General features: G+C 70.8%; 82 protein-coding genes. 41 read left to right on the top strand and 41 right to left on the bottom strand.

Annotated elements, in window-relative coordinates:
- Positions 1–227 precede the first annotated feature (227 nt).
- Complete coding sequence (locus tag I0C86_RS18855) at positions 228–884, top strand: MOSC domain-containing protein (RefSeq protein ID WP_196202556.1); 657 nt, start codon at positions 228–230, stop codon at positions 882–884.
- Positions 885–1,227: 343 nt separating this feature from the next.
- On the top strand, positions 1,228–1,899 hold the full coding sequence (locus I0C86_RS18850; protein ID WP_323373716.1) for a hypothetical protein: 672 nt from the start codon (positions 1,228–1,230) through the stop codon (positions 1,897–1,899).
- Positions 1,900–1,971: 72 nt separating this feature from the next.
- On the opposite strand, the gene I0C86_RS18845 is transcribed toward I0C86_RS18850, so the two are convergent.
- The 3 genes from I0C86_RS18845 to I0C86_RS18835 all read right to left on the bottom strand — a co-directional run bounded on the left by I0C86_RS18845 (position 1,972) and on the right by I0C86_RS18835 (position 4,697).
- Positions 1,972–2,553, bottom strand: a complete 582-nt coding sequence (locus I0C86_RS18845; RefSeq protein ID WP_196202555.1) for a DUF4760 domain-containing protein — start codon at positions 2,551–2,553, stop codon at positions 1,972–1,974.
- 192 nt (positions 2,554–2,745) lie between these two features.
- Entirely contained in the window at positions 2,746–4,044 is a 1,299-nt protein-coding gene (locus I0C86_RS18840) for an MFS transporter (RefSeq protein ID WP_196202554.1), read from the bottom strand.
- Positions 4,041–4,697 carry a winged helix-turn-helix domain-containing protein gene (locus I0C86_RS18835; RefSeq protein ID WP_196202553.1) on the bottom strand — a complete coding sequence of 219 codons (657 nt, stop codon included), beginning with the start codon at positions 4,695–4,697 and terminating at the stop codon, positions 4,041–4,043. Before I0C86_RS18835 ends, I0C86_RS18840 begins: the two co-directional genes overlap by 4 nt.
- A 233-nt stretch (positions 4,698–4,930) precedes the next feature.
- On the opposite strand from I0C86_RS18835, the gene rapZ reads away from it, so the two are divergent.
- From rapZ to I0C86_RS18795, 8 genes are all read left to right on the top strand, one after another.
- Positions 4,931–5,863, top strand: a complete 933-nt coding sequence (gene rapZ / locus I0C86_RS18830) for an RNase adapter RapZ (RefSeq protein ID WP_196202567.1) — start codon at positions 4,931–4,933, stop codon at positions 5,861–5,863.
- Positions 5,860–6,825 (top strand): gluconeogenesis factor YvcK family protein, encoded by a 966-nt coding sequence (locus I0C86_RS18825; protein WP_196202552.1) that lies wholly within the window; start codon positions 5,860–5,862, stop codon positions 6,823–6,825. The genes rapZ and I0C86_RS18825 overlap by 4 nt, the downstream gene beginning before the upstream one ends.
- Positions 6,826–6,897: 72 nt before the next feature.
- Entirely contained in the window at positions 6,898–7,878 is a 981-nt protein-coding gene (gene whiA / locus I0C86_RS18820; protein WP_196202551.1) for a DNA-binding protein WhiA, read from the top strand.
- Positions 7,879–8,260: 382 nt separating this feature from the next.
- Complete coding sequence (gap, locus tag I0C86_RS18815) at positions 8,261–9,265, top strand: type I glyceraldehyde-3-phosphate dehydrogenase (RefSeq protein ID WP_196202550.1); 1,005 nt, start codon at positions 8,261–8,263, stop codon at positions 9,263–9,265.
- Positions 9,262–10,461 (top strand): phosphoglycerate kinase, encoded by a 1,200-nt coding sequence (locus I0C86_RS18810; protein ID WP_196202549.1) that lies wholly within the window; start codon positions 9,262–9,264, stop codon positions 10,459–10,461. Before gap ends, I0C86_RS18810 begins: the two co-directional genes overlap by 4 nt.
- Before the next feature lie 32 nt (positions 10,462–10,493).
- Positions 10,494–11,258, top strand: a complete 765-nt coding sequence (gene tpiA / locus I0C86_RS18805) for a triose-phosphate isomerase (RefSeq protein ID WP_196202566.1) — start codon at positions 10,494–10,496, stop codon at positions 11,256–11,258.
- A 51-nt stretch (positions 11,259–11,309) separates the two neighbouring features.
- Positions 11,310–11,564 carry a preprotein translocase subunit SecG gene (gene secG, locus I0C86_RS18800; RefSeq protein WP_196202548.1) on the top strand — a complete coding sequence of 85 codons (255 nt, stop codon included), beginning with the start codon at positions 11,310–11,312 and terminating at the stop codon, positions 11,562–11,564.
- A gap of 159 nt (positions 11,565–11,723) precedes the next feature.
- Complete coding sequence (locus I0C86_RS18795; protein WP_196202547.1) at positions 11,724–12,068, top strand: RNA polymerase-binding protein RbpA; 345 nt, start codon at positions 11,724–11,726, stop codon at positions 12,066–12,068.
- A gap of 4 nt (positions 12,069–12,072) precedes the next feature.
- On the opposite strand, the gene pgl is transcribed toward I0C86_RS18795, so the two are convergent.
- Genes pgl through tkt form a run of 6 tightly spaced genes read right to left on the bottom strand, consistent with a single transcriptional unit; the run spans position 12,073 to position 20,465 of the window.
- Entirely contained in the window at positions 12,073–12,837 is a 765-nt protein-coding gene (gene pgl, locus I0C86_RS18790; protein ID WP_196202546.1) for a 6-phosphogluconolactonase, read from the bottom strand.
- Complete coding sequence (locus I0C86_RS18785) at positions 12,834–13,838, bottom strand: glucose-6-phosphate dehydrogenase assembly protein OpcA (RefSeq protein ID WP_196202545.1); 1,005 nt, start codon at positions 13,836–13,838, stop codon at positions 12,834–12,836. Before I0C86_RS18785 ends, pgl begins: the two co-directional genes overlap by 4 nt.
- Before the next feature lie 40 nt (positions 13,839–13,878).
- Complete coding sequence (gene zwf / locus I0C86_RS18780) at positions 13,879–15,393, bottom strand: glucose-6-phosphate dehydrogenase (RefSeq protein ID WP_196202544.1); 1,515 nt, start codon at positions 15,391–15,393, stop codon at positions 13,879–13,881.
- Between the two features lie 52 nt (positions 15,394–15,445).
- Entirely contained in the window at positions 15,446–17,125 is a 1,680-nt protein-coding gene (locus I0C86_RS18775; RefSeq protein WP_323373715.1) for a glucose-6-phosphate isomerase, read from the bottom strand.
- Positions 17,122–18,309, bottom strand: a complete 1,188-nt coding sequence (gene tal / locus I0C86_RS18770; protein ID WP_196202543.1) for a transaldolase — start codon at positions 18,307–18,309, stop codon at positions 17,122–17,124. Before tal ends, I0C86_RS18775 begins: the two co-directional genes overlap by 4 nt.
- Before the next feature lie 17 nt (positions 18,310–18,326).
- Positions 18,327–20,465 carry a transketolase gene (gene tkt / locus I0C86_RS18765; RefSeq protein WP_196202542.1) on the bottom strand — a complete coding sequence of 713 codons (2,139 nt, stop codon included), beginning with the start codon at positions 20,463–20,465 and terminating at the stop codon, positions 18,327–18,329.
- Positions 20,466–20,724: 259 nt separating this feature from the next.
- Between tkt and I0C86_RS18760 the strand changes: the two genes are divergently transcribed.
- A complete protein-coding gene (locus tag I0C86_RS18760; RefSeq protein WP_196202541.1) occupies positions 20,725–21,678 on the top strand; it encodes a heme o synthase in 954 nt (317 codons plus the stop codon).
- A 199-nt stretch (positions 21,679–21,877) separates the two neighbouring features.
- Positions 21,878–22,216 (top strand): hypothetical protein, encoded by a 339-nt coding sequence (locus tag I0C86_RS18755; RefSeq protein WP_196202540.1) that lies wholly within the window; start codon positions 21,878–21,880, stop codon positions 22,214–22,216.
- Between the two features lie 129 nt (positions 22,217–22,345).
- On the opposite strand, the gene I0C86_RS18750 is transcribed toward I0C86_RS18755, so the two are convergent.
- Positions 22,346–23,293, bottom strand: a complete 948-nt coding sequence (locus I0C86_RS18750) for a COX15/CtaA family protein (RefSeq protein ID WP_196202539.1) — start codon at positions 23,291–23,293, stop codon at positions 22,346–22,348.
- 182 nt (positions 23,294–23,475) lie between these two features.
- Here I0C86_RS18750 and I0C86_RS18745 point away from each other — a divergent pair, with 182 nt between their 5' ends.
- The 8 genes from I0C86_RS18745 (at position 23,476) to I0C86_RS18710 (ending at position 30,105) form a co-directional block, all read left to right on the top strand.
- Positions 23,476–24,189: a helix-turn-helix transcriptional regulator gene (locus tag I0C86_RS18745; protein ID WP_196202564.1), complete on the top strand. Its 714-nt coding sequence runs from the start codon at positions 23,476–23,478 to the stop codon at positions 24,187–24,189.
- Positions 24,186–25,616 carry a Fe-S cluster assembly protein SufB gene (gene sufB, locus I0C86_RS18740; RefSeq protein ID WP_196202538.1) on the top strand — a complete coding sequence of 477 codons (1,431 nt, stop codon included), beginning with the start codon at positions 24,186–24,188 and terminating at the stop codon, positions 25,614–25,616. The genes I0C86_RS18745 and sufB overlap by 4 nt, the downstream gene beginning before the upstream one ends.
- Positions 25,617–25,677: 61 nt before the next feature.
- A complete protein-coding gene (gene sufD / locus I0C86_RS18735) occupies positions 25,678–26,838 on the top strand; it encodes a Fe-S cluster assembly protein SufD (RefSeq protein ID WP_196202537.1) in 1,161 nt (386 codons plus the stop codon).
- Positions 26,838–27,167 carry a non-heme iron oxygenase ferredoxin subunit gene (locus I0C86_RS18730; protein WP_196202536.1) on the top strand — a complete coding sequence of 110 codons (330 nt, stop codon included), beginning with the start codon at positions 26,838–26,840 and terminating at the stop codon, positions 27,165–27,167. Before sufD ends, I0C86_RS18730 begins: the two co-directional genes overlap by 1 nt.
- A complete protein-coding gene (gene sufC, locus I0C86_RS18725) occupies positions 27,164–27,937 on the top strand; it encodes a Fe-S cluster assembly ATPase SufC (protein ID WP_196202535.1) in 774 nt (257 codons plus the stop codon). Before I0C86_RS18730 ends, sufC begins: the two co-directional genes overlap by 4 nt.
- Positions 27,938–27,956: 19 nt before the next feature.
- Positions 27,957–29,261 carry a cysteine desulfurase gene (locus I0C86_RS18720; RefSeq protein WP_196202534.1) on the top strand — a complete coding sequence of 435 codons (1,305 nt, stop codon included), beginning with the start codon at positions 27,957–27,959 and terminating at the stop codon, positions 29,259–29,261.
- Entirely contained in the window at positions 29,261–29,749 is a 489-nt protein-coding gene (gene sufU, locus I0C86_RS18715) for a Fe-S cluster assembly sulfur transfer protein SufU (RefSeq protein WP_196202533.1), read from the top strand. The genes I0C86_RS18720 and sufU overlap by 1 nt, the downstream gene beginning before the upstream one ends.
- A complete protein-coding gene (locus I0C86_RS18710) occupies positions 29,746–30,105 on the top strand; it encodes a metal-sulfur cluster assembly factor (RefSeq protein ID WP_407676319.1) in 360 nt (119 codons plus the stop codon). The genes sufU and I0C86_RS18710 overlap by 4 nt, the downstream gene beginning before the upstream one ends.
- 66 nt (positions 30,106–30,171) lie before the next feature.
- On the opposite strand, the gene I0C86_RS18705 is transcribed toward I0C86_RS18710, so the two are convergent.
- Entirely contained in the window at positions 30,172–33,438 is a 3,267-nt protein-coding gene (locus I0C86_RS18705; RefSeq protein ID WP_196202532.1) for a penicillin acylase family protein, read from the bottom strand.
- Positions 33,439–33,771: 333 nt separating this feature from the next.
- Here I0C86_RS18705 and I0C86_RS18700 point away from each other — a divergent pair, with 333 nt between their 5' ends.
- Entirely contained in the window at positions 33,772–34,398 is a 627-nt protein-coding gene (locus tag I0C86_RS18700) for a LysE family transporter (RefSeq protein ID WP_196202531.1), read from the top strand.
- Positions 34,399–34,423: 25 nt separating this feature from the next.
- Positions 34,424–35,074: an acVLRF1 family peptidyl-tRNA hydrolase gene (locus I0C86_RS18695; RefSeq protein ID WP_196202530.1), complete on the top strand. Its 651-nt coding sequence runs from the start codon at positions 34,424–34,426 to the stop codon at positions 35,072–35,074.
- A gap of 51 nt (positions 35,075–35,125) precedes the next feature.
- Here I0C86_RS18695 and ypfJ read toward each other — a convergent pair whose 3' ends face one another.
- Positions 35,126–36,028, bottom strand: coding sequence for a KPN_02809 family neutral zinc metallopeptidase (gene ypfJ / locus I0C86_RS18690; RefSeq protein WP_196202529.1), 903 nt, complete (start codon positions 36,026–36,028; stop codon positions 35,126–35,128).
- A gap of 206 nt (positions 36,029–36,234) precedes the next feature.
- Here ypfJ and I0C86_RS18685 point away from each other — a divergent pair, with 206 nt between their 5' ends.
- Positions 36,235–37,842, top strand: coding sequence for an ABC-F family ATP-binding cassette domain-containing protein (locus tag I0C86_RS18685; protein ID WP_196202528.1), 1,608 nt, complete (start codon positions 36,235–36,237; stop codon positions 37,840–37,842).
- Between the two features lie 27 nt (positions 37,843–37,869).
- Here the strand turns inward: I0C86_RS18685 and I0C86_RS18680 are convergent, their stop codons facing one another.
- A complete protein-coding gene (locus I0C86_RS18680) occupies positions 37,870–38,475 on the bottom strand; it encodes a cadmium resistance transporter (RefSeq protein ID WP_196202527.1) in 606 nt (201 codons plus the stop codon).
- A 409-nt stretch (positions 38,476–38,884) separates the two neighbouring features.
- Between I0C86_RS18680 and I0C86_RS18675 the strand changes: the two genes are divergently transcribed.
- From I0C86_RS18675 to I0C86_RS18665, 3 genes are all read left to right on the top strand, one after another.
- Positions 38,885–39,112, top strand: a complete 228-nt coding sequence (locus I0C86_RS18675; protein ID WP_007462679.1) for a helix-turn-helix domain-containing protein — start codon at positions 38,885–38,887, stop codon at positions 39,110–39,112.
- Positions 39,113–39,158: 46 nt separating this feature from the next.
- Positions 39,159–39,920 (top strand): enoyl-CoA hydratase/isomerase family protein, encoded by a 762-nt coding sequence (locus I0C86_RS18670; RefSeq protein ID WP_196202526.1) that lies wholly within the window; start codon positions 39,159–39,161, stop codon positions 39,918–39,920.
- A 143-nt stretch (positions 39,921–40,063) separates the two neighbouring features.
- Entirely contained in the window at positions 40,064–42,019 is a 1,956-nt protein-coding gene (locus tag I0C86_RS18665) for an ABC transporter ATP-binding protein (RefSeq protein ID WP_196202563.1), read from the top strand.
- Here I0C86_RS18665 and mug read toward each other — a convergent pair.
- From mug to I0C86_RS18635, 6 genes are all read right to left on the bottom strand, one after another.
- A complete protein-coding gene (mug, locus tag I0C86_RS18660) occupies positions 42,004–42,681 on the bottom strand; it encodes a G/U mismatch-specific DNA glycosylase (protein WP_196202525.1) in 678 nt (225 codons plus the stop codon). The two genes, I0C86_RS18665 and mug, sit on opposite strands and share 16 nt — an antisense overlap.
- 118 nt (positions 42,682–42,799) lie before the next feature.
- Entirely contained in the window at positions 42,800–43,561 is a 762-nt protein-coding gene (locus I0C86_RS18655; protein WP_196202524.1) for an SDR family oxidoreductase, read from the bottom strand.
- Between the two features lie 72 nt (positions 43,562–43,633).
- Positions 43,634–44,146 (bottom strand): hypothetical protein, encoded by a 513-nt coding sequence (locus tag I0C86_RS18650; RefSeq protein ID WP_230394369.1) that lies wholly within the window; start codon positions 44,144–44,146, stop codon positions 43,634–43,636.
- Entirely contained in the window at positions 44,143–44,964 is an 822-nt protein-coding gene (locus I0C86_RS18645; RefSeq protein WP_196202523.1) for a DUF692 domain-containing protein, read from the bottom strand. Before I0C86_RS18645 ends, I0C86_RS18650 begins: the two co-directional genes overlap by 4 nt.
- A gap of 103 nt (positions 44,965–45,067) precedes the next feature.
- On the bottom strand, positions 45,068–45,646 hold the full coding sequence (locus I0C86_RS18640; RefSeq protein WP_196202522.1) for a TetR/AcrR family transcriptional regulator: 579 nt from the start codon (positions 45,644–45,646) through the stop codon (positions 45,068–45,070).
- Between the two features lie 60 nt (positions 45,647–45,706).
- Positions 45,707–46,504, bottom strand: a complete 798-nt coding sequence (locus tag I0C86_RS18635) for a thioesterase family protein (RefSeq protein WP_196202521.1) — start codon at positions 46,502–46,504, stop codon at positions 45,707–45,709.
- A gap of 72 nt (positions 46,505–46,576) precedes the next feature.
- Between I0C86_RS18635 and I0C86_RS18630 the strand changes: the two genes are divergently transcribed.
- From I0C86_RS18630 to I0C86_RS18620, 3 genes are all read left to right on the top strand, one after another.
- Positions 46,577–47,470 (top strand): carbon-nitrogen hydrolase family protein, encoded by an 894-nt coding sequence (locus tag I0C86_RS18630; RefSeq protein ID WP_196202520.1) that lies wholly within the window; start codon positions 46,577–46,579, stop codon positions 47,468–47,470.
- An 82-nt stretch (positions 47,471–47,552) separates the two neighbouring features.
- Entirely contained in the window at positions 47,553–48,197 is a 645-nt protein-coding gene (locus I0C86_RS18625; protein ID WP_196202519.1) for an HAD family hydrolase, read from the top strand.
- Positions 48,198–48,503: 306 nt separating this feature from the next.
- Entirely contained in the window at positions 48,504–49,463 is a 960-nt protein-coding gene (locus I0C86_RS18620) for a serine protein kinase RIO (protein WP_407676318.1), read from the top strand.
- Between the two features lie 37 nt (positions 49,464–49,500).
- Here the strand turns inward: I0C86_RS18620 and I0C86_RS18615 are convergent, their stop codons facing one another.
- Entirely contained in the window at positions 49,501–49,746 is a 246-nt protein-coding gene (locus I0C86_RS18615) for a DUF2630 family protein (protein ID WP_196202518.1), read from the bottom strand.
- Between the two features lie 123 nt (positions 49,747–49,869).
- Here I0C86_RS18615 and I0C86_RS18610 point away from each other — a divergent pair, with 123 nt between their 5' ends.
- The 3 genes from I0C86_RS18610 to I0C86_RS18600 all read left to right on the top strand — a co-directional run bounded on the left by I0C86_RS18610 (position 49,870) and on the right by I0C86_RS18600 (position 51,995).
- Positions 49,870–50,067, top strand: coding sequence for a hypothetical protein (locus I0C86_RS18610; RefSeq protein ID WP_196202517.1), 198 nt, complete (start codon positions 49,870–49,872; stop codon positions 50,065–50,067).
- 332 nt (positions 50,068–50,399) lie between these two features.
- Positions 50,400–51,032: a hypothetical protein gene (locus tag I0C86_RS18605; protein ID WP_196202516.1), complete on the top strand. Its 633-nt coding sequence runs from the start codon at positions 50,400–50,402 to the stop codon at positions 51,030–51,032.
- A 6-nt stretch (positions 51,033–51,038) separates the two neighbouring features.
- Positions 51,039–51,995, top strand: a complete 957-nt coding sequence (locus I0C86_RS18600; RefSeq protein ID WP_196202515.1) for a nucleoside-diphosphate kinase — start codon at positions 51,039–51,041, stop codon at positions 51,993–51,995.
- A gap of 21 nt (positions 51,996–52,016) precedes the next feature.
- Here the strand turns inward: I0C86_RS18600 and I0C86_RS18595 are convergent, their stop codons facing one another.
- The 4 genes from I0C86_RS18595 to I0C86_RS18580 form a co-directional block, all read right to left on the bottom strand.
- Entirely contained in the window at positions 52,017–52,793 is a 777-nt protein-coding gene (locus I0C86_RS18595) for a TIGR03089 family protein (protein ID WP_196202514.1), read from the bottom strand.
- Between the two features lie 81 nt (positions 52,794–52,874).
- Complete coding sequence (locus I0C86_RS18590; protein ID WP_196202513.1) at positions 52,875–53,786, bottom strand: NADP-dependent oxidoreductase; 912 nt, start codon at positions 53,784–53,786, stop codon at positions 52,875–52,877.
- Positions 53,787–53,994: 208 nt separating this feature from the next.
- Entirely contained in the window at positions 53,995–56,799 is a 2,805-nt protein-coding gene (locus I0C86_RS18585) for an aconitate hydratase (protein WP_196202512.1), read from the bottom strand.
- Between the two features lie 338 nt (positions 56,800–57,137).
- Complete coding sequence (locus tag I0C86_RS18580) at positions 57,138–57,284, bottom strand: hypothetical protein (RefSeq protein WP_196202569.1); 147 nt, start codon at positions 57,282–57,284, stop codon at positions 57,138–57,140.
- 76 nt (positions 57,285–57,360) lie between these two features.
- On the opposite strand from I0C86_RS18580, the gene I0C86_RS18575 reads away from it, so the two are divergent.
- Positions 57,361–58,008: a hypothetical protein gene (locus I0C86_RS18575; RefSeq protein WP_196202511.1), complete on the top strand. Its 648-nt coding sequence runs from the start codon at positions 57,361–57,363 to the stop codon at positions 58,006–58,008.
- A complete protein-coding gene (locus I0C86_RS18570; protein WP_196202510.1) occupies positions 58,005–58,691 on the top strand; it encodes a cellulose-binding protein in 687 nt (228 codons plus the stop codon). Before I0C86_RS18575 ends, I0C86_RS18570 begins: the two co-directional genes overlap by 4 nt.
- Before the next feature lie 132 nt (positions 58,692–58,823).
- Here I0C86_RS18570 and I0C86_RS18565 read toward each other — a convergent pair whose 3' ends face one another.
- The 4 genes from I0C86_RS18565 to I0C86_RS18550 form a co-directional block, all read right to left on the bottom strand.
- Complete coding sequence (locus I0C86_RS18565) at positions 58,824–59,453, bottom strand: TetR/AcrR family transcriptional regulator (protein ID WP_196202509.1); 630 nt, start codon at positions 59,451–59,453, stop codon at positions 58,824–58,826.
- A 141-nt stretch (positions 59,454–59,594) separates the two neighbouring features.
- A complete protein-coding gene (locus I0C86_RS18560) occupies positions 59,595–61,088 on the bottom strand; it encodes an MFS transporter (RefSeq protein ID WP_196202508.1) in 1,494 nt (497 codons plus the stop codon).
- 46 nt (positions 61,089–61,134) lie between these two features.
- Complete coding sequence (locus I0C86_RS18555; RefSeq protein ID WP_230394368.1) at positions 61,135–61,893, bottom strand: glucose 1-dehydrogenase; 759 nt, start codon at positions 61,891–61,893, stop codon at positions 61,135–61,137.
- A gap of 472 nt (positions 61,894–62,365) precedes the next feature.
- Positions 62,366–63,901, bottom strand: coding sequence for an NUDIX domain-containing protein (locus I0C86_RS18550; RefSeq protein WP_196202506.1), 1,536 nt, complete (start codon positions 63,899–63,901; stop codon positions 62,366–62,368).
- Between the two features lie 86 nt (positions 63,902–63,987).
- Between I0C86_RS18550 and I0C86_RS18545 the strand changes: the two genes are divergently transcribed.
- From I0C86_RS18545 to I0C86_RS18535, 3 genes are all read left to right on the top strand, one after another.
- Complete coding sequence (locus I0C86_RS18545) at positions 63,988–65,967, top strand: Hsp70 family protein (protein ID WP_196202505.1); 1,980 nt, start codon at positions 63,988–63,990, stop codon at positions 65,965–65,967.
- A gap of 290 nt (positions 65,968–66,257) precedes the next feature.
- Positions 66,258–66,764: a SigE family RNA polymerase sigma factor gene (locus tag I0C86_RS18540; RefSeq protein ID WP_196202504.1), complete on the top strand. Its 507-nt coding sequence runs from the start codon at positions 66,258–66,260 to the stop codon at positions 66,762–66,764.
- Positions 66,765–66,778: 14 nt separating this feature from the next.
- Positions 66,779–68,038, top strand: a complete 1,260-nt coding sequence (locus tag I0C86_RS18535) for a hypothetical protein (RefSeq protein ID WP_196202503.1) — start codon at positions 66,779–66,781, stop codon at positions 68,036–68,038.
- 130 nt (positions 68,039–68,168) lie between these two features.
- Here I0C86_RS18535 and I0C86_RS18530 read toward each other — a convergent pair whose 3' ends face one another.
- Complete coding sequence (locus I0C86_RS18530; protein ID WP_196202502.1) at positions 68,169–69,803, bottom strand: peptide ABC transporter substrate-binding protein; 1,635 nt, start codon at positions 69,801–69,803, stop codon at positions 68,169–68,171.
- A 235-nt stretch (positions 69,804–70,038) separates the two neighbouring features.
- Between I0C86_RS18530 and I0C86_RS18525 the strand changes: the two genes are divergently transcribed.
- Positions 70,039–71,052 carry an ArsR/SmtB family transcription factor gene (locus tag I0C86_RS18525; RefSeq protein ID WP_196202501.1) on the top strand — a complete coding sequence of 338 codons (1,014 nt, stop codon included), beginning with the start codon at positions 70,039–70,041 and terminating at the stop codon, positions 71,050–71,052.
- A 34-nt stretch (positions 71,053–71,086) separates the two neighbouring features.
- On the opposite strand, the gene I0C86_RS18520 is transcribed toward I0C86_RS18525, so the two are convergent.
- The 4 genes from I0C86_RS18520 to I0C86_RS18505 form a co-directional block, all read right to left on the bottom strand.
- Positions 71,087–71,614, bottom strand: a complete 528-nt coding sequence (locus I0C86_RS18520) for a hypothetical protein (protein ID WP_230394367.1) — start codon at positions 71,612–71,614, stop codon at positions 71,087–71,089.
- Between the two features lie 65 nt (positions 71,615–71,679).
- Positions 71,680–72,162, bottom strand: coding sequence for a hypothetical protein (locus I0C86_RS18515; protein ID WP_196202500.1), 483 nt, complete (start codon positions 72,160–72,162; stop codon positions 71,680–71,682).
- A 20-nt stretch (positions 72,163–72,182) separates the two neighbouring features.
- Positions 72,183–73,916 carry a RyR domain-containing protein gene (locus I0C86_RS18510; protein WP_196202499.1) on the bottom strand — a complete coding sequence of 578 codons (1,734 nt, stop codon included), beginning with the start codon at positions 73,914–73,916 and terminating at the stop codon, positions 72,183–72,185.
- Positions 73,917–74,044: 128 nt separating this feature from the next.
- On the bottom strand, positions 74,045–75,574 hold the full coding sequence (locus I0C86_RS18505; protein WP_196202498.1) for an aminopeptidase P family protein: 1,530 nt from the start codon (positions 75,572–75,574) through the stop codon (positions 74,045–74,047).
- 193 nt (positions 75,575–75,767) lie between these two features.
- Between I0C86_RS18505 and asnB the strand changes: the two genes are divergently transcribed.
- The gene (gene asnB / locus I0C86_RS18500; RefSeq protein WP_196202559.1) at positions 75,768–77,726 is read left to right on the top strand and encodes an asparagine synthase (glutamine-hydrolyzing); all 1,959 of its coding nucleotides are present in this window, start codon (positions 75,768–75,770) and stop codon (positions 77,724–77,726) included.
- A gap of 135 nt (positions 77,727–77,861) precedes the next feature.
- Here the strand turns inward: asnB and I0C86_RS18495 are convergent, their stop codons facing one another.
- On the bottom strand, positions 77,862–78,968 hold the full coding sequence (locus tag I0C86_RS18495; protein WP_407676317.1) for a lytic polysaccharide monooxygenase: 1,107 nt from the start codon (positions 78,966–78,968) through the stop codon (positions 77,862–77,864).
- Positions 78,969–79,357: 389 nt separating this feature from the next.
- Positions 79,358–79,732: a nuclear transport factor 2 family protein gene (locus I0C86_RS18490; RefSeq protein ID WP_196202497.1), complete on the bottom strand. Its 375-nt coding sequence runs from the start codon at positions 79,730–79,732 to the stop codon at positions 79,358–79,360.
- A 133-nt stretch (positions 79,733–79,865) separates the two neighbouring features.
- Here I0C86_RS18490 and I0C86_RS18485 point away from each other — a divergent pair, with 133 nt between their 5' ends.
- Positions 79,866–80,804 (top strand): PfkB family carbohydrate kinase, encoded by a 939-nt coding sequence (locus I0C86_RS18485; RefSeq protein WP_196202557.1) that lies wholly within the window; start codon positions 79,866–79,868, stop codon positions 80,802–80,804.
- A 153-nt stretch (positions 80,805–80,957) separates the two neighbouring features.
- On the opposite strand, the gene I0C86_RS18480 is transcribed toward I0C86_RS18485, so the two are convergent.
- The 6 genes from I0C86_RS18480 to I0C86_RS45090 all read right to left on the bottom strand — a co-directional run bounded on the left by I0C86_RS18480 (position 80,958) and on the right by I0C86_RS45090 (position 88,410).
- The gene (locus I0C86_RS18480) at positions 80,958–81,788 is read right to left on the bottom strand and encodes an MBL fold metallo-hydrolase (protein WP_196202496.1); all 831 of its coding nucleotides are present in this window, start codon (positions 81,786–81,788) and stop codon (positions 80,958–80,960) included.
- Complete coding sequence (locus I0C86_RS18475) at positions 81,785–82,216, bottom strand: thioesterase family protein (protein ID WP_323373717.1); 432 nt, start codon at positions 82,214–82,216, stop codon at positions 81,785–81,787. Before I0C86_RS18475 ends, I0C86_RS18480 begins: the two co-directional genes overlap by 4 nt.
- Positions 82,217–82,629: 413 nt before the next feature.
- On the bottom strand, positions 82,630–84,927 hold the full coding sequence (locus tag I0C86_RS18470) for an FtsX-like permease family protein (protein WP_196202494.1): 2,298 nt from the start codon (positions 84,925–84,927) through the stop codon (positions 82,630–82,632).
- 118 nt (positions 84,928–85,045) lie between these two features.
- A complete protein-coding gene (locus tag I0C86_RS18465) occupies positions 85,046–85,702 on the bottom strand; it encodes an ABC transporter ATP-binding protein (RefSeq protein WP_196202493.1) in 657 nt (218 codons plus the stop codon).
- The gene (locus tag I0C86_RS18460) at positions 85,699–86,283 is read right to left on the bottom strand and encodes a PadR family transcriptional regulator (protein ID WP_196202492.1); all 585 of its coding nucleotides are present in this window, start codon (positions 86,281–86,283) and stop codon (positions 85,699–85,701) included. Before I0C86_RS18460 ends, I0C86_RS18465 begins: the two co-directional genes overlap by 4 nt.
- A 78-nt stretch (positions 86,284–86,361) precedes the next feature.
- Positions 86,362–88,410, bottom strand: coding sequence for an acyltransferase family protein (locus I0C86_RS45090; RefSeq protein ID WP_196202491.1), 2,049 nt, complete (start codon positions 88,408–88,410; stop codon positions 86,362–86,364).
- Between the two features lie 281 nt (positions 88,411–88,691).
- Between I0C86_RS45090 and I0C86_RS18450 the strand changes: the two genes are divergently transcribed.
- On the top strand, positions 88,692–89,726 hold a 1,035-nt coding region (locus I0C86_RS18450; RefSeq protein WP_407676320.1), incomplete at its 3' end, for a phosphatase PAP2 family protein.

Genomic DNA, 89,726 nt, shown 5'->3' with positions numbered 1-89,726 from the left:
AGGTCTCGGCGTACCCGGACGCGTACGCCAAGTGGGAGAACCAGGCCGCCGACCTCGTCGCGGGCGCCTGGAACAACAGCTGACAACCGGATGGCAGCAGCAGTCCGGCTGGCCGGGTCCCGCACCACGGGGACCCGGCCAGCGGCGTCCGCTCCGCAACGCGGATGGCAGCCCGGACACCGGGAAATTCGCAGCGCGTACGCGCGGCAGTCGTTAGGTTCCCGGACATGGGCAGAGTCCTCTCCGTCAATCTCGCCGTTCCGGAGCCCAGTGCGGCGAAGCGGGTCGGCATCACCGGTATCAACAAGCGGCCGGTGGACGGGGCCGTGGCGGTCCGCGCACCCGGCCCGAAGACGATTGGACTGCACAGTGGTCTGGTGGGCGACCAGATTTTCGACATCGAGAACCACGGCGGTGACGACCAGGCCGTTTACGCGTACGCCCGTGAGGACTACGACTGGTGGGAGGCGCAACTCGACCGGGTGCTGCCGGGTGGCCTCTTCGGCGAGAACCTGACCACCTCGGGGGTCGAGGTGAATGGCGCGGTGATCGGCGAAACCTGGCGGATCGGCGACGATCTCGTCCTCCAGCCGACGTTCGGGCGCATTCCGTGCGCCACGTTCCAGCTCAAGATGGCAGAGCCACACTGGGTGAAGACGTTCACCCGGGAGAATCGCCCCGGGGCGTACCTGCGGGTCGTCGAGCCCGGCGAGGTCAGGGCCGGGGATCCGGTGGACGTGCTGCACCGACCGGCCCACGGGGTGACGATCGCGGACGCGTTCCGGGCGTACCTGACCGAGCCGGCGCTGCTGCCCCGGTTACTCGAGGTCGAGGGCCTGCCTGACGGCCTGCGGGACACGCTGCGCGCCCGCCTCCGCGGCTGAGACAAATCACCCGGCGGGGCTGTCCGGGCGGACTTCGGGCAGCTCGCGTCCCGGCTCTGGAGCCGACCCGTGATCAACCGGGTCCGGGGGTCTCCCGGCGGAATGTTGGCGGGGCCCGGTCGTTACATTACGCGTACGACCGAGTACCACGGCCTGTGAGCTGGGCTGATGGGCGGCGGGCCGGGAATGATCCAGGGCCCCCGGTCGTTACATATAGTGTTCGCCCGAGCACCCCCCGCTCGGGCGAGCGTGTCCCCGGGGTCTTCCGGCCCTGGCGTGGACATCTCCATTGACACCCCGCATCCCCCGCGGGGCGTTCATCCCCGAATGGAAGGCAACCATCGTGAACACGACTCTGTTCAGCCGATGGCTCCCGGCCATCGAGCAGACTTCGATCATTCGTAAGAGCGCGCTGGGACTGGCCGGTCTGGCCTTTGTCGGCGGTGCGGTCGCCGGTCCGGCAGTGGCGGCACAGGCCGCCCCGGAGCAGGGACAGCCGGTCTCGGTCGCCCAGGCGGTGGCCAACTCGGTCAAGGGTGACAAGGACCAGGGTTCCAAGGCCAAGCCGGACCGCCACAAGCTGGTTCCGCGTGGTGTGCAGGGCGAGCAGTCCTCGATCCGGCTCTCGGGTGAGCAGTCCGACAACGTCAAGGCGATCGTGAAGGCCACGAAGAAGGCTGGTCTGGATGAGCGTGCCGCCGTGATCGCGGTCGGTACGAGCCTCCAGGAGTCGAAGTTGGAGAACCTGGGTCACCTGGGTGACGCCAACGACCACGACTCGCTGGGCCTGTTCCAGCAGCGGCCGAGCTCCGGTTGGGGTTCGCCGGATCAGATCACCGATCCGGAGTACTCGACCACCGCGTTCCTCAAGGGCCTGAAGCAGGTCGACGGGTGGCACGAGATGCCGCTGACGGACGCCGCGCAGAAGGTGCAGGTGTCGGCGTACCCGGACGCGTACGCCAAGTGGGAGAACCAGGCCGCTGACCTGGTCGCCAGCGCGTGGACCAACAGCTGACAACCACATAACCGCAGCAATCCCGCTGGCCGGGTTCCCGAAGACGGGGACCCGGCCAGCGGCGTCTTCTCCTCAGGCCGGCCCGACCCGACGCCGATACTCGGCGGCGAGCATCTCCAGCGCCTGGTACACCTCGGCCCCGGCACGGACCCGCCGATCCTCGATGTATTCCCGGCAGAGGTCGAAGCACCTGGTCATCGTGCCGCCCCGCAGATTCAGCAGCAGCGGTACGTCGACGAGGCCCCGGACGGCGAGGACGGCGAGGAACTCGTAGTAGTCGAGCAGCGGGATGACGTGCCGCTCATCCTCCGGTGGCAGGTCCGCGTCCACCGCCCGTCCCGAGGTGATCCGCCCGGCCATCCAGACGTCCGCCGTACTGAGTCCCTCCGCGCTCTGGAACGCGGTCATCAGTCCGACCGTGTGCTGCCGACGCTGTGACTGACGCTGCTGGAGCACGGTCACGGCTCCGAACACGACGGCGACCAGGATCGACGCGGCGGTCTCGTTGATCTCACCGCTGGCCCGCAGGAACGTGAACCCGGTCAACGCCAGCGCGGCGAGCCCGACTCCCTGCACCAGGAGACGTAGGGGCTTGCGGGACAACCGCCAACGCACCCGCTCCCGGCGCAGGGTGCGGGCCAGTTGCCCGGTCACCGGGTCACCCTGGACCGATCTTGCAGGTCGCAGGCCACGAGCGAGAACGTCATCCGACCGAACCTCCCACCGACCTCGGGTACGACGGCAGCCAGCGGACGGCGGCGCACCCGAGGCGTTGATTTCCCGGCAGGATATCGGCCTTGGTCATCCGACCCGTACCGGGTTCCGCACCGGCCGCCCCGGGCCGGATCACCTCCGTGGGTCCGGCAGCGCGTCCGGCTCCGGCAGGTCGCGCAGCTTCCGGATCGGCGACGGGAGCACCCAGAGCAACCCGGCGAGCGCGCCGACGGTGGCGATCCACAGCGTCGGGCGTACCTCGATCCAGGCGCCCAGCGTGCCACCCAGCAGGGCGCCCACCGGGCGGATCCCGTAGTTGACGGTGCGTTTCGCGCCGGCGACCCGGGCGAGCAGGGTCTCCGGTATGACGGCGGTCTGTAGCGAGCCGACGGTGATGTCCATCATCATCACGCCGAACCCGGCGAGGAACTCCGCGAGGACGAGAGCGGCCAGGATCAGCGGGGTGGGGCCGTCGGCGAGCGGTACCAGTACCAGGGGAGCCGGGAAGAGGACGAAGCTCAGAATCATCGTCGGGCCGATCCCGTACCGCCGGACGAGCCGACCGGTGAGCGCGGCCCCGAGCAGGGCGCCCACCGAGCCCACGCCGATCACCAGGCCCAGCAGGCCCGGTGAGATCCGCAGTTCGGTGCTGACGTAGAGCACGAAGAGCGCGTGGAACATGTAGTTGAAGAGGTTCAGGGTGGTGGTGCCGAGCAGTGTCGAACGCAGGATCGGGGAGCGGAAGACGAACCGCAGTCCCTGGCCGATGTCGAGACCCGCACCGTCGGCGGGCGCCGGTTCGGTCGGCCGGATCCTGGTCAGGAACGCCGCCGAGACCAGGTACGAGACCGCGTCGGCGAGCAGCGCGACCGGTGCGGTGAGCACCTGGACGAGTACGCCGCCGACGCTCGGCCCGGCCACGTACGACATCGCCCGGCTGCCGTTGATCAACGCGTTGGCGTCGACGTAGTCCTTCCGGGGCACCAGTGACACGAACAGGGTGCTGTGCGCGACCTCGAACAGCACCGCGAGGCTGCCGGTCAGGAACGCCACGACGTAGAGCTGGCCCAGGGTGAGCATGCCGAAGAGGTAGGCCAGCGGCACGGCGGCCAGCAGCACCGCCCGGCCGAGGTCCGCGATCACCATCATCCGGCGCTTGTGCGGGTAGCGGTCCATCCAGGCGCCGGCGACCAGCGAGAGGAGCAGGTTCGGGATCAGCGCGGCGGCGGTCAGGTAGCCCATCTCGGCGGGACCGGCCCCGGTGCCGAGGACCGCCAGCAGGGGGAGGGCGAGCATCGAGATCTGGTCGCCGAACAGCGACACGGTCTGCGCCGACCAGTACCGCCGGAACGGCGCCTGCCGGAGCAGGACCGGAAGCCAGCGTCGGCCACGGTGGGCCGGTGCCTCCGGTGGGGCGAGCGTGCCGGTCATCGGCCCGTCCCCTCCGCCGCTGCCGGACCCGGTTCGCGGGCGGGGCCGGGTTCGTCGGCCGGGCCGGGTTCGCCGGGTTCGGCCGCCGAGAAGGGTTCGACGGGCACGACCAGTTGGATGACGCCGATCGCCCGGGACCCGGCGGGCCGGGTCGACGGGTCGGTGAGGCGTTCGTCGTACTCGGCGAGCAGGGCCTCGATCCGCCGGGTCAGCTCGGCCAGTTCCGCCGCCGTCACGTGCACCAGCGCGTCGCCGAAGCCGAGCACGGCCCGCCAGTCGACCGGTTCGAAGGCGCGCTGGGCCAGGTGGGTCCGGGCCCGGGCTACGTAGTGGTCCAGGATGCCCGCGTTGAGTTCGTTGGCCGCCGCGCGTACCGCCGGGTCGTCGGAGAGGTCGTCCCAGGTGGTGTTCTGCGCGGTGGCCCGCCAGGGCCGTTCCCGTGCGTCGGCGCCCTCGGCCCGCTCGGCGAGGCCGTACCTGGCGAGCTGGCGCAGGTGGTAGGAGCAGTTCGGAACGCTCTCGTCCAGGTGCTCGGAGGCCTGGGTCGCCGTCATCGGGCCCTCCCGGCGGAGCAGTCCGACCAGGGCCATTCGCAGCGGATGCGCGTACCCCCGGAGAGCGCGCGGGTCGGTCAGCCGTATCTCGGGCTTCATATCCTAAAGATATCTTTCTAGAGATGTCTTTAGCAAATCTCGGCAGTCGTCCGCGAGGCCCGGCGCCCGGCCGGATTGCGACGGCCGGGTAGATTACGTCTCCAACCTCGCCGGCTGGTCGACCGCTCGGGACGTGCCCATCGGCGCGTACCGTCGATCCGGCAGGCGCGTACGGCTGGGGGTGGAGCATGAGTGGGACGCGGGTGGCGCCCGACGGGTTGCCGACGGGCGAGATGCCCGAGGCGGAGCCGGGACCGGAGGGGGTACGGCCGGTGCAGGTCCGATCCGAGGCGGACCCGACCCGGTCCGACACGGCCCTGGTCGTGGTGACCGGGGTCTCCGGCGGCGGACGCAGCACCGTCGCCCGGGCCCTGGAGAACGTCGGCTTCTACGTCGTGGACAACCTCCCCCAGGCGCTCATGCTCGACATGGCGGAGCTGGCCTTCCAGGCCGGTGGTGCGGCCCGGAAGACTGCGATGGTGCTCGACGTCCGCAGCCGGGCCTTCTCCACCGATCTCGCCGGGGCGATCCGGGCGCTGAAGGAGCGCGGCTTCCAGCCCCGGGTGGTCTTCGTGGACGCCGACGACGAGGTGCTGATCCGGCGCTTCGAGAGCGTCCGACGCTCGCATCCGCTTCAGGGAGACGGCCGGCTCGCCGACGGCATCGCGGTCGAGCGCGGGCTGCTCGAAGAGGCCCGCGACCTGGCCGACGTGATCATCGACACCAGCCACCTGAACGTGAACCAGCTCCGTCGCCGGGTGGAGGAGCTGTTCGGCGGCGAGGACGCCCGCCGGCTGCGGGTCACCGTGCTCTCCTTCGGCTTCAAGTACGGCCTGCCGCCGGACGCCGACTTCGTGCTCGACGCCAGGTTCCTGCCCAACCCGTACTGGGTGCCGGAGCTGCGCGAGCACACCGGTCGGGACGAGGACGTCAGCCGGTACGTGCTCGGGCAACGCGGTGCGGTGACCTTCGTCGAGACGTACGCCCGGTTGATCAACGCGACCGCGCCCGGTTTCGAGCGGGAGGGGAAGCGCTACCTGACCGTGGCGGTCGGCTGCACCGGCGGCAAGCACCGCAGCGTGGCGATCGCCGAGGAACTCGCCTCCCGACTGCGCCAGGCCCGGCTCTCCGCCAACGCCCAGCACCGCGACCTGGGGCGGGAGTGAGACTGCGGGTCGTCGCGTTCGGCGGCGGACACGGCCTGGCAGCGTCGCTGCGGGCACTGCGGCACTGCGCGCCTGACCTGGACCTGGGCATCACCGCCGTGGTGACCGTGGGCGACGACGGCGGCTCCAGCGGACGGCTCCGCGCCGATCGTGGCGCCCTGCCCCCGGGCGACCTGCGGCAGGCGCTCGCCGCGCTGGCGGCGGACCGGCCCGGTACGCGGCGCAGCGCCGAACTCTTCCAGCACCGGTTCGACAGCGGCGGCGCGGGCCGTGATCCGCTGGCCGGGCACGCCGTCGGCAACCTCGTGCTGTGCGGGCTGATGGAGCTGCTCGGCGATCCGGTTGCCGCGCTGGACCACGCCGCGGAAATGCTCGGCGCTGTCGGCCGGGTGCTGCCGATGTCCTGTCAGCCGGTGGGGATCGAGGCCCGGGTACGCGGCGCCGATCCGCGCCGGCCCGGTGCGGTGCTGACGGTGCGCGGACAGCACGCGGTGGCGGTCACCGACGGCCGGGTCGAGTCGGTACGGCTCACCCCGGAGGGCCCGACCGCCTGTCCGGAGGCGCTCGCCGCGGTGCGGAGCGCCGACTGGTTGATCTTCGGACCCGGCAGCTGGTACACCAGCGTGATCCCGCACCTGCTGGTGCCGGACCTGGCCGCCGCCATCGTCGCCAGCCCGGCCCGGCGGCTGGTCACGCTCAACCTCGCCAACGAGGCGGAGACCCTCGATCTCTCGCTCGCCGACCACCTGGCGGCGCTCGGCTGGTACCTGCCCGAACTCAAGATCGACGCGGTGGTCGCGGACGGAAAGGCGGTGGGTGACCCCGAGCCGGTGCATCGTGCGGCAGAATCGCTGGGTGCGCGGCTCGTGCTCGCCCCGGTGGCCGTACCGGACGGTGGTCCCCAGCACGATCCGGCAGCGCTGGGAGCCGCGCTGGTGCCTCTCCTGGGCGCCGATCGTTAAGCACGTACGAATCACGAAGCACGTACGAAATCACCGGCACCCGCCGGAACCGGCTCACGAGGTGACGACAAGATGGCGATGACGGCTGCGGTCAAGGACGAGCTGAGCCGGGTCGACGTGCCCAAACCCTGCTGCCGGCGGGCGGAGATGGCCGCCCTGCTGCGCTTCGCGGGCGGACTGCACATCGTCTCCGGACGGGTGGTGGTCGAGGCCGAACTCGACACCGGAGCGGTGGCCCGCCGGCTCCGCCGCGAGGTTGCCGAGGTCTACGGCTATCCGAGCGAGATACACGTACTCGCCTCCGGCGGGCTGCGTAAGGGCAGCCACTACATCGTCCGGGTGGTCAAGGACGGCGAGGCGCTCGCCCGGCAGACCGGCCTGCTCGACGTACGCGGCAGGCCGGTACGTGGCCTGCCGCCGCACGTGGTCGCGGCGAACGTCTGCTGCGCCGTGTCGGCCTGGCGGGGCGCCTTCATGGCGCACGGATCACTGACCGAGCCCGGCCGGTCCTGCGCGCTGGAGATCACCTGTCCGGGGCCGGAGTCCGCGCTCGCCCTGGTCGGCGCCGCCCGGCGGATCGGCATCACCGCGAAGGCCCGGGAGGTCCGCGGCGTGGACCGGGTGGTGGTCAAGGACGGCGACGCGATCGCCGCGCTGCTGACCCGGATCGGCGCGCACTCCAGCGTGCTGTCCTGGGAGGAACGCCGGGTCCGCCGCGAGGTGCGGGCCACCGCCAACCGGCTGGCCAACTTCGACGACGCCAACCTGCGGCGTTCGGCCCGGGCCGCGGTCGCCGCCGCCGCCCGGGTGACCCGGGCACTGGAGATCCTGGCCGAGGACGCCCCCAACCACCTCACCTCGGCCGGGCGGCTGCGGTTGGAGCACCGGCAGGCGTCCCTTGAGGAGTTGGGCGCCCTGGCCGATCCGCCGCTGACCAAGGACGCCATCGCCGGACGGATCCGGCGGCTGCTCGCCCTGGCCGACAAGCGGGCCCGCGACCTCGGCATCCCGGACACCGAGGCGGCGGTGACCCCGGACATGCTCGCGGTGTGAGCCCGGACATGCTCGCGGTCTGAAACCCGGCGGCCGGCTCGTCCCTCGCTCCGGTCGGCGGCGGCCACGCCCCGGCCGGGGGTGATCCAACCCCCAGGTCAGCCGCATCCGACCCGGTCCGTGCGGCGAAGGGGTCGGATTATGCCCCGACGCAGCGCGACGTCTCGCGCTCGGATAGGGTCGCAGCGTACGGCGACGGGGCCGGAACCGGCTTTCTCGCCGCGCTCTCCGCCTCGGGGCCCATCGCCTCGACGCGGTCAGGTCGGGTCGCGGCGGGGCGGCCGGGTGACATGTCAGCCGCCGGCTTCAGCGGTCGGCGCAGCCACTTTCGCCGCCGCCTGGCTGACAGCGGCGAACCAGAACACACGAGGAGATGGACCCAGTGACCATCCGGGTTGGCATCAACGGCTTCGGCCGGATCGGCCGCAACTTCTTCCGCGCGGTACTCGCGTCGGGCGCCGACGTCGAGGTGGTCGGCGCGAACGACCTGACCGACAACGCCACGCTGGCGCACCTGGTCAAGTACGACAGCATCCTCGGCCGGCTGAAGCAGGAGGTCAAGGCGAGCGCCGACGAGATCACGGTGGGTGGGCACACCCTGAAGGTGTTCGCCGAGAAGGACCCGGGCAAGCTGCCCTGGGGTGACCTGGGTGTGGACGTGGTGATCGAGTCGACCGGCTTCTTCACCGACGCGACCAAGGCGAAGGCACACATCGACGGCGGGGCCAAGAAGGTCATCATCTCGGCGCCGGCCAAGAACGAGGACGTCACGGTCGTGATGGGCGTCAACCACGAGTCGTACGACCCGGCGAAGCACAACATCATCTCCAACGCCTCGTGCACCACCAACTGCCTGGCGCCGATGGCGAAGGTACTGCGGGACACGGTGGGCATCGAGAAGGGGCTGATGACCACGATCCACGCGTACACCCAGGACCAGAACCTCCAGGACGGTCCGCACAAGGACCTCCGCCGGGCCCGCGCGGCCGCGCTGAACATCGTGCCGACCTCGACCGGTGCCGCCAAGGCCATCGGCCTGGTGCTGCCCGACCTCAAGGGCAAGCTGGACGGCTTCGCCCTGCGGGTGCCGATCCCCACCGGCTCGGCCACCGACCTGACGATCGACGCCGGCCGGGACACCTCGGTGGAAGAGATCAACGCCGCGATGAAGGCCGCCGCCGAGGGCCCGCTCAAGGGCATCCTCACCTACACCGAGGACGAGATCGTCTCCAGCGACATCGTCACCGACCCGGCCTCCTGCATCTTCGACTCGGGGCTGACCAAGGTGATCGGCAACCAGGTCAAGGTCGTCGGCTGGTACGACAACGAGTGGGGCTACTCCAACCGCCTCGTCGACCTGGTCAAGTTGGTAGGCAAGTCGCTGTGAGCATCCGCAACCTCGACGATCTTCTCGCCGAGGGGGTGTCAGGTCGGCGCGTGCTGGTACGCGCCGACCTGAACGTGCCCCTCGACAAGGAGACCGGCGCCATCACCGATGACGGCCGGATCCGGGCCGTCCTGCCGACGCTTACCGCGTTGCGGGACGCCGGGGCGGCGGTCGTGGTCTGCTCCCACCTGGGACGCCCCAAGGGTGCGCCCGACCCGAAGTACAGCCTGGCCCCGGTGGCCACCCGCCTGGGTGAGCTGCTCGACTCCCCGGTGGCGTTCGCCGCCGACACGGTCGGCGAGTCCGCCCGCAAGACGGTCGAGGGGCTCGGCGACGGTCAGGTAGCCCTGCTGGAGAACCTGCGGTTCAACCCGGGCGAGACCAGCAAGGACGACGCCGAGCGGGGTGCCTTCGCCGACCAGCTCGCCGCGCTCGCGGTCGCGTACGTCGACGACGCGTTCGGCGCCGTGCACCGCAAGCACGCCAGCGTCCACGACGTACCGGCCCGGTTGCCGCACGTCGCGGGCCGGCTGGTGCTGCGCGAGGTCGAGGTGCTGGCGCGGCTGCGGCACGAGCCGGACCGGCCGTACGTGGTGGTGCTCGGCGGTTCGAAGGTCTCCGACAAGCTCGCCGTGATCGAGGCGCTGCTGCCCACCGTCGACAAGCTGCTGATCGGCGGCGGAATGTGCTTCACCTTCCTCCGCGCCCAGGGCCACGAGGTGGGGAAGTCGCTGCTCGAAGAGGAAATGGTCGACACCTGCCGCGAGCTGCTGGAGCGCGGCGCCGGCCGGATCGTGCTGCCGGTGGACGTGGTGGCGGCGACCGAGTTCAGCGCGGACGCCGAATACGACACGGTTCCGGTCGACCAGATCCCGGCCGACCGGCTCGGCCTGGACATCGGCCCCCGGACCGTCGCCGAGTTCGCCGAGGCGGTCGGCACGGCCCGTACGGTGTTCTGGAACGGCCCGATGGGCGTCTTCGAGCTGGCTCCGTTCGCCGCCGGCACCCGGGGCGTGGCCGAGGCGATCACCGGCGTGAAGGGCTTCACCGTGGTCGGTGGCGGTGACTCCGCCGCCGCCGTACGGGCGCTCGGTCTGGACGAGTCGTCGTTCGGGCACATCTCCACCGGCGGGGGAGCCTCGCTGGAATACCTGGAGGGCAAGGCCCTCCCCGGCATCCTCGCTCTGGAGCAATAGTGGCCACCCCCACACCCGCCCGCCGGCCCCTGATGGCGGGCAACTGGAAGATGAACCTGAACCACCGGGAAGCCAACCTGCTGATCCAGAAGCTCGCCGCGAGCCTCAACGAGAAGCAGCTGACCGACGTCGAGACGGTGGTGCTGCCGCCGTTCACCGACCTGCGTACCGTGCAGACCCTGGTCGACGGCGACAAGCTGATGATCGGGTACGGCGCGCAGGACCTGTCCGCGCACAAGTCCGGCGCGTACACCGGGGAGGTCTCCGGGGCGATGCTGGCCGCGCTGGGCTGCGGATACGTGGTGGTCGGCCACTCCGAGCGGCGGGCGTACCACAACGAGGACGACGCCCTGGTCAACGCCAAGGTCAAGGCGGCGCTGGCCAACGAGCTGACCCCGATCCTCTGCGTGGGCGAGGGGCTGGACATCCGCGAGGCGGAGGGGCAGGTGGCGTACACCCGCGACCAGCTCGACGGCGCGCTGGCCGGGCTGACCGCCGAGCAGGTGCTCAAGGTGGTCGTCGCCTACGAACCGGTCTGGGCGATCGGCACCGGCAAGACCGCCACCCCGGAGAACGCCCAGGAGGTCTGCGGGGCGATTCGGGCGCGGATCGCCGAGCTGCACGGCGCGGCCACCGCCGACCAGGTTCGGGTACTTTACGGTGGCTCCGTGAAGGCCGCCAACATCGCGGCTATCATGGCGCAGCCTGATGTGGATGGCGCCCTGGTCGGCGGCGCGAGCCTGGACCCCGAGGACTTCGCGCAGATCTGCCGGTTCCCGGAGCACATCGCGCGCTGACGGTCGCTATCCTTGACGGGCCCCGCGTAGCTGAGAGGACTGACCCCTACCATGCCGATCTGGTTCGCATACACGATGATCGTGTTGCTGGTCATCACGAGCGTGCTGCTCACCTTGCTGATCCTGCTGCATCGGGGCAAGGGCGGCGGGATGTCGAGCATGTTCGGCGGAGGGGTCAGCTCCAGTCTGGCCGGCTCCTCGGTCGCCGAGAAGAACCTTGACCGATACACCGTTCTGGTGAGTCTTGTCTGGTTTGCCTGCATCGTCGGCCTGGGCCTGTGGCTGAGGCTCGCCGAGACCACCTGACAATCCGGGTCGTTTCCAACCGACCCAGGGCGTACAAACTGCGCGCGGTCCGCTAACGTGGGCCGCGCGCAGTTGTCTGCGCCGCACCGTGCCATACGCCCACCGCGTCATACCGCCGCTGTCGTGGCGGACCCCCTCTGACGAACGGAGCGAGCAGCCGTGCCAAGTGGCAGTGCCATCCGTGGCAGCCGAGTTGGTGCCGGACCAGCCCGGCCCACCGAACGATGCGAACCCGCCCCCCGTCGCCCGGTCACCTACTGGTGTGCGAACGGGCACAGCGTGGAGATCCTGCTGGCGGCCGAGGCGGAGCCCCCGGCCACCTGGGACTGCCCGCACTGCGGGCAGCCGGCCGGGCAGGACGTGCAGAATCCGCCGGGGCGGCAACGGGCCGAGCCCTACAAGTCGCACCTGGCCTACGTGAAGGAACGGCGGAGCGAAGCGGACGCCGAGGCGATCCTCGCCGAGGCGCTGGCCGAGCTGCGCCAGCGCCGCGGCGAGCGCTGAACCCTCAGCGCAGGCTAGGAAACGTCGGCCGGACGTCGGCCGCCGCAGCCCGGTCCAGCAGCCAGCGGGTGGCACCCAGCCCGTGGACGCCGGCAGCCGGTAGCTGCGCCGGCCCGGCGCCGGCCAGGGCCATCCGGACCGCAGCGGACTTGTCGGCACCGGCGGCGATCAACCACACCTCCTCGGCGCTGTTGATCGTCGATCGGGTCAGGGTGACCCGGACCGGCGGCGGCTTGGGGCTGTCCCGGACCGCCGCCACCGCACCGTCGGAGTAGCCGACCGGATGCTCCGGGAAAATCGACGCGACGTGACCGTCCTCGCCCACCCCGAGCATCAGCACGTCGAAGTGGGGCAGTGCCGCCGGCCCGGCCGCCGCGACAAGCGTTTCGGCGTACCGGGCTGCGGCGGCCTCCGGGTCGGCGCCGTCCGGCCCGTCCGAGGGCGGCATCGGGTGCACCCGCGCCGGGGTCAGCGGCAGATGATCGAGCAGGGCCGCACGGGCCTGGGTCTCGTTCCGGTCCGGATGCCCGGCCGGCAGGAAGCGTTCGTCGCCCCACCAGACGTCGACCCGGGACCAGTCGACGGCGTCGCGTGCCGGCAGGTCCCGGACCGCCCGGTAGACGGCAGCGGCGATCCGGCCGCCGGTCAGCACGATGCCCGCCTGGCCGCGCTCGGCCTGCGCGTCGATCACCTTGACGACGAGCCGGGCGGCGACAGCCTGGGCGAGGAGATCGGGGTCGGCGTGCACCACGAGAGTTTTGTCGGTCACGCCGTGGCCACTCCCTGCGCGGCGGCGGTGGACGGCTGCTTCGACGGGTCCTTCCAGACGTGCACCCGCTGTGCCGGCCGGGTGTCCAGGCCGGAGATCCCGGCGGCGGCACCCAGCGCGCCGGCGTAGATCTGGTCGGGGTCCAGCCGGCGCAGCTCCTCGGCCAGCTCGTCCCCGAGCGGCCGGCGGACCAGCGGCAGGTTCCGGTCGGCCTGCCCGGTACGCCGGAACGTCGCCAGGCTGTCCTCCCGGCTCAGCGCCATCTCGTCGCCATTGACACAGCGCAGCGTGACCGAGCGCATCCGGGGATGATCACTTGTGTGCTGCCACTGCGGATTGAGCCCGAGCCGGGACTTCAGCCAACCGATCATCAGCGCCGCGGTCGGATCGGTGTGCGGCGCCACCACCGTTGCCGAGGTGACCTGGTTGCCCTCGGTGGTGTCGAACGCGCCGGCGACCAGGGTGCGCCAGGGCGTGATCCGGGTCCAGGCCAGATCGGTGTCCCCGGGAGCGTAGTCCCGGGCCCGCTGCCGCAGCGCCTCCACGGGGTCGTCCGCCTGGGCGGTGTCGGTGATCCGGCGGTCCGCGACCACCCCGAGAAAGTCGTTGGCGATCTCCGCCGGTGGCGGACCGTGCCACCAGGTCACCACGGGTACGTCCGGCACCAGCAGCGGCATCACCACCGACTCGGCGTGCAGGGCGAGCCGACCGTACATCCGGGTCACCACCGCCTCGCCCGGACCGAGCCGACCGCCGACCACGATCTCTGCGTCCAGCCGGTTACGGTCGCGTTCGACGTCGGAGCGGACCACGACCACCATCCGGCACGGATGTGCCGCGGAGGCGATGGTCACCGCCGCCTCGGCCTCCCGGACATGCGCCTCGTCGACCACCACGATCAGGGTGAGCGCCATCCCGCTCGCCACCCCACCCGCGCTGCGCCGTTCGGCGGCCAGCGCCTTCACCACCTCGTTACCGGTGGTGTCCCATAGGCCGATCAACGGTGCCTCCTGGTCGTCGTGATGTCAGATCCTCGGGGAGTCACGCCCGCCGCCACGACCGGCCCTCCCGGGCCAGCAGCTCGTCCGCCGCCCGTGGACCCCACTCGCCGGCCCGATACGGCTCCGGCTTGACGCCCGCCCAGGCATCCTCCAGCGGATCGATCACCTGCCAGCTCTGCTCGACCTCGGCCGCATCGGGGAAGAGCGTCCGATCACCGATCAGCACGTCCAGCACCAGCCGCTCGTACGCCTCGGGGCTGGCCTCGGTGAACGCCTCGCCGTACTGGAAGTCCATCGCGATGTCCCGGACCTCCATCGTCGTACCCGGGACCTTGGAACCGAACTTCAGCACGACGCCCTCGTCCGGCTGGACCCGGATCACGAGCTGGTTGTTGCCGAGCATTTCCATGTCGGCGGGATTGAACGGCAGGTGCGGCGCCTTCTTGAACATGATCGCGACCTCGGTCACCCGGCGCGGCAGCCGCTTGCCGGCCCGGATGTAGAACGGCACCTCGGCCCAGCGCCGATTCTGGATGCCGAGCCGGACGGCCACGTACGTCTCGGTGGTCGAGTCGGTCGGCACGCCCTCCTCGTCGAGGTAGCCGACCGCCCGCTTGCCGGCCACCCAGCCGGGCAGGTACTGCCCCCGGACGGTGCCCGCGCCGATGTCCTTCGGCAGGGTGATCGCGCGCAGCACCTTGAGCTTCTCCGCCCGGATCTCGCTGGCGTCGAAACTGGTCGGTTCCTCCATCGCGACCAGGGCGAGCAGTTGCAGCAGGTGGTTCTGGAGCACGTCCCGGGCGGTCCCGGTGGCGTCGTAGAAGCCGGCCCGGGAGCCGATACCGACGTCCTCGGCCATGGTGATCTGGACCGAGTCGACGTACTTGGAGTTCCACAGCGGCTCGAACAGATTGTTGGCGAACCGCAGGGCGAGGATGTTCTGGACCGTCTCCTTGCCCAGGTAGTGGTCGATCCGGAAGACGTCCTCCCGGGTGAAGACGTCGTCGACCAGGTCGTTGAGCGCCTTCGCCGAGGGCAGGTCGTGCCCGAACGGCTTCTCCACCACCACCCGGCGCCAGCCGCCGGCCTTGTCGTTGTCCGACATGCCGGTCCGGGCGAGCTGCTTGAGCACGGTCGGGAACGCGGCCGGCGGGATCGAGAAGTAGAACGCCGCGTTGCCCGCGATGCCGTGGGTGTCGCGCAACTCGTCCAGGGCGTCGGCCAGGTGGTCGAACGCGGCGTCGTCGTCGAACGCGCCGCCGACGAACTTGATGTTGCCGACCAGCCGGGCCCAGACCTCTTCCCGCCACGGCGTCCGGGCGTGCGCCTGCGCGGCGTCCCGGGCCACCGACTCGAAGTCGCCGTCGCCCCAGTCCCGGCGGGCGAACCCGAGCACCACGAAGCCGGGCGGCAGCAACCCGCGGTTGGCCAGGTCGTACACCGCCGGAATCAGCTTCTTACGGGCCAGGTCGCCGGTCACGCCGAAGATCACCAGCGCGCACGGCTCCGGGATCCGCGGCAACCGCCGGTCCTGCGGGTCGCGCAGCGGATTCACGGCTTCCCTCCTTGCCTCGTCCGACCTCTACTTTCAGCATGCCGGCTCGCCGTCAACTCCGCAGACCCCGTACCGCATCGAGCACGTGCGGCACCCCGGCCGCCCGGTCGCCCAGATGCAGCCGCAGCACCGGCCGACCCCGCTCGGCGAGCGCCTGCCGGTCACCCGCGGCCTGCGCCGCCTGCAACTGCGCGAAGGAGTACGGCTTGCCGGGCACCGGAAGGTCGTCCGTCACGTCCCCGGTGATCTGCAGGAACGAGCCGAGCTGCGGACCGCCCTTGTGGTACTGGCCGGTCGAGTGCAGGAAGCGGGGCCCCCAGCCGAAGGTGACCGGCCGACCGGAGGCGGTGGCCAGTCCGGGCCGGACCTGCCCGGCCTTGGCGTCGCCGAACCGGTCCAGGTACGCCATCACGGCCAGGTAGCCGTCGTCGGCCAACCCGTCGATCAGCAGTCGCAGCGCGCCCGCCAGGTCGCCGGGGAGCGGCGCCTCCTGCCGGCTCCCGCCCGGGAACCAGTACCCCTCGACACCGGCGTCGACGAACGTCGGCGTCTCCACCGGCAGGCCGGTGCCGAGCAGCCGGTTGGTGTTCTCCTTGGACTCGGTGACGTTCGGCTGGTTGAACGGGTCGATCCCGAGCACCACCCCGGCGACCGCGGTGGCGTACTCCCAGGCCATGAACTGGGCGCCGAGCGGACCGTTCACGGCCACGTGTGCCTGGATCCCACCGCCCGGCACCGCCCCGGCCGGCAGCCCGCCGCCGTAGGTCACGGTCAGCACGTCCGGTCCGGTCGCCCCCGGGCTGCTCGGGTCCTCGATCACCACCGGCAGGATCCCGACGCCGTTCTTCCCGGTGGACTCGGCGATCAACTGTTCGGCCCAGTCGCCGAGGCCGTCGATGCCGGTTCCGTCCGAGATCAGCGCGACCTTGTCCCGCCCGTTGGTGGCGGCGGCGCCGAGCGCCGCACCGAGGCCCAGCCCCGGGTTGTCCCGGTCGCCGCCGAGCGCGCCGAACAATTCCTCGGCCTGGTCGAGCAGTTCCGCCACCTCGACCCCGGCCAGCGCCGAGGGGACCAGCCCGAACGCGGTCAGCGCGGAGTACCGCCCACCCACCTCCGGATCGGCGAGCACCACGAAGGCACCCATCTCGGCGGCGGTCTCGGCCAGCGGCGAGCCCGGATCGGTGACCACGACGAAGCGCCGCCCGGCCTCCGCCTCGGTCAGCCCGGAGTCGAGGAACGCCTGCCAGTACGCCCGCCGGTGGCTGTCCGTCTCCACCGTCGAACCGGACTTGCTGGCCACGACCACCACGGTACGGTCCAGCCGGTCGTTCAGCGCCGCCCGGACCTGCCCGGGGTCGGTGGTGTCCAGCACGGTCAGCGACTTGCCGAGGGTACGGGTGATCACCTCGGGGGCCAGCGAGGAACCGCCCATTCCGGCCAGCACCACGTGGTCGAGGTCGGCGAGTTCCGCCTTCAGCTCGGCGAGCTGCGGCAGCAACTCCCGACTGCGCCGGAAGGTGTCCACCCAGCCGAGCCGGACCGCCGCCTCGGCCTGCGCGTCCGGCCCCCACAACGTCGGGTCCTTCCGGGTCAGCCGGGCCGGTACGTCGTCGGCGAGCAGCGCGGCCCGGGCCGAGGCCGGGGCCTCCGCGTCGACCGCCTCCGCACCGTAGACGGCGAGCCCGGCCGCCCCCTCACATCCGCCGTCCAGGAGATCCTGCGGCGCGTTCACGCGTTGCCTCCGGCGCGCTGTGCCGCCGCCGCATTGCCCTGGGCGGCGCGGCCGGGCTTCGTGGCACCCTCGGCCGCCGCTTCGAGCGACTTCCGTACCCCGTCCAGCAGTTCCAGCCAGCTGGTCTCGAACTTCTCCACACCCTCGCGTTCCAGGGTGGCGATCACGTCGTCGAAGTCGATGCCGGCCGCGGCCAGTCCGGCGAAGACCTGACGGGCCTGCGCGTACGCCCCGGTGACGGTGTCCGGGCGTACCTCGCCGTGGTCGGCGTACGCGTCGATCACCGGCTCCGGCATGGTGTTCACGGTCCCCGGCGCGATCAGCTCCTCGACGTAGATCACGTCCCGGTAGTCGGGGTTCTTCGTGGAGGTCGACGCCCAGAGCGGGCGCTGCGGATGGGCGCCCGCGTCGGCCAGCGCCTGCCACCGGTCCGAGGAGAACACCTCCGAGTAACGCTCGTACGCGAGCTGGGCGTTGGCGACCGCCGCCTTGCCCCTCAGCGCGGCGAGGTCCGGTCGACCGTCGGCGCCGAGCTTGTCCAGCCGCTTGTCCACCTCCGAGTCGACCCGGGAGACGAAGAAGGACGCCACGGAGGCGATCTTCGTGAGGTCGTGCCCGTTCGCCTTCGCCTGCTCCAGGCCGGCCAGGAACGCCTCCATCACCTGCGAGTAGCGGTCCAGCCCGAAGATCAGCGTCACGTTCACGCTGATCCCCTCGGCGAGCGTCGCGGTGATGGCCGGCAGCCCGGCCTCGGTCGCCGGGATCTTGATGAACAGGTTCGGCCGGTCGACCAGCCACCACAGGGCCTTCGCCTCGGCCACGGTCTTCTCGGTCTCGTACGCCAGCCTCGGGTCCACCTCGATGGAGACCCGGCCGTCGACGCCGGCACTGCTGTCGTACGCCGGGCGCATCACGTCGCAGGCCCAACGCACGTCGTACGTGGTGAGCATCCGGACCGTCTCCTCGACGGTGACCCCGCGCAGGGCGAGGTCGTGGAGCTGCCAGTTGTACTCGTCGGCGTCGCTGAGCGCCTTCGCGAAGATCGTCGGGTTGGTGGTCACCCCGACCAGGTGCTTCTCCCGGCGCAACTGGTCCAGGTTGCCCGAACTCAGCCGTACCCTTGAAAGATCGTCGAGCCAGACCGCCACGCCCGCGGCGGTGAGCTCACCCAACCGGTCAGTCATAGTCGCTATCGCTCCCTTTAGTTGCCGGTGGTCGTACCGGTGATGTCCCCGATCCGGGTCAGCGACGCGTGCGCGGCCGCCACGATCCGGTCCGGGGTGAATCCGAACTGCTCGAAGAGCACGGTGTGCGGCGCGCTCGCGCCGTAGTGCTCCAGGCTCACGGCCTCACCGGCGTCGCCGATCAGGTCGCGCCACGACATCGCGATGCCAGCCTCGACGCTGACCCGGGCCTTGACGTCACGGGGCAGCACCGAGTCCTGGTAGGCCGAGTCCTGCTCCCGGAACCACTCCTGGCAGGGCATCGAGACGACCCGGGTCGGGGTGCCCTCGGCCTCCAGCCGGTCCCGGGCGGTGAGGCAGAGCTGCACCTCGGAACCGGTGCCGATGAGGATCACCTGCGGTTGCGCGTTCGACGCCTCGGCCAGCACGTAACCGCCCTTGGCCGTCTGGTCGGCGCTGGCGAATTCGGTGCGGTCCAGCGTCGGCAGCGGCTGCCGGCTCAGCGCCAGCGCGGCGGGCCGGTCGGTCTGCTCCAGTGCCCGCCGCCAGGCCCAGGCGGTCTCGTTGGCGTCCGCCGGCCGGATCACGTCGAGTCCGGGGATGGCCCGCAGCGCGGTCAGGTGCTCGACCGGCTGGTGCGTCGGCCCGTCCTCGCCGAGGCCGATCGAGTCGTGCGTCCAGACGTACGTCACCGGCAGCTTCATCAGCGCGGCGAGCCGTACCGCCGGACGCATGTAGTCGCTGAACACCAGGAAGGTGCCGCCGTACGGCCGGGTGCCGCCGTGCAGGGCGATACCGTTCAGGATCGCACCCATCGCGTGCTCGCGGATGCCGAAGTGCAGGGTACGGCCGTACTCGTTGCCGGGGAACGCCTTGGTCGCGTACTCGCTGGGGATGAAGGAGGGCTCGCCCTCCATCGTGGTGTTGTTGCTCTCGGCCAGGTCGGCGGAGCCGCCCCAGAGTTCGGGCAGTACCGGGGCGAGGGCCCCGAGCACCTTGCCGGAGGCGGCCCGGGTGGCGATGCCCTTGGCGTCGGCCGGGAACTCCGGGAGCGCGTCGGTCCAGCCGGCCGGCAGCGTACGGCTGGCCAGCCGGTCGTGCAGCTCCTTGCTCTCCGGGTTCGCCCCTGCCCAGGACTGGTACGCGGTCTCCCACTCGGCGTGCGCGGCCTGACCCCGCTCGATCACCTGCCGGGCGTGCGCCAGTACCTCGTCGTCGACCTGGAAGTGCTGCCCCGGGTCGAAGCCGAGCAGCTTCTTGGTCGCGGCGACCTCGTCGGCACCGAGCGCCGAGCCGTGGATCTTGCCGGTGTTCTGCTTGGTCGGTGCCGGCCAGCCGATGATGGTGCGCAACGCGATGAACGAGGGCCGGCCGGTCTCCGCCTTCGCGGCCAGCAGCGCGGCGTACAACTCCTCGACGTTCTCGTGGTAGTCGCCCTGGTCCGCGTCGCCGGTACGCCAGTCCACGGTCTGCACGTGCCAGCCGTACGCGGCGTACCGGGCGGACACGTCCTCGCTCTTGGCGATCCGGGTGTCGTCCTCGATCGAGATCTCGTTGTCGTCGTAGATCAGGGTGAGGTTGCCGAGCTGCTGGTGTCCGGCGAGCGAGCTGGCCTCGTGGCTGATCCCCTCCTCGATGTCGCCGTCCGAGGCGATGCACCAGATGTGGTGGTCGAACGGCGAGGTGCCGGCCGGGGCGTCCGGGTCCAGCAGGCCGCGCTCCCGGCGGGCCGCCATCGCCATTCCGACGGCGTTGCCGAGCCCCTGGCCGAGCGGGCCGGTGGTGGTCTCGACGCCTCGGGTGTGACCGTGCTCGGGGTGGCCCGGGGTCAGCGAACCCCACTGGCGCAACGCCTTGAGGTCGGTCAGACCCAGCCCGTAACCGCTGAGGTAGAGCTGGATGTAGAGGGTGAGACTGCTGTGGCCCGCGGAGAGCACGAACCGGTCCCGGCCGGTCCAGTCGGGATGGGTGGGGTCGTGCCGCATCACCCTGTTGAACAGAAGGTATGCGGCGGGCGCGAGACTCATCGCCGTACCCGGATGGCCGTTGCCGGATTTCTCCACGGCGTCGATGGCCAGCACGCGGACGGTGTCCACGGCACGCTGGTCGAGATCGGACCAGCTCAGCGAGTCTTGGGCGGGTCGATTGTCAGCCACGATCGTGTGCGCTCCTCAACAGATGGGCGGAACCCTCACTGATGACCCTAGCGACCCCTTCCGAAACCCAACCCCCGGATGTCGCACCCGGTGCGTCGCTTCGTCGGGAGTGTGATCGTTCGCACCGTTCAAGGGTCGCCCGGGCAGCGCAAACGGCGACGCGTAGGCTGTCGGTCGGCGTGCTGGTCCGGCTGGTCGCCCGCCGCCCACGCTGTTACGCACCGTTTCTCCCTGTGCCGACGCCGGAAGGTGGCAATCCGTGAGCACGATCACCGAGCGCCCCGCGACCGGCGGTGCCCCGACGGCGGGGACGAAGGCCGACCGCGAGGTGTCCCGGCGCGCTGATGTCGCGGCCCGGATCAGGGCGTACGTCGCGCTTACCAAGCCGCGGATCGTGGAGCTGCTGCTCATCACCACCGTGCCGACGATGATGCTGGCGGCCGACGGACTGCCGTCGCTCTGGCTGGTCGGCGTGGTGCTGCTGGGCGGCTCGCTGGCCGCCGGTGCCGCCAACGTGCTCAACTGCTACATCGACCGGGACATCGACCAGTTGATGCAGCGGACCAGGCGTCGTCCGTTGCCGACGCACACCGTCGCGCCGCGCAGTGCGCTGGTCTTCGGGCTGGTGCTGGCGGCGGTCTCGGTGACCCTGATGGCGGTCTTCACCAACTGGCTGGCCACCGCGCTGACCCTGGCCGCGATCGTCTACTACGACGTGGTCTACACGATGTGGCTCAAGCGGAACACGTCGCAGAACACGTTCTGGGGCGGTATCTGCGGGTCGGCGCCGGTGCTGATCGGCTGGGCCGCGGTCACCGGGTCGCTCGCACCGCAGGCGTGGGGCCTGTTCGCGGTGGTCTTCTTCTGGCAGTTGCCGCACTTCTACGCGTTGGCGATCAAGTTCAAGGACGACTACCGCCGGGCCGGGATTCCGATGCTGCCGGTGGTCGCCTCGATCCGCCGGGTCAACCTGGAGATCGTGCTCTACACCTGGCTGACCGTCCTGGTGTCCGTGTTGCTGTGGCCGCTGGGCATGGGTCTGGTCTACGGGGTGACGGCCCTGGCGGTCGGTGGGATGTTCATCGTGGAGTCCCACCGACTGAGCCGGCGGGCCGGGCGGGGCGAGCCGTTGAAGCCGATGCGGCTGTTCCACTGGTCGATCACGTACCTCACGATCCTCTTCGCCGCGGTCGCGGTCGACGCCCTGCTCTGACCCCTGTTCTGTGGGGGTATGTCGCGGTTCATCCCTCTTTGCCCGTTTTGAACGTGAATAGTGGCTTTAATTTGGTCACTTATAGCCCGAAAAATCGGTCGAAGATGCGCGGGTGGAACGCCAAACCGAGAGTAATTGGCATCACAAAATATCGGTAGGCGCCCCGCATGGCGGTCGAAGTCTGCTTAGGCTTCGCGTTATGGCAGATGGTTCCGATACGACGCCGACGGCCGATCAGACCGCCGTCGCGGGCCAGACCCCCAATGGTCTGGTCTCTGGCATCCAGTCGTTTGCCGCCGGCCACGGCGGCGCGAAGGCGGTCATCGAGTACGTCGGCAAGCGGGGCGCGCGCATTGTCCTGGTGGGGGAGGACGGCGTGTGGGCTGACCAGTTCGCGGAGAGCACGGATGTCGCGAGACTGGCCTGCGCCAAGGCGGGGGTCGCCGTGGAGAACGAATGGGAGCGGGAACTGGTGGACCAGATGCGTCCGGGTCACGATCTGTGGCGGTCGATGGCTCGCCGCACCTTTGCCCGTTGATATCTTTTGTCCGATAACCACGCGACCCGGGGCCTGCCCCGGGTCGCTCTCATTACCGGCGCCGCCGGGGTGCTGACCGGTTAGGAAGGGCCCCTTCTTCTACAGAAAACGATAAGAAGGGGCCCTTCCTTACACCAGTGCGACGGCGTGTGGCGTTGGTGTGTCGGCGGGGGTGGCCGTCGGCTGGCGTTGCCGGGTCGACCAGAGCACGGCCAGGGCGGCCAGCCAGACCAGGCAGGAGCCGAGCATGTGCGCGCCGACCAGTGCCACCGGCAGGCCGGTGAGGTACTGGACGAAGCCGATCAGGCCCTGGCCTCCGATGGCGAGGAGGAGCAGGCCGGCCGCCCGGAGTGCGCCGGCCGGTGCGTGCACCGCCCGCAGCGCGAACCACAGCGCGATGGCGAGGCCCAGGAGCAGGAACACCATGTCGGCGTGCACCTGGGAGATCGTCTCCGGGTCCAGGTCGTTGCGGGCCGCGCCCGCGTCGCCGGAGTGCGGGCCGCTGCCGGTCACCCAGGTGCCGACGACCAGTACCGCCGCGGTGACCCCGGCGGTCACCCGGGCGAGCGCCCGCAGCGGTGCCGGCACGGTCGGCCGGGCGGGGCCGTCCGGTTCGAGGGTGCGCCGCCAGAACGCGAAGGCCGCCGCGATGACGGCCATGGAGGCCAGGAAGTGCAGCCCGACCACCCAGGGGTTGAGGTTGGTGAGCACGGTGATGCCGCCGACCACCGCCTGGGCCGGGATGCCGAGCGCGGCGGCGACGGCGAGCAGCCGCAGGGGCCGGCGACGGGGACGCTGCCGCCAGGCGACGACCACCGCGGCGATGACCACGGCGGCGAGCGCGAAGGTGAGCAGCCGGTTGCCGAACTCGATGGCCCCGTTCACGCCCATCTCGGCGGTCGCCACGTACGACTCGTCGGTGCAGCGGGGCCAGGTCGGGCAGCCGAGCCCGGATTTGGTCAGTCGGACCGCACCGCCGGTGCCGACGATCAGGACGTTTCCCACCACGGAGGCGAGAGCCAGCCGCGATAGGGTGGGTTTGCCGGGAAATTCGCCGAATCGGCTCACGCCGGCCATCGTACGTGCAAATGTGATCATGCTGGACGGCAAGCCCGCCGCCCGGTGGTCCGGATCACCGGAGCCCGGGTTTGCGGACCTTGGATGAAATACGTAACGTTGACGTTGTGAAAAACCTGGCGGCGTACTCCGAGCAGGAGCGGGCGACCGAGCCGGTCGTCGGTCCTGTCGTCGCCGCAGGTATCGCCGGCCCTGTCGTCACTGCCGGGGTTGTCGCCGGGTCCGACGGGCGTACCACCCGGGATCGGGTGACCCAGTTGCTGCTGGAGCACGGCGCGGCGACCGCCGCCCAGCTCGGCGCGGAACTGGGCCTCGGCTCCGCGGCGATCCGCCGGCACCTCGACGCGATGCTCGCCGACGGCGAGGTCACCGCCCGCGACCAGGCCGTACGCGGCCAGCGTGGTCGGGGACGGCCCGCCAAGCTCTTCCGGCTCACCGACTCCGGGCGACGGCGCTGCGGCACGCACACCTACGACGGGATGGCCACCGCCGCGCTGCGGTGGATCTCCCGGCACGACGGCCCGGACGCGGTGGGCGCGTTCGCCGCCGAGCAGGTTTCGGCGCTGGAGGCCCGCTGCCGGGCGGCCATGGAGGGCGCCGGGGACGATCCGCTGGCCAGGGCCGAGGCACTTGCCGAGGCGCTCACCTCCGAGGGATACGCTGCCAGCGCTTCCACGATCGCCTCCGGTGGCCAGTTGTGCCAGCACCACTGCCCGGTGGCCCATGTGGCCGCGGAGTTTCCCCAGCTGTGCGAGGCCGAGACGGCGGTCATCTCCCGCCTGATCGGCAGTCACGTGCAGCGCCTCGCCACCATCGCCCACGGCGACGGCGTGTGCACCACGCACATTCCGGCCCAGTCGATACATTCCGTCATCAATGTGAGGACAGACAGATGACCGAGCAGATCGTCCAGCCCCTGACGCAGGAGGAGCAGCTCGCCGCTCTCGGACGCTACGAGTACGGCTGGGCCGACTCCGACGTGGCCGGCACGAGCGCTCAGCGTGGCCTCAGCGAGGCGGTGGTGCGGGACATCTCCGCCAAGAAGAACGAGCCCGCCTGGATGCTCGACCTCCGGTTGAAGGGGCTGCGGCTGTTCGGGCGCAAGCCGATGCCGAACTGGGGCGCCGACCTGAGCGGGATCGACTTCGACAACATCAAGTACTTCGTCCGCTCCACGGAGAAGCAGGCAGCCAGCTGGGAGGACCTGCCCGAGGAGATCAAGAACACCTACGACCGGCTGGGCATCCCGGAGGCCGAGAAGCAGCGACTGGTCGCCGGTGTCGCGGCCCAGTACGAGTCCGAGGTGGTCTACCACAAGATCCGCGAGGACCTTGAGGAGCAGGGCGTTCTCTTCCTGGACACGGACACGGCGCTCAAGGAGCACGAGGACGTCTTCAAGGAGTACTTCGGCACGGTGATCCCGGTCGGCGACAACAAGTTCGCGGCGCTCAACACCTCCGTGTGGTCCGGCGGCTCGTTCATCTACGTGCCGAAGGGCGTGCAGGTGGAGATCCCGCTGCAGGCGTACTTCCGGATCAACACGGAGAACATGGGCCAGTTCGAGCGGACGCTGATCATCGTCGACGAGGGCGCGTACGTGCACTACGTCGAGGGCTGCACCGCGCCGATCTACTCCTCCGACTCGCTGCACAGCGCGGTCGTCGAGATCATCGTGAAGAAGAACGCACGCTGCCGCTACACGACCATCCAGAACTGGTCGAACAACGTCTACAACCTGGTCACCAAGCGGGCGGTCTGCCACGAGGGCGCGACCATGGAGTGGATCGACGGCAACATCGGCTCCAAGGTGACCATGAAGTACCCGGCGGTCTACATGACCGGCGAGCACGCCAAGGGCGAGGTGCTCTCGGTGGCGATGGCCGGCGAGGGCCAGCACCAGGACGCCGGGGCCAAGATGGTGCACGCCGCCCCGCACACGTCGAGCACGATCGTCTCCAAGTCGATCGCCCGTGGCGGCGGCCGGACCTCCTACCGGGGCCTGGTCCAGGTGCTGGAGGGCTCGCACCACAGCCGGTCGACGGTGAAGTGCGACGCGCTGCTGGTGGACGCGATCTCCCGCTCGGACACCTACCCGTACGTCGACATCCGCGAGGACGACGTGTCGATGGGGCACGAGGCGACCGTGTCCAAGGTCAGCGAGGACCAGCTCTTCTACCTGATGAGCCGGGGCATGACCGAGGACGAGGCGATGGCGATGATCGTGCGCGGCTTCATCGAGCCGATCGCCAAGGAACTCCCGATGGAGTACGCCCTGGAACTCAACCGGCTGATCGAGTTGCAGATGGAGGGCGCGGTCGGCTGACGCCGGTCGCGACGACCCCCCGGATTCGCCTCGGACCTCGCGATAGAAGACCAAGGAAGAGATGACTACCGAAGCATTCGCGCCCACGGCACCAGGCGGGCCGCAGACCAAGGCGCAGACGCTCCGCTCGTACGACGTCCGCGACTTCCCGGCCCTCACCGGCCTGGAGGAGGAGTGGCGGTTCACTCCGCTCAAGCGGCTGCGTGGGCTGGCCGACGACGGGTTCACCCCGACCGACGGCCAGCTGCGCTACGAGGTCGACGCGCTGCCCGACGGAGTGACGTTCGGCGGCGTGCACGAGGGCGACGCCCGGATCGGCAGCGTGCTGACCCCGTTCGACCGGATCAGTGCGCTGGCCCACGGCCGGGCTGCTGAGGCGGTCGTTGTCGCGGTGGCCCCGGAGACCCGGCCGGCGGCGCCGGTGTCGGTCCGGTTGGTCGGGCAGGGCGCCGACGGCGCCTCGTTCGGGCACACCTTCGTCGACGTCGGCCGGTTCGCCGAGGTGACGCTGGTGCTGGAGCAGACCGGCTCGGTGACCCTGGCCGACAACGTCGAGGTGGCGGTCGCCGAGGGTGCGAGGCTCACCCTGGTCACCGTCGCCGACTGGGCGTCCGACTCGGTGCAGGCCCAGCACCTGAAGATCCGGCTCGGCCGGGACGCCAAGGTGACGCACGTACAGGTCACGCTCGGCGGGGAGCTGGTCCGGCAGTACACCAGCGTGGAGTACACCGGCCGGGGCGGCGAGGCCGAGCTGTACGGCCTCTACTTCGCGGGCGCCGGGCAGCACCTGGAGCACCGGCAACTGGTCGACCACAGCGTGCCGGACTGCCGCAGCTACGTCGGCTACCGGGGCGCGTTGCAGGGTGCCAGCGCGCACACCGTCTGGGTCGGCGACGTGCTGATCCGGGCGGCGGCCACCGGCACCGACACCTACGAGATCAACCGCAACCTGGTGCTGACCGAGGGCGCCCGCGCGGACTCGGTACCCAACCTGGAGATCGAGACCGGCGAGGTGGCCGGTGCCGGTCACGCCAGCACGACCGGGCGGTTCGACGACGAGCAGCTGTTCTACCTGATGGCCCGGGGAATCCCGGAGGACCAGGCGCGCAAGCTGGTGGTCCGGGGCTTCTTCGCCGAGCTGCTGAACCGGATTCCGGTCGAGGCGCTGCGCGACCGGCTCGGCGAGCAGATCGAGGTACGGCTCTCGAAGGCCGCCGCCTGATGATCCGGATCTGTTCGACCGAGGACGTGCCGAAGGGCACCGCGATCCAGGCGGACGTCGAGGGCACCGAGATCGCGATCGTGCACGCCGAGGACGGCAACTTCTACGCCGTACGCGACGAGTGCTCGCACGCCGCCGTCGCGCTCTCCGAGGGCGAGGTCGACGGCTGCACCCTGGAGTGCTGGCTGCACGGCTCCCGCTTCGACCTGCGTACCGGCGAGCCGACCGGACTGCCCGCGACCGAACCCGTACCCGTGTACCCCGTCGAGGTCCGCGACGGTGACCTCTACCTCAATCTCACGCCGAGTAATGGAGTTACCGCACCATGAGTGTTCTGGAGATTCGTGACCTGCAGGTGTCGGTCAAGCTGCCCGATGGCGAGCTGAAGCCGATCCTGGCCGGGGTCGACCTCACCGTGCGGGCGGGGGAGACCCACGCGATCATGGGCCCTAACGGGTCCGGCAAGTCGACCCTCGCCTATTCGATCGCCGGCCATCCGAAGTACGAGATCACCAGCGGCGAGGTTTTGCTGGACGGTCAGGACGTGCTGGCGATGACCGTCGACGAGCGGGCCCGCGCCGGCCTCTTCCTGGCCATGCAGTACCCGGTCGAGGTGCCCGGGGTGTCGGTGGCGAACTTCCTGCGTACCGCGAAGACCGCGATCGACGGCGAGGCGCCGAAGTTGCGCACCTGGGCCGGCGAGCTGCGCGGCGCGATGGAGAAGTTGCAGATGGACCCGGCGATGGCCCAGCGGAACGTGAACGAGGGCTTCTCCGGCGGTGAGAAGAAGCGGCACGAGATCGTCCAGCTCGAACTGCTCGCGCCGAAGGTGGCGATCCTCGACGAGACCGACTCCGGGCTCGACATCGACGCCCTGCGGGTGGTCAGCGAGGGCGTCAACCGGGTCCGGGACACCGGACAGACCGGGCTGCTGCTGATCACCCACTACACCCGGATCCTGCGCTACATCAAGCCGGACCACGTGCACGTCTTCGTCGGCGGGCGGATCGTCGAGCAGGGCGGTCCGGAGCTGGCCGAGAAGTTGGAGGCCGAGGGCTACGAGCGGTACGTCGCCGGCGCCGGTACGGCCCGGGCCTGAGCAGAAGGGCACCGTCGAGATGACCACGATCGCGATCCCACCGGGGATGCCACAGTACGACGACGTGCCACGGTTCGACGTGGAAGTGGTACGGGCGGACTTCCCGATCCTGGGTCGCGAGGTCAACGGTCACCGGATGGTCTACCTGGACAGCGCGAACACCTCGCAGAAGCCCCGCCAGGTGCTCGACGCGCTGCGGGAGCACTACGAGCGGCACAACGGGAACGTCTCCCGCTCGGTGCACACCGTGGGCACCGAGGCGACCGAGGCGTACGAGGGGGCCCGGGGCAAGGTCGCGGCGTTCATCAACGCGCCGAGCCCGGACGAGGTGGTGTTCACCAAGAACTCCACCGAGGCGATCAACCTGGTCGCGTACGCCTTCTCGAACGCCTCGATCGGCACCGGCGGTGACCCCCGGTTCCGGATCGGTCCCGGCGACGAGATCGTGATCTCCGAGATGGAGCACCACTCGAACATCGTGCCGTGGCAGCTCCTGTGCGAGCGGACCGGCGCCACGCTGCGCTGGTTCGGCGTCACCGACTCCGGCCGGCTCGACGAGTCCAATCTTGAGGAGCTGGTCAACGAGCGGACCAAACTGGTCTCGTTCGTGCACATGTCCAACATCCTCGGCACGGTCAACGCCACGGCGCGGATCACCGAGCGGGTCCGCCAGGTCGGCGCGCTGCTGCTGCTCGACTGCTCGCAGTCGGTGCCGCACCTGCCGATCGACGTGGTGGACCTGGACGCCGACTTCATCGCCTTCACCGGGCACAAGATGTGCGCGCCGAGCGGCATCGGAGTGCTCTGGGGGCGGGGCGAACTGCTGGCCGCGATGCCGCCGGTGTTCGGCGGTGGTTCGATGATCGAGACGGTCACCATGGCCGGTTCGACGTACGCGCCGCCGCCGGCCCGGTTCGAGGCGGGCACCCCGCCGATCGCCGAGGCGGTCGCGCTGGGCGCGGCGGTCGACTACCTGTCCGGGATCGGAATGCGGGCGATCCAGTGGCACGAGAAGGAGTTGACCGCGTACGCGCTGGACGCCCTGGACACGGTTCCCGGGCTGCGGATCTTCGGTCCGACGGTGCCGGTGGGCCGGGGTGGCACCATCTCCTTCGCCCTCGACGGCATCCATCCGCACGACGTGGGTCAGGTGCTGGACGCCGAGGGCGTCGAGGTGCGGGTCGGCCACCACTGTGCGCGGCCGGTCTGCGTGCGGTTCGGCGTACCGGCGACCACCCGCGCGTCGTTCTACCTGTACACCACGACCAGTGAGGTCGACGCCCTGGTGCGCGGGCTGGAACAGGTACGGAAGGTGTTCGGGTAATGCAGGTCGACCAGCTCTACCAGGAGATCATCCTGGACCACTACAAGCATCCGCACGGGCGCGGGCTGCGGGAGCCGTTCGCCGCCGAGGCGCACCACGTGAACCCCACCTGCGGCGACGAGGTGACGGTACGGGTCGCCCTGGACGCCGAGACCGTCAGCGACGTCTCGTACGACGGCATGGGCTGCTCGATCAGCCAGGCCTCGGCGAGCGTGCTGCACGAACTGCTGTCCGGCCGGAGTGCCGGCGAGGCGTACGCGGTGCACGCGGCCTTCGTCGAGTTGATGTCGGGTCGGGGACAGGTGACCCCGGACGAGGAACTGCTGGGGGACGGGGTGGCGTTCGCCGGGGTGGCCCGCTATCCGGCCAGGGTGAAGTGCGCGTTGTTGCCGTGGATGGCGTTCAAGGACGCCGCGGCGCGGGCCGGGGTCGAATTCGGAGCCGGTAGTGATGACAAGAACGAGCGGAGCGAGGTGAAGACGGCATGACTGATCAGGACATGGCGACCGCGTCGACCGGCAAGGCCGCGGTCGCCGACGTCGAAGAGGCGATGAAGGACGTCGTCGACCCCGAACTGGGCATCAACGTGGTCGACCTCGGTCTGGTGTACGGGGTGCACGTCGACGACGAGAACGTCGCGACCCTGGACATGACGCTCACCTCGGCGGCCTGCCCGCTGACCGACGTCATCGAGGACCAGGCGCGGTCGGCGCTGACCACCGGCCCGGGTGGCGGGCTGGTCTCGGACATCCGGATCAACTGGGTGTGGCTGCCGCCGTGGGGCCCCGACAAGATCTCCGACGAGGGCCGTGACCAGCTCCGGGCGCTCGGTTTCAACGTGTAGTCCGCTCACCGTGGATGTTGGCGGCCCGTTGTCGTGGGAACGGCAACGGGCCACCGCCGTTCGGAGTCAGTGGGCGTGGACCTGGAACTCCCAGAGGGAGAAGCCGTAGCCGGTGCCCCGGGTGAGTCCCTGCATCCGGACGTAGCGGGCCGGGGCGGCGGCGAAGTCGACGTTGTCCGTACCGCCGTCGCCGGCGGTGGTCGACCAGACCGGACGCCAGGTGCCGCCGTCGGTGGAGACCTCGATCCGGTACGACCGGGCGTAGGCGGCCTCCCAGCTCAGCACCGCCCGGCTCACCGACCGGACGCTACCCAGATCCACGGTGATCGACTGGTTGTCGGCCCAGGAACTGGCCCAGCGGGTACCGGGGTTTCCGTCCACCGCTCGGGCCGCGCCGTAGCCGAACTGGCTGCTCGACGCGGCAACCGCCCGCCCGGCGGCCAGATTGGTCAGGTCGTCGCCGCGACCGGCCGGAAACGACACCACCTGCTGGTACGTCGGCCGGTTCTGCCAGGCGATCGTGGCGTGTTTGATCCCGCCCAGCGGGGACTGCACGATGGCGTCGGCGCACCACTGGTCCCCGGCCGCGCAGTGGTCGTCGCCGGGATAGACCTCGGTGGCCGGCTGGGCGGTGGCGGTCCGCAGCGTGTCGAGCAGGATCCGCCGGCAGGCGGACAGGCTTCCGTCGCCGCAGTAGGTCCGGCCGGGCCCGCCCGGCACCGGCTCGCCCAACACGGCCCGCAGGTCGGCGTCGACATAACTCCACCAGCCGTACTGGAACGACGAGCCCTTGTGGGTCTGCGCCTCGGCGGCCGAACCGGGCAGATCCGAGGTGTCCCCGCGCTGCTGTCCGGACGGCGACTCGTTGATCTGCATGGCGTCGACCATCGCCCGGTAGAGGTCGGCGCCGAGCGGAGTGGCGAACTGGCCCCGGACCAGCAGCGGCCACCAGGCGTCGAAGATCCGGATCGCCTCGGCGTGCTGGTACGTCTTCGAGCCGCGTGCGGTCTCGACCCGCAACGCACCGGCCTGTCGCCACGCCCTCAGTCTGCCGACGGTCCCGGCCAGGGCGGTGTCGTCGACCGGTTGGCTCTCCAGCACCCGGATCAGCTCGTCCAGCACCTCGATGCCGCGTAGGTCGGTCAGTCCGGCGCGCTCCACCAGCGAGGTCAACGAGGCCCGGTCGAACTTCCGGCCGTCCGCCAGCGCCGCCCGGATCGGCTTGTCCAGCAGGTCACCCCGGTGCACCGCGCCGAAACTGAAGTTGCCGTCGGCGGCGCCGAAGTCCTTGGCCTGCTTGTTGTTCCAGGAGACGTAGTAGTCCTGGTCCACCGACTGGGGGTGCGCCGCGAGCGGGGCGTAGTCGGCCGTGTTGGTGTCCGGGTCGTAGCCCTGCCACTCGTACGCCGGCTCGGCCCGGATCGGCAGGTTCGGGTTGGCCCCGGCGGCCCGGACCGGATTGAGCCCCGAGTTGTAGTACGCCGACTCGTCCGCGTTGACGTAGAACCAGTTGAAGGCGTACTCGACCTCGGCCGCCGCCGTGATGAACTGTGCCGCGCTGCCCATCGCGGCCGGATCGTTGAAGAGCTGGAACCCGATCGCGGAGTCCGCCTCGTGCCGGTAGGTGGAGCGGAGCTGGGTGAACGCGTGCGGCGCACCTGCCACGGTGCCCCGCCAGCCCACCAGTCCCAACTTGGTCCGCCGGGCGATCATCGTGTACGAACCGGCGGGGGTGCTGTCCGCGACGGTCGGCCGCCACGAGTTGACGTGGGAGATCTCCTCCATCGCCAGACACTGTCCCCGGTACCGGTAGTGGTTGCTGGCCAGGGTGGGCGTGCTGCCGTCCACTGTGCACAGCGGCAGGGCGTAGGTGTCGGTGATGTCGTGGCTGGAGGAGGTGGCGCTCCACGCGTAGTCCTGGCCCCGGCCGAGCAGCACGTAGAGGTTGACCCCGGCGAAGGCGGCGCCCCGGGCGCTGATTCCCGGGCCCTGCAACTCCTGCACCATCAGCAGCTGTGGGGAGAAGTACCCGGTCTGTGGTCCGAAGACGGCGATCGGATGGCCGCTGGAGGAGTGTGCGCCGGAGATGACGGCGGCGTTGGACATGCCCCGGTTGGCCGGGGTGATGGTCAGGCCGGAGAGTGCGGCGGCCAGCTCGGAGGGGCCGCCGGTGGATCCCCGGGCCGATCCGGTGGGATCGGCGGTCACCGCCTCCACCCGGGCGGAACCCGGATCGGGCAGTACGACGCTCGGCGCGTCCGGGTCCGCGGCGCCGTACGGGAAGCTCTGTCCCTCGTGCAGGGTCAGCACCGCCTCCGGATTGTTCTGCGCCCGGAACGCGGTCCACACCCGGTCGCCCTCGACCGGCCCGTACCTGGCCCGGGCGGCGATCCGGACCAGCGCGGACTGCATCTCGTGGCCACCGCCGCCGCCGAACAGGCCGCCGACCACTCCGGCGATCGCGATCAGGTCCGTCATCTGGAACAGTTCCGGCCCGCCCACGTTGGTGATCGCGTCCAGGTGCCCGGTCAGCACGTACTCGCCGGGGCAGTTGCGGCCCGCCATGCAGTGCCGGATGTAGGCGTTGATTCCGGCGATGTACTCCTGCACGTCGGCGTGCAGTTGCTCGCCCCGGGCACCCTGGTCGCGCAGCGCCGCGACCTGGGCCTGCAGGTCCTCCTCCCGGTACGGCGAGTTCCGCCAGACGCTCTGCTCCAGCGCCCGGTTGCCCGGCGCCCCACCGGCGAACGGGGTGAGCGTGCCCCGGCCGACGTGCCGGAGCAGGTCCATCGTGAAGAGCCGGTCCTCCGCGCCGGCGTATCCGGCGCCGTACATCGTGCCGCCCCGGGTGGTGCCGGTGACGTGCGGGATCCCGTTCGCCCGGTCCCGCACGATCGTCACGTCGGACCGTGGGGAGTAGGTGCGTTCGGCCTGGCCCGCCGGCACTCCGAAGGAGGCGTCGTTGAAGAACGCCCCGATCTGGTCCTCCCGCAGGCCGGCGTAGGAGTAGACCAGGTCGGCGTACGGGCCGAGCTGGTCGCCGGAGTGTGCCGGCAGGATGCCCAGTGCCTGGTTGGCGAGCACCTCGACCAGTGTGGCGTTGCCGTTCTGGCCGGGCGGCAGGATGTCGGCGCACTCGCCCAGGCAGTGGTCGCCGGCCGCGAACGCGGTCGGGTCGGCCTTCGCGGTCGGGTCGGGCGCGGGTGCGACGGCCGCCGAACCGGTGTTGGCCGGCGCGGCCGGCGCGGGGGTGGCGGTCAACGCGATCGCCGCCACGGTGAGCGCGGCGAGGCCGGCGACGGATCCGCGTCGGAAGGTGGCGCGTCGGAGCATGGGGGGATCCTTCCGCCGGCGTCCGGGCATACCTGAAGGACACTCAGGTTTCAAATGGTATCTATGTCACGCTGTCGATAGATAGACCAGTGGCGCCCGATCGCGGTTCCGCCAGCCAAGGGATCCGGGGCGATCCGGTGGCCGCTGGAGGCGGTACGGTCGCTGCTCGGTACGGTCCGGGCCCGGATAATCCGTCGCGGGACGGCCGGCTCCGCGCCAGAATCAGCACATGATCGCGCCGACCTTCCGCACCAGTGCTTCCGCCGTCGTGGCCTCGGCCGCCCGGCGACAGCAGCGGTGCGCCGGTCCGGTGCCGATCAGCCCTCCGCCGTCGTGACCGACGCGTTCGTCGCCGGCCTGCTGGCCGGGTACGGCATTGCCGTACCGGTCGGAGCCATCGCGATTCTGGTGATCGGTCTGACCGCGCGTACCTCGATCCGGGTGGGTGCGGCGGCAGCCCTCGGGGTGGCCAGCGCCGACGGGCTCTACGCCGCCGTCGCCGTGCTCGGTGGCGCCGCGCTCGCGGGTCTGGTCGAACCGGTCGCCGAGCCGCTGCGCTGGACCGCCGTCGCCGTGCTGCTCGGGCTGGCCGTCTCCGGTGCCTACGGCGCCCTCCGGCACCGCCGCGATCCGGGTCGGGCCGCTTCCACCGATCGCAGTCTGGGCACGCCGCTCCGGGCGTACGGCGGGTTGCTGGCGCTGACCCTGCTGAATCCGATGACGGTCCTCTACTTCGCCGCACTGGTGCTCGGTCGGCGGGCGGCCGTGGACTGGCCGGCGGGCGGGGAGGTGGTGTTCGTGGCCGCCGCGTTCGGTGCGTCGGCGAGTTGGCAGTTGCTGGTCGCCTCCGGTGGTTCGCTGCTCGGCCGCCTGCTGGCCGGGCCCCGGGGTCGGCTGGGCACCGCGCTCGTCTCCAGCGTCCTGGTCGCGGTGCTCGCCGTCGAACTTCTGCTGCGCTGATCCGGCGGTGCCGTACGGTCTGGGCATGAACAGCCGCCCCGCTGCCGGAGGTGGCCGGTGGGTGGACGTCCCGCCGGCCCGGATGGCGCGCTGGATCGAGGGCTTCACCGAGCGCCACGGCGGGCCGCCGGAGATCGGCCCGGGACCGGACGGGCTCCGGCTCGCCGCCCCGGACGGCACCACCGCCGTCCTGCATCCGCCACCGGGGATGCCCGGCGCCGACGACCTCGCCGGATTCCTCGCGGCCGTCGGGGCGCCGCGCCGGCTGGGCCTGCTGCTGGCCCGCAAGGGCGCCGTCGCGGTCGGCGTCGCCGACGGCGGGCGGCTCGTGGTGTCCAAGGTGGACACCCGGTACGTCCAGGGGCGTACCGCCGCCGGTGGCTGGTCCCAGCAGCGCTTCGCCCGGCGGCGGGACAACCAGGCGAAGGCGGCCCTGGCGGACGCGGCGGAGTTGGCGGTCCGGCTGCTGCTGCCGGAGGCCGACCGGCTCGCGGCGCTGGTGGCCGGTGGCGACCGGCGGGCGGTCGACGGGATCCTCGCCGACCGGCGGTTGGCGCCGCTGGTGCCGCTGCGGGCGGAACGCCTGCTCGACGTGGCCGAACCCCGACACGCGGTTCTGGTCGACGCGGTCGCCGCCGCCCGCGCGGTACTCGTGCTGGTCCGGGACCCGGGGTGAGTTCCGGCCGGGGCGCCGGGGCGCCGGCCCGTCCTGGCGGGGCCGGGTGGTTCAGCCGGCGGCCTTGAAGGTGTCGCAGGCGGTCGGGTTCCCGTTCTGGTAGCCGGTGTTGAACCACTTCTGCCGGTCCGCCGAGCTGCCGTGGGTGAACTGTGACTCGTCGATCCGGCCGCCGGACTTCCGCTGGATCGCGTCGTCGCCGATCGCCGCCGCCGTGTCCAGGCCCTCCTGGATGTCCTGCCCGCTGAGGCTCTTGAAGATCTTCACCCCCCGGTCGTCGGCGGTGCCGGTGGCGTTCTTCGCCCAGGCGCCCGCGTAGCAGTCCGCCTGGAGTTCCAGCAGCACCGAGAGCTGGTTGGCGTCGTCCGGGCTCTGCTCCCGCTGCTCGCGTACCCGGGCCTCGGTGCCGAGCAGGTCCTGCACGTGGTGGCCGTACTCGTGCGCCAGGACGTACGGCTGGGCGAACTCGCCGGGCGCGCCGAGCTGTTCGGCCAGCACCTTGTAGAAGCTCAGGTCGATGTAGACCTTGTCGTCGAGGGGGCAGTAGAACGGCCCCACACCCGAGTCGGCCTGGCCGCAGCCGCTGCTCACCGCCTGCTCGAAGAAGACGGTGTCGGACTGCTGGTACGGCCGGTCGAAGTGCTCCGGCAGCGCCCGCTGCCAGTACGTCTGGATGGAGTTGATGAAGAGGTTGTTGCGGCAGTCGAGGTGGCGGAGGGCGTCGTCGGCGGCGCACCGCTGTTCGAGCGCCGTGTTGTCGCCCTGGTCCCCACCGTCCCCGGTCAGTTGGCTGATCCCGAAGCCGCCGCCGGCCAGCGCCACCAGCACGGTGATCACCAGGCCGATCAGTCCTCCCCGGCCGGAGATGGGGAGCCCGGCCATTCCACCGCCGGAAGAACCGCGCCGGTCCTCCACCTGGCTGGTATCGATGCGTGCGTCCTCGTTGAGTTCCATCACATCCCCGATCGCCCGATTGTGGTGATGGCGATACCCGATGATCTTGATTGGTAATCCGTGGACGGCTTCTCCGAGCCGCCCGGTACAATCGGTGTCGTGCTGCTCTGCGAAGGCTGAACGCCCCGCGCCGACGGATCGACGGGTCCGCCGGCTGGTTTGTGTGCCCTGAGTCAGCCTTCGACCCCGAGAGCGAGTTCTCCGAGATGATCACTGCGAGCGGCCTGGAACTCCGTGCCGGCGCCCGGATCCTGCTGTCCGACACCACCCTGCGGGTGCAGCCCGGCGACCGGATCGGTCTGGTCGGCCGCAACGGCGCCGGCAAGACCACCACGCTCAAGGTCCTGGCCGGCGAGGGTCAGCCGTACACCGGCCAGATCGACCGGCGCAGCCCGGTGGGCTACCTCCCGCAGGACCCCCGGACCGGTGACCTCGGGGTGACCGCCCGGGACCGGGTGCTCTCCGCGCGTGGCCTGGACGTCCTGATGGCCCAGATGAAGGCGATCGAGGAGCGGCTCGCCGACGAGTCCGGTGACGAACGACTCGTCCGCCGGTACGGCACCCTGGAGGACCAGTTCGCCTCCCTGGGCGGGTACGCCGCCGAGGCCGAGGCGGCCCGGATCTGCGCCAACCTCGGGCTGCCCGACCGGGTGCTCGGGCAGACCATCGGCACCCTCTCCGGTGGCCAGCGCCGCCGGGTCGAACTGGCCCGGATCCTGTTCCGGGACGCGGCCGCCGGCGGGGGCGGGATCCTGCTGCTCGACGAGCCGACCAACCACCTCGACGCCGACTCGATCACCTGGCTGCGTGGCTTCCTCGCCGGGCACAAGGGCGGGCTGATCGTGATCAGTCACGATGCCTCGCTGCTGGACGCGGTGGTCAACAAGGTCTGGTTCCTGGACGCCACCCGCTCGGTGGTGGACGTCTACAACGTCGGCTGGAAGACCTACCTGGAACAGCGGGAGACCGACGAGCGGCGTCGCCGCCGGGAACGGGCCAACGCCGAGAAGAAGGCCGGCGCGCTGATGGCCCAGGCCGACAAGATGCGGGCCAAGGCGACCAAGACGGTGGCCGCGCAGAACATGGCCCGCCGGGCCGAGAAGCTGCTCTCCGGGCTGGAGGACGCCCGGGTCGCCGACCGGGTGGCCAAGGTGCGCTTCCCCAACCCGGCGTCCTGTGGCAAGACCCCGCTCACCGCGACCGGCCTGTCGAAGTCGTACGGCTCGCTGGAGATCTTCACCGACGTCAACGTGGCGGTCGACCGTGGTTCCCGGGTGGCGATTCTCGGACTCAACGGTGCCGGCAAGACCACCCTGCTCCGCATCCTCGGCGGGCTGCTGGAATCCGACACCGGTGAGGTCCGGCCGGGGCACGGGCTGCGGCTGGGCTACTACGCCCAGGAGCACGAGACGCTGGACGTCGACCGGACCGTCCTGGAACACATGCGCAGCGCCGCCTTCGAACAGTCCGACACCGACCTGCGCAAGATCCTGGGCGCCTTCCTCTTCTCCGGCGACGACGTGGACAAGCCGGCCGGGGTGCTCTCCGGCGGTGAGAAGACCCGTCTGGCACTGGCCACACTGGTCTGCTCGGGCGCCAACGTGCTGCTTCTGGACGAGCCCACCAACAACCTCGATCCGGTGAGCCGGGAACAGGTACTCGACGCGATCGCCCGCTATCCCGGCGCGATCGTCCTGGTCACCCACGACCCGGGCGCGGTGCTGGCGCTCAAGCCCGACCGGGCGATCCTGCTGCCGGACGGCGACGAGGACGCCTGGAGCGACGACCTGCTCGAACTCGTCGAGCTGGCCTGACCACCGGCGGGCCGGCCCACCCGGTGGTCAGCCGCCGAGACCGGTGAGCCGGCCCAGGACGCCGGAGCTGACCAGGATGACCAGCCCGATGCCGATGAAGACCACCGGTACCAGCCAGTGGCCCACCCGGTCCACCAGCCGGATCACCCGGGAGTGGCTGCCCAGCCAGGCGGCCGCCGCGCACCAGAGCGCGATCAGGCCGACGAAGACCACCAGGTACGTTCCGACTCCGCCCGGACCGAGGGCCCGGAACACCGGCACGTAGACGGCGATGTTGTCCGCGCCGTTGGCGATCGTCACTCCGGCCACCCCGAGCGCCCCGGTGACCACCTTCGGCGTACCCGTGTCGTCGTCGGTCCGGCGCAGCAGGGCCCGTACGCCGAGCGCCACCGGCAGCAGGCCGAGAAGGCCGGTCCACGGTTCCGGCACCACCAGCAACCCCGCCGCTGCCGCCAGGCTGGCGGCGACCAGTGCGCCGATTCCGGCGTACTGACCGACGACGATCTGCCAGGGTCGCGGCCGGCCCGCCGTGCGCGAGGTCACGAAGAGGACGGTCAGTACGACAATGTCGTCGATGTCGGTGGCGGCGAAGATGGCCACGGCGCTCGCCACGATGCCGACTTGATCTGCCACATGCGACACCGTACGGGGGTAGTCACCATTCTGCGGAATCCGTCCGACTGAATCCGAGCAGGAGACGGAAACTCGACCGACGCGAGCCGGACTTCGTGGGCCGGGATGGAAACTCGATCTGCGGGCAGCGGAACTTCACCGCATCGGAAGGAAACTCGCGTTACGGGTGCGGAAACTCCGACCGCGCGGGCTGGCAACACGACCGACCAGGACGCATACCGCCGCACGGGTGTGGTGGAATCTTCCCGGCGAGGACGGATGGCGCGGTCGGCGCAATCACTCAATCGGGAAACTGACACTGCTGTGCGTGTCGGTTGGCGAAGAGTTGATATCTAGCGCATGATCGTTCGAGGCGGTCTAATAGGTGGGACCGTATCGAACCGCACAGTCTGGGACGTGAGGAATCAACATGGCAGCCACTGGCACAGCCACCAGCACTGAGAAGGGTCGCAGGATCGTCGGAGCCGAGCGTCAGACGCTCGCCAAGGACCTGGTCAAGCGGTATACCTCCGGCGAAAGCATCCGCGCCCTGGCGGCCTCGACCGGCCGTTCCTACGGGTTCATCCACCGGGTGCTCACCGAGTCTGGTGTACAGCTTCGTCAGCGTGGCGGCGCTCGTCGTCGTAAGAAGGCGTGACCCGCTCAGCAGCCTGGTCCGGATCCGAACGCCAGCGGAATCATTCGTGACCGTCGGCGTACGAGTGAATTGCGACGGGCCGGTCGCGACAGTGACGTTGTGCCGGCCCGACGTTCTCAACGCACAGACGCCCGACATGTGGCGGGCGATGTATGACTTCTCCCGGGATCTCCCAGGCGATGTACGGGTCGTGGTGGTGCGGGGCGAGGGTCGGGCCTTTTCCGCCGGGCTCGACCTGTCGGTCGTCAACGACCCGGCGGCAGGGAACTCGCTGGCGGCGCTGGCCGCGCTGTCTCCGGAGGAGTGCGCCGATCGCATTGCCGGATTCCAGGCCGGATTCACCTGGCTGCACCGCCCCGATCTTCTCTCGATCGCGGCGGTGCAGGGGCATGCGATCGGCGCGGGCTTCCAACTCGCCCTGGCCTGCGACTTCCGGGTACTGACCGACGACGCGAGGTTCTCGATGGCCGAGGTCGCGCTCGGCCTGGTGCCCGACCTCGCCGGCACGAAGCGGCTGGTGGACCTGGTCGGCTACGCCCGGGCGCTGGAGATCTGTGTCACCGGTCGACGGATCGACGCGGTCGAGGCCGAGCAGCTCGGCCTGGCCACCGTGGTCGTGCCGCCGGCCGAACTCGACGCGGCGGTCGAGGATCTCGTCGGCGCGATCCTGGCCGGCAACCGGAACGCGGTGGTGGAGATCAAAGCCCTGCTCGCCGGCGCGGCCGGCCGCTCCCCGGCGGCCCAGCAGCGGGCCGAGCGCGAGGCGCAGACCCGCCGCCTGCGTGATCTTGCGGGGGCCGGCGAATAACCGGTCCTGTCAGAGCCGGCGAATAGCCTGGACGCCGACGGCGCGGCAGGTGATTGATCATGGGAGAAGATTCGGGAAGATTCGGGCCGCCACTCCGGTTGTCGTAGTCGTCGAAGAGTGGGAGGTCGTGCGTGGTGAACGGGATGGGCCCTGGCGGCGGCATGGGCGGTTGGGGCATGCTGCGCTCCTTGCGCAACGGCGACGAGGTCACCGCCCACCGGGTCACCCGGCGCGGCGTACGACGGGTCGTCGAGTTCGCCCGTCCCTACCGGCGCGACATCGCAGTGTTCCTGGTCACCGTGGTCTTCGCCGCGGTCATCGGGGTGGCGACACCGGTGCTGGCCGGTGACGTCATCAACGCCATCTCCAAGGGCGGGTCGGACGCCGGCAGCCTGGTGATCCGGCTGGCCCTGGTGATCGCCGGCCTCGCGGTGGTCGACGCACTGCTCTCGCTGGCCCAGCGGTGGTACTCGGCCCGGATCGGCGAGGGGATCATCCTCAACCTGCGGACCCGGGTCTACGACCACGTGCAGCGGATGCCCCTGCAGTTCTTCACCCGGACCCAGACCGGAGCACTGGTCAGCCGGATCAACAACGACGTGACGGGCGCCCAGCGGGCCTTCACCAGCACCCTGTCCGGGGTGGTCAGCAACATCATCCAACTGGTGCTCACCGCCGCCGTCATGTTCACGCTCTCCTGGCAGATCACCGCGCTCTCCCTGGTACTGCTGCCGATCTTCATCATTCCGGCCCGACGGGTCGGCAAGCGCCTGGCGGAGATCACCCGGGAGTCGTACGACCTCGACGCGAAGATGAACGCCACCATGACCGAGCGGTTCGGGGTGGCGGGAGCGCTGCTGGTCAAGCTCTTCGGCCGCCCGGACGTCGAGGCACGGCGGTTCGGGGACCGGGCCGAACGGGTCCGCGACATCGGCATCCAGTCCGCGATGTACTCCCGGACGTTCTTCGTCGCGATGCTGCTGGTCGCCTCGCTGGCCCAGGCGCTGACCTACGGGCTCGGCGGCTGGCTCGCCGTACGCGGCAACGTGAGCGCCGGCACCGTGGTCACCCTCGCCCTCCTGCTGACCCGCCTCTACGGCCCGCTGACCGCACTGTCGAACGTCCGGGTCGACGTGATGAGCGCGCTGGTCTCCTTCGACCGGGTCTTCGAGGTGCTCGACCTCACCCCGTCCATCGCGGAGCGGCCGGACGCCGTGGCCATTCCGCGCGGCGCCGGGCGACTGGAGTTCCGGGACGTCCGGTTCCGCTACCCGAGCGCCGCCGAGGTGTCGCTCGCCTCGCTGGAGGACGTCGCCGCCCTCGACCGGACGGTCAACGAGCCCGTGCTGCGCGGAGTCTCGTTCACCGTCGAGCCGGGGCAGATGGTGGCGTTGGTGGGACCGTCCGGCGCCGGCAAGTCCACCACCTCGATGCTGGTCTCCCGGGTCTACGACGTGACCGACGGACAGGTCCGGGTCGGCGGGGTGGACGTCCGGAACGCCACCGCGGAATCGCTCCGCGACGCGATCGGCGTGGTGACCCAGGACTCGCACCTGTTCCACGAGACGATCGCGGAGAATCTCCGGTACGCCAAACCGGACGCGAGCGACGACGAACTCTGGGCGGCGTTGCGCGGCGCGCAGGTCGAGGAACTGGTCCGGGAACTGCCGGACGGGCTCGACACCATGGTCGGCGAACGCGGCTACCGGTTCTCCGGCGGCGAGAAGCAGCGGATCGCGATCGCCCGGCTGCTGCTGAAGGCGCCGTCGATCGTCATCCTCGACGAGGCCACCGCGCACCTCGACTCGGAGTCCGAGGCGGCGGTGCAGCGGGCGCTCTCGGTCGCGCTGAGCGGTCGTACCGCGCTGGTCATCGCGCACCGGCTGTCGACCGTACGGGAGGCGGACCAGATCCTGGTCATGGACCACGGGCGGGTCGTCGAGCGGGGCCGGCACGACGAGTTGGTGGCGGTCGGCGGCCTGTACGCCGAGCTGTACCGGACGCAGTTCGCGGTGGCCGACTCGCCGGCCCCGTACGCCGACGCGGTCGGCCCCGAGCCGGTGATCACGGTGCCGCGTCCCGACTACGACCCGGTCTGATCCTCCGGGCGCTCACGGTCGGGGTCGAGGTGGTCGCCGCCGGCCGGCCGGTGCGGGTCCACCGCCGCCCGCAGTGCCGCGAACTCGGTGGCCAGTCCGGCCGGCGTGAAGTGCGCGTTGAGTCCGCTCGGATTCGGCAGTACCCAGAGTTCGGCGCCACCGAGCGTCCCGTCCTGGCGGCCGAGGACCGCCGACCGCCGGTCGAACGCGATCCGGTACGCCGTGACGCCCAGCACGGCCACCCAGCGGGGCCGGTAGTGCCGGATCTTGTCGACCAGCCGGCGACCGCCCTCGGCGAGTTCGTCCCGGGTCAGCTCGTCCGCCCGGGCGCTGGCCCGGTCCGCCAGGTTCGTCACGCCCAGCCCGTACCCCAGCAGCTCCGCCTGGTCGGCGGGATCGACCAGGTGCGGGGTGAACCCGCCGCGGTGCAGGGCCGGCCAGAAGCGGTTACCGGGGCGGGCGAAGTGCCGCCCGGTCGCGGCGGAGTAGAGCCCGGGATTGATCCCGCAGAACAGCACGTCCAGATCCGGGGCGATCAGGTCCGGCAGCAGCAGGTCGGCCGCCGCGGCCAACTCGGCCGGGGTCGGGCGGGGCAGCTTCCGCCGGCCCAGCCCGCTCGGTCGGACGGATCCGGTGCCGTCCGGTGCGGTCCGCGACGCCATGCCGACGATCCTGCCCCATCTCCGATCCGGACCGCCCGGTCGGTTCCGCCCGGGTGACCGCAACCACCCGCTGCCCCGGCGGGCCGGCTGCCACACCCCCGGGTGATTCCCGGTCTGGTCACAGACCCCGCAACGCTCCGCCGTCGATCGGGATGGCGACACCGGTCAGGTAGCTGGCGGCGGGGGAGAGGACGAACGCGGCGACCCGGCCGAACTCCGCCGGATCGCCGACCCGGCGCAGCGGGATCTCCGCCTCCGCGTCGGCGCGGGCCCGGTCCGCGTCGCCGGTGGCGGCGAAGAGTTCGCGGTTGCGGTCGGTGAGGATCCGCCCCGGAAGGAGGCTGACCACGCGAACGCCGCGTGGGCCGTACTCGTCGGCCATGTCCTTCGCGGCACCGGCGAGTCCGGGGCGCAGGCCGTTCGAGATGCCGAGGCCCGGGATCGGCGCCCGGACCGAGTTGGACAGCACCAGGCCGATGGCGCCCCCGTCGGGAAGCGCCGCCGCGACGGTCCGGGCGGTCCGCAGCGTGCCGAGGAAGATCGTCTCGAACGAGTTCCGCCACTGCTCGTCGGTCGCCTGGGCGGCGCTGGCCCGGGGTGGCCCGCCGACCGAGACGAGTGCGCCGTCGAGCCGGCCGAACCGGGCCATGGCGGTGTCGACCAGCCGCGCCGCGGTGTCGGGATCGGTCAGGTCGGCGCTCAGGCCCACCGCCCGGTCCTCGCCGCCGAGCTGGCGCGCCGCCTCGGCCACCTGATCGGCGTTCCGGGCCGAGAGCACCACCCGGGCGCCGTCGGCCACCAGGCACCGCGCGGTGGCGAAGCCGAGGCCTTTCGACGCGCCGGTCAACACGTACACCCGGTCCGCGAGTCCGAGATCCATGCACGTCATCCTATGTCGCACGCCCCGCGAACCGGATCTTGGGTTGTCGGGTACCGGAGCGTGCCGGTCGGGTCACCGGTTCCGATCGGACCAGAGCCGGATCCGGCCGGCGAGTTGCAGCACCGTTCCGCCGTCGGTGCGGCGGATCGCCGGCAGTCTGCGCCGCCGTGGCGCCGTCGTCCCGTCGTACCGCCAGAGGGCCTCGCGGACGGCGAGTTCCTCGGCGGCCGGCGCCGGCAGCGGACCCTCGCCCGCCAGTCCGCGGGCCAGGTCCCAGCCGTCCCGCAGCGAACCCTGGGTGGGGCGGGTGGCCGCCCACCGGGCGAAGACGGCGAGCCAGCGTTCACCGAGCCCCGCCGCGAGCAGCGGCCAGTGCCGGGCGACGTCGCCGGCCCGCTTGCGGAGCAGCGCCGAGCGGGCCACCTCGACCAACCGGGCGTCGAATCCCGGCGGTACCGGCGCTCCCGCCGTCAGCGTCGCCACCAGCGCCGCCTGCCGCTCGGCCAGCGTGCCGGCGACGCCGGTCACCCGCTCGGTCGGGTCCTGTTCCGGGATCGGCCCCGGCGCCGGTGGTCCGCCGCTCATGTCACGCGGGGATGGCCGGATGCGGCGGCGATGGCGTCGAGCTCACCGCGGAGGGCCGCCGCCGGTGGATAGTCCCCGTCCCGCTCCAGCAGCAGCGCCGGCGGCCGGTGCCGGGCGGACAGTTCGGCGACCAGTTCGAGCACCACGTCCGGCACCGGGTCGGTGTGCGTGTCGTGGTAGATCCCGTCGTGTGCGGCACCCCCGGCGACGTGTACGTAGCCGACCCGGTCCAGCGGCAGCCGGTCGAGCAGGTCGAGCGGATCGTCGCCCCGGTTGTGGGCGTTGGCGTAGACGTTGGCGATGTCGAGCAGAAGCAGCGCGCCGGTCCGGTCGAGGATCTCGTTGAGGAAGTGGGCCTCGTCCAACTCGTCGTCCGGCCAGTCGAACAGCGCCGCGATCGGCTCCAGGGCGAGCGGTACGGTCAGCTCGGCCTGGACCCGGGTGACGTTCGCGACCACCGCGTCGACCGCCTCCCGGGTACGCGGCAGCGGCAGCAGGTGACCCGCCTCGACCCCGCCGGCCCGGACGAACGCGATGTGTTCGCTGGCCAGGGGCGCGTCCAGCAGTTCGGCGACCCGGGCGAACCGGCTGACCCGTTCCGGCTCGACCGGCTCCGCGCCGCCGAGGGAGAGTCGTACCCCGTGCGGCACGACGGCCACGCCCCGGTCGCGTAGCGCGGCCAGCGCCGGTGGTGCTGGTCCGGTGGCGGGTACCGACTCGGCGACCACCTCGACGAATCGCAGGCCGGGCAGTTCGGCGACGAATCCGGCGATCTCCGGGCGCCAGCCGATGCCCACGCCGTAGCTGTCAGGAATCATCCGGCACCACCTCCGCCGCCATTGTCTCCTCCACCACCACTGTTCCCGCCTCCGCAGGTGCCTGGCCAGGTGTGGTTGTCGGCGTTGCTGTCGAAACCGGTGCTCAGCGGCCCGGCCGCCGTACCGCCTCCTCGACGAGGTCGAGGACGGCGCTGAGGTCGCCGGCCGGGCGGGCCATGGCCAACTGGAGCACCAGGCCGTCGTAGGCCAGTTCCAGGAACCGGGCCAGCGTCTCGATGGGTACGTCGTCGCGCAGCACCCCGGCATCGCGCTGCCGGGCCAGCCGCTCCCGGGTCGCCTCGGCCAGACTCGCCGAGCGTTCGGCCCAGCGCCTGGCGAACGCGGGGTCGGTGCGGAGCCGCCGGGAGACCTCGAGCTGGCTGCCCAGCCAGCCGGTGGTGTCCGGCGAGGTCGCGCCCTCGAGCAGATCGCGCATGACCTGCACCAGACCGTTGCGGGCCACGGTCTCGACCATGGCGGCGGCGTCGTCCTCGGCGACCGCGAGGAAGAGTGAGTCCTTGTCCCGGAAGTGGTGGAAGATGGCTCCCCGGGAGAGCCCGGTCGCCTCTTCGAGCCGCCGCACGGTGGCGCCCTCGTAGCCGTGTCGGGCGAAGCAGGCCCGTGCCGCGCCGAGAATCTCCTGACGGCGGGCGTCGAGCTGGTTCTGGCTTACCCTGGGCACGACCCGATCGTGCCAGGCGGTGACCCGCTATGCAATCCGTACGTACGTCTTGGGTACGCCTCAGCCGTCGCGTCGACCCACCATCAGGGCCTGGGCGCCGCGCCCCACCCGACCGGTGGCATCGGAGAGCACCGTCTCGGCCAGCCCCGAGCCCTGCTGGTCCAGTGTCGTCGCGGCCCGGACGAAGATCCAGTCCCCGGCCGGCTGCCGGTGCAGGTGCACGGTGAGTTCGGTGTTGATGAACCACCAGTCCGCCATGTCCAGCAGTCGGCTCAGTCCGTTCCCCGAGTCGGCGAGCAGCGCGGTGCGTTGCAGCGGACTCGGCTCCTCGCCGGCCACCAGCGGAACCCGTTGCCGCGCCCACACGGCGGCCGGACCCGGCCGCTCGAAGTGCCCCTCGACGAACCGCCACTCGATCGCCCGCAGGTACCCGGTCTGCCAGCGGGGCTCGGTGAACTCGGACGGTGTCGCCGGCCGGGGTGGCGGCGGCACCGGGGCGGCGATCACCTCGGCCGGCAGGCCGACCGGGGTACGGCGGATCCGCCACACCCGGGCCCGCAGCACCGGTCGTCCGGCGGCGGAGAGTTCCGCCTCGACCAGTTCGACCGAACGTCCGGGCCGGGCGAGGGCGGCCCGGACGGTGACCTCGGCGACCGGCACCGCGCCGAGGATCTCCACCGTCAACCGGGTGACCTGGGCCGGTCCGTCGACCGAGGTGTCGACCTGTTCCACCGCGCGGGCCAGCAGGGCGGACGGCGGACCCGCGTGTTGCAGGTCGGCACTCCACGGACCCTGGGTGTGCGCGGTGGCGACGAACCGGTCGGGATCGTCGGTCGGCAGGTAGAACGCGTCGGGCATTCCGGTGATTGTCCTCGGCACGGCGACATTCGCAAGATCGGACGGCTGGCGCCGGCCGATACCATTCCGGCCGTGACGCATGCCACCCCCACGCCGCAGCACGATCCGTCGGCACCGGACGACCCGGTCGTACCGCTGACGGTTGCCGCCGTCCAGGCCGAGGCGGTGCCGGGCGATGTCGCCGGCAACGCCGTCACGGCCGCCCGGTTGGTCGAGCGCGCCGCCCGGGCCGGGGCCCGGTTGGTCGTACTTCCGGAGCTGTTCCTGCCGGCGTACCACCCGCCGGCACTGCGGAACGATCCGGTCGGCACCGACGTGGCCGCCGACGACCGGCAGGTCGTGGCGGACCCCCGGCTCGATCCCCTGGCCGCCGTCGCCCGGGACCACCGGGTGGTCGTACTGGTCGGCGCGGCGGTACGGCATCCGGACGGCCGGCGTACCTGCTCGGCGCTGGTGGTGGACCGGTCGGGCCGGGTGAGCGCCGGATACGCCAAACAGCACCTCTGGGGACCGGACGAGAACGAGCTGTTCACCGCCGGAGAACGCGGCGCGACGCTGCTGGTCGACGGATGGCGGCTCGGCCTCGGCGTCTGCTACGACGGCTGCTTTCCGGAACACGGTCGGGCGGCGGCGGTGGACGGGGCACACGGTTACCTCTGCCCCAGCGGCTACGTGGTCGGCTCGGAGCACCGCCGGGACCTCTACTACCGGGCCCGCGCCCTCGACAACACCATGTACGTCGTCTTCGCCAACGCCGTCGGCGGGGCGGCGCCGTGGCGCTTCAACGGCGGCGCGGCGGTGTACGACCCGGAGGGCCGGTCACTGGGCCGGGCCGGGGACCACGGCGAGGCGGTGGTCGTGGCGCGACTCGACCCGGTGGAGCTGCGCCGGGTTCGGGACGCGCACCGGATGCTCGCCGACCGACGGGCCGATCAGGGTGGGACACGACTGCTGTTTCCCGGCTGAACACCAGTTGTCAGTTCGGGCAAGCCGGTTGTTTACATGGTGGGACTGTTGTCCGACCGGGTGCGTCCCGTACTGTGCGCAAGTGCCGCTGTTGCTCCTCGATCTGGACAACACCCTGCTCGACCGGGCCGGTCCATTCCGAACCTGGGCGCAGGGCTTCCTGGCCGAGATCGGAGCCCCGGAGAGCGACCTCGACTGGCTGCTCTCCGTGGACGCGGACGGCCTGACCAACCGATGGGACGTGGCCGACGCGATCCGCGACCGGTACGGTCTCCGGATTCCCTCCATCGACCTGGTCGAGGCCCTGCACGAGGGTGTGATGGACTACATCCGGCTCGATCCGTTGATCGCCTGTGCGTTACGGATCGCCAACGACGCCGGCTGGGTGCCGGTGGCGGTCACCAACGGGGCGACCCGGCAGCAGGAGCTGAAGATCAGGAACACCGGCCTGGACCGCTATCTCGCGGACTGGGTGATCTCCGAAGAGGTCGGCGTGAGCAAGCCGAACCCGAGGATCTTCGCGCTCGCCGCCGAGCGGGCCCGGATGCGGCTGCGCGGTGCCTGGATGGTGGGGGACAGCCCCGAGGCCGACATCGGCGGCGCCACGGCGGTGGGGCTGCCGAGTGTGTGGCTGCACCGGGGCCGTCGCTGGATGGAACGCCGGTACGCCCCGACCAAGACCGTGGACGGGCTGATCGCTGCGGTCGCCACGGTGCTGGCCGCCTAACTCGGAAATAGACCTACTTCCTCCCGATTAGGGCCGCTTCGCGCAGCGGAGCGACAGGGACTAACCCCCCGCGCCGGATGCCGGTGCGGGTCGCCGGCGGCGGGAAATTACCTTGACGGCCGGTAGAGCCGGCGACGAACATTGCGCGGGTCGGCGCGTACGCCGGTCGGCGAAGGAGCCCGCGAGGGTTCCCGTCGTCGTGCAGAATCCCGGGCATCGCCCGGTCGAGTGGAAGGAGATCCCGGTGGCTGTCTTTGTGCTCCGCTTCCGCCTGCCTTCTTCCGTCTCGACCAAGGGAATTCCGCTGTGCCAACCCGCGATTACGACGACCACCACCTCGGCTCCGCCCGCGCTCGCGGCGGCCGTAGCGCTCGCCGCTTCGACGACGACGAGCCGCGACTACTGAAACGAATGCGGCACGCCGGCACGGCGACCGCCTTCGACACCAACGCCGACACCGACCGCCCGGACAGCGGCGACCGCTGGTCGACCTGGGACCAGGCGGTGCACGGGCCGGCCCCGCATCCCGACTGGCTGGTCACCGAGCTGGCCGCCACCGACACCGAGTTGGGCGTGCTCAAGACCGGCAAGGAAGCCGACGTGCACCTGGTCCGGCGCGGTGTGCCGGGCACCGACCGGACCTGCCTGCTCGCCGCCAAGCGCTACCGCGATCCGGAGCATCGGCTCTTCCACCGGGACGCGGGTTACCTGGAGGGTCGCCGGGTACGCCGGTCCCGGGAGAACCGGGCGATGGAGGGGCGTACGGCGTTCGGCCGGCAGATGATCGCCGGTCAGTGGGCGGCGGCCGAGTTCGCCGCGCTGTCCCGGCTCTGGGAGGTGGGATCCGAGTTCGGCAGCATCGCCGTGCCGTACCCGGTGCAGTTGCTCGGCACCGAGCTGATGCTGGAGTTCGTCGGGGATCCGGTCGAGGGTCTGGCCGCGCCCCGGCTGGCCCAGCTCCGGCCCGATCCGGTCCCGCTGCGGCAACTCTGGGATCAGCTCGTCGACGCGCTGGTCGTACTCGCCCGGGCGGGGTTGGCCCATGGTGACCTGTCGCCGTACAACCTGTTGGTGCACGACGGCCGGCTGGTCCTGATCGACCTGCCGCAGGTGGTGGACGTGGTGGCGAACCCGAGCGGGCGGGAGTTCCTGACCCGGGACGTACGGGTGGTGGCCACCTGGTTCGCGGCGCGGGGTCTGTCCGGCGACCTGGTCGACCCGGGTGTGCTGACGGAGCGGTTGCTGCGGGAGGCGGGGATGCGTTGAGGTGTTCCCGGCGGCGGCCCGGTGGGGCCGCCGCCGGTCACTGGAGGTACTTCTCGACCTCGTTGACGCTGCGGTTCCCGGTCGTGTCCGGATCTGTGCCGGCCTGGCGGGCGGCCCGGCGTCGGCGGAGCAGGTCCCAGCACTGGTCGAGGGACTCCTCCAGCTCCCGTAGCCGGGTCCGGTCCTCGTCGCTGGAGCCTTCGACCTGCTGGGCGTGGCCGCGCAGCCGGTGCTCCTCGTCGACGAGTTCGGTGATCCGGCTCAGTATCGTGCTGTCGTCCATGCCCAGGATCCTGGCACAGTGCCGACCCTGCCGCCCACCTTCCGGGTAGTGGGTCCGGGTCGGGGCGGTCGGCGGCCCTGCCGGTCCGGCCGGGGAACATAGACGGGATTCATTGACACGGCCGTGGCCGGCTCCTATCGTGACCCGGGAAAGCGCTTTCCGAAATGCGGGTGGAACAGCGTCTTCGACAACTCCGGCGCACCGGAGACGCCCGGCCCGGTGATCGAACCGCATCCGTACCACTCGTACCAGTTCGACTCCACCATCCGGCTGCCAGGCCCGGTCCGGACCCGGGCCGGCAGCGGGCAGATCGCCGGCTGATCGAATCGTCGGCTGGCCCGACCCTCGCCCGACCAGGTCGAATGTTGACCGGTCGGTCCCGGGCCAGCCGAGGCGGACGGTCGGGAGGTGGGTCCCGGCCGACCGTCAGCGAGTGCCCCCGCGCGACGTCCGCGCGGGGGCACTCCGCGTGTTCGGACACTGACGCCCGCTGCCATTTGGTCATTTCACTCCCACCGGGTTGTCCATTTGATATGAACTACCAAACCTGGTGCCGAACCGCCCGCAGATCGGGCATTCTCGATGCCAGGGAACAGCCCTGTCCTCAGGGGACCAGACCCGGAACGGAAAGAGCCAGCATCATGGATCAAGCTATGTTGCCGACATCGCTGCGGGAGGCCGTCACGGTCACCACGGCCGGGGCCACCGGAGTGGCCCGGATGGTGATCCAGGGCCTGCTCGAGCTGATCGACGACCCCGCCGCCGCGAACGAGGCGACGGAGTTCCTGACAGCCCGGCTGCCCGGTTACGCGCCGATGTGGCACATCGCCAACGCGGTACGCTCCGACGAGCCGGCCGAGGCGCTGCGCCGGATCCGGGCCGAACTGGACCATGCCGTCGAGAACACCGTGAAGGCGGCGGTCACCTGGGTCGACGAGCGGGGTGGACCGGTCACCTCCGCACCCAGCAGCTCGATCGTCGGCCAGGTGCTGGCCCAACTGCCGGCGGAGACCCGTACCGGCGAACCCGTGATCGCGCTGGCCGGCGCCGACGCGATCGGCCCGACCACGGTGCTCAACATCCGGGGCACCCGGGAGCTGGCGCAGCGGCTGCCGACCCTGGTCGTCACCACCGCGCTCAAACTGGTCCCGGCACCGGTCTTCGACCGGCTCGGCGCGCCCGTGTTCGAGCACATCCCACTCGCCAGCTTCGTCGGCGTGGTGCTCGACGGTGAGATCCTGACCCCGGGAGAGGTTGGCCGCCGAGCCGCGGAACTGCGTGAGTGATCCAGCATGGCCACCCCTGGCGACCCGGAGATACCCGCCTTCCTGTCGAAGCTCCCCCGTAAAAGGTCCCTGTACGCCACGGACACCTACTTTCGGGAGAGCTTCGAAGACCTCGCCACGATCGGCGCTGGACGTGTAGAGCAGTTCTGCCACGACCACGCGCTGCTGCTGCTGAAGCCGGACGCGGTGGTCACCCGACGGCTCGGTGCGGTGCTGCACTGGGTGCTGGCGTACGGGTTCACCATCGTCTGGGCGGCGACGGTGACGGTCGACCGGCACGGCATCCGGGCACTGTGGCAGTACGGCCTGAACGCGGCCAGCCGGGACCGCCGGGATGCCGCCGACCTCTACGTGACGGCGTGCGAGTGCCTGCTCCTGCTGCTCGCCCTGCCCGGACGTCCCGAACCGGCGTCGCTGCTGCTCAGCACGGCAAAGGGGCCGGCCGACCCGGTCCGGTGCCGGCCCGGACAGCTCCGCTACGACGTCGGCAGCTTCAACTACCAACTGAACCTGGTCCACGCCGCCGACGAACCAGCCGACCTGCTGCGGGAACTGGCCGTGCTGTGCAACCACGAGACCCGGGCCGCCATCTACCGGCGCAGCCTCGAGCGTGGGACCGGACCGTCCTCGGCCGGTCGATCGGAGGCGTTCGCCCTGGTCGACCGGCTGGAGGCGGCCACTCCCGAGGTCGACCTCGAACTGGACCAGACCCTGTGGGAGCTGGCGGCGGCGGCCGACGCCCGCCGGTACGGCGATTCGGGGACGGCGGCCCGGGAACTGTCGTCACTGCTCGGCCAGGTACGGAAACGGGGCTCGCGGGACTGGCGCGAGGTCGTCCGGCTGGCCGAGTCCAGCGGTGTGCCGATCAGCCGCTGGCAACGGATCGTGCTCGCCACCCACCTGCTCGACCCGTACCTGCCCGGCACGACGAGCCTGCTCCCGGACGCGTCCAACGCCCCCTGAGCCGGCACACCGAGCCGGGGCTCACAACACCCGGGTCACCCGCTCGGCCTCGCGGCGGTCCGCGAGCCGGGCGGGGTCGAGGTTCGCGCAGAGCACCACCGAGGCACCGGCCGCGAGCGGCGCCAACAGCCACTTCACCGGATGCTCGTGCTCGGCCGCGTCGATCAGGATCCGGTCGCCCAACTGGAAGTCGAGGATCGAGGCGAGTTCCCGGGCCAGGTTGCCCCACTGCTCGTAGCTGGTGCCGTCGACACTCGCGGCGTCGGCCCGGTCGACCGGCACGTGGGGGCGCAGATTCGGGTCGTGTCCGCGTACCTCGGCGACGTAGTCGCGGTAACCCTCCGGTACGTCGGCATCGTCCAGCGACGCCGCGCCCGGCGCGAAGCCGAGCACGAACCGGTGCCGGCCCTCGGGCACGTCCTCGAGCCAGCTGCCGACCCGGTTCCGCGCCACGTACGTGACGTCGAACGGCCCGGCCGAGCCCACGCCGATCCGGGGCAGTCCGGCCGTGGCGATGCCCTCGAAACTCACCGACATCCCGGCCGACCAGGTGCCGAGCAGCACGGCGGCGGTCTGCCAGTGCGGTGGCAGCAGTACTGCGGCCCGATCGCCCGGCCGCAACCCACAACCGTGGTGCAGCAGGTTCGTCGTCCGGGTGACCCACTCGCCGAGCGCCGACGCGGAGAGCTCGGTACGCTCGCCGGTCGCGTCGTCGTAGTAGGTGAGCACCGGTCGGTCCGGGTCCGCCGCCAACGCGCCCGCAAGAGGCACCGGCACCGCCACATCAGGCTGCTTCATCGACTACTCCGTAGGTGTGTGGGTGTAAGGAAGGGGCCCTTCTTATCGTATTTTGCATAGGCGGGGCCCCTTCTTAACCACTCAGTCGATGCTGAGCACGAGTTTGCCGCGGCCGTGCCCGGTCTCCACGTCGCGGTGGGCGTCGGCGGCACGGTGCAGCGGCAGGGTCCGGCGGACGTGGATCCGCAGCCGGCCCCGGGCGTACAGGTCGACGAGTTCGGCCAGCCGTCGCGCCGAGCGGAGGTTCGGGGTCACCGAGATGCCGAGTTCTCCGGACCGGGCGTGCTCGACCAGGGTGAGGATCCGTTTCCGGTCCGCCACGACCTCCAGCGAGACCTCTAGGGCGTCGCCGCCCGCGCCGTCGAGCGCGGCGTCCACCCCGTCCGGCGTGAGCGCGCGGACCCGGTCCAGCAGCCCGGCCCCGTACGCCACCGGGGTCGCGCCGAGCGACCGCAGGTAGTCGTGGTTCTCCACACTGGCGGTGCCGATCACGATCGCCCCGGCAGCCACGGCGAGCTGCACCGCCACGGTCCCGACCGCGCCGGCCGCGCCGTGGATCAGGACGGTCTCGCCCCGGTCGATCCGCAGTTCGGCGAGGGCGATGTGTGCGGTCTGCGCTCCGGCGCTGAATCCGCCGGCCACCTCCCACGGCATGCCCTCGGGCTTGGCGGTGATCTGGTCGACGGGAATCACCAGGTATTCGGCGTAGCAGCCGAGCTGACCGAAGCCGAGCACCTCGGCGCCGACCGCGACGCCGCTGACATCCGGTCCGAGCTGGTCCACGATCCCGGCGAACTCGTTGCCCGGCACCTTCGGAAACCCCGGCGTCACGCCCGGCGGAGTCCAGCCGCCCCGGACCGCGCAGTCGTACGGCTGCACACCGGCCGCCCTGACCCGGATCCGTACCTGCCCGGCCCCGGGAACCGGCGTCGGCAACTCCAACAGCCGGAGTACCTCTGGACCGCCGTACTCGGTAAAGCCCGCTACCCGCATGTCACATCCTCCTCGGTTCTCAGGGAGCCGAGTCTTCGCCCTCAATGTTGGTTGAGGTCAATCCCGGAGGGCCGGGCCGACGGGTGCGGAGCCAGCGGCTGACAAACGGGCCGGGCCGACGGGTGCGGAGCCAGCGGCTGACAAACGGGCCGGGCCGGCCTCCCAAGGGGGAGACCGGCCCGGCCGGGCATCGCGGCTGCGGTGGAACTCAGGCGGCGAGCATCTTGCGCAGGACGTACCGCAGGATCCCGCCGTGCCGGTAGTAGTCGGCCTCGCCGGGGGTGTCGATCCGGAGCACCGCGTCGAACTCGACCCCGGTGTCCGTGGTGACGCAGACGGTAGGCGGGATCTGTCCGTCGTTGAGCGCGGTCACCCCGCTGATCGAGAACGTCTCGGTACCGGTCAGCCCCAGCGACTCCGCGTCGCTGTCGGCCGGGTACTGCAGCGGAAGCACGCCCATGCCGATCAGGTTCGACCGGTGGATCCGCTCGTACGACTTGGCGATGACCGCCCGTACGCCGAGCAGCATGGTGCCCTTGGCCGCCCAGTCCCGCGACGATCCGGAGCCGTACTCCGTACCGGCCAGGATCACCAGCGGAATGCCCGCCTCCTGGTATGCCGTCGAGGCGTCGTAGATCGTGGTCTGTTCGCCGGTCAGGTGGTTGACCGTGAACCCGCCCTCGACTCCGGGCACGAGTTGGTTGCGGAGCCGGATGTTGGCGAAGGTGCCCCGGATCATCACCTCGTGGTTGCCGCGCCGCGAACCGTACGAGTTGAACTCGTGCCGGGCCACGCCGTGGTCCGCCAGGTACTTTCCGGCCGGCGAGTCGGCCTTGATCGAGCCGGCCGGGGAGATGTGGTCCGTGGTCACCGAGTCGCCGAGCTTGGCCAGCACCCGGGCGCCCGCGATGTCCACGACCGGCGTCGGTTCCCGGTCCATGCCCTCGAAGTACGGAGGCTTCCGGACGTACGTCGACTCGCCGGCCCAGGCGAAGGTGTCGCCCTCCGGGGTGGGCAGTGCCCGCCACTGCTCGTCCCCGGCGAAGACGTCGGCGTAGTCCTTGGTGAACATCTCGCTGCGCAGCGCGCTGGCGATCACCTCGTCGATCTCGGCGGAGTTCGGCCAGATGTCCCGCAGGTAGACGGGCTGCCCGTCGGCGCCGGTGTCGATCGGCTCGTTGGCCAGGTCGATGTCCATCGTGCCGGCCAGCGCGTACGCCACCACCAGCGGCGGGGACGCCAGGTAGTTCATCTTGACGTCCGGGTTGATCCGGCCCTCGAAGTTCCGGTTGCCCGACAGCACCGAGACCACCGACAGGTCGTGTTCATTCACCGCCGCCGAGACCTCCTCGGGCAGCGGGCCCGAGTTGCCGATGCAGGTGGTGCAGCCGTAGCCGACCAGGTGGAAGCCGAGCTTCTCCAGATATGGCGTGAGGCCGGCGCGCTCGTAGTAGTCCATCACGACCTTGGAGCCCGGGGCGAGGGTGGTCTTCACCCACGGCTTGCGGGACAGCCCCCGGTCGACGGCGTTCCGGGCGAGCAGTGCCGCGCCGATCATCACCTGCGGGTTGGAGGTGTTGGTGCAGGAGGTGATGGCGGCGATCACGACCGCGCCGTGGTCGAGTTCGTACTCCACCCCGTCGTCGCCGGTGACCCGGACCGGGTTGCTGGCCCGGCCCTTCGCTCCGGTGGCCGCCGAGACCAGGTCACGGGGCGCGTCGGCCGGGTCGTTGACGCCGTTGGCCGGCGGGTCACTGGCGGGGAAGGACTCCTCGCTGGCCTCGTCGGCCGGGCCCTGCGCTCCGTCGCCGCCGTCGCCGACGTAGTCGATCAGAGCGCCCCGGAACAGCGTCTTGGCGTTGCCCAGCGGCACCCGGTCCTGCGGGCGCTTCGGGCCGGCCAGTGACGGCTCGATGGTGGAGAGGTCGAGTTCGAGCCGCTCGCTGTAGTCGGGCTCGGCGGCCGGGTCGTGCCACAGGCCCTGTTCCCTGGCGTACGCCTCGACGAGCGCGACCTGCTGCTCGGTGCGGCCGGTCAGCTTCAGGTAGCGGACGGTCTCCTCGTCGATCGGGAAGATCGCGACGGTGGAGCCGTACTCGGGGGACATGTTGCCGATGGTGGCCCGGTTGGCCAGCGGCACGGCGCTCACGCCGGGGCCGTAGAACTCGACGAACTTGCCGACCACCCCGTGCTTGCGGAGCATCTCGGTGATGGTCAGCACCAGGTCGGTGGCGGTGGTGCCGGCCGGCGCCTCGCCGTGCAGCTTGAACCCGACCACCCGGGGGATGAGCATGCTGACCGGCTGGCCGAGCATCGCCGCCTCGGCCTCGATGCCGCCGACGCCCCAGCCCAGCACGCCCAGGCCGTTGACCATGGTGGTGTGCGAGTCGGTGCCGACCACGGTGTCCGGGTACGCCTGGCCGTTCCGCTCCATGATCGTCCGAGCCAGGTACTCGATGTTGACCTGGTGCACGATGCCGGTGCCGGGCGGAACGACCTTGAACTCGTTGAACGCGGTCTGGCCCCAGCGCAGGAACTGGTAGCGCTCCTTGTTGCGCCCGTACTCCAGTTCGACGTTGCGGGCGAAGGCGTCCTGCCGGCCGAACAGGTCGGCGATGACCGAGTGGTCGATGACCAGCTCGGCCGGGGCCAGCGGGTTGACCTTGGTGGGGTCGCCGCCGAGGTCGCGGACCGCCTCGCGCATGGTGGCCAGGTCGACCACGCAGGGCACGCCGGTGAAGTCCTGCATCAGGACCCGGGCCGGGGTGAACTGGATCTCCACGCTCGGCTCGGCGGTCGGGTCCCAGTCGCCCAACTGCCGGATGTGTTCGGCGGTGATGTTCGCGCCGTCCTCGGTGCGGAGCAGGTTCTCCAACAGGATCTTCAGGCTGTACGGCAGGCGTTCGTGCCCGGCCACCGTGCCGATCCGGAAAATCTCGTAGCTCGCGTCTGCGACGCGTAGCTGGCTCTTCGCACCGAAGGTGTCGAGGCTCGCCACGTCGTACTCCTTCACGCTGTCTTCGTCCCGGCCCGCGCCGTCCGGTCCGGCGGCTCGTCCGGGCTGCCTCCCGACCGGCGGGCGACCGGGCGTAGTCCTGAGCAGTCTTTCCTACCTATTACCAGGCCATCCGGCTCAGGTAACCCTTACCGATGTTTGCATCCAACAAAACCGTACGTCCGTCTTGCTATTAGCGCAAGCCCGTCCCACCGCTCGGCAGCCCGGAGCCGCACCGGCCGCCAACATGCCGCCGTGCCATCCGACGGCGGTGGATCGATCGAGTCGGACACCGGTTCCGAAACCGGGCACCGGGCGAGAAGGGCCGCGGGAGCGGGCCCAGGTCGATGAACGCGTCAGTCCGGAGTGGACGGCGTCGTGGTCGCCTCGGCGTGCCGCTCTCGCAGCCGGTCGCGAATCTGTTCCGGGGTGTACGCCCGGCGCCGCCGTTCGGCCCGAGCCAGCACCACCCCGGTGGCCGCGACCCCGACGAAGCTTGCCACTCCGATTACCTTCCACCAGCGCATCCGCCTAGGGTAGTCGGAGGCTTGCGACGAGTGGGCGGACCTAGGTGGGGACATGACCGAGGAGAGCAGCGAACTCAGTCTCGACGAGGCGATCGAGCTGACCCGTACCGGCGATGTCTGGGTCTTCCGGGGCCGCAGTGTGCCGGATCGGGCGATCCAGTTCACCACGAACAGTCCGGTGAACCATGTCGGAATGTCTGTGGTCATCGAGGACCTGCCGCCGTTAATGTGGCACGCCGAGCTCGGCCGGTCATTGCCCGACATGTGGTCGGGCAACCACCACCGCGGCGTGCAGTTGCACGACCTGCGGGACGCGGTCCGGGTGTGGGGAAACCGTTACGGCCAGCGCGGCTGGCTGCGGCAACTCGAACCACCGGCCGATCAGGAGATGGAGAACGGGGTGCTGCGTACCATCGCCCGCCTGGACGGAACGCCTTTTCCGTCCACCGCCCAACTCGCCTGGCGATGGCTGCGCGGACGGGCACCGGCCGTCCGTGACCGCCAGCCGAGTGAGAGCACCCTGGAGACGGCGTACTGTGCCGAGGTCGTCGCGGTCACGTACCAGGCGATGGGTCTGCTGCCGGCCGGACGGCGCCCGAGCTGGTACGACCCGGGACGGTTCTGGAGCGGCGACGACCTGGAACTCTCCGCCGGGGCGCGGCTCGGCAGCGAGATCGCGGTCCGGATTCCGACTCGGTGAGCACGCCCGAGTCGAGTCGACCGCGGTTGCTCGCGTCGGCGCCGTGGATCGTCGTCCTCGCCGGTGTCCTGGTGATGACGGTGCTGTTCGTCATCACCACCGGATACCTCTCCGCCGACCGGCGGTCCTCGGGCGCGCCCGAGCCGGTCTGGCCGTTCGAGCCGGGCACCACGACCTCCCCGTTGGCCTCCGCCGCCGACCCGGCCGGTCCCAGCGCGTCCCCGGGCGCCGAGGACCGGTCGACGGGACCCGACGCCCGGCCGTCGCGGGCCGCGGTGACGCCGGCCCGGACCAGGCCGCCCCGGACCACCGCACCGGGTGCCCGGCCGACCTCCGCCGCTCCGCCAGCCGCGCCGCAGGCCGAACTGACCGGCCGGTACCGGGTGCTGGCCGACTACCGCGACTCGTTCGTCGGTGAGGTGCTGGTCCGCAACGTGTCCGGTACGGCGGGGGTGTGGACGGTCGAACTGCGTTTCCCCGACGAGGTCGACGACCTGCGTGGGTTCTGGGCCGAGGGGGCGCCCCAGCCGACGGTGCAGCGCTCCGACGGCCGGTACGTCTTCAAGGGCAGCACACTGGCCGGCGGTGGCTCCGTGCCGCTGCGGTTCCACTTCGAGCGCAGGGGTTACCGGGAGACCCCGAACAGTTGCGCGGTGAACGGCCGGGCCTGCGAGCTTGGCTGACCGTTTCCAGCGGACGTCGACGACAACGGCGCACCGGCCGGCCGTACCGGCGTCACCGACCGCGCCGACGTCACCGGCACCGTCCATCCTGGAACGCGCGCACGGATTGCCGCCGGCCGGAGGACTGCGCCGTCATCCTTCCCGGTGGACCTGCGGGGCAGGCCCCTCCAGAGGAGTCCGCCCGGGGGCGTGTATCCCGTCGAGCAGGATCGTGACGACTCGACGCCACCCGTCCGGCCCTGCGTCGACGCCGAGGCAGTGGTCGGTGTCCAGGGCCGCGCGGGAGCAGATCATGATGTCCTGCCAGGTGACGTCCGCACGCAGGTGACCGGCCGTGCGCGCCCGCTCGGTCAGCCGGATGACGGCATCCTGCAACGCGGCGGTCCGCTCCGCGAGTTCCGGTGACGGGGGCCTGTCACACGCCGCGGTGACCTCGGCCAGTCCGCGGCTGTCCCGGTGCGCCCCGGCCAGCTCCATCACGAACTCCGCCAGCCCCTCCCAGGCATCGGCGCGGTCCATACAAACCCGCGCGGTGTCGCACAACTCGTCGTAGAGGCCGAGCACCACGGCGTCGAGCAGCGCTTCCTTGGTGCCGAAGCGCCGGTACAGCGTGCCCACCCCCACGCCCGCCGCCTTCGCGATGTCCAGAGCCGAGACGTCGAGCCCGCGCGAGGCGATCGCCTCCCGCGTCGCGATGATCAGCTGGCGTCGGTTGTGCCGTGCGTCCGCACGGACGTCGGGCACCGGGTCCAGATCAGGCATCCCCCGAGCCTACCATAAACGGACGTCTATCGTCCGATTGTGCTGGGTGTGACCGGCGGGCATCGGCCGTCGCGTCGACTCCGGACCCGACCGTGCCGGAAGGGGTCGCTCGCCGCACGTGGAGCGAGCGGCTCCCCATCCTCAGTGTGCGGGCACCGGAACGGCGTCCACGGCGGCATCCTCCGGCGCCGGACTCGGCAGGTGCTGCGGGGCGCGGGCGTTCACCAGGATCGCGGAGACCAGTGCCGCGGCCACGACGAAGGCAGTGGCCAGCCAGTACGCGGCCGAGTAGCCGTGCATCAGCGCCTGGTGCCGGACGTGGACGGGAGCCGCCGTACCGTTGCGGGTAGCCAGGTAGGAGGCGGCGGAGCTGGTCGCGACGGTGTTGAGCAGTGCGACACCGATCGAGCCACCGACCTGCTGCGACGAACTGATCATCGCGGAGGCGACACCGACGTCGGTGGGCGCCACGCCGTGGCTGGAGATGCTCATCGCGGGCATGAACGCGGCGCCGATTCCGATGCCGACCACTGCCTCGGCGACCGCGATCTCCAAGAAGCTGCTGTCCGCATCGAGCAGGGCGAGCAGCACGAGACCGGCCGCGCTGACGAGGTAGCCGGTGACCATGATCGGCCTCGGGGCGATCCGGTGCGCGAGCCGGGCACCAACCTGCGTTGCCCCGAAGGCCTGCAACACCGCCATCGGCATGAACGCCAGGCCGGCCATCACCGGCGACCACCCCTTGACCTGCTGGAAGTAGTAGCTCAGCAGGAGGAACATCCCGAACATGCTGACCACGGCGAACGCCACCGACAGGTACGCGGCTGCTCGGTTGCGTTCGGTCAGAACCCGCAGCGGCAGCAGCGGGGCAGGCACCCGCGACTGCACCACGAGGAAGGCCGTCAGCAGCAGTACGCCGACGACGAAGGACCCGATTGTCAGCGGTGCCGACCAGCCGTGGCTCTCCGCGGCGCTGAACCCGTAGACCAGACCGACGAGACCGAGGCTGGCCAGCAGCACGCCGGGAACGTCGAGCCGGGAACGGTGCCGCTCGCCGTTGTCCTGCACGGTGGAAACGGCGCCCAGGATTCCGATGATCGCGATGGGAACCAGGATGAACATCGCGAAGCGCCAGTTCAGGTACTGGGTGAGCAGGCCACCGGCGATCAGGCCGACGGCGCCACCGGCGATCGAGACCGCGGCGAACACGCCGAAGGCCTTCGCCCGTTCCCGCGGCTGGGTGAAGGTCAGCGAGATCAGCGAGAGCGCGGCCGGCGCGAGCAGGGCCGCGAAGACTCCCTGCAGCGCCCGGGCGGTCAGCAGCATCCCGGCGTTCACCGCCAGGCCGCCGATCGCCGAGGCGACCGCGAAGCCCGCCAGGGCGATCAGGAAGACGCGCTTGCGCCCCACCATGTCACCCACCCGGCCGCCGACCAGCAGGAGGCCACCGAAGGCCAGGCCGTACGCGGTGACCACCCACTGACGGCTTCCGTCGGTGAAGTGCAGCGCCTGCTGCGCCGAGGGGAGGGCGATGTTCATTACGGCGCCGTCGAGAACAACCATCAACTGGGCGATGGAGATGAACAACAGGGCTTTCCATCGCCGGGAATCCGACTCGTCATGACGAGTGGACATCGTCATTTCCTCCAGGGGAGATCATGCTGTTGTCTGTCGGCAGTCGTCAGGCGGCGGTCAGGCCGCCGTCGATCGCGAGCGCGGCGCCGGTGATGAACGGGGCTTCGTCGCTCAGGAGGAAGGCCGCGAGTGCGGCGATCTCGTCGGGTCGCCCGATCCGTCCCACGGGGTGCATCGCGTTGCCGATCTGGAGGGCCTTCTCCGGGTCCGGGCCCATGTTGCGCCGCAGTAGCGGGGTGTCGACGCCGCCGGTGACGAGCGCGTTGATCCGTACCCCCGTCGCCGCCACTTCGAGTGCCGTCGACCGGGTGAGTCCGACTACGCCGTGCTTGGCGGCACTGTAGGAGGCAAGGCCGGGCACACCGGTGACGCCGGTGGTGGAGGCGTTGTTCACGATCGAGCCGCCGCCGGATGCCTGCAGCGCGGGGATCTGGTACTTCAGCCCGAAGAAGACGCTGTCGAGGTTGAGGGCCATCTCGGCGCCCCATGCGTCGTGACCGATCTCGGTGATCGGACCGAGCGCGGTGGCCGCGCCCACGTTGTTGAACACGCCGTCGAGCCGGCCGTAGTGGTCGACCGCCCGCTGCACCAACTGCTCCATCTCGGCCCCGACCGTCACATCGGTCGGCACGAAGATCGCGTTCCGTCCGGCGGAGCGGAGTGCGGCGGCGAATGCTGTACCAGCTTCCGTGCCGCGTGCCGCCAGGACAACCTTCGCGCCCTCGGCGGCGACCCGTTCTGCCAGGGCCCGCCCCATGCCGGAGGTGGCACCGGTGACCAGAACGACCTTATCTGCGAAACGCATGGACATGATTGATCCTCATCTATATTTTGAATTCGGTGGGTGGTCGAAAAGCGTTCGACAATGAGCAGCGGGAGGCCGTGGCGGCACCCGTCATGAATCAGCGATATGTGCGGGACGGCTCGAAAACGTGGCACCCGCAGCCGGACGACTACCGTCCGCTTCAGGAAAGGTAGTCCAAGGGGACGACCGTCGTCCACTTCTCTCGGCGGTCGACGGAGTGACCCTGACCATCCCCCTGCCGGGAACAAAAGCGCACCGGGTTCCTGGCCGGGATCCTCGGCTGGTTCCCGCGCAGCCGCCGACGCCACTGCGGGACCGACCCCGGCCCGTCGTGGGTCGAGGGTGCCGGATCGGTGGGATTACCGAAATCTGGCTGGATTGTCCGGATCTGAAAAATGGCTGTCTATTGACAGCGCTCCGGCCGTGCCATCCCGCCCGGAGGCATCATCAACCGTCACCGGGACGGGACGGGTCAGTGGTGCCAGGGCAGCGCGACCGGCTGACCCGGCTGACCTCCAGCCAGCAGGTCAGCCAGTAGCGGGGCGAGTTCGTACGGGTAGACGGTCTCGTCGGTCCGGGCCAGCTCGTCGACCGGCCACCACCGGTGCCCGACGTGGCTGCCGCGTTCGAGTGGCTCCATCGCACTGATGTCGACGACGTGGGTGTCGACCCGGTGCCAGAAGAAGTCGTCCCGGAAGAGACCCTCGGCCCAACCGAGGTTCGCGTACCCGGTCGTCAGCGCGACGGGTTCGCCAAGCTCGTCGGGCTCGACCAGGAGCCCGACCTCCTCATGGAGCTCCCGGGCCGCCGCCTGGCGGAGGGATTCCCCGTCGTTGACGCCTCCGCCCGGAACCATCCAGCAGTGGCCGGCGTCGGGGTCCTCGGGATCCAGCAGGCATCGCAGCAACAGGACCCGTCCGGCGGCGTCGAGCAGCAGCACCCGGGCCGCTCGGCGCCGGTACGTCCCGTGGTCCGGTACGCGCGTTATCGGTGCCTGGTGATCGTCTTCGACCGGCAGGTCGCTGACGTGTTCGAGTACGGAGCGCAGGATCTTCCACGACTCGTCGTCGCCCGCGTCCCCGCTGTGCCGACTCCGGAAGCGACTCACCTCGATGGCGATGTCGTCGAGGTGCCAGCGGATGCGGTACAGCTCGAGCATCGCGGCCAGCGGTGCCGTGCCGGTCGCGTCGGCGTACGCGCCGAGGACCGAGTCGTCACCGGCACCCACGATCCACAGGTCACGCTCGGGCGGCGCCAGCAGGACCGTCTCCCAGTCGATCAGCAGCCAGTCGCCGCCGACCCGCATGGTGTTGCCGGGATGCGGCTCCCCGTGGGTGAGGACCATCCGGGACGGCTCGGCACGGGCGATGGTGACGAGGGCGTCGTAGCGGGCGAGCAGTCGCCGGACCGGCGCCGCGTACTCGACGAGCAGGTCCGCGGCGGGCCGGGCGTACGGGCCGAGTCCGTCGACATCCTCGGCACCGTCCAGACCCGACTCCAGCTCGTCGCGGTGTCCGATGGCGAAGTCGTCGACCAGGGCGCCGTCGCGAACCGCCGCCGGAGCCGTGTGCAGGGCGATCAGGACATCGAGTACGGCATCCCGATGCCCGGGAGTGCCGAACTCGCCCCACTCGAAGCTCTGCCCCTCGACGTACCGGTGGAGCGAGACGCCGAACCGGTCGGACAACCGCGCCACCGGTTCACCGTCGCGGGTCGGCACGGGAGCCACGACGTACGGGTGGCCGTGCTCCCGTAGCCGCGCGGCGGTGCCGAGGGCGGCGCGCAGCCGGTCGAATGCCGCGTCGAGCGGCTCGTCCAGCGAGTGCCGCTTCACCTCCAGGTCGTCGACGGTCACGAACCAGCGAACTCGTCCGGTGTCGACGATCTCCCAATGGTGGCTGCCGAAGCCGACCGGCCGGTACGCCAGCGAGGCGACGTCGAGCCCCCACTGCCGCGCGAGCGTGGATCGGAGAGCGTCCTCGGGCAGGCCAGCCGGTGGTGTCAGCACCCGTTCACCGTAGGACCGGGCGCACCTCCGGCAACCCAATTTTGGACCCCGACCGACAGACGCGAATGATCGCCTACACTTCCGGCGTGTCCGGCTACCAACTGGGGATTGACTACGGATCGTCGAACACCGTGGCGGTACTGCGCTGGCCGGATGGTCGGTGCCGTCCGCTGCTCTTCGACGGGTCACCGCTGCTGCCGTCGGCGCTTTTCCTTCAGCCGGACGGAAAACTGGTCACCGGTCGGGACGCGGTGCACAGCGCCCGAATGGATCCGACCCGGTTCGAGCCGAATCCCAAACGGCGGGTCGACGACGGGACCCTGCTCCTGGGAGCCCGGTCGGTGCCGCTGGTCGAGGCAATCGCGGCAACCCTGAACCGGGTGGCCGACGAGGCCCGCCGTGCCGCCGGCACGCATCCGTCCACCGTCGCGCTGACCTATCCGGCCGGCTGGGGAGCGGTACGTCGGAACATGCTGACGGAGGCGGCGGTCCAGGCGGGACTGCCGACCCCGACGCTGGTTCCGGAGCCGGTCGCGGCGGCCGGCTACTTCACCGCCGTACTCGGGCACGCTGTCCGTCCCGATCACCTGCTGGTGGTCTACGACCTGGGCGCCGGGACCTTCGACGTGGCGGTGGTCCGCCGCACCGGGGTCGGGTTCGAGGTGTGCGACGTGGACGGGCTGGTCGACTTCGGCGGTCTGGACCTCGATGCGCTGGTGGTGGCGCGGGTCGCCGACGCCGTCCAGTCCGCACATCCCGACCTGTGGCAGCGGCTGACCGCGCCGGAGAACCCGACCGACCAGCGACACTTCCGGACGTTGTGGGACGACGCCCGGACCGCCAAGGAGATGCTGTCGCGCCAACCCAACGCCGGGCTGTACGTGCCGCTGGTCGACCGCGACGTGTCGGTGGGGCGGGAGGAGTTCGAGCAGAGCGCCCGCCCGCAATTCGAACGGGTGGCCCGGCTGACGGTGCAGGTGATGGGCCGGGCCGGTGTCACCGCCGAAAACCTGGCCGGGGTCTTCCTGGTCGGTGGGGCCTCCCGGGTACCGCTCGCCGCCACCACGGTGCACCACGCCACCGGCATCGCGCCGACCGTGTTGGAGCAGCCCGAGATCGTGGTGGCGGAGGGTGTCCTACACGCCATCCGCGCTCTCGACTCCAACCCGGAGTCGCCGGTGCCGGAATCTCCGGCCCCGGTTGTCGCCGCGCCGATGACGGCATGGCCGTCGGCCGCGTCCAGCGGCCCACCGGCGTCGCAGCCCGAACCACAGATCTCCACCCCGCCGGCGTACGTCGGCACCCCCAGGACGGCGTCCACCCCTGCCGTCTCGCGATCGTCCACCCCGGAATTCCTGCCGAGCCTGCTCTGGGGCGCCCTCGCGGTGCTGGTTCAGGTCATCGCGCTCGTGGGCCTCTTCGTCGTCCGGCCACCGGTCCTGCTCACGCTGCTCGTCACCAGCCTCGCCGGCACTGTCCCGCTCAGACGTGCGGTGGCCTGGCGCGCGGGCCCGGGGTACGAGTTCGTCCGTCGCCGGCCCGTCGCCGGCTTCTTCGGCACCGTGCTGACGGTCATCAGCACCACCGTCCTGCTCTACGGGCTGTCCTTCCTGGGCAGGGCGTTCATCGAGGACGATCGCGACCGCAGTGCCGATTACCTGGTCCTCGGACCCCTCGTCAGCGGGATCGGCATCATGTTGTTCGTCGGCGGGTTCGCGCTGCTGATCCGAGGCCTCCGTCCGTACCCCCGGTTGATGGTCAACGCCTACGCCATCGTGTACCAACCCGACCGGCGACACAGGTACGAGCTGCCCTGGCCAGACCTGGCCCGGGTCGACGTGGTGCCGCTCGGGCCAGGGCTGCCCCCGGCACTGCTCGCCGTTCCGGTACCGCACTCGCAACTGTTGCGTGATCCGGCGTACGGGAACCTGTGGCGGCCCGAACTGCACGCCCTGGCCATCGACGACCTGTCCCGGCTGACCAGGACCCTCGGGCGCGACGCGCCACGGCTGGCCGAGGCGGTCGCCCGACACCGTCCCGCGTCCGCGGCCCAGCCGAACTACTGACGAACCCGCTCACCCACGCCTTCGTCACCACCTCGGTGATGCTGTCGCCGCTCACCGTTGCGCCGCTGTCGGCAATGGACCGCACCAGGTTGTAGAAGCTCGGCCGGGCGTCGGTGCCGATCCGGAGAAGACTGAGCCGAATCCAACCATCGACGGTAGGCCTCGGGCTGTGCAGATGTCTGCCTGTTTTCACCTGGAAGGTCCGCCTTCGAGGTGAATCATCCGGACTGCAACGCGGCACCCTTCGTCGACCGTCATCGGGGCGAGGCATCCAGAAGGGAATGGCATGCATGCGCACCGAAGGTGAGACCGAATACCGGGAGTACGTCACCGCACGGCTGCCGGCCCTGCACCGGACCGCGTACCTGCTCTGCGGTGACGCGCACCGCGCCGACGACATCGTGCAGACGACGATCATCGCCCTGTACCGGCACTGGCGTCGGGCGAGGGCGGCCGACAACGTCGACGCGTACGTCCGCCGGATGCTGGTCCGCAAGTACCTCGACGAGCAGCGGGGCCCCTGGGCACGGGTACGGCTGATGTTCGAGACGCCGGATCGTCCGACGGTGCCGACCGGCAGTGTCGAGGACCGCGACGTCCTCGGCAGGCTGCTCGGCGAACTGCCGGCGGCCCAGCGGGCGGTCCTGGTGCTCCGCTTCTACTCCGACCTGTCGGTCGAGGAGGTGGCGGCGGCGCTCAACTGCTCCACCGGCAATGTCAAGAGCCACACCTCCCGAGGGCTGGCGGCGCTCCGGCGCCATCTCGCCGTCGGGCAGTCCAGCGCGGCCGGCATCTGATGAAGGAGGCAAACATGTCCGCGGACGAGGAACAGGGTACGGGCCAGGCTCTGCGCACGCTGATGCTCCAGGCGGAGGTGCCGCCCGCGCGCTCCGATGTCGGGCTGGCGGTACGGCTGGGCCGGCGTGCCGAGCGGCGACGCCGGATCACCGCCGCGACGGGGGCACTCGCCGTCGTCGGCGTGGTCGGACTGATCGCGACGACGGTGCTCAGGCCGGCCGATCGACGAGACCCGCCGGAGTTGGCGGCAGCGGGCCCATTCGCGACATCCGTAACGGACCTGGAGCAGATCGAGGCCCGCGTTCCCGAGGCGAGCTCGTCGCGATGCAGCGTCGAGCCGCTCGCCGCGCTGCCCGGCTTCGACTTTACGCAGGTGTTGGTCGGCGACAGCACGGGCCGGTACATCGTCGGGAGCTCGGCGAGCAAAGCCGACCGGAGCTCATCGGGAACGAGGGTGTTGTGGGACAACGGCGTGCCGTCGCGCCTCGTGCGCGATGAACCCGCATCGGATCGTGACCTCTCGGCATCGACAATGATGCGGGACATCGGACCCTGGGGGCCCAGTGGTCCTTCGGGCACCGTCGGCTCGCCCTACCCGGACGGCCAGGCCCGGAAGCTGACGTTGCCGCCCGGCTACGACCACGCTGTAGCCAGCGCGATCAACGGTCGGGGCGACGTGGTCGGTGTCGCGGCCGGGCAGGACGCCTACAAACTGCGCGTTCCGGTGATCTGGCCGGCCGGCGGCTATGACGCGCCACGCGTGCTGGACGAGCCCGGGCGGTACGAGGTGGAGGGCGTGACCGCCGACGGTTCCGTGATCGGCACCCTGGTGGACACTCAGGAGATGCGGGTGTGGGGGGCGGACGGGACCACCAGCACCGTGCCGATGCCCGACGGCTGGGGTCAGATGTCGCTCTGGGTCGGCAGTGGCGACTGGATCTCCGGCCTGGTCGCCAGGGATCACGACGTGTATCAGCAGCCGAGCGCGACGCTGCGGTGGAACGTTCGTACCGGCAAGTTGTCGATCTTTACCAATCTCGACACCGGGGGCGTCCCGAGGATGGCCGTCAACAGCGAGGGCTGGCTGATGGTGGCGACCGAGGAATATGGTCCGCTGCTGGTGGCGCCGGACGGCGCGGTCGAGCGGTTGCCGTTGCCGGCCGGAGCCGAGAATGCGCACCTGGTGTCGATCAGCGACAACGGCATGGTGACGGGCAACGCACAGGACAGCACGGACAACTATGTCGGGGGGGTCACCTGGAAGTGCCGGTGAGATAGAACGTGGGCCCGGTCCGTCCTCGGTCGTCTCCGTCCTCGGTCGTCTCCGTCCTCGGTCGTCTCCGTCCTCCGTCGTCGAGGATCTGACGACGGAGGACGGACCGGGTGGTACGACCGGACAACGATCAGCCGGTGACCTCGATCTTCAACAGGTCGACCTGGCCGAACAGGTCAAGTTCGACGTTGCTGACCCGGGTCGAGTGACCGAAGTTGTTCTGCCCGAAGCGGAGCGGGATCACCGGCATCTCCCGGGCGAGGATCTCCTCGGCCTGCTGGTACTTCTTGATCGCCTCGTCCTGATTGGGCGCCGCGACCCCGTCGGCGACCAGCCGGTCGAACTCCGGGTTGCTGTAGCCGTAGTAGTTCGACGACCCGCCGGTGCTGTAGAGCGGTCCGAGGTAGTTCTGCATCGACGGGTAGTCCATCGACCAGCCCAGCCGGAACATCCCGACCGGCGTCTTCTCCTCGACCTTGGTCAGCAGGTCGGCGAACCTGGTCTCGGCCGTGCTGACGCACTGCACCCCGAGGTTGTTGGTGAGCTGGTTGCAGGTGGCTTCGATCCAGTCCCGGTGCCCGCCGTCGCCGTTGTACGAGATCTGCAACCGGTTCGGCCCGCCGGCCGCCTGGTACGCCGCCTTCGCCTTTCCCGGATCGAAGACGCACGCCTCGCCGCAGGTGTCCGGCCGGGCCCCGGCCACCGCAGGTGACACGAACGCGCGGGCCGAGGTCTGCGAGTCCTTGAAGATCGTCTTGATGATCTCGTCCCGGTCGATCGCCATCGAGATCGCCTTGCGGACCTCGGGCTTCGCGAACTCCTGCTGGAAGGTCGGAAAGGCCAGGAACTGGAAGGACGACAACGGGCTCTTCTTGAACCGGTCGCCGAGATCGGTCGCCGCACTGGCCAGGTGTTCGGTCGGGACGGTCTTGGTCACATCGTTGTTTCCGCCGATCAGGTCGGCGTAGTCGGCCGTCAATGCCTGATAGATCTGGAACACCACGCCGCCGACCTTCGGCTTGGTGCCGGGATGGTCGTCGTACCGCTCGACCTCGATCTTGGAGTCGTGCTGCCAGGTGCCCTTCATCTTGAACGGTCCGTTGCCGATCACGGCGTCCTCGAAGCCGTCCTTGAGTACACCGTCGGACGCCCAGGCAGCGGCCGGCAGCGGGGAGAAGACGTGATAGCCGAGCACCGACTCGAACTCCGCGAACGGTCCCGACAGGGTGATGGTTAAGGTCAGGTCGTCGACCTTCTTCAGACCGGTCAGCTTCTTGGCCTTGGGCTCCGGCGCCTTCTTCGGGCCCTCACCGTCCGGATCGGTCGACTGGAGGTCGTCGTACCCCTCGATCTGTTCGAAGAAGTACGCCCCGCCGTTGCCATTCGGCCCGTACGCCGCGTGGTTCCATGCGTTGATGTAGTTGTCGGCCGTCACCGGCTCGCCATTGTGGAAGGTGTAACCACCCTTCAGCTTCACCGTCCAGAGTTTGTTGTCCGACGACTCGATCGACTCGGCGGCCACCTCGAACGGCTTCTTCTCCGCGTCGAAGTCGACCAGCGGCGTGAACAGTGCGGCGATCACCTGGGCCCCGGCGCTCTCGGTGGCGTTCGACGGGATCAGGTGCTGCGGTTCGACCAGACCGATCCGGACGATGCCGTTGCCGTCCGTGGTACTCGGCTCTCCGCCGCCGCCGCTGCACGCCGGAACGGCGAGTACGACGGCGAGTGCCGCCGCGCTCCAGATGACACGTCTGGACACCGGCATCGAACCTCCTTCGTGTTCGCGCCGCGACCCCGACCGGGGCGGCGCGACCTATCCGGACGTACGGGCGTTCGTCCGGCCGGACCAGACCACGACCGGCCGGCTCCTGTTCACCAGTTACGAGCCGATCCGGTCATCGCGGCAATGCTTTTGACTGGGTCCAAACCATCCGGAGGGCCGACAACTAGGCGGCGGGGCGACGGCGTCTCGTGATCAGACGAAAGCCGTGGAGGTGGTGATGATCCGGATCTGGTTGGGGGCCGAGGACATCGCCCGGACCCGGATCGCCCCCGCACCCCTGCCGCTGCACGAGGTCTTCGTCAGCCTCGCCGCCCCCCGGGCCGGAACCGGACCGGATCCGGTCGGCGCGCCGGAACTCACCCGTTGGCTACGTGACCTGAGCGAACCCGGCCCGGCCCCGGATGGCCGCGGGCCGTCGTCGGACCGGGTCGACGAACCGCCGGCCGCGCGTGGAACCGGGCCGGGCCGTCCCCGCTCCGCGAACCTGCTCGCCCCGTTGCCCGAGGATCGCAACCTCGAAGGGGCGCTGGAGTGGCTGCTCACCAACTCGGTGGGGCGGGTACGGACGCTCGCGGCGGCCGTCCGTGCCTACTACGACCGATGGGTGGTCGACGAACTCTCCGCCTGGGAGTCGGTCGTCCGGCTCGACGTCAACGAACGCAGCCGGGCCCTGGCCACCGGTGGGGTGGAGGCACTGCTCGCGCTGCTCGACCCGTGGGCGACCTGGCGCAATCCGGTGCTCAGTGTCGGTTCCACGGTGGACCTCGACCTGCGACCCGCAGGCGCCGGACTGCTGCTGGTGCCGTCGGTCTTCGCCCGCCAACTCTGGGTGGGAGGCCAACCCGAGTCGGTCGTCGTGGTCTACCCGGTTCGGCGCCCCCGACCCGCTGAACACCGACCCGCCGAACACCGGGCCGCGGAACACCGGGCCCCGGGGCACCGGCCGGTCCCGGCGTACGCCCTCGGGGCCGCCGCCGTCTCCGGCGATCCCCTCACCGCGCTGCTCGGCCGATCCCGGGCCGCAGTGCTCCGGGCCGCGCTGGTCGGCGCGAACACCACGGACCTGGCCCGGCGGGCGGGGATCAGCACGCCGTCGGCGTCACAGCATGCCAGCGTGTTGCGCGATGCCGGACTGCTGCGGACGACCCGGCACGGCAAGGCGGCCCATCACACGCTCACCCCGCTGGCCCGTGCCCTGCTCACCGGCAACGACGCGGTGACCAGACGCTGAGCGGCAGTGACCGGACCGTTCGTCGAAATGCCGGTCAGCGCAGGTCGCGGTAGTAGTGGCTCACCACCGCCGCCCGCCACTTGCCCAGGACCTGCTCGAACCCGTTACGTCCGCCCCGCTGCGTACCGTCGGGCATGGGCTGGAGGAACACGTCGGTCACCCCGGTGTCGAAGATGCCGCCCGAGATTCCGTCCTCACGAAAGATGAGCAGTGGAAGGCCGAGACCGAACAGCAGGCCCGCCTCCAGTTGGTTCCACGGGGTCGGGATCCCCATCGGCTTGGTGATCTTCTGCTCCTTCGGCGTACCGGGCTTGTTCACCCCGGCGGTCACCCGGATCTGCTCGAACCCCAGGATCACGCCGCCGGAGCAGTGCCGACCGATGGCGTGGACCTCCTTCAACGGAAAGTCGCTCGGATAGTCGGTCGCGCCGAGGGTCCTCGGCTCCAGCCCGTTGCGGCGCAGCGCCTTCTCCACGAAGGTCCGGGCGGCAAGCTGGGGGTCGGAGAGTGCGGTCGGGGTGGAGAGGAACACCGGGATCCGCATCCGCTGGGGCTCGGGCACGAACTCGATTCTAGAAGCGGACATCAATCGCGGAACCGGACGCCGAGCCGGCCCGGACCGTACGGTCAGCGCCGCCGCGCCCCGGTCGGCCAGAGCACGGTGACCGGCAGGTGGCGCGCGTGCGCGGCCTGTACGACGTCCGCCGTGTCGCCCACGTCGGCCGACGGTCGGCCGTCCCAGACGGCGAACAGGCGATCGCAGCGGTGCAGCATCTCCATGCTCGCCGCCAGGTACGCCTCCCGGCCGGACTGCGGGAACGGCATGTACGACACCGAACTCGCCTGGCGTAGCAAGTCGTCGAAGGTCGCCAGGTTGTGCGCCTCGACCGCCCGCCGCCGATAGTCCCGGGCGGGGATGACCACCTCGTACCTGCCGCCGGAGGCGAGGACCGCTCGGGCGAAGAGCTGGTCGGCGCCGTCGGCGAGGCAGGTTATCCCGAGCAGGTCCGGCCCGGCGTACGGCCGTAGCTCCTCGGTCAACCGGGCGTAGACCAGATCTGCGGTTCCGTCGGCGAGCACTACATGACCAGTGACACCGATGCGGGCCATCGAGCACCGTCCGTTCGTCGTTACGCGTGCCCGACCCGGACGATCCTGAAGCCCGCGTCGGCCAGGATGACCGGCAATTCCCGGACCGCCTCGTGGTTTCGTTCGCGTAGATCCTCCCGTAGATCCTCCCAGGGGCTCAACGCCGGGTGCAGACGGCGCGCGTCGTCGCGGTCGGGGGCGTACTGCCAGCCGCCGGCCTGCTGCTCCGCCAGCCAGCGCTGGTGCTCCAGGATCGCCAGCCGCTCGATCTCCGGTTCCGCCAGGGCGTGCTCGTCGCCCGGCCCGACCCGCGGCGACAGGGCGCAGCCCAGCTCGCGCAGCTTGCGCCCGATGTCCTTGGCCTGCTCCCGGTTGGCCCTCCGCAGGGTCTCCGAGAGTTCCTCCCAGGGCACCAGCGACGGGTTGGTGCCGGGCTGCTCGCCGTGCCGGCGGCGGGCCACCACGTAGCTCTCGTGGATCACCCGGGCCAACCGCTCCACCAGATCGTCCCCGATCAGCGCCGGATCACACGCGGCGTGCACCACGCCGTAGAGCCGGAGCGCCCCGGAGAGGTCGTCGAGGACGCCGATGCCGTGTCCGCTGCCGAACGCCTCCCGCAGGTTGGCCAGCCGGTCCAACCGGACGACCATCGAACCGGGGCCGCCGTGCCACAACTGCTCGGCGGTCAACGCGGTCTTCAGCGCCTGCTCCTCGTCGTCGTAGCAGATGAAGACCCGGTCCGGAGGCAACGGGAACCCGATCCGGGGAAGCCGCTGCGGCAGGTCGGTGAGCCCGCCGTCGAGCGGGATGATCCGGCAGACCCGGGCCAGGAACGGGTACCGGTGGGTGAGCTGGGCCGCCACCTCGGTCGCCGACTCGTCGACCAGCGCCAGCGGGATCATGTGGGTGCCGTGCGGGTCGCGTACCCGCCACCGTCGGGCCAGCTCGACCAGCACCGCCCGGCCGAACGCGGTGGCCCCGAGGATCACCACCCGGGGTGGCCGCCCGGCCACGGCGATCAGCGGTTCCTCGGTGAGGAGCTTCCGGGCGGCGAGGTCGTCGACGTTGAAGAAGTCCAGCCGGGCGCCGGGCTGCCGGGCCAGACCGAGATGCCGGGCCTGCAACGCCAGGCAGAGTTCGGGATCGCCGACCTGGGCGTAGACGGCCAGCGGGGAGCGGCCGTGCCGGGCCGCCGCCAGTCCGATCGCGGCGTTGGTGGCGCTGTCGTCGGTGCAGGCGTAGACGGCTCGGGCCCGGCTGATCCCCGCACCGTGCAGCACGCTGGGATCCCGGGCGGCCCGGGCCACCCCGCCCACCCCGGACGCCGTGCCGATGTCGGAGCGTACGGTCACCACCCGCCGGCCGGCGGCCCGGAGCCGGCGGGTCAGGGTGTCCGCCACGAGGCCGTCGCCGCAGACGATCACGTGTCCGCGGGCGTTCCGGTCCCGGAGCCGACGCAGTTCGGTGGCGAACAGCAGCCGGCAGGCTTCCACCACGGCGTACGCGGTGACGGCCGGTGCCGCGAACCGGGCGATGTCCAGCAGCGGAGGGAACGGCCCACCCTCGTCCAGCGGCGGTGCGCCGAGCACGAAGAGCTGCAGGTCGTAGTAGAACAGGTCGAACGGGGTGTGGCCGTACTCGCCGGACCTGGACAGGTGCTGGTACAGCCCGACGTAGCCGCAGACGAAGGCGACCACCCCGGCGAGCGCGAAGGCCAGCCTCAGCACGCTCTTGGTCGGGGCCCGGGGCGGCTCGCCGAGGTTGCTCTCGTGCACGGACGCCTTCCCTACCGTTCGGGTGATGACGCAGCGCCATCGTACCGTCGCGGACTGCTGGCAGCGACCGTCGGCGATGGCTGCCGGCCGGACTCGGGCCAGGCTCAGCCGCCCGGCTCGCGGCCAGCTCAGCCGGGCAGCCGGGGGCCGGCGGTGCGCTGGGCGTCGAGCCACGCCTCCACCTCGTCGGCCCGGCGCGGCAGCCCCACCGACAGGTTGACCGCGCCGTCCGCCGTGACCAGCACGTCGTCCTCGATGCGTACGCCGATTCCGCGCAACTCCTCGGGAACCAGGTCGTCCTCGGGCTGGAAGTAGAGCCCGGGCTCAACGGTGAGCACGTAGCCCTCGCCGAGGATGCCGTCCCGGTACTGCTCCTTGCGGGCGTTGGCGCAGTCGTGTACGTCGATCCCGAGCATGTGCCCGAAGCCGTGCAGCGTCCACCGGCGGTAGACCATCGACTCCTCGTCCATCGCCTCGTCCACGCTGACCGGCAGCAGCCCCAGGTCGGAGAGTCCTTCGGCGAGCACCCGCATACAGGTGCGGTGCACGTCCTTGAACGCGACCCCGGGCCGGATGACGTCGATGCCGGCCTGCTGTGCGGCGAAGACGATGTCGTACACCTGCCGTTGCAGTGGGCTGAAGGTGCCCGAGACCGGCACCACCCGGGTGACGTCGGCGGTGTAGAGGTTGTGCCCCTCCACCCCCATGTCCATCAGCAGAAGTTCACCCGGCCGGGTCAGGCCGGTGTTGTGGATCCAGTGCAGAATCGTCGCGTGCTCACCGGAGCCGACGATCGAGTTGTAGCCGACGCCGTTGCCGTCGTGCCGGGCCCGCAGCCCGAAGACTCCCTCGACCAGCCGCTCGGTCACCGGCCGGTCGGCCGGCAGCACCCGGGCCACGTCCTCGAAGCCGCGTACGGTGGCGTCGATCGCCTCCTGGAGCTGGGCGATCTCCCACTCGTCCTTGACCAGTTTCTGCTCGGCGAGCAGTGCGGCCAGTTCCCGGTCCCGGCCGAGCGGGGTCGGCTGCTCCTCCTGCCCGGCGGCCGGCGCCTCCGGCCTGCGCGGCTCGTACGAACGTACGGCGGCGTCGACCGACGGGTCCAGCCCGCGCAGCACCCGGGTCCGCCGGGGGGCGCAGTCGGCCAGCGCGTCCGCCAGCTCCTCCAGCGGCGCGGTCTCGATGCCCAGCTCGGTGGACTTCTCCGCCAGGGTGTGCCGGCGGCCGACCCACAACTCGCCGTTGCGGCTGCGGAAGAACTCGTCGTTGTCCCGGGACGACCGGGGCCGCATGTACAGCACGGCGTCGTGGCCGGAGCCGTTCGGGCGGAGCACCAGCACGCTGTCGGGAGCGTGGTCGCCGGTCAGATATGCGAAGTCGCTGCCCGGCCGGAACGGATACTCGGTGTCGTTCGCCCGGACCTTCTCCGGACCGGTGGGGATCACCAGGGTCTCACCGGCCAGCGCGGCCGACAGTGCCGCCCGGCGCTTGGCGTAGTTCGGCACCTCGGGGCGCGGCCCGACCGGCAGCGTGCTGTCCCGCCACCCCTGCCGCATGAACTCGAGGAACTTCTCCGGGAAGTCCGGGTCGTGTGACTCGGTACGGGCCGGGTCAGTCTGTCCCGGCTCTGCCGTGATGTCGGTCCGCTCGTCGGACATCGCCGCTCCTCCCTCGTCCGGCTCGGCCCGATCTCCCGCGACGTCTGGTCGGATCCTCGCGAGGTCGATCCGGTTCCTCGTCCGGCTGACCTGATCCCGCTTCTGGCGTGATCCGACGGTACCGTGCCGGACCGGGTCCGGTCTCCCGGCGGTGCCGGCACGCCGCACAGGTCCGCGTGGAAAGATGACCGCCATGTGCGGACTCCTGGCCTTTTTCAGCGCGCACGGCAACGCCGGCGCGCATCGGGACGCCCTGGCCGGCGCGTTGGAATGCCTGCACCACCGAGGACCGGACGAGACCGGTGTAGAGGTGATTTCGACGCCGGACGGGTACACCGACGCCGTCTTCGCGCACAAGCGGTTGTCGATCATCGACGTGGCGCTCAGCCACGAGCCGCTGCCGTACGCGAACGGCCGCTACCTGCTGACCTTCAACGGTGAGATCTACAACTACATCGAGCTGCGCGAGGAACTGGCCCGCGACTACGGCGCCCAGTTCTCCACCAACGGCGATGGCGAGGTGATCGTCGCCGGGTTCCACTACTGGGGCGAGCAGGTGCTCACCCGGCTGCGCGGGATGTTCGCCTTCGTCATCTGGGACCGGCAGTTGCGCCGGGCCTTCGGCGCCCGGGACAACTTCGGGATCAAGCCGCTGCACTACCTGCAGACCCGGGACGGTCTCTACCTCGCCTCGGAGAAGAAGGCGCTGCTGCCCTTCGCCCCCTCGGCGCACGCCGGCGACGCGGGCGTGGACACCGCCAGCCTGTCGCACTACCTGACCCTCCAGTACGTCCCCGAGCCCGGCACCCTGCACCAGGGGATCAGCCGGATCGGATCGGGGGAGTACCTGACCTGGACGCCGGGCCAGCAGATCGAGGTACGCCGCTGGTACCGGCCGGTGTTCCGGCCCGCCCCGGTCCAGGAGCCGCAGAAGCTGTACGACCGGATCCGCGAGACGCTGCGGGAGAGCGTCCGGATGCACATGCGTGCCGACGTACCGGTGGGCTGCTTCCTGTCCAGCGGCATCGACTCGACCGCCGTGGTGGCGCTGGCCCGGGAGTTCAACCCGAACATCCTGACCTTCACCGTCGGCTACGACGTCGACGGGTACTCGGAGATCGAGGTGGCCCAGGACTCGGCCCGGCACCTCGGGGTCACCACCATCCCGACGAAGATCGGGCCGCAGGACATGATGGAGGCGCTGCCGAAGATCGTCTGGCATCTGGACGACCCGGTCGCCGACCCGGCCCTGGTGCCGCTCTACTTCGTCGCGAAGAAGGCCGCCGAGCACGTCACGGTGGTGCTCTCCGGCGAGGGCGCGGACGAGTTCTTCGGCGGATACACCATCTACCGGGAGCCGCTGTCGCTCGGTGCGGTCAACGGCCTGCCCGGCGGGGTCCAGAAGGGGCTGCGCGCGGTCTCCAAGGCGATTCCGCAGGGGGTGAAGGGCAAGAGCTTCCTGGAGCGCGGCACCACCCCGATCGAGGAGCGCTACTACGGCAACGCCCGGATGTTCACCGAGGAGGAGAAGCAGCACCTGCTGCGCCGGTACGACCCCTCGGTGCGGTACACCGACGTCACCGCCCCGATCTACGCGGAGTCCACCGAACTGGACGACGTGACCAAGATGCAGTACATCGACCTCTACACCTGGCTGCGCGGCGACATCCTGGTCAAGGCGGACCGGATCTCGATGGCGCACTCGCTGGAGGTGCGGGTGCCGTTCCTCGACCGTGAGGTCTTCGACGTCGCCGCCGGCATTCCGGTCGACCTGAAACTGCCGCCCCGTTCCGATGCCACCAAGTACGCGATGCGGCAGGCCCTGCAGGGCGTCGTTCCGCCGGCCATCGTCAACCGGCGGAAGTTGGGCTTCCCGACCCCGACCCGAGTCTGGCTGGCCGGCGAGATGTACGACTGGGCGCGGCACATCTTCTCGATCTCCGGCGCGGGTGACCTGCTCGACCTGTCGTACGCGATGCGGCTGCTCGAGGAGCACCGGCGGGGCGAGGCCGACCACTCCCGCAAGATCTGGACGGTCCTCATCTTCTGCGTCTGGCATGCGATCTTCGTGGCCCGCACCCTCGACCCGGGCATCCAGCGCAACCAGTCCGCCCTCCTCACCAAGCCGGTAGTCGGCAGCATGGTCCGCTGACAAAGTGAAAGGAAGGGCCCCTTCTTATCGTTTTCTGTAGAAGAAGGGCCCCTTCCTAACACCTCACCTCACCTCACCTCACCGAAAACGGGCCCGGCGCCATCGGCGCCGGGCCCGTTCGGTGTGCGGTGGTGGTTACGGACTGCTGCAGGTCAGCGTCGGCACGGCGTTGGTACTGCCGCTGACGCTGCCGGTGAAGCCGAACGTCCCGGTCCCACCGGGTGCGAGATTGCCGTTGTGACCGACATTGCGCACCGTCACCGAGCTTCCGCTCTGGCTGTGCGTACCGTTCCACAGGCTGCCGATGGTCTGGCCGTTCGCGAAGGTCCACCGGACGGTCCAGCCGCTGAGCGACGAGGTTCCGGTGTTGCTGACCGTCACGTCCGCCTGGAAGCCACCGGACCAGTTACCGGTGAGGCGGTAGGCGGCGGAGCAGCCGGCCGAGCCACCCGGTGCCGTGGTCGGCGGGTTGGTCGGCTGGCTGGTGGGCTGGCTGGTGGGCTGGCTGGTCGGCGGGTTGGTGGGGTTCGTGCCGCCCGACCCGACCCCGGTCACCTGGCCGTTTCCGCCGTCGAAGACCACGTCGGAGCAGCCGAAGAAGTTCTCCTGGCTGTCCGAACGGACCCAGCGGGAGTAGATGATGTGCCGGCCGCTCTTACCGCTCGGCAGTTGCCCGCTGAAGTAGTAGTGGCCCTCGTTGCTGCCGACCGAGCCCTGCTGCGGCGGGTTGGTCACCGTCAGGAACGGCGTGCTCTCCAGGCTGCTCCAGTTCAGCGCGCTGGTCGGGCTGAAACCGTCCCGGGTCACGTAGAAGTAGAACGTGCCGGGGTGGTGGGCCCAGTTGCTGTACTTGAAGTTGAAGTTCCCGCCAGCGGTGAGGTGGGTCAGCGGCCAGTCGTTGCGGGCCAGGTTGTAGCCGCTGAAGCTGCTGTTCCCACCGCTGCAGAGCTGCCCGTCCGGAACGAAACCGGTGGTCCGGCCGCCCGCGTCCGAGCGCAGCACGCTGAACCAGTTGTAGAGCGAGTTGGCCCCGCTCTGCCCGACCGCCGCCGCGCACGCCGGGTTGTTGGGGCGGATGTCGCCCTGTGGGCTGAGCCCGTCCTTCCAACAGAGGAAGGTACGGCTGCCCGGTGCCATTGCGGCACCGTGGGCGACGGCCGGGCTGGGATTGACCACCGCGATCACGCCGGCGGTAAGCGCGGCCACGGCGCCGAGCACCGCGATCCTGCGAAGACGTTTCACCGAGTTCTCCTTCTGGGGGCGGTACCGCAGCGGGAAGTTGACGCTGCGGGCAACCTGCGGGGGACCCGCGGCAGGCGGGCGCCCGCTTCCGACACTGTTTGCGGTATCGCCGGCCTGCCCCGGAGGGTGGTGGGCTGGTATCTGCCGGACGGCAGGCGGCGACACGGCGCACAGTCCGATCACGGATGTGTGCTCCTCGGCGTGGCCCCTGCCGGCACCCGGCACAGCGCGTCAGCCCCCGCACTGGCTCGGTACGGGCAATCGCATCACGAATCCGGCTCCGACGCAATAGGCAGATCTCGATGAGACACTTCCGGCCGATCGACCGTGGTCGACCGGCCGGGAAGCTGACCAGGGATCGGATCGGACCGATCGGGGATCGGATCGGATCAGTAGTTCTCGGCCAGGTGCTCCCGACCGGCCGGTGGGTCGTACGGCTCCGGCCAGAACTCGGTGATCCGGACGATCAGACCGGCATCGTCGAACTCGAAGAAGGAGAGCGCCGGCAGGTCCTCCCCGTCCACGGCGACCCGGACCCACGACGCCGCGTGCGCGCCCTCGCCCACCACCCGCTCGACCGTCACGTGCCAGTCGCCGGGATACTCGACGTTGAAGCGTACGAACGCGTCGCGTCCGTTGATCCGCTGGCGGGGCTGTGGCAGGTCGTAGACCACGTCCTCGGCGAGCAGTGCGGCGAAGCCCGTCCAGTCGCGCGCCTCGCAGATGGTCCAGTATTTCGAGACAGTCTCGTGTGCCGTCGTCATGACGCCGGAGTGTGCTCGCGAGGTGTGACATCAGCGCGGTCAGGACGTGGGTACGGGGATGGCATCGACGGGTGGGTCAGACGCGGGGTTATCGGGATCGGCATGGTGCTCGGCGATGGATCGGGGAGGCGCGATGGGTTACGCGGTGGTGCTCGGCGAGGCACTGGTCGACCTGTTGGACGGGGAGTACGACGGGCAACCGGTGTACCGGCAGGCGATCGGCGGGGGGCCGCTCAACGTCGCCGTCGGGGCGGCCCGGCTCGGCGCCGAGGTGGAATTCGTCGGGTCGCTCGGTGACGACGTACTCGCCGGGCGGATCCGGGGCTTCCTCGACACCGCCGGGGTCGGCCGGCAGGGCGTCGTGGTGCGACCCGCTCCGACCACGCTCGGGGTGGCCACCTTCGCCGGAGCCGAGCCGGACTTCCGGTTCTACGGTGAGCCGCTCTCCTACGGGCTGCTCGGGCCGGAGGATCTCGACGTACCGCTGATCACTGACGCGGCGGTGCTCTACGCCGGCTCGATCGTGCTGCTCTGCCCGCCGGTGCTCGCCGCCGCCCGGCGGGCCTGGGCGCTCGCCACCGGCCTGCGGGTCTTCGATCCGAATGTCCGGCCCCGGCTGCTGCCGGACCAGGCCGCGGTCGCCGACCTGCGGGAGGTGGTGGCCGGCTTCGTCTGCTCCGCCGACCTGGTGAAGTTGAGCGCCGCCGATGCCGAGGTGCTGTACGGGGAGGCATCGGCCGAGGCCGTGGCGCTGCGGCTGCATGCTCTCGGGGCCGGCACCGTCGTGATCACCGCAGGGGCGCGCGGCGCACTGGTCTCGACGGGCACGGGCGGAGCACCGGTCTGGCTGCCAGCCCCCGTGGTCGAGGCGGTCGACGCGACCGGAGCCGGCGATTCGGTGATGGCGGCCCTGATCGCCGACCTGATCATCGACGGGTCGCCGACGGAGCCGACCGGCTGGCTGGAGCGGGTCGGCTACGCGCTCCGGGTCGCCGGGCTGGTCTGCGAGTCACCCGGCGGCGCGGTCGCGATGCCGACCCGGGCAGAGGTGGCCCACCGCTTTCCGACCTGACGCGGCAAGATGCGACCCGCCGCTTTCCGAATCTGACGCGGCAAGATGCGACCCGCCGATTTCCGACCCGACCTGGTAACCGGCCGGACGTGGCCGGTCTGCCCGGCACGGCCTCGTGGAGCCGGCACGGCCGCTCGCGGCGGCGGGATCCGGTCAGGCGTCGCCGCGCAGTTCGGCGTATCCACGCCGGACGGCGGTGAGCCCGGCTTCCGGGTCGAACGGGGTCCGCGCGGCGACCCGCTCGGCCGGCGCCCGGTCGGCGTCACCGTTGCGGATCAGCCAGCTCATCGTGGCCAGGTCGTCGTGCTGGACCTGGATGAAGTCCTGGCCGACCACGGCGCCGTGTCCCGGTACCACCATGGTGCCCGGGGTGGTGAGCCGGAGCAGCTCGGCCACCGTCTCCACCCACTCCAGCGGATACGCGTCCTCGAACGCCGGTGGCCCACTCTCCTCGATCAGGTCACCGGTGACCAGTACGTCGGCGTCGGGCACCTGCACCACCAGGTCGCCCTCGGTGTGGCCCCGCCCGAGGTGCCGCAGGAGCACCGTCCGGCCACCGATATCCACCGTGGATTCCTGGTGTACGGCGTGCGTCGGCGCGAGGATCGTCGTCCGGGCGAGTTCGGCGGCGAGCCCGGGATCGGCGTTCAGCATCTCGTCGTACGCGTCCCGGCGGCACGCGGCGGCGTGTTCGCGGAGGAGTTGGAGGGTCGCCTGGTGGGCGTACACCGGTCGGTGCTGGTCGGCGGCGACGGTGGCGTTGCCGAAGCAGTGGTCGAAGTGGTGATGGGTGTTGACCACGGTCAACGGGGCCGAGGTGAGCACCCGGACCGCGGCGACCAGTTCGGCGGCCTGGGCGGCGGTGGAGAGGGTGTCCACCACCAGCGCCTCGCCGTGGCCGAGCACCAGGGTGACGTTGACGTCGAGCATCGGCTGTCGCAGCACGTACACCCGGTCGGCGATCTCGGTGAAGGCGACGGTCATGAGTTGCCGAGCGCCCGGTCCACGAAGCGCTGCCGGTCGACCATGACCCGCTCGACCCGGCCGTCCGCGACCGTCGTCGTTCCCTCGGTGACGGTCACCTCGAACAGCAGCCGTCGCCCGTCGACCTTTGCCAGCCGGGCCTGCGCCACGACGGTCCGACCGACCGGGGTCGGTGCCCGGTGGTCCAGTTCGACCCGCAGGCCCACGGTGGTCATTCCCGGTGGCAGCCGGCGGGCCGTCGCGGCCACCGTGGCCGCCTCGGCCAGTGCCAGCACCCGGGGCGTGCCGAGCACGGGTACGTCTCCCGAGCCGACCGCCTGCGCGGTGTCGACGTCGGTGACGGTCAGTTCGACCCGGGCGGTCAGCCCCGGTGGGAAGACGCCCTCGGATTCGGGCGGACGCTCGCGTTCCTGCCGCTGGCCCGTCACCTGCTCCGACTCCTGGCCCGACCCCGGTTCCCGGGCCGACTCCGGCTCGACGGGGCGCTGCTGTTCCATGGGCAGAGCCTAGATGTTCCGGCTGCGCCGGTCGGCGACACGCCTGACCGGGACCGAAACGATCGGATGGTCGACAGCCCCGCTGCCGGGGACCCGTGGTGGCTGCGCCGCGAGTCCGTGGGCGGCGCGGTCGGATGCGGAAGCAACCGGAGCAACGGCACCGGCGGCGGCTGTGCGGAGGTCGCCGGCAACTGCCCGCTGCGCCCCGCCCGTGGCCCGCGCACTCGTCGACGCCGGACGTCCGTCGTCCCGATGCCGGACGTCCGTCGTCCCGGGCCGGCCGGGCCGCGTAACGGCGACCGACCGGCCCGGGACACCAGCCGTCCCTGCTGACTCGCCCCCGATCAGGGCCGGCGCAACTGCTCGGCGGTGATCCGCTGGGTCAGCCAGGCCGGTACGGCGATCAGCACCAGCCCCACCACCAGGGCGCCGGCCGCGAGCCAGAGGGTCGGGGCGATCCGGTCGAGCACCCGCCCCATAGCGAGGTCGAGCAGGCTGGCCAGGGTGGCCGCCAGCGCGGCGGTGGCGAGACTTGCCAGGGTGAGTCCGATGGTCAGCGGCAGTGCCCCGAACGCCACCTCCCCGGCGGTGATGGTCCGGGGGCTGGTGCCGACCACGGACAGGGTGGCGTTGCCACGGCGGCGTTCCATCGTCCGGTCGACCGCGGCGGCGGCGAACGCGCCGATGCCGAGCACGAAGCTCACGGTCAGCCCGGTGACCAGCAGTGTCACCAGCAGGTTGCCGTCGAAGCCCTGTCGCGTTCCGAAGTTGCCCTGGAGGAAGCTGGCCGGCGAACGGGCCGCGACAACCCGCGCGGCACGGTCGGCGGTGGCCAGGTCGGCGGCGACCAGCGCCGGCCAGAACAGCGCCGAGGATTCCAGCGTGGCGCCGAGTGGTGACTGGCGGGGGATCAGCAGTTCACCGAGTTGGGCCATGTTGAACCGCGCGGTCAGGTGCAGGACCTGCTCCGGAACCGGGATCCGGACCCCGCCCTCGGTGACCACCTCGGTACCGGGTTCCGGGGGCCCGGCCCAGCCATACCCCCCATCGAACTCCAGCCGGTAGGTCGTGCCGTCCACACAGGTCTCCCCGGGCCGGAGCACGAAGGTGCCGGTGAGGTCGGCGCAGGCCCCGAGGAGCAGGGTGCTCGCTCGGCCGTCGACGGTCGCCTGGACGCTGCGCAGGTCGACGACCTGGACGCCGGGCAGCTGCCGCAGCTCGGCCGTCGGCACCGAACCGGGCCCGAGGACCTGGTACAGCTCGGCCCCGCCCCGGTCGTCGGTCGGCACAAGCCCCCGGTCGTTGGCCAGCAGGCCGACGCCGAGCGTTCCCAGTCCGGCCACGTAGATCATCACGGTCAGCGCGGCGACCAGCCGCGGTGCCACGCCGGGGGCGTGGCGCAGCCGGGCGGCGGCCAGCTCCAGCCAGACCGGGGTACCGGGCAACCGGGCCACCAGCCCGGCCGCCGCGTATCCGAGGGTCGGCAGGGCCAGCGGCAGCGCCAGCCCGGTCAGCAGTAGCGCGCCGGCGAAGAGGAGAGCCTCGGGCTGCCCCGGATCCTTTCCGCCGAGCACGGCGGCCAGCGCCGCGCAACCCAGCCCGGCGAGCAGGGGAAACAGCCGCCAGAGCCCGGGTCGGCGGCTCGGCGCGTCCCGGCGTACCGCCAGCGGGTTGGTCCGGGCGGGCCAGGTGGCGACGACCCCGATCGCGACCGCGTAGGCGACGGTGACCGTCAGCACCACCACGATCACCATGGCCGGCAGGGAGAGGTCGGCGGCGTACCAGTGCAGCCGGCCGATCCGCCAGCCCTGGGAGAGCGGGCCGAGCAGCGCGTACCCGGCCAGGCCGAGCAGGGCACCGGCGGAGGTGACGATTCCGGTTTCCACCGCGTTGACCAGGGTCGCCTCTCGACCCGAGACCCCGAGCAGGCGCAGCGCGGCGATCCGGCGATCCCGGGTGGAGGCCGACAGCCGGGCGCAGGTGGCCAGGTAGACGCCGAACGGCACCAGCACGAACAGGGCGAAGGCGAGCCCGAGCAGTCGGGCCGGGGTGAAGGCGTCCGGGCCGGAACTCTCCGCGCCGAGGGCGTACTGAAGGGGGGCGCCGAAGCCGGTGACCGGCTGGTGCTCCCGGAGTTCGGCATGCTCCGGTGGCGGCGGCGGGGCAGGGTCCGTGCCGACGTACGCCAGCAGTTCGTTGGGGGCCAGCAGGCCGGCCTGGGTGATCGTGCCGACGATCCGCTGCGGGAACCGGCCGGCGGCCCGGGGGTCGTCGGCGATCAGGTCGCGCAGTGCCGGCGAGACGATGATCTCCCCGGGCCGGGGGAGCGCGGCGATGCCCGGCGGGTGCGGGCTGTCGGCGGTGACTCCGGCCACGACGGTACGCCGCAGCGGCCGGTTGCCGATCCCGTCCCCGATGTCCGTCACCCGCAGCGTGGTCGCGCTCGCGCCCGTCTCGTCCCACACCGGGGTACGCGCCTGCGCCCGCTCGTGTTGCGCCCCGGCGACCGAGACGGTGGCGAGGGCGCCCAGCACCAGCAGTACGCCGAGCGCCGCCCCCGACGACATCAGCGCGGTACGCAGCAGTCCGCCCCGCCCGGAGCCGATCGACAGCCGAAGCCCGAGCCAGACCCAGCGCCTCATGCTGCTACCCCCTTCGTTCGGGACTGCGGGGCTCGCAAACCCGGCTCACTCCTCGCGCTCACGGTTTCGCTTTTCGTTCGGGACTGCGGGGCTCGCAAACCCGGCTCACTCCTCGCGCTCACGCTGCTACCCGTCCGTCGCGGAGGAAGACGGTGCGGTCGGCGTACGCGGCGACCCGGGCCTCGTGGGTGACCATCACGACGGCGCTGCCCTCCTTGCGGGCCAGTCCGGTCAGCGCGTCCAGCACCACCTCACCGGCGGCACTGTCCAGCGCGCCGGTGGGCTCGTCGGCGAAGATGACCGATGGCCGGTGCACCAGGGCCCGGGCCACCGCCGCCCGTTGCGCCTGGCCGCCGGAGACCTGGCCGGGGCGCCGGTCGGCCAGGTCGTCCACCTCCAGCTGCCGGAGCAGTTCCCTGCTGCGGGTCCGGGCCTCGGCCCTGGGGGCGGAGAGCAGCCGCAGCGGCAGTTCGACGTTCTCCCGCAGCGACAGCTCGGGGACCAGGTCGCCGAACTGGAGGACGAAGCCGAACGAGCGGAGCCGCAGTCTGCTGCGCCGACTGTCGGAGAGGTTGTCGATCCGCTGTTCGTCGAGGTGTACCTCGCCGTGCTCGGGGCGGAGGATGCCGGCGAGCACGTGCAGCAGTGTCGACTTGCCGGACCCGGACGGCCCCATGATGGCGACGATCTCGCCGGGGGAGATCGCCACGTCGGCGTCGCGCAGCGCGACGGTCTGGCCGAATCGGATGGCGAGGTTGCTGGCCTTGAGGATCATCGGTTCTCCTGCCGCGCGCCGTGGGTGCCGGGTACGGCCGCCGCCGGGTCGGGGGCGGCGTTGACGAGCGCGGCCAGCCGGTTGAGCCGGGCGGCCGCGCCGTCGATCCACCGGAGATCCGCGTCGAGGTGGTACATCTCGAAGTCGGCGTCGAGTTGCCCGAGCAGATCGCCGGATTGCCGCTGGACCCGCAGCTCGCGCATCCGGGCCAGGTGTGCCTGGCGTTGTCGGTCGAGCATCGGCTCGGCGGGCCGGCCGCTGGAGAGCGCGATGAGCACCTTGGCGAAGAGAACCTTGCGGCTGGCGGTCACCTCGGGCACGTCCGGCTCGTCGAGCCAGCGGTCCAACTCGACGACTCCGGCCTCGCTGATGGCGTAGACCCGACGGTCGGGGCCGACTCCGGCGGCGACCCCGGCGAGGCTGATCAGCCCGTCGCGGTCGAGCCGGTTCAGGGTGGCGTAGACCTGGGCCGACTTGAGCGGCCGACTGGTGCCGAACCACTCGTCGTAGCGGCGCCGCAGCACGTAACCGTGCTGGGAGCTCGGTTCGAGCAGTCCGAGGAGGATCCGGGACACTGACATGTCGGGACACTAGCAATCGAGTTGCTACGCTAGCAAGCCAGTTGCTAGTGGCGCCGGGTCGAGCCGTTCCGCACCGCGCTAGTCGGGCTCCGTCTGCCCGGAAGCGGTGACGTTCGACAGCACGTGTCGTTCTATGACGTTGCCCAGCGTGAGGGTGATCTGCGGGCTGAGATGGTGTCTGTCGATGTAGACCAGGGTGTCGCCGATGATCGGCGGGCACTCCCGCGCGGAGCAGAGGTAGTCGTTGAGATCGCGCACCTGGCGGCCCTTGCCGCGTACCAGTTCTGCCTCGCTCCGACTCAAGTCGACGTTGACGGAGGTGGCTCGGGGAAGACTGCAGGCCAACGCGGCAGAGAGCCGTGCCGACAGGCAGCCCGGGACGTCGGCGTCGGCATAGGGGGTGTCGGCCAGCACTGTCAGACGTGGTACGAAGGAGAGCCGGTCGAGAGTCTTTTCCATACCGGCCAGCCACTCCTGCTTCGGAACGGCCCCATCGTGAGTGGCGTTCGTACTGTTCGCGATGATCACCAGCTCGGGCCGCTCCGTGGCGATCCGGTCGAGGGCTCGGGAGCGCCATTCGTCGCACTCGTGGTATTCGCGGCCGAGATAATTGCTCACCTTGCGTACGCTCGCGCTCGGACATCCGGACTTCGTCAACGACACGAGACGGAACCCGCGCCGGTCGGCGACCGCTCTCAGCGGCGGAAACCACTGGGCGGCATGTGAATCGCCGAACAGGACCACGGTGACCTCCGAACCGGCCTGCCCGTACACGCAGTTCTGGACGACCTCGTCGTGGAAGTCGGCGTGGCAGCCGTCGGAGAAGATCGACGGGAAATTGGCTCCGGCGGACCGCAGGGGAGGGTTGAGGTTGCTCGGGACGTAGCTGGTCCAGTCCTCCTGCCCGATGGCGGAGCCGGCGACGGGCTCGGCCGTGCGATCGACGTGAAGAACCGGTGGTATCGCGATCAGGACGGCGGCGGCAGCGCCGACGGCGGTGCTGGCGGCACCGACGGCTATCGACCAGACGGGCCTCGCGCTGAGCCATCGTTGATGCCGTAACGGGTTCTCCACCAGTCGATAGGTCAGCCACGCGACGACCACGGTCCCGGCAAGCACGGCTCCCCGGGCCGGCCAGGACAGAGAACCGCCACGGATTCCACCGGCCAGGACCAGCAGGGGCCAGTGCCACAGGTATATCGAGTACGACAGCCGGCCGATGAAGGTCAGCGGAGCACTGCCGAGCACTGTCTGCAGCGGCCCGCGATGACGTGTCCCTACGGAGATCACCATCGCCGCCCCGATCACCGGTACGGCTGCGGCCCACCCTGGAAATGTCGCGCTTTCCACCAGCAACGGCGGCGCGACGAGGATGAGCAGAAGCCCGCACCAGCCAAGCGCCTGCGCCAGCGGTGCCGGCCAGGAACCCGCTCGACCGAGGAAGAGGGCGAGCAGACCGCCGAGGGCCAGTTCCCAGGCGCGGGTCGGCAGGCTGAAGAACGCCCACGGCTGGGCGGACGTCGTCAGGACGACGCTCAACGCGAACGACCCGGCGAGCACGCTGGCGATGACCACCCGAGCCGCGTTGACGACCCCGAGCCGGTTCAGCACGAGGCAACCACCGATGAGCAGCACCGGCCACACCAGGTAGAACTGCTCCTCCACCGCCAGGGACCAGTACTGCTGGTACAGCGACGCCCCGACGTGATCGTGCAGGTAGTCCGTGTTTCGAAGCGCGAACCAGTAGTTGGCCAGGTAGCCCAGGGTGGCAAGGGCGTCCTGTCGCAGGTCGAGCAGTCCCAACGGCGACAGGACGAGCTTTGCCAGGCCGAAGGTGGTGAGCGCCACCACGAGCGACGCGGGAAGCAGCCGGCGGATGCGCCGGGCGTAGAACCGACGCAGGTTGATCCGCCCGGTTGTCTGTCGCTCCCTGACCAGCAGTCCGGTGATCAGGTAGCCGGAGATCAGGAAGAAGACGTCGACTCCGACGAAGCCGCCGTCGAATCCCGGCGTACCGACGTGGTAGAGCACCACCAGAACGACGGCGAGCGCTCGCATGCCCTCGATGTCAGGGCGGAAGGACGACACCTGCGACACCGAGAGCTGTTCTTGTTTGGACGGTGGCACTGTTGCTCCCCGGCCGACCGATATCGAGCAAATCCCCGGGAATCCTAAGCGGCCGAAGAGGCGTATTATCCGGAATAGGCGAAATCTCGCCTTGTTGCCTGCCTGCCCCGGATGGCGGCGGCCGTCGACCGCTCGACGCGGTGCCGTCGTCCCTCTCGCAGTCCTCCCTGGCGGCGCCGTTAACCTGGTGGGCGATGCTCGTTACCGTTACCGACACCCCGCCCGCGTCGCCACCCGGCCCACCGGCCCCGGAGGGCCTGCGCCGTCGTCGGCTCGTCGCCATGTCGATCTGGTCGGTGGCCTTCGTCGCCGGCTGGTTCCTGATCGGTCTGCCGACCGACCCGCTGTACGCCTTCGCCTGGCTCTGGGCCGCCACCATCGCGTGGCGCAGCGACCGGCCGTGGCGTACCCACCTGGGCTTCGCCCGGGACTGGCTCCCCGTGGTGGTGCTGCTGGCCCTCTACAACCTGTCCCGTGGCTTCGCGGACAACGGGGCGACGCCACACGCCATGGAGTTGATCGTCGCCGACCGGTGGATGTTCGGCTGGGCCATGGACGGCCAGGTGCCGACAATCTGGTTGCAACAGCACCTCTACGACCCGGACGCCATCCACTGGTGGGACGTCGGAGTCAGTTGGGTGTACTTCTCACACTTCGTGGTCACCCTGGCCGCCGCGGTGGTGCTCTGGCTGCGGGAGCGGGCCCGCTGGGCGGCGTTCATGCGCCGGTGGGGCTTCCTCTGCGCCAGCGGCCTGGTCACCTACTTCATCTACCCGGCGGCGCCGCCCTGGTGGGCCGCCCAGTACGGGATGCTGGAGGAGGTCGCCCGGATCTCCACCCGCGGGTGGAAGGAGTTCGGCATGCACGGGGCTGGCAACCTGCTCAACGCCGGCCAGATCGCCTCGAACCCGGTGGCCGCGATGCCGTCGCTGCACACCGCCTGGGCGCTCTTCGTGGTCGTCTTCTTCCTCGGCGTGACCCGGCGGCGCTGGTGGCCACTGCTGCTCTGCTATCCGCTGGCGATGACCTTCACCCTGGTCTACGCCGGTGAGCACTACGTGATCGACGTACTGGTCGGCTGGGCGTACGTGGGGCTGACCTTCCTGGCTGTCGGGCTCGCCGAACGGTGGTGGGCGGCCCGCAAGGCCCGACGCCGGCCGTCCGAGGCGGAGCCGGCGACCGCCGACCCGGAGCCGGTGGACCCGCCGTCCGCCACGATCGGTGCACAGCGCCCCGGTCAGGACGAGAGCGGTCAGGACGAGAGCGGTCAGGACGAGACCGGTCAGGACGAGACCGGTCAGGACGGGACCGGTCAG

This window comes from Plantactinospora alkalitolerans, from assembly GCF_015690345.1.
GTDB lineage: Bacteria > Actinomycetota > Actinomycetes > Mycobacteriales > Micromonosporaceae > Plantactinospora > Plantactinospora alkalitolerans.
The sequence above is the reverse complement of the archived record's forward strand: the minus strand, read 5'-3'. Positions and strand labels throughout refer to the sequence as shown.

What these genes read in the sequence shown, in the direction of transcription:
- I0C86_RS18855 (WP_196202556.1), top strand. Translation starts at nt 228, where the DNA reads ATGGGCAGAGTCCTCTCCGTCAATCTCGCCGTTCCGGAGCCCAGTGCG.
- I0C86_RS18840 (WP_196202554.1), bottom strand. Translation starts at nt 4,044, where the DNA reads ATGACCGGCACGCTCGCCCCACCGGAGGCACCGGCCCACCGTGGCCGA.
- I0C86_RS18835 (WP_196202553.1), bottom strand. Translation starts at nt 4,697, where the DNA reads ATGAAGCCCGAGATACGGCTGACCGACCCGCGCGCTCTCCGGGGGTAC.
- rapZ (WP_196202567.1), top strand. Translation starts at nt 4,931, where the DNA reads ATGCCCGAGGCGGAGCCGGGACCGGAGGGGGTACGGCCGGTGCAGGTC.
- whiA (WP_196202551.1), top strand. Translation starts at nt 6,898, where the DNA reads ATGGCGATGACGGCTGCGGTCAAGGACGAGCTGAGCCGGGTCGACGTG.
- tpiA (WP_196202566.1), top strand. Translation starts at nt 10,494, where the DNA reads ATGGCGGGCAACTGGAAGATGAACCTGAACCACCGGGAAGCCAACCTG.
- secG (WP_196202548.1), top strand. Translation starts at nt 11,310, where the DNA reads ATGCCGATCTGGTTCGCATACACGATGATCGTGTTGCTGGTCATCACG.
- tal (WP_196202543.1), bottom strand. Translation starts at nt 18,309, where the DNA reads ATGACTGACCGGTTGGGTGAGCTCACCGCCGCGGGCGTGGCGGTCTGG.
- I0C86_RS18755 (WP_196202540.1), top strand. Translation starts at nt 21,878, where the DNA reads ATGGCAGATGGTTCCGATACGACGCCGACGGCCGATCAGACCGCCGTC.
- I0C86_RS18750 (WP_196202539.1), bottom strand. Translation starts at nt 23,293, where the DNA reads ATGGCCGGCGTGAGCCGATTCGGCGAATTTCCCGGCAAACCCACCCTA.
- sufB (WP_196202538.1), top strand. Translation starts at nt 24,186, where the DNA reads ATGACCGAGCAGATCGTCCAGCCCCTGACGCAGGAGGAGCAGCTCGCC.
- sufD (WP_196202537.1), top strand. Translation starts at nt 25,678, where the DNA reads ATGACTACCGAAGCATTCGCGCCCACGGCACCAGGCGGGCCGCAGACC.
- I0C86_RS18730 (WP_196202536.1), top strand. Translation starts at nt 26,838, where the DNA reads ATGATCCGGATCTGTTCGACCGAGGACGTGCCGAAGGGCACCGCGATC.
- sufC (WP_196202535.1), top strand. Translation starts at nt 27,164, where the DNA reads ATGAGTGTTCTGGAGATTCGTGACCTGCAGGTGTCGGTCAAGCTGCCC.
- I0C86_RS18720 (WP_196202534.1), top strand. Translation starts at nt 27,957, where the DNA reads ATGACCACGATCGCGATCCCACCGGGGATGCCACAGTACGACGACGTG.
- sufU (WP_196202533.1), top strand. Translation starts at nt 29,261, where the DNA reads ATGCAGGTCGACCAGCTCTACCAGGAGATCATCCTGGACCACTACAAG.
- I0C86_RS18710 (WP_407676319.1), top strand. Translation starts at nt 29,746, where the DNA reads ATGACTGATCAGGACATGGCGACCGCGTCGACCGGCAAGGCCGCGGTC.
- I0C86_RS18705 (WP_196202532.1), bottom strand. Translation starts at nt 33,438, where the DNA reads ATGCTCCGACGCGCCACCTTCCGACGCGGATCCGTCGCCGGCCTCGCC.
- I0C86_RS18695 (WP_196202530.1), top strand. Translation starts at nt 34,424, where the DNA reads ATGAACAGCCGCCCCGCTGCCGGAGGTGGCCGGTGGGTGGACGTCCCG.
- ypfJ (WP_196202529.1), bottom strand. Translation starts at nt 36,028, where the DNA reads ATGGAACTCAACGAGGACGCACGCATCGATACCAGCCAGGTGGAGGAC.
- I0C86_RS18685 (WP_196202528.1), top strand. Translation starts at nt 36,235, where the DNA reads ATGATCACTGCGAGCGGCCTGGAACTCCGTGCCGGCGCCCGGATCCTG.
- I0C86_RS18675 (WP_007462679.1), top strand. Translation starts at nt 38,885, where the DNA reads ATGGCAGCCACTGGCACAGCCACCAGCACTGAGAAGGGTCGCAGGATC.
- I0C86_RS18665 (WP_196202563.1), top strand. Translation starts at nt 40,064, where the DNA reads ATGGGCCCTGGCGGCGGCATGGGCGGTTGGGGCATGCTGCGCTCCTTG.
- mug (WP_196202525.1), bottom strand. Translation starts at nt 42,681, where the DNA reads ATGGCGTCGCGGACCGCACCGGACGGCACCGGATCCGTCCGACCGAGC.
- I0C86_RS18655 (WP_196202524.1), bottom strand. Translation starts at nt 43,561, where the DNA reads ATGGATCTCGGACTCGCGGACCGGGTGTACGTGTTGACCGGCGCGTCG.
- I0C86_RS18650 (WP_230394369.1), bottom strand. Translation starts at nt 44,146, where the DNA reads ATGAGCGGCGGACCACCGGCGCCGGGGCCGATCCCGGAACAGGACCCG.
- I0C86_RS18645 (WP_196202523.1), bottom strand. Translation starts at nt 44,964, where the DNA reads ATGATTCCTGACAGCTACGGCGTGGGCATCGGCTGGCGCCCGGAGATC.
- I0C86_RS18635 (WP_196202521.1), bottom strand. Translation starts at nt 46,504, where the DNA reads ATGCCCGACGCGTTCTACCTGCCGACCGACGATCCCGACCGGTTCGTC.
- I0C86_RS18615 (WP_196202518.1), bottom strand. Translation starts at nt 49,746, where the DNA reads ATGGACGACAGCACGATACTGAGCCGGATCACCGAACTCGTCGACGAG.
- I0C86_RS18605 (WP_196202516.1), top strand. Translation starts at nt 50,400, where the DNA reads ATGTTGCCGACATCGCTGCGGGAGGCCGTCACGGTCACCACGGCCGGG.
- I0C86_RS18600 (WP_196202515.1), top strand. Translation starts at nt 51,039, where the DNA reads ATGGCCACCCCTGGCGACCCGGAGATACCCGCCTTCCTGTCGAAGCTC.
- I0C86_RS18595 (WP_196202514.1), bottom strand. Translation starts at nt 52,793, where the DNA reads ATGAAGCAGCCTGATGTGGCGGTGCCGGTGCCTCTTGCGGGCGCGTTG.
- I0C86_RS18590 (WP_196202513.1), bottom strand. Translation starts at nt 53,786, where the DNA reads ATGCGGGTAGCGGGCTTTACCGAGTACGGCGGTCCAGAGGTACTCCGG.
- I0C86_RS18575 (WP_196202511.1), top strand. Translation starts at nt 57,361, where the DNA reads ATGACCGAGGAGAGCAGCGAACTCAGTCTCGACGAGGCGATCGAGCTG.
- I0C86_RS18565 (WP_196202509.1), bottom strand. Translation starts at nt 59,453, where the DNA reads ATGCCTGATCTGGACCCGGTGCCCGACGTCCGTGCGGACGCACGGCAC.
- I0C86_RS18560 (WP_196202508.1), bottom strand. Translation starts at nt 61,088, where the DNA reads ATGTCCACTCGTCATGACGAGTCGGATTCCCGGCGATGGAAAGCCCTG.
- I0C86_RS18555 (WP_230394368.1), bottom strand. Translation starts at nt 61,893, where the DNA reads ATGCGTTTCGCAGATAAGGTCGTTCTGGTCACCGGTGCCACCTCCGGC.
- I0C86_RS18540 (WP_196202504.1), top strand. Translation starts at nt 66,258, where the DNA reads ATGCGCACCGAAGGTGAGACCGAATACCGGGAGTACGTCACCGCACGG.
- I0C86_RS18535 (WP_196202503.1), top strand. Translation starts at nt 66,779, where the DNA reads ATGTCCGCGGACGAGGAACAGGGTACGGGCCAGGCTCTGCGCACGCTG.
- I0C86_RS18530 (WP_196202502.1), bottom strand. Translation starts at nt 69,803, where the DNA reads ATGCCGGTGTCCAGACGTGTCATCTGGAGCGCGGCGGCACTCGCCGTC.
- I0C86_RS18525 (WP_196202501.1), top strand. Translation starts at nt 70,039, where the DNA reads ATGATCCGGATCTGGTTGGGGGCCGAGGACATCGCCCGGACCCGGATC.
- I0C86_RS18515 (WP_196202500.1), bottom strand. Translation starts at nt 72,162, where the DNA reads ATGGCCCGCATCGGTGTCACTGGTCATGTAGTGCTCGCCGACGGAACC.
- I0C86_RS18505 (WP_196202498.1), bottom strand. Translation starts at nt 75,574, where the DNA reads ATGTCCGACGAGCGGACCGACATCACGGCAGAGCCGGGACAGACTGAC.
- asnB (WP_196202559.1), top strand. Translation starts at nt 75,768, where the DNA reads ATGTGCGGACTCCTGGCCTTTTTCAGCGCGCACGGCAACGCCGGCGCG.
- I0C86_RS18490 (WP_196202497.1), bottom strand. Translation starts at nt 79,732, where the DNA reads ATGACGACGGCACACGAGACTGTCTCGAAATACTGGACCATCTGCGAG.
- I0C86_RS18485 (WP_196202557.1), top strand. Translation starts at nt 79,866, where the DNA reads ATGGGTTACGCGGTGGTGCTCGGCGAGGCACTGGTCGACCTGTTGGAC.
- I0C86_RS18480 (WP_196202496.1), bottom strand. Translation starts at nt 81,788, where the DNA reads ATGACCGTCGCCTTCACCGAGATCGCCGACCGGGTGTACGTGCTGCGA.
- I0C86_RS18470 (WP_196202494.1), bottom strand. Translation starts at nt 84,927, where the DNA reads ATGAGGCGCTGGGTCTGGCTCGGGCTTCGGCTGTCGATCGGCTCCGGG.
- I0C86_RS18465 (WP_196202493.1), bottom strand. Translation starts at nt 85,702, where the DNA reads ATGATCCTCAAGGCCAGCAACCTCGCCATCCGATTCGGCCAGACCGTC.
- I0C86_RS18460 (WP_196202492.1), bottom strand. Translation starts at nt 86,283, where the DNA reads ATGTCAGTGTCCCGGATCCTCCTCGGACTGCTCGAACCGAGCTCCCAG.